We start from the raw sequence: 111,989 nt of genomic DNA on the forward strand, positions 1-111,989 counted from the left end.
GCGCGCCGATGGCTCGATCCCCTATGCGCGGATCATGGAAGTGATGGGCGCGCTGAATGCGGCAGGCTTCAGCAATATCGTGCTGGTGACCGATGCGGGTGGTCCCCGCATGGACGCCGCGCTGTCGGAAGGCTGACGCGATGGAGCGGGCCGACCGCCTTGGCTACTGGATATCTGGCGCGGCCCATGCCGGGCTGCTGGGCTTTGCCGTCGTGGGCGGGTTCTTACGCCCCGTGCCGGTCGAAGCCGTGCGCATGTCCGAGGTCTCGACCATGACCGAGGCCGAGTTTCAGGCGCTGGCCGCCGCGGCCGAAGGTCAGGCGCCGGTGTCGGATGTGTCCGAGACGACGCCCGCGCAACCGCAGGCTCCGGCGGATGAAGATGCCAGCGGCGCGCCCGAGGCGCAAAGCCCGCCCGCGCCGGACATGAATGCCGCGTCGCTGACCCGGCCCTCGGCCCGGCCCGAGGCGCAGCCGGATCTGTCCGATGTGCAGGACCGCCCGCCGCCCGTCGATGTGGCAACCCTGGCCCCGCAGCCCGACCAGCCCGTGACCGCCGATCGTCCGACGGTCCCGGCCAGCGCCTCGCGGCCCGATCCGGCGCGTGCGCCCGCGCCCGTGCCGCAGCGCTCGGCACTGGCGCCGGTCGATTCGGCGCGTCCCACCGGGCGTCCCGAAGGGCTGGCCGACGCCGCCCGCGCCCGTGCCGCCGCCGCCGAGGCCGCGCGTCAGCGTGAGCTGACCCTTGCGCGTCAGGCCGAGGAAGCCGCCGCCGAGCAGGCCGCCAGCGAACGCGCCGAGGCCGCTGCCGCACGGCGGGCCGCCGAACAGCGCGCCCGCGAGGAACGCCGCGAAGCCGCCGAACGTGCCGAAGCCGAAACCGCGCGCGAGGCCGCCGAGGCGCGTGACCGTGCGCGCCGTCAGGCCGCCGCTGCCGAGGCCGAGGAAGCCGCCGAGCGCGAAGCCGCCGCAGAAAAAGCCGCCGAGGAAAAGGCCGCCGCCGAAAAAGCTGCCGCCGAGAAGCGGGCGGCCGAACGGAAAGCCGCCGCCGACAAGGCCGCCGCCGCTGCCGCAGCCGAGAAGAAGGCCGCCGAGGCAAAGGCCGCCGAAGAAGCCGCCGCCGCCAAGAGGGCCGCCGAGGAAAAACGCGCCGCCGAACGCAAAGAGGCCGCCGAAGCCGCCGCCGCTGCCAAGGCCAAGGAAGAGGCCGCCGAACGCAAGGCCGCCGAAGCCGCGAAGAAAAAAGCCGCGCAGGCCGCTGCCGACAAGGAAAAGGCAGGCGCGGGCGGATCCGGAGGAGGCGGTGCCGCCGCCAGTGGCCCGCCGCTAAGCCAAGGCGAAAAGGACGGCTTCCGCGTCGCGGTCGAGGCGTGCTGGAACCGGGGGTCGCTGTCGACCGAAGCTTCGCGCACCACGGTGTCTGTGGGCTTTTCGCTGTCGCAGGATGGCCAGCCCAGCGGGCTGAAGATGATCGGCCACAAGGGCGGGTCGGATGCTGCGGCAAAACAGGCCTATGAGGCGGCACGGCGCGCGATTTTGATGTGCGCGGCGCGCAATGGCGGCTACAAGCTGCCAGCCGAGAAATACAACCGCTGGAAAGATGTCATCATCGACTTCAACCCCAGCGGAAATGCGACCGTGAAGTAGTGCCATGGCATCCCGCGGCGCGACCCGATAACCTGCAACCAGACCTGACGAGGGCGATTCATGTTGCGTAGACTTTTGCTGACTTCCGTGATGGCCCTTGCGGGTCTGGGCATGGCCGCGCCGGTACTGGCGCAGGACGGCCCGCTGCGGATCGAAATCACCGATGGCGTCATCGAGCCGATGCCCTTTGCCATCGCCGCCTTTCAGGACGAAGGCGGGGCCGGGCAATATCTGGGGCAGGTCCAGCAACTGATCGCCGCCGATCTGACCGGCACGGGACTGTTTCGTGAAATCCCTGCCAGCGCGCATATCTCGCGCCCGGCCAGCTTCGATGCGCCGGTCAGCTATGAGGACTGGAAGGCGATCAACGCGCAGGCGCTGATCACCGGCGCGGTCAGCGTGCAGGGCGGCAAGGTCGTGGTGAAGTTCCGGCTGTTCGACGTGTTTTCGGGTCAGCCTCTGGGCGACGGGATGCAGTTCGACGCAGGCACCGGCAACTGGCGGCGCGCGGCGCATAAGGCGGCGGATCAGGTCTATGCCCGCCTGACCGGCGAAAGCCCCTATTTCGACAGCCGCGTGACCTTCGTGCAGGAAACCGGTCCCAAGGATGCGCGGATGAAGCGCATCGGGATCATGGATTACGACGGCGCGAACGTGAAATACCTGACCGACAATTCGGCGCTGGTGCTGAAGCCGCGCTTTTCGCCGGACGGCTCGCGCATCCTTTACACCAGCTATGCCACCGGCTTTCCGCAGGCGGTGATGATGGATGTGAACACGCTGGCGCAGCGCCAGCTGAGCGCAGGCCAGCAAGGCACCATGAGCTTTTCGCCCCGGTTTTCGCCGGATGGGCGCTGGATCGTCTATTCGCTGGAAAAGAACGGCAATACCGACATCTATCAGATGGATGCCCGGTCAGGCGCGCAGCGCGCGCTGACCAATGCGCCCTCGATCGAGACCTCGCCCAGCTACAGCCCGGACGGCCAGCAGATCGTCTTCGAGAGCGACCGCTCGGGTTCGCCGCAGCTTTACATCATGGGCGCGAATGGCGGAGAGCCGCGCCGCATCAGCTTTGGCGACGGCCGTTACGGCACGCCGGTCTGGTCGCCGCGCGGCGACATGATCGCCTTTACCCGTCAGGTGGGCGGCAAGTTCCACATCGGCGTCATGCGCACCGATGGTTCGGAAGAAAAAATGCTGACAGAATCGTTCCTTGACGAGGGCCCGTCCTGGGCCCCCAATGGGCGTGTCGTGATGTTCACCCGCGTGACGCCCGGCGGCGATGGTGCCCCGCGTCTGCATTCGGTGGATATCACCGGGCGCAACATGCGCCCTGTGCAGTTTAATGGCGCAGCCTCGGACCCCGATTGGGGCCCGTTGCTGCCGTAATTCGCGGGAATTGGACAGAATATGAAGACTATCGTCAAACTTGCCGCGATCGGTGCGCTGCTGACCATCGCCGCCTGCTCGCGTCCTGCATCGCAGGGCGGGCCGCTGGTGAACGACCCTTATGCCAACATGAACGGCGCAGGGGCGGGTGGCGTCGGCGCAGGCACGCTGCCCGGCTCGCCCGAGGAGTTCAAGGCGACCGCCGGGGATACGGTGCTGTTCCAGCTGGACCAGTCGACCCTGACGCCGGAAGCGCGCACCACGCTGGCCAATCAGGCGGGCTGGCTGAACCAGCATCAGGCGATGTCCGCCGTCATTCAGGGTCATGCCGATGAACAGGGCACGCGGGAATACAACCTTGCTTTGGGCGCGCGTCGGGCGAATTCGGTGCAGGAATACCTGATCTCGCAAGGGGTGCAGGCCGGGCGTCTGCGCACGGTCAGCTATGGCAAGGAACGCCCGCTTGCGGTCTGCTCGACCGAGGAATGCTTCATGAAGAACCGCCGCGCGGTCACGGTGGTCAGCCCCGGGGCGGGCATGTGATGCGCAGCCTTGGTCTGAAAGGGCTGGTGCTGGCGGCGGGGGTGGCGCTGTCGGCGCTGCCCGCAGCCGCGCAGGACGCCCAGACGCTGGGCGATATCCGGTCCGAGCTGAACCAGTTGACCTCGGACCTGCAATTCCTGCGCAGCCAGTTGGCCGCGTCGGGTCAGGCGGGCTATGCGCAGGCCGGTGGCGACAGTGCCATCGACCGCATGAACGCCATGGAGGCGCGGCTGGCGCAACTGACCGGACAGACCGAACAGTTGCAGAACCGCATCGACCGGATCGTGAAAGACGGCACCACCCGCATCGGCGATATCGAATTCCGCCTGTGCGAGATGGAAGAGGGCTGCGATCTTGGCAGCCTGACGACGCCGACGCTGGGCGAACAAAGCGGCGCGTCCTCGCCGATGCCGTCCTCGGATCAGCGTGGCAACCTTGGCACCACCCCTGCGACCGGGGCCGCGACCGCTGCGGAAAAGGCCGATTTCGACCGGGCCCGGGAGGTGCTCGGTCAAGGTGACTTTCGTCGTGCTGCGGACCTCTTCGCGGCCGTTGCCGAAACCCATGCGGGCGGCCCACTGACCGCCGAGGCGCTGTTCCTGCGTGGCGCGGCGCTGGATTCGGCCGGCGATCTGTCCGGCGCGGGCATCGCCTGGCTGGAAAGCTTTGCGGCCAATCCGAACGGCGCGCAGGCCGCCGATGCCCTGCTGGGGCTGTCGCGGGCCATGTCGGCCAAGGGCGGCCCGTCCGAGGGCTGCTATTACCTTCAGGAAATTCTGGCGCGTTTTCCGGACAGCCCGCAAGCGGTCGAGGCCGAAAAGCGCGTGACGCAGGCGCAATGCCATGCCGTCGACAGCGGCGCGGTCGATGGGCTGCCGCCTGGCATCGACCCGGCCATGGACCCGGCGCTGGATCCCGCGATGAGCGATCCGGAAGCGGCGGCGGATCTGGCCGATGGCCAATGATCCGGCTGCGGATCGGCTTTCCCTGACCATTCACGCGACGCTGGACCGCCTTGCGGGCGATCTGCCGCGCCTTGGCATTGCGCTGTCGGGCGGCGGCGATTCCACCGCGCTGATGCATCTGACCCGGCGCTGGGTGCAGGGCCGCACATTGATCGCCGCGACCGTCGATCACGGCCTGCGCCCCGAATCGGCCCATGAGGCGCGGCAGGCCGGGGCCGAGGCCGCGGGGCTGGGCATCCCGCATGAGATCCTGCCGTGGCAGCGCGACCAGACCGGCGGCAATCTGATGGCGCAGGCGCGCGAGGCCCGGCTGCGGCTTTTGTCGGACTGGGCGCATCGCCACGATCTGTCGGCCGTGCTGCTGGGTCATACGCTGGACGATCAGGCCGAAACGCTGCTGATGCGACTGGCGCGCGGGGCGGGCGTGGACGGTCTGTCCGGCATGGCCGAGGCGCGGCAGGCGCATGGCATGCTGTGGCTGCGCCCCATGCTGCAGACCGGGCGCAAGGATCTGCGCGGCTGGCTGACGCAACGCGGCATCGGCTGGATCGACGATCCCTCGAACGAGAACAGCGATTACGAACGCGTTCGCATCCGCAAGGCGCTGGCGGCGCTGGACCTGCCGCCTACGCAGCTGGCACAGACGGCGGCCAACGTGGCCATGGCGCGCGACGCCTTGCAGGATTACGCCGCGCAGGTGGCCGAAGGGGCCGAGGCGCGGCTAGGTTCGCTGATCCTGCCCATGACGCCCTTTCGCCGCGCCCCGCTGGAGATTCGCCGCCGCCTGTTGGTCGCAGGGCTGCGTTTCGTCTCGGGCGCGGACTATCCGCCCCGCCGCGAAGCCGTGCTGCGCGCGCTGTCGGCCGCAGGCTCGGCCGGGCGCATCACGCTGGAGGGCACGATCATCGACGTTCACGGCGACCGTTTGCGCCTGCTGCGCGAACCTGCGGCCGCGTGTCGCAGCCCCTCGGCGGATCCATGGGACAATCGCTGGATCATCAGCGGCTTGGCAGAGGGCGAAAGCGTTTCGGCCTTGGGCCATGACGCGCTGCCCGACTGGAACTGGCGCGATAGCGGGCTTACGCGTGATGAGGCCGCATCGACCCCGGCCATCCGTCTTGGGGGCGAAATCAGGGCCGCTCCGGTGCTGAAATCGCATCCCCGCATCACCGCAACCCCGCTGCGGGGGCTGAATGAGTTCCGCGCCATGCTGTATACTCATTGAACCTCGCGCCGGAATCCCTATTTTCAGATCAAACTGTGTCTACCCTTGGAGGACCCCCGTTTGGGCAACGCGCGTAATATCGCCTTCTGGGTGGTGCTGTTCCTGATGATTTTGGCGCTGTTCAACCTGTTCAGCGACGGCTCGTCGCAGATGAACAACCGCCAGATCAGCTATTCCGACTTCATCCAGCGGGTGGATAAGGAACAGGTGGGTGCCGTCACGATCGACGGCGAAAATGTCGGCATCACCACGAAGGACGGCCAGAAATATTCGACCGTCCGCCCGATGGGCGAGGATATTGCCGGAATGCTGGTCGCCAAGGGCGTCGATGTCCGGGTCGAGCGTCAGCAGCAATCGGGCTTCATGTCGCTTCTGGGCGTCTGGCTGCCCTTCATCCTGCTGATCGGCGTCTGGATCTTCTTCATGAACCGGATGCAGGGCGGCGGCAAAGGCGGGGCCATGGGCTTTGGCAAGTCGCGCGCGAAACTGCTGACCGAAAAGCATGGCCGCGTGACCTTTGACGACGTGGCCGGCATCGACGAGGCCAAGGAAGAGCTTGAGGAGATCGTCGAATTCCTGCGCAACCCGCAGAAATTCAGCCGTCTGGGCGGCAAGATCCCGAAAGGCGCGCTGCTGGTCGGCCCGCCCGGCACGGGTAAAACCCTTCTGGCCCGCGCCATCGCCGGTGAGGCGGGCGTGCCGTTCTTCACCATCTCGGGTTCGGATTTCGTGGAAATGTTCGTCGGCGTCGGTGCCTCGCGCGTCCGCGACATGTTCGAGCAGGCCAAGAAATCCGCGCCCTGCATCGTCTTTATCGACGAGATCGACGCCGTGGGCCGCGCGCGCGGTGTCGGCATCGGCGGCGGCAATGACGAACGCGAACAGACCCTGAACCAGTTGCTGGTCGAGATGGACGGCTTTGACGCCAATGAAGGCGTCATCATCATCGCCGCCACCAACCGCAAGGACGTGCTGGACCCGGCGCTGCTGCGCCCCGGCCGCTTTGACCGCCAGATCTATGTGCCGAATCCCGACATCAAGGGCCGCGAAAAGATCCTGACCGTGCATTCGCGCAAGGTTCCGGTTGGCCCGGATGTCGATCTGCGCATCATCGCACGCGGCACGCCCGGTTTTTCGGGCGCGGATCTGATGAACCTTGTCAACGAAGCGGCGCTGACCGCCGCCCGTCTGGGCCGTCGCTTCGTCACCATGGAAGATTTCGAGAATGCCAAGGACAAGGTCATGCTGGGCGTCGAGCGCCGCAGTATGGTCCTGACCCCCGAGCAGAAGGAAAAGACCGCCTATCACGAGGCGGGGCACGCCATCGTCGGGCTGTCGCTGCCGAAATGCGATCCGGTCTACAAGGCGACCATCATCCCGCGCGGCGGCGCTTTGGGCATGGTCGTCAGCCTGCCGGAAATGGACCGCCTGAATTTCCACAAGGATGAGGCCAAGCAGAAGCTGACCATGACCATGGCGGGCAAGGCGGCCGAGATCATCAAATACGGCGAAGAGGGCGTCTCGAATGGTCCTGCCGGCGACATCCAGCAGGCCAGCCAATTAGCGCGCGCCATGGTGATGCGCTGGGGCATGTCGGACAAGGTCGGCAATATCGACTATGCCGAAGCGCATGAGGGCTATTCGGGCAATACCGGCGGCTTCTCGGTTTCGGCGGCGACCAAGGAGCTGATCGAACAGGAAGTGCGCGACCTGATCGAACAGGGCTATCAGGACGCCTATCGCATCCTGACCGAAAAGACCGAGGAATTCGAGCGTCTGGCCAAGGGCCTGCTGGAATACGAAACGCTGACCGGCGAGGATATCGGCAAGGTCATCCGCAATGAACCGCTGGGCGGGGACGATTCCACGCCGGGCTCGTCCATCCCGTCGGTGACCTCGATCCCGCGCGCGGGCACCAATGCCGCGCCGGCGGATGCCGCACCCCAGCCGCAAGGCTGAGGTCTGGCGCACCGATCTGGCGCATCGAAACGACAAAGCCCCCGGTCGCAGGACCGGGGGCTTTTTCATTCGGCCGGGGCCTTGGTTCAGAACACCAGCAAGGCCACCGCACCAAGCGCCAGGCCAAGGCCAAAACCGACATTGATCACGAAACTTGCTGCTTTCATCTTCCTTACCCCTTTCGAGAACGGAGCGGCTCTCATCCGCTTCAGATGACAGGAAAACGACGATTCCCGCCATGAGGTTCCATGTTAGGCGGAAAATTGCCGATAGGATGCGGCATAACGGCAACTATCCGCCCGTTGCCATGTCTGCGGATCGGCCTTAAACCGCTGTCATGACCCGATATCCCGAACTTTCGCCCGATTCCGCCATGCATGATCTGCGCGCCCGCATCGATGCGATGGATGCGCGGCTGATCGCCCTTCTGGCCGAACGCTCGGCCCTGATCGATGAGGCGGCGCGGATCAAGCTGCGCGAAGGTCTGCCCGCCCGCATCGACAGCCGGGTCGAGGAGGTGGCGCTGAACGCCCGCCGTCTTGCGACCGAGGCGGGCTTCGATGCCGATCTGGCAGAATCGCTATGGCGGGCGATGATGGAGCATTTCATCGCGCAGGAAGACCGCGTGCTGGCCGCCAAGGGCTAGGCCGACATCACGGCAGTTCTGAACGGCCTTAGTCGTCGAACAGGCTTTCTTGCGGGGTTTTTGGCGCGTCCAGCCCCAGATGACGCCAGCCCAGCCGCGCCAGCATCCGGCCGCGCGGCGTGCGCGCCACCAGCCCCTGCTGCATCAGGAACGGCTCGATCACTTCCTCGATCGCGTCGCGGCTTTCCGACAGGGCGGCGGACAGCGTTTCCACACCCACCGGGCCGCCGCCGTAATGTTCGGCCATCAGCGTCAGATAGCGCCGGTCGGCGCTGTCCAGCCCGATATGATCGACGCCCAGCCGGGTCAGCGCGCTGTCGGCAATGGCGCGGGTCAGGCGGCCATCGCCTTCGACCAGCGCAAAGTCGATGACCCGACGCAGCAGGCGACCGGCGATGCGGGGCGTGCCGCGCGCGCGTTTGGCGATCTCGCGCGTGCCCTCGGCTTCGCTGGGAATGCCCATCAGCCGCGCCCCGCGCGACACGATCAGGTCCAGCTCGTCGATGGTATAGAATTGCAGCCGCGTCGGAATGCCAAAGCGGTCGCGCAGCGGCGTGGTCAGAAGCCCCAGCCGCGTCGTGGCGCCGACCAGCGTGAAGGGCTGCAATTCGATCCGGACGGTGCGCGCGGCGGGGCCTTCGCCGATCACCAGATCCAGCTCGAAATCCTCCATCGCCGGGTAAAGCACTTCCTCGACCGCCGGGTTCATGCGGTGGATCTCGTCGATGAACAGCACGTCGCGGGCTTCCAGATTGGTCAGGATCGCCGCAAGATCGCCCGCGCGCGCCAGCACCGGCCCCGAGGTCATCTTGAAGTTCACGCCCAGTTCGCGCGCCATGATCTGCGCCAGCGTCGTCTTGCCCAGACCCGGAGGGCCATGGAACAGCGTGTGATCCATCGCCTTGCCGCGCATCCGGGCGCTTTCGATGAAGACCCGCAGATTGGCGCGCGCCTCGGCCTGACCGACGAAATCGGCCAGCATCTGCGGACGCAGGGCGCGGTCCTCGGTATCGCCGTCCTGCGGATCGGGGCGCAGCATCGGGTCGGGCTGGATCATGCCTCAGCCCCAGGGCGCGGTGCGTTGCGCGCCGCCCGCCATGGCTTGCAGCCGGGCGATGCGATCCTCGGTCGCGGGGTGGGTGGCAAACAGCCGGTCCATGCGCATGGCGTGCAGCGGGTTGACGATATACATCGAGGCCGCCGCCGGATTGCGCTCGGCCGGGATGTTCACCACCTGACCCGCCGCGCGCGAGATCTTGGCCAGCGCGCCCGCAAGCGCCATGGGCTTGCCGCAGATTTCCGCGCCGATCCGGTCAGCCTCGTATTCGCGCGACCGCGAGATCGCCATCTGCACCAGACCCGCCGCGATGGGCGCAAAGACCATCGCAAGGATCGAGGCCAGCGCGCCGCCGCGATTGTCCCGCCCGCCGAACATCGCGGAAAACATCATCATGTTGCCCAGCATGGCGATGGCCCCCGCCATGGTCGCCGTCACCGTCATGATCAGCGTGTCGCGATGCTTGATATGGGCCAGCTCATGCGCAATGACGCCCGCCAGTTCGTCGCGCGACAGCACGCGCATGATGCCCTGCGTCACCGCGACGGCGGCGTTTTCCGGGTCGCGCCCGGTGGCGAAAGCGTTGGGTTGTTCGGTTTCCAGCACATAGACCTTGGGCATGGGCAGGTTCGCGCGCTGCGCCAGCGCGGCGACCATATCCACCAGTTCCGGCGCCTGCGCGCGCGTCACCTCATGCGCGCCCTGCTGGCGCAGCATGGCCTTGTCGCTGTTCCACCACGCCCAGATATTGCCCGCGCCAGCCACGACCAGCGCGATGATCGCGCCGCTTGTGCCCCCGATCAGCCCGCCCATCCCCATGACCAAAGCGGTCAGGGCAGCCATCAGGATGAAGGTGCGCATGTTTCCGGTCATCAATCGTTACTCCTTTGGGGCCAACAGCCGCAGGGCTGCGCGGATCAAAGCCGCGGTTGCCGCCCCGGGTTCCGCGCTGGCGGCCTGAGCGACGGCGCTTGCGGCCTCGGACGGAGCATAGCCCAGATTACCCAAGGCAGACAGCGCATCTGCCGTGGCAGCGGCGGCGCTGGGTGCGGCAGTGGCAGGTTTTCGGGTCGTGGGCGCGTCGATCACCTCTGCGTCAGGGCTGGGCAGCGGGCCCGGATCGACGGTCAGCGCGCCCCCCAGCGCCATGACGGCGGGGGCCTTGTCCTTCAGCTCCATCGCGATGCGCTGCGCCAGTTTCGGGCCGACGCCCGGCGCCTTGCGCAGGGCCGACCAGTCGCCAAGCGCCAGCGCCCGCGACAGCCCGTCCGGGCCAAGCGTTCCCAGAATTGCCTGCGCGACCTTCGCGCCCACCCCCTGAACCGAGGTCAGCAGCCGGTGCCATTCCTTTTCCAGAAGCGTGGGAAAGCCGAACAACTGCAACAGGTCTTCGCGCACCAGCAATTCGGTATAAAGCGCCGTCGCCTGACCCACGGGGGGCAGCCCGGCGGCGGTGCGTTCGCTGACGTGGACGATATAGCCCACGCCGCGCACGTCGATCAGCACATGGTCCTGTGCCCGGTGCAGAATGATGCCTGCGATACGTCCGATCATGCCCGCACCTTCACGCTTGAGCCTTAATTTTCAATGAACGGCCTTGCAGGTGATGGGCGTGGCAGATGGCGATGGCCAGCGCATCCGCAGCATCCGCGCCGCGAAACTCGGCCCCCGGCAGCAGAAAGCGCACCATGTGCTGCACCTGTTCCTTGGCGGCATGGCCGACGCCGACCACGGTTTTCTTGACGGCATTCGGGGCATATTCGCCGATGGGCAGCCCCGCTTCGGCAGCCGACAGCAGCGCGATGCCGCGCGCCTGCCCCAGTTTCAGCGTGCCGACCGCGTCCTTGTTGACAAAGGTCTGTTCGACAGCCGCCGCCTCGGGGCGGTGTTCGGCGATCACGGCGCACAGGCCGCGATACAGCGTGGCAAGGCGCGGGCCAAGTTCGTCCCCGGCCGAGTGAATGATGCCATTTGCCACATGCCGCAGGCGCGGACCGTCGGTCACGACGATGCCCCAGCCCATGTTGCGCAGTCCCGGGTCGATCCCGATGATCTTCATGCCTGCCCCAATTTTTCGGCAATGATTAGCACGAAAAGGGAACATCGGCCAGAGACTTGTGCGACTTCGGGTTGACATCCGGTCGCCCGGTCAAGGACATAGGGGGCGACAAGAAGGAGGGGACATGTCGCCAGCACTCATTGCCGCCCTACCGTTCATCGGAGCCTTGCTTCCGGCCCTGTTGATCCGCTCGGGACGCGATGTTGCGGCGACATGCTGCGCGACCGCGACCGCCATCGCCCTGTTGGGGCTTTGCCTGCACATTCCCGCCGTGATGGCGGGCGAGGTGATTACCGCCAGCTTCCAGTGGCTGCCCCAGCTTGGGCTGAATGCCAGCTTCCGCATCGACGGGCTGGGCCTGCTGTTCGGCATCCTGATCCTTGGGATCGGACTTCTGATCATCGGCTATGCCCGCTTCTATCTGGGCCGGCGCGAGCCTGTGGGCGTGTTCTATACCTATCTGATGCTGTTTCAGGGCGCGATGATGGGGATCGTGCTGTCGGACAATATCCTGCTTCTGCTGATCTTCTGGGAGCTGACCTCGTTGTCGTCCTTCCTGCTGATCGGCTTTTGGAAGCACCTGCCCGAAGGGCGGCAGGGCGCGCGCATGGCGCTGACCGTGACCGGGATGGGCGGTCTGGCGATGATCGGGGGGATGCTGATCCTTGGCAATATCGCCGGAAGCTATCAGATCGGCGACATTCTGGCGGCGGGCGATGCGATCAAGGCCAGCCCGCTTTACCTGCCCGCGCTGCTGCTGATCCTGATCGGCGCCTTCACCAAATCGGCGCAGTTCCCGTTCCATTTCTGGCTGCCTCATGCCATGGCCGCGCCGACGCCGGTCTCGGCCTATCTGCATTCGGCGACCATGGTGAAGGCGGGGATCTTCCTGATGGCGCGGCTGTGGCCGGTGCTGTCCGGCACGCCGGAATGGTTCTATATCGTTGCGACCACGGGGCTGGTCACGATGGTGCTGGGCGCGTGGATCGCCATTTTCCGCGACGATCTGAAATCGCTGCTGGCGTTTTCGACCGTCTCGCATCTGGGTCTGATCACCATGCTGCTGGGCTTCGGCACCGAAGGTGCTGCGGTCGCCGCGATGTTTCATATCGTCAACCACGCGACCTTCAAGGCGGCGCTGTTCATGACCGCAGGCATCGTCGATCATGAGGCCGGGACAAGGTCCATCGCGCGGCTGGGCGGCTTGCGGCGGCTGATGCCCGTGACCTTTGCCATCGGCACCATCGCCGCGCTGTCCATGGCCGGGATCCCGCCGCTGAACGGCTTCCTGACCAAGGAAATGATGCTGGATCAGGCCACGCAGGCGACATGGGCGGGCAATGGCAGCCTGATCTTCGTGCTGGCGACGCTGGGGGCGCTGCTGTCGGTCTGCTATTCGCTGCGCTTCGTGTGGCATGTGTTTCTGGGACCCCAGCGCCACGACTATCCGGCGCATCCGCATGACCCCAATCCCGGCCTGTGGCTGCCGCCCGCCGTCTTGGTGGTGCTGGTGGTGCTGATCGGGCTGATGCCCAATCTGATGGCTGGCTGGCTGGTCGAGGTCTCGGCCGCAGCCGTCACCGGCACCGCGCCGCATCCGCATTTCGCCTTGTGGCACGGGGTGAATCTGGCGCTGATCCTGTCGGTGATCGCGGTGCTGGGTGGTGCCGTGCTGCTGGCGCTGCATCGCCCGCTGCTGGCGGCGGTGCTGGCGCTGCCGCGCCCGAATGCCAAGCGGATGTTCGACCGCGCAGCGCAGGGATCGGTGCGGGCGGCGCGCTTTGTCACCGACCGCTTCACCAACGGCTCGATGGCGCGGGCGTTCACCGGCTTTGCGCTGACCGTGCTGCTGTGCAGCACATGGGCGTTTTCCACCGGCAACTATGCCGGTCCGCGCCGCGACATGCTGCCGGTCGAGCCGGTGCCGTTCGTGGGCTGGGTGCTGCTGATGGTCGCGACGGGCTGCATGGTCCGGTTCCATCGCAACCGCTTTCTGGCGCTGGTGCTGGTGGGCATCATCGGCGTCATCGTCTCGGGGTCGTTTCTGTATCTCTCGGCGCCGGATCTGGCGCTGACGCAGATCTCGGTCGAGGTGGTGACGGTCGTTCTGCTGCTGCTGGCGCTGAACTTCCTGCCCAAGCAGACGCGGGTCGAAGCCAGCGAGACCAGACGCGGCTTTCATGCCTTCGTGGCGGCGCTGGTCGGGCTTGGCTTCGGGGCGCTGGCCTATGTCGTGATGCGCGGCGGCTTCGATTTCGCGCCGATCTCGGAATACATGCTGGCCAACAGCTACAAGCTGGGCGGCGGCGACAATGTGGTGAACGTCATTCTGGTGGATTTCCGTGGCTATGACACCTTTGGCGAAATCACCGTGCTGGGCATCGCGGCGCTGACCATCTTTGCGCTGACCGAAACGCTGATGACCGGGGCCAGTGCGCAGCGGCTGGCGAGCTGGCAATATGACATGCGCCGCGCGGGCGCGCGCCACCCGCTGATGCTGGTGGTGGTGACGCGGCTGATCCTGCCGATGTCGCTGGTCGTGGGCATCTACATGTTCCTGCGCGGCCACAACATGCCGGGCGGCGGCTTCGTCGCCGGTCTGGTCGTGTCGATCGCGCTGGTGTCGCAATACATGGCCTCGGGCTATGCCTGGGCGATGGAACGCAACCACGTTCCCTATCACGCGCTGATCGGCGCGGGCGTCATGGCGGCGGGGATCACCGGCATCGGCGCATGGTTCAACGGGCTGCCGTTCCTGACCTCGGCCTTTGGCTATGTGAAGCTGCCGGGGCTTGAAGAGTTCGAGCTGGCCACCGCCATGGGCTTTGATCTGGGCGTGTTCCTGTGCGTGCTGGGCGCGGTGATGCTGGCGTTGAACTCGCTGTCACGCATTGCCCGCGCGGCGGGCGGCACGGTCAATGACCAGCCGATGGATGTCGATCCCAGCCAGACCGCAACCGCAGGAGACCGCTGATGGAGCTGCTTCTTTCCAGTGCCATCGGCATGATGACCGCAGCAGGCATCTATCTGATCCTGCGCCGCCGCAGCTTTGCCGTCGTGCTGGGCACGACGATGCTGAGCTATGCGATCAACCTGTTCCTGTTCTCGACCGGGCGGCTGGTGGTCAATCAGCCGCCGATCCTGCGCGACGGCGTGACCAGCTATACCGATCCGCTGCCGCAGGCGCTGGTGCTGACGGCCATCGTCATCAGCTTCGGCATGACGGCGGTGACGGTGATGATGGCGCTTGGCGCCTTTCTGGAGGGCGGAGACGACCGCGTGGACATGCCCCGCGCGGACCGCGAGCTTCCGCAAAAGCACGAAGCCGCATCTGACGACGACGACGACGCAGGAGGCCGCGCATGAACCATATCATCATCGCCCCGGTCATCCTGCCCGCCGTCATCGGTGCGCTGATCATCCTGTGGATGCGGTCTGACCTGCTGTTGCAGCGCGTGTTTTCGATTGCCGGGACCATGCTGCTGCTGGGCGTGTCGCTGTATCTGGCATGGCTGGCCAGTTCCGGCGATGTGCTGGTCTATCGCCTTGGCAACTGGGCCGCGCCCTTCGGCATCGTGCTGATGCTGGACCGGCTGGCGGGGCTGATGCTGGTGCTGACCTCGGTCATGGCGCTGGCGGTGCAGCTTTACGCCTTTGGCTCGGGCTGGGATCGCAAGGGCTGGCACTTCCACGCGCTGTGGCAGTTCCAGCTGATGGGCGTCTGCGGCGCGTTCCTGACAGGGGACGCCTTCAACCTGTTCGTGTTCTTCGAGATCCTGCTGATCGCCAGCTATGGCCTGATGACCCATGGCGGCGGCGAGATGCGGCTGCGCGCGGGCGTGCAATACATCGCCTTCAACCTTGCCGGCTCGATCCTGTTCCTTGCGGCGCTTGGGGTGCTGTATTCGGTCACCGGCACGCTGAACATGGCCGACATGGCCGCGCGGGTGGCCGCGATGCCCGAGGGGGATACCGCGCTGCTGCGCACCGGCGCCGTCATGCTGATGCTGGTCTTTGCCATCAAGGCCTCGCTGGTGCCGCTGCATTTCTGGCTGCCCTCGACCTATGCCAATGCGCCGGGGCCGGTGGCGGCGCTGTTTGCCATCATGACCAAGGTGGGGGTCTATGCGATCATCCGCTTTTTCACGCTGGTCTTTCCGCAGGATACCGTCATCGAAAGCGTGGTGATGGATCTGCTGCTGCCCGCCGCGCTGTTCACGCTGGTGCTGGGGCAACTGGGCGTGATGGGCACGCGCAATCTGGGGCGGATGGCGGCCTATGCGGCCATCGCCTCGGTGGGGATGCTGATGATCGCGGTGGCGCAGTTCACGCCGCAGGCCACCAGTGCGGCGCTGTATTACATGGTGCATTCGACGCTGGCGGGTGCGGCGCTGTTTCTGGTCGTGGACATGATCGGCGCGCGGCGCGGTGACCTGTGGCTGCGCGCCGACGGGATCATGCCGGGCAATGCAATGATCGCGGCGCTGTTCTTTGCCTCGACCATCGCCATGGCCGGGATGCCGCCGCTGTCGGGCTTTGTCGGCAAGCTGCTGGTGCTGGACGCGACCCGCGCCGCGCCGGGGGCGGTGGTGATCTGGGGCGCGGTGCTGGTGACATCGCTGATCGCCATTTACGGCTATGCCCGGGCAGGCTCGCTGGTCTTCTGGAAGGCCTATGAGACCGGGCCGGTCAAGGCGGTGATCCCCGCCAATGGCGCGCCGCTTTGGGCGCGCATCCCGACCAAGCTGGAAACGCATGAGCAGATCCAGGATCTGGGCGATGCCGCATCGCCGACGCTGGCCTTCGTGGCGGTCTGGGCGCTGCTGGCCGGGCTGGTGGCGCTGACGGTCTTTGCCGGACCCGCGATGCAGTTCGCCGAGGCGACGGCGGCGCAACTGCACGACCCGGCGGGCTATCTGTCGGCGGTGCTGCAAGGTCAGGAGGGGACGAAATGATGCGACGCCTGTTTCCCCATCCCTATCTGTCGGTGACGCTGGCGCTGGTCTGGATGCTGCTGGTGAACCGCTGGGCGGTGGGATCGCTGGTCTTTGCCATCATGATCGGCGTGGCCCTGCCGTGGCTGATCGCGCCTTACTGGCCGAATACCGCGCGCATCAAGGCACCGCACCGCATCCCCGGCTATCTGGCCATCGTGCTGGCCGATATCGTCAAGGCGAATTTCGCCGTCGCGCGGATCGTGCTGTTCACGCCGCGCAGCGACCTGAAGCCCGCATGGGTCACCGTCCCGCTGGACCTGCGCCAGCCCGAGGCGATCACCGCGCTGGCCGCCACCATCACCCTGACCCCCGGCACGCTGACCTGCGACATCTCCGAGGACGGGCGCGCCTTGCTGATCCATTGCCTGCACGCCCCCGATCCGGCCGCCGTGCTGGATGAAATCAAGACCCGCTATGAGGCCCGCCTGAAGGAGATCTTCGCATGATCGCTTATGCGCTTGCCTTTGCCTATGGCTGCTTCGGGCTGGCCATGCTGTTCTGCCTGTATCGCGTCGTGCGCGCGCCCGGCATGGGCGACCGGGTGCTGGCGCTGGACACGCTGACCATCAATGTCATCGCGCTGCTGACGATCTTTGGCATCGACCGGGGCACCGGCATCTATTTCGAGGCCTCGCTGCTGTTTGCCATGCTGGGCTTCATCTCGACCGTGGCTTACGCGAAATTCGTGCTGCGCGGCGATATCATCGAATAGGGGGTGGGGATGATGGCGATGATTGGCGAAATTCTGGTTGCGGTCCTGCTGGTGCTGGGCGGGTTTTTCGGGCTTGTCGGGTCCTATGGGCTGATCAAGCTGCCCGATCCGATGACGCGGCTGCACGCGCCGACCAAGGCCGCGACGCTGGGCGTGGGCTCGGTGCTGATCGCGTCGCTGATCTGGTTTCCCTCGCAGGGGATGGGCGTCAGCTGGCACGAATTGCTGATCACGATCTTTCTGTTCCTGACCGCGCCCGTCACCGGCAACCTGATCGCCAAGGCGAACATGCACCTGACATGGCGCAAGCAGGATATTCCGCCGCCCGCCAAGGACAAGGACTGGGCGACCTTCGCCGAGCGATAATGACAAAGCGCGGCCACCGGGGCCGCGCTTTCGGTTTTTGTGCCGTGCTGTGCTGCCCGGCCTCAGACCAGCCCGGCATGGCTCAGCGCCGCGTCGATCTGGCGCTTGGTGCCATCGGTCAGCCCTACCAGCGGCAGGCGCACGTCTTCGCCGCACAGGCCCAGACGCGACAGCGCGTATTTCGCCCCCGCCACGCCCGGCTCAAGGAAGATCGCGACATGCAGCGGCATCAGCAGATCCTGATATTCCAGCGCGCGGGCATAGTCGCCCGCCAGCGTGGCTTCCTGGAACTGGGCGCACAGGCGCGGCGCGACATTGGCCGTGACCGAGATGCAGCCGACGCCACCATGCGCATTGAAGCCAAGCGCGGTCGCGTCCTCGCCCGAAAGCTGCACGAAATCCGCGCCGCAGGTGATGCGCTGCTGGCTGACCCGCTCCAGCTTGCCGGTCGCATCCTTGACGCCGATGATGCGGGGCAGCTTTGCCAGCTCGCCCATGGTTTCGGGCGACATGTCCACGACCGAGCGGCCGGGGATGTTATAGATGATGATCGGCAGATCGCTGGCATCGTGCAGCGCGCGGAAATGCGCGATCAGACCGGCCTGCGTCGGCTTGTTGTAATAGGGCGTCACGACCAGCGCCGCATCCGCCCCCGCCGCCTGCGCGTGCTGGACCAGCCCGATGCCCTCATGCGTGGAATTCGAGCCTGCGCCCGCGATGACCGGCACGCGGCCTGCGACGGTGGCGATGACTTCCTCGACGACCTGACGGTGTTCGTCATGGCTGAGCGTGGGGCTTTCGCCTGTGGTGCCGACCGGCACAAGGCCGTGGCTGCCTTCTGCGATATGCCACTCGACCAGCTTCTTCAGCGCAGGGATGTCCACATCCCCTTTGGGGGTGAATGGCGTGACCAGCGCGGGCAAAGAGCCTTTGAACATGACAGTATCCTGAAGTTGGGTTCAGACCCGCCCTTACATGCCGAGGACCCGCTTGCCAAGGATGTGAGTTGCGCGCGCGCCCGCTTCCCCGCAGAAATGAAGCCATGATGTATCCTTTGCGCGACAGGATTTTCGGGACCGTCACGGCCCTTTTGCTGGCCTTTGGCCTGAAACCGGCCATGGCCGAGGATGCCGGGGCGCTGGCCCGGGCGCTGGATCTGTCCGCGCGGCGCGACTGGGTTGGCGCGCAGGCGCAGGCGGCGCAGTCAGGCCCCATCGCGCAGGATCTGATCCAGTGGCAGCGGCTGCGCGCGGGGCAGGGCAGTTTCCCCGATTACGCCGCCTTTGCGCTGGCGCATCGCGACTGGCCCGGCATGGCGCTGCTGTATCGCCGGGGCGATGCGACGTTGAACCCCGACCTGCCGCCCGGGCAGATCGTCGCATGGTTCGGGGACCGGCAGCCCGACACGCTGAACGGCGCGCAATCGCTGATCACCGCGCTGTCGAAGCTGGACCCCGAGGAGGCGCAGGCGGAAATCGCCCGTTTCTGGACCAGCCATCCCCTGACCGCTGCGGAAACGCAGGTCTTTGTGTCGGCGCATGGCCCACAGCTTGTCGGTCTGCATGACGCAAGGCTGGCCGCCATGCTGGACCAGCGCCAGACCGAGGCAGCGCAGGCGGTGCTGCCCTTGGCCTCGCCTGCGGCGCAGGCTTTGGGCAAGGCGCGGATCGCGACGCAAGGCGGGGCCGCCGGGGTTGATGCGCTGATCCTTGCGCTGCCCGATCAGGACCGCGCCGATGCCGGGCTGGCGCTGGACCGTTTCCGCTGGCGCGTGCGCGCCAAGATGGGCGATCTGGCGCGCGATCTGATGCTGGAGCGATCCACCAGCGCCGAGGCGTTGCGCGATCCCGAAGCATGGGCCAGCCTGCGCGCCGACTATTCCCGCGCGTCGATGCGGGCGGGCGACTGGCCGCTGGCGGAACGCTTCGCGGCCGGCCATTTCACCCCCGAGGGCAGCGACGATTTCATTGAACTGGAATGGCTGGCCGGGTTCGCCGCGTTGAAACAGGGCGCGACCGACCGGGCGGTGCAGCATTTTTCGCGGCTGGAAGCGCGGACGGTCAGCCCGATTTCCCGCTCACGCGCGCATTACTGGATGGCGCGCAGCTATGATGCGGCGGGGCAAAGCGATCAGGCGCTGGCGCAGTATCGGCAGGCGGCGGGGTGGCAGACCGCCTATTACGGCCAGTTGGCGGCAGAGCATCTGGGCCAGACCATGCAGCCCGAACTGGCGCATCCGGGCCGCGGGATCGACACGCTGCCCGACTGGCGCGGCAGCGACCTGCGGCTGAACCCGGTCTGGCAGGCGGGCGTCTGGCTGCTGGCGGCGGGCGATGCCGATCAGGCGGCGCGGTTCTTTCTGCATCTGGCCGAAACCGCCCCGCCCGAGGATATCGGCCGCATGTCCCGCCTGATGCTGGAGGTGCACCGCCCGTGGCACGCCCTGCGGCTGGCCAAGGCGGCGGCGGCCAAGGGCGTGGTCTATCCGGCGGCCTATTTCCCGCTGACCGGGCTTGAGACGAAGCCGCTGGGCCTGCCGCCGGAACTGGTGATGTCGATTGCCCGGCGCGAAAGCGAATTCAACCACACCGTCGCCTCGCCCGTGGGGGCGCTGGGGCTGATGCAGGTCATGCCCGACACCGGCCGCGCCATGGCCCGCAAGCTGGGCGAGCCTTTCGAGCAGCGCCGCATGACCCGCGATCCCGCCTATAACGCGCGGCTGGGCGCGGCCTATCTGCAGGGGCTGCGTGACAGGTTCGGGCCGTCGATTGCGCTGGTCTCATCGGGCTATAATGCCGGGCCGGGGCGTCCGGCGCGCTGGCTGGGCGATTTCGGCGATCTGCGCCGGGGCGCCGATCCGGTCGAATGGGTCGAGATGATCCCCTTTGACGAAACCCGCAACTATGTCATGCGCGTGACCGAGGCGCTGCCGATCTATCGCGCGCGCATCATGGGCCATCCCGCGCCGCTGGTGCCGACCTATGATCTGACGGGGGGCGGCATGATGCCCATCCCGCCGCAACCGCCGATCCGGCTGGCCTTTTCGCCGCGCCCGCCCATGTCGCAGCGCGCCTTGGCCGCAATGGCCGCGGGCGGCGTGCTGGCCGAGATCATCCGCCCGGCTTTGTTGATCGAGGAAGCCAGCGCCGCAGCGACGGGCGCGGCCGGCGCTGTCGTCGTCAGCCCTGCGGTGGTCAACCCCGCGGTGCCCAGCCCTGCCGTGGTCAGTCCGGCGGCGGTCAGCCCTGGATCTGCTTCGCGCGCTGACGCGACCGCCACCAGGTGAACAGTCCCGCGCCCACGACGATCAGCCCGCCAAGGGCGACGTTCGGGGCCAGCGTCTCGCCAAAGATCACCACACCGAAGATGCTGACCCAGACCAGCTGGGTATAGCTGAAGGGTTGCAGCGCAGATGCCTCGGCCAGCTCATAGGCCTTGATCAGCAGGAAATGCGCGATGGCCGCGCACAGGCACAAAACCAGCAGCCACGGGATGTCCCTTCTGGCGATGGGCTCCCAGCTGTTGATGCCGATGATGGTCATGGTGATCGCGCCCACGACCGAGGTCCAGAAGAAGCTGACGATCGCCGTATCGTCCCGCGCCACCAGCCGCGTCATCAGCCCATAGACCGCGAACATCACAGCCCCAAGGAACGGCAGCAGCGCCTGCGAGGAAAACACCCCGCTGCCCGGTTTCAGCACGATCAGGATGCCGCAAAAGCCCACGCCGACCGCCACCCAGCGCCGCCAGCCCACCTTTTCGCCAAGGATCGGCCCGGACAGGACCGAGATGATCAGCGGATAGCAGGCAAAGATCGCGTGGGTGTTGATCAGGCCCAGCCGCACGAAGGCCTCGATGGTGACGACGATCTCCAGCGCAAGGATGATGCCACGCGCCACCTGCGTCCATGGCCGCTTGCTGCGGGTGGCCGCGCGCAGCCCGCCCGGCTGGCGCATGACGATGGCCATGACGAACAGCGTGAAGAACCAATACCGCACCATGGTGATGAAGATCGGCGAATAGGTGGCCCCCAGATGCCGCGAGATGCCGTCCTGCGCCGCGAAGATGAAGGCGGCGGTGCAGATCATCAGCGTGGCGCGGCCGACCTGATCGGGGCCGCGCGCGTCAGTCGGGGGAACCGCAGGCTGCTGGATCGCGGGTTGGGGCAATGCCCCGGTCTGGTCGGTCTGGGTCATGGCTGGCCTGCGCTTGGTATGGAAGCCATGCGCCCGGCCAGCCGAAACGTCAACCGCGCTTAATCGCGGCTGCGGATGATTTCGGCGAAGCCCTCGAATAGCTGTGCGTTGGAGGCAACGATATTGCCGGATTCGATGACGCTTTCCTCGGAGCGGATCGGCTCGACGAAGCCGCCGGCTTCCTTGACCAGCAGGATGCCCGCCGCCACGTCCCATGAATGGATGCCGCGTTCCCAATAGCCGTCGAAGCGGCCGCAGGCGACATAGGCCAGATCCAGCGCCGCAGCGCCCCAGCGCCGCACGCCCGCCGTCACCGGCATCAGGCGCGACAGGTCGCGGATGGTGGCGGGCAGCGTGCCACGGCCTGCAAAGGGCACGCCGGTCGCAAAGATCGATTCGATCATCTGCCTGCGCCCCGAAACCCGGATGCGGCGGTCGTTCAGAAACGCGCCATCGCCCTTTTCGGCGGTGAACATTTCGTCCTTGGCCGCGTCATAGACCACGGCGGCGACGATTTCGCCCTTGTGCTCCAGCGCGATGCTGACGGCCCAATGCGGCAGGCCGTGCAGGAAGTTGGTCGTGCCGTCCAGCGGGTCGACGATCCAGCGGCGGGTGGGGTCTTCGCCCGCTTCCGCGCCGGTTTCCTCGCCGATCCAGCCATAGTTCGGGCGGGCGCCGCGCAGGTCTTCCTTGATGATGCGTTCGGCCTCGCGGTCGGCGCGGCTGACGAAATCGCCTGCGCCCTTGACCGAGACCTGAAGGTTTTCCACCTCGCGGAAGTCCTTGACGAGGCTGCGGCCCGCCTTGCGCGCGGCCTTGATCATGATGTTGAGATTGGCGCTGGCCATGGCTTTTCCTTTATGGGATTGGCTGCCCTATTAGGCGAAGGCTGGCGAAAAGTGAAGAACCGGCGCGGCAGGGCCGTCATTCCGTCGCAGAAGCCGCCTTGCAGGCTTGCAGCCCGCGTTTTGTCCCCTACCTGTTAACCCACACAGCCGGAGGACCAGATGTCCCAACCCAAGCTTTTCCAGCCGATCCAGATCGGCGGCGCGACCCTTGCCAACCGCATCGTCATCGCACCCATGTGCCAGTATTCCGCCGAAGACGGGCAGATGACCGACTGGCATCTGATGCATCTGGGGGCGCTGTCGCAATCGGGCGCGGCGATCCTGACCATCGAGGCCACGGCGGTCGAACCGCTGGGCCGCATCACCTATGGCGATGTCGGGCTTTATGACGACGCGACCGAGGCCGCGATGGCGCGCGTCCTGAAGGCCCTGCGCGCATGGTCCGACATGCCGATCGCGATCCAGCTTGCCCATGCCGGGCGCAAGGCCTCGTGCCAGAAACCGTGGCAGGGCGGCAAGCAGATCCCGCCCGATGCGCAGAACGGCTGGCAGACGGTCTCGGCCTCGGACCTGCCTTTTGCCGAAGGGGACAATGCGCCGGTGGCGCTGGACCGTGCGGGCATGGACCGGGTGCGCGACGCCTTTGTCGCCTCGGCAGAACGTGCGGTGCGGTTGGGCATCGACGCGATCCAGTTGCACGCCGCGCATGGCTATCTGCTGCACCAGTTCCTGTCGCCCTTGTCGAACACCCGCCGCGACGACTATGGCGGCAGTCTGGAAAACCGCATGCGCTTCCCGCTTGAGGTCTTCGCCGCCGTCCGGGCCGCCTTGCCTGCGGGCTATCCGCTGACCATCCGCGTCTCTGGCACCGACTGGGCCGAGGGCGGCTGGGATGTCGAGGGCAACATCGCCTTTGCCCGCGCGCTTGAGGGGCTGGGCTGCGATGCCATCCACGTCTCCAGCGGCGGGCTGGACCGCCATCAGCAGATCCCCGTCGGGCCCAGCTATCAGGTGCCTCTGGCCCGCGCGATCAAGCAGGCGGTGGCGATGCCGGTGGTCACGGTCGGGCTGATCACCGAGCCGCAGCAGGCCGAGGCGATCGTGGCCACGGGTGAGGCCGACATGATCGCCCTTGCCCGCACCGTGCTTTATGATCCGCGCTGGCCTTGGCACGCGGCAGCGGCCCTTGGCGGCCATGTCAAGGCATCGCCGCAGTTTCTGGCCGCCGCACCGCGCATGGCACCGGGGATTTTCAGCCGCGATTGATGGCATGGGCGGATGGCATGGGCGCCCGGCAATGCCTTGTCCCTCGCCGGGCAGCCCCGCCGCAGGGTGGCGGGAAAGCCGCGATCCGCAAGGTCATCCGTCAAGAATGGTTGTCCTTCTGCGCGGGGCTGTTAGTATGCGGCCCATATGGAAACCGGAAAAAGCCGCCGACCGCTGATGATCGACGACAGTTCCGACAAGCCCGAGCCACCGCGACGATGCGAGCCGGGCAAGGTCGACCCCGTCATCCCCATCGGGGATGAACCCCAGCCGGAGCCCGGCAGACCCCGCCGTCAAGCGCGGACGCGCCTGTCGCGTCGCCTCAGACAGCTTGCCGATGACCCCTCGCGCGACAGGATCGCCATTGCCGATCTGCTGCTGCTGATGCCGGGGCAGGCGCTGGCCGCGCTGATCCTGATCTTTGCCGCCCCGAATGTCGTCCCCGGCCCGCCGGGGCTTTCGGCGATTCTGGGCCTGCCCATGGTCTATCTGACCTTTCAACTGATGCTGGGCCGCAGGCCGTGGTTGCCGCCGGTCATTGCCGGGCGCAGCTTTGCGCGCAGCGATTTCGCCGCGATGGTCCAGCGCATCGCCCCGCTGCTGGCGCGTCTGGAAAAGCTGCTGCGCCCGCGTCTGCCCGCTTTGGTCAGCTGGAACGCCGAACGCATCGTCGGCAGCTTCTGCTTTCTGCTGTCGATCATCATCCTGCTGCCCGTGCCCTTGGGCAACATGCTGCCCGCGCTGGCCATCAGCCTGATGATGCTGGGCCTGCTGGAGCGTGACGGGTTGTGGGTCGGCATCGGCTTTGCCCTTGGCATCGGGTCGCTGTTCATCGTCGCCGGTGTCGTCTATGCCCTGATCAAGGGCGTCTTCTTCCTTTTCGCACGCGTGTTCGACTGATGCGACGCGCAAACCCCAATCGGACCTGAACCCCCTCCATGTGGCTTGAAATCCTGATCGTGATCCTTCTGACTCTGATCAATGGCCTGTTGGCCATGTCCGAGTTGGCCATCGTCTCGGCCCGTCCGGCCCGGCTGAAAGTGCTGGCCGAGCGAGGCAGCCACGGCGCCGAAACCGCGCTGAAGCTGGCCGAGGATCCGGGCCGCTTCCTCAGTTCGGTGCAGATCGGCATCACGCTGGTCGGCGTGCTGTCGGGCGCATTTTCCGGCGCGACGCTGGGCCAGCGTCTGGCCGATGCGCTGCCCGGCTGGGGCGTGCCCGCCACCATGGCGCAGCCCTTGGGCATGGGGGGCGTGGTCGTGGCCATCACCTATATGTCGCTGATCTTTGGCGAGCTTGTGCCCAAGCAGATCGCCCTGCGCGCGCCGGAAACGATGGCTGCGCGGGTGGCGCCGCTGATGCGCACCATCTCGCGCATTGCCGCGCCGCTGGTCTGGCTGCTGGATCGGTCGGGCAAGCTGGTGCTGTCGCTTCTGGGCCAGACCGGCAGCGACAATCGCGGCATCTCGGATGAGGAGATCCGGCTGGTCATCGCCGAGGCCGAGACGGCGGGCGTCATGCACCGCGCCGAGACCGAGATGATCGCGGGCGTCATGCGCATCGCCGACCGCAGCGCGCGCGGGCTGATGACGCCGCGCCGCGACATCATCGCGGTGGATCTGTCCGACAGCTATGCCATGGTCGCGCAGAAGTTTCAGGAAGGCCACCGCACCCGCCTGCCGGTCAGCGATGGCGAGGAAAACAACATGGTGGGCGTGGTCGCCAGCGCCGATCTGATCGCGGTCGATGCCGCGAGCTTCGATCTGCGCGCGCTGATGAAGACCGCGCCGATCATCCCCGAAACGCTGGACGCCCCCGAGGTCATCACGCGCCTGCGCGCCTCGCCGGGGCAGATGCTGCTGGTCTATGACGAATACGGCCATTTCGAGGGCGTGGTGACGCCGATGGATGTGCTTGAGGCGATCACCGGCGAATTCTCGGGCCTTGACGACGACGAACCGAAGCTGGTCGAACGCGATGACGGCTCGATGCTGGTGGCGGGCTGGATGCCTGCCGACGAATTCGCCGACCGGCTGGGCGTGTCGCTGGACGAGGACCGCGACTTTTCCACCGTGGCCGGGCTGGTGCTGGATCTGGCGGGCGCGATCCCGCAGGTGGGCGATGTCGTCGAATGGCATGGCTGGCGCATCGAAGTCGTCGATCTGGACGGCCGCCGCATCGACAAGCTGCTGGTGGCACGGCGTGGATAAAGCGCGCAAGCGCCCCGTGGACCGGCAGGGGATGGTTCCCGTTGACGATCCCGCGCTGAAGCAGATCTCGCGCCGGTTTGAAAGTCTGGGCGAGAATTGCGAATTCGGCTTTGCCCTGCGCAAATGCGGCAACGAAGACAGCCAGCTTTTGCGATGGGCGGTGACGCCCTTTCCGGCGCTGATCGACCTTGTGCGCCATCCGCCCGAACGCATCTATCTGCGCGAGAACCTTGAGCCCGCCGCCCCGGACATGGTGCGCGACCGCGGCACCGGGCTGGGGTTTCACTGCGCCTTCCGCTTTCGCGAGGGCGCTGCGGGCTGGGAAAGCCTGCCGCAGGACCGCGATCCGGATGCGCTTTATGCCGATGACGCGGGCAAGTTCGCGCATCTTTATGACAAGTTCCGCCGCAGGCTGCGCAATGGCAACCGGATCTTTGTCTACAAGTTCTACAAGGATCAGCCGCTGCCGCCGCTGACCGAGTTGCGTCGGCTGCAACAGGCTTTGGCTCAGGCCAGTCGCCGGCAGCCGGGGCTGGTGGTCGTGGCGCGTGATCCCGGCCTTGACCGCGATCTGCGGGTTGAACCCAAGTCCGACGGCCTGATCCTTGCCCGGATGCGCGATTACGTCGACAACGCCGAATACCGCACCGCCAGCTATGGCGTCTGGCACGATATGATGCGCCAGACCGCCGCGCTTTTGCCGTAATCCGCTTTTCATGGCGGGCGAAGTTGATAACCATGGGTTATGAGCTTCACCCTGCGCCAGATCGCCTATTTCCTTGCCGTCGCCCGGCTGCGCAACTTTGGCCGCGCCGCCGAGGCCAGCCATGTCTCGCAACCCGGCCTGTCCAGCCAGATCGCCCAGCTTGAAGGCCGGCTGGGGGGCGCGCTGTTTGAACGCGGCGCGGGCAGCGGTCCGGTGCGGCTGACCGCCTTGGGCGAACGCCTGCTGCCCGCCGCGCAGGAACTGATGGACAATGCGCAGCGGCTGGAGGCCATGGCCCGCGCCGGGCGCGAACCCTTGTCGGGGCGGCTGCGGCTGGCGATCATCCCGACCGTCGCGCCTTATCTGATCCCGCATCTGGTGCCTGCGCTGCGCGAGGCGCATCCGGCGCTGGATCTGGAACTGCATGAGGTCGTGACCGACGATCTGCTGGCGGGCGTCGCCGCGCATCGCTTCGATGCCGGGCTGATGGCCCTGCCCACCGGCATGGCGGGGATCGAGGCCGAACCCGTGCTGCGCGATGCCTTTCTGATCGCCATGTCCGGCGATGACACGACATATCTGTCCGGCCCCGCGCGTCCCGAAAGCCTTGCGGTCGAACGTCTGCTGCTGCTGGCCGAAGGGCATTGTCTGCGCGATCAGGCGCTGGAGGTCTGCGGCTTGCGCAGCGCCCGGCGCAAGCTGAACCTTGAAGCGGCCTCGATGGCCACGCTGATGCGGATGGTCGCCAGTGGCATGGGGATGACGCTGATCCCGGAACTGGCGCTGCCCGAGGAAAACCGCGACGGACGCCTGCGGATCGTGCCCTTTGCCGCGCCTGCGCCGTCGCGCGATCTGGCGGTGGTCTGGCGGGCCAAGGCCGAGGCGGGCACGGATGCGCGGGCGCTGGCCGGGGTGATCCGTGGCCTTGCGCCCGTGCTGGGGGTGCAGCCGATCAGCCGTTGATCAGCACCGGCAGCGTCATCGAGGTCGATTGCCCGGTCGGTGGCGCGGGCATCTTGGGCAGGCGCGCGGCCTGACGGCTGATCGCCGCATCCATGCGCGGATCGCCGGTCGATCCGGCCAGCCGGGCGCCCGATACCGCGCCGCTGGGCGTGATCGTGAACACCACCGTGACGCGGATGCTGTCGCCCCGCCCGTTCAGCCGCGTGCGGCCCATATGGCGCGCCACAGCCGACTGCACGCGCGACTGCCAGCTTGCGATCTGACGCGGGGACGCGGCCCCGGCATCGGCCTGCGGGGCCGCCGAGCGGTTGGCCTGCGGCGCGCGGACCTGCGTGCGGGCCTGTTGGGATTCCTGACGTTCCGGCGCGCGTTCGCGGCGTTCTTCGCGCTTGGGTTCGGGTTCGCGCTGCGCCACCTCGGGTTCCGGTTCCTTGGGACGTTCCGGGCGCTGCTGCGGGCGCACCGATTTTTGCAGCACCACCGCGTCGGGCGGCGGCGGGAACAGCGAATTCATGTCCGGCATTGGCTCAAGCTCGGGCAGGGGCTCGGCCATGGCGAAATCCGGCGTGGGTTCGGGCTCGGGCTCGGGTTCCGGTTCGGGTTCCGGCTGGGGCTCTGGCTCGGTTTCTTCCAGTTCCGGAATTTCCTCTTCGGTCGGAGGCGCCGCAGCTTCCGGCATCGGGGCCAGTTCGACGAAGACCGGATCGGGGATGCCCGGCGGCGTCGCCGCCTCGGCCCGGTGCAGGATCCACAGCGCGCCGCCCAGATGGGCGGTCAGGACCAGCACGGCGGCCGATCCCCAAAGCGCGCTGTCGCGCATGACGTTGAACCGGCCTTCGCTCATGGTGCGGGTGCTCCTGTGGCAGGCGTGGCGGGGGCGGGGGCTGCGGCGGGGGCAGCAGGCGCCGTTGCGGGCTGCGTGCCCACGGTCGGCGCGATGCCGCCATTCGATGCCGCTTCCAGACCGACCAGCGCGATCTTCAGATAGCCCGTCTCGCGCAGGGTGTTCATCACGCCCATCAGGTCGCCATAGGTCACGGCCTTGTCGGCGCGCAGGAAGATGCGCTGTTCGCGGTCGTTGTTGGTGGCCTGCGCCAGCGTCGCCGCCAGCGCCCCCGGCGCGATGTCGTCATTGCCAAGCGCCAGCGTCAGGTCGGGCTTGACGGTGATATAGACCGGCTGATCGGGACGCTGCGCCGGCACCGCGTTCGAGACCGGCAGATCCACATTCACGTCCACCGTTGCCAGCGGTGCCGCCACCATGAAGATGATCAGCAGCACCAGCATCACGTCGATAAAGGGCGTGACGTTGATTTCGTGGTTTTCGGGCAGGTCGTCGCCGCCGCCCTCGCGGATACCTCCGGCCATGGATCAGACCTCCGAACGGGTGCCGCGAAAGTCCAGATCGCGGCTGACAAGACGGCGCACCCCGGCCGAGGCATTGGCAAGGCGCAGCCTGTAGCCGGTGATGGCGCGGGCAAAGACGTTATAGATGACGACGGCGGGAATGGCCGCGACCAGACCGATGGCGGTGGCCAGCAGCGCCTCGGCGATGCCGGGGGCCACGACGGCAAGGTTCGTGGTCTGGCTTTCGGAAATGCCGATGAAGCTGTTCATGATGCCCCAGACCGTGCCGAACAGACCCACGAAAGGCGCGGTCGAGCCGATGGTGGCCAGAACGCCGGTCCCGCGACCCATGGTGCGGCTGGCGCTGGCCTCGATCCGGTCCAGATGGCTGTCGACGCGCTCTTTCAGGCCGCTGTCGCCTGCCACGGCCAGCGCCGGGGCCGAGCGGTCGTATTCGCTGGCGGCGGTGCGGATCATGCGCGACACGGGATCGCGGCGATTGCCGATCGAGGACAGGGCGGCAGGCAGGCTGCCCGCGTTTTCGATGCGGCGGATGCCATTGGCGACGCGGCGCTGTGCATTGCCCAGCTCCAGCAGTTTGGCGACCAGCACGGTCCATGTCACGATCGAGGCAAAGATCAGCCCCAGCATCACGCCCTTGACCACCCAGTCGGCGGCCCAGAACATGCCCATGGGCGACAGGTCATGCGGCAGGTTCGGGTCGCGTTCCTGCGGTGCAAGAGGCGCAAGGATGTTCTGCAGCATGCTGGGCTCGGGCTCCGGGGTTCCGGGCGCAGAGGTTTCGGATGTTGCGGTTTCAGGCGTCGCGGTTTCGGGCGCTGCCGTCGCGGGCAGGCTGACGGCGGGCGCGTCAGGTGTGGTGGCAGCGGGGGCATCCGTCGCGGCAGGGGCGGCTGCGGGATCTGCCGGGGCGGTTGCTGCGGGTTCAGCGGCGGGTGCGGGATCGGCAGCGGGTGCGGGCGTCGCAGCTTCGGGCGTCGCGGGTGCAGGGGTCGCAGGCTCGGCGGGCGCAGGCTGGGCGGGCGCAGGCTCGGCGGGCGTGATCGCCTCGGGCGCTGCGGGGGTGGGCGCTGCCGGGGTCGTCGCGGGATCCTGAGCAGGGGTCGCAGGCGCTGCCGGAGCCGGGATTTCCGTCTGCGTCTGCGGCTGGGTTTCTTGCGCAAGGGCAGGCGCGGCAAGCATCAGGCAGGCAAGCGTAAGGGCGGTCCCCGCGCGGAGGCGCGGCAGCGACATGTGGCTCATGGTGGTCCTTCGTGTCTTCGACATGTGTCTGTCCGCCTCGGGCTTGCACGGGGCCGGAAAAGGGCTCGACCACCGCCTGGCTGCGGGTTTACGCGCCGGGTATCGAACGTCGGGGTAAAATTGTCAACTATAGCAGGGGCATTATTGGACGCGTCAGGCCGTCCAATAGCCCGCAAGATGAGTGCGCGCCTTGTCATGCCCCAATTCGTTGAGGATCAGCTTGCGCAAGGCGGTGATTTTCGTCTTTTCCGACGCCATCCACAGGTAAGTCTCGGCTGTGGGGGGCTTTTCGGCAAGGATCCGGCCAAGCTGCGCCTCGTCCTTGGGCAGGTGAATCACCTGCAGCCCGGCATGCGGCGGCAGCGGATAATCGTCGCGCGTTCCCAGCAGATAGACCTGCCCCGTCGCATCGGGCCGAAGCTGCATCATCCGGGCAAGGGCGGGATAGGCGGTTTCATCGCCTGCCAGAATCAGCTGCGCGGCTGCGGGAATGCCGCCGCCGCCCGGACCGGACAGGCCGATCCGGCGACCTTCGGGATTGGCGCGCGCCCATTCCGTCACGCGCCCGCCGTCATGGACAAAGATGTCGGTATCCAGCCAGCCCGCCTCAAGGTCGATATGGCGCACGGTATAGGCCGGGCGGTGCAGCGCCTTCGCCCCCGAGGGCCAGACGGTCTGGCCATTTTCGGCAATGCGCGGCCATTCGGGCGTGGAATCGCCCTCGGGGGGCAGAACCAGACGGAAATGGATCGAATCCTCGGTCGCCAGCCGCGCAAGGTTGGGTGCGTGCAGGCGCAGGCGGATGAAATCCTGCGCGATGCGCTGCGCCTGTCCGACGCGGGCAAAGCTGAAATAGGGCGGGATCTTGCCCGCATCGGCCAAGGACGACCAGCGCATGGCGCGGGCCTTGTCCGGCAGGATCTCGGCCAGATGATAGACGATGGTTTCCTGCAGCGAAAACAGCCACTCGGCCCGATGCGCGCGGGCAAAGATCAGCACGTCGTCGCCGCGCTTCTTGGCGCCGAATTCGCCCATCTGGGTTTCGCACCATGTCGAGCGGCCATGGCCTTCGTGCAGGTCCAGCCCGTGTTCGTCCGCCTCATGGCGCAGCATCTGGTCCACCACGGCGAAGTCGGTGGCGGGCAGCATGGCTTCGGACTGGTATTCGGGCAGTTCGGTGACGCGCATCTGGGCCTCCTGTCATCAAGTCAAAATGGCGATTGCGGCGCGGGGCCGCAATCGCCGGAAGAAAAAGGCCCGCCCGGTCTGTGACACGGGCGGGCAGGTGAATCCCTCGCAACCCCTAGAAGCTGCGCGAGACCGAGAGCTTGAAATTCCGGCCCGGAGCCGGTCCGCTGACCCAGCTTGCGGGCGTGTAGTCGCGGTCGGTGACGTTATCGACACCCATGTGGAATTCGACCCCCGCCAACTGGCCCTGCTGGGGCGCATAGGTGGCGAAGATGTCGTGGACGCCATAGCCGCCGCGATGATCGCCATCGGGCTTGTCGCGGCCCGCAGCCAGCGTGCTGCGCGCGCCGATGCGCCATGCGTCCGTTGCCTCATAGACCGCCGACAGCGTCAGGCGGTCATTGGGCAGCGAATTCAGATCGGTGCCGTCCTGATCCTTGCCCTCGACGACCGAGACCGCCGCGCCCAGATCCCAGCGGCCGACGGCATAGCTGGCCTCGATCTCGCCGCCGCGCAGATAGGCTTTGTCGATATTGGTGTAATAGGCCATCGGCCCGTCGCCCGAGCGGGCGATCATGTCGTCGATATGGTTGCGGAACAGCGTCAGCTTGAGCACCGCCTCATCGCCATCGGCCAGCAGCGAGGTGCCGCGATACGAGGTGCCGATTTCAAGGTTCTTGCCCTTTTCGTCCTTCAGGTTCGGATTGGGCGCCGTCACCATCGAGCCGTCGTAAAGTTCATCCACCGACGGGATGCGGTTCACGAAGGCGACCGAACCAAAGACCGACCATTGCTCGTTCAGGCGATAGATCGCGGCGACCTGCGGCTCGACGGCCTCGAAGTCGCGGTCCTGCGCATCGAAGCTGACCGAATCCTTCGGCTCGGCGCGCTGGCGTTCATAGCGCAAGCCGCTGTTCACGGTCAGATTGCCAAAGGTCACCTCGGACAGCGCATAGGCCGACCACGCGCGGGTATAGCCTTCGGGATGCGACGATGACGGCACCCGCGACGACCGGTCCTGCTTCCAGACCTCGACCCCGGCGGTCAGGTGATGGTCATAGCCGGTGCCCGACAGATCGGCGGTATTGGCGACCTTCAGCTTCCACAGGCGATAGTCGCGGCGGCCCAGCAGGCTGTCCATGATCGGTTCGGCCGGATCGTCGCCCTGCCGCACGTCCTTCATGGTGTTGGAATAGGACAGAGTGGCGGTCAGATCGACATAGCGGTTGTCTTCCGGGTTCCAGCCCCAGATCAGCCGCGCGGTCTGATCGCGCGTGGTGATGTCGCCCACGCCCCAGGAAAAGCCCGGATAGAACAGATCCTTTTGCCCGCCTTCCAGCTGGTTGAAGTCCTGATCCGTCCCCTTCGCCTCAAGGTGCTGATAGGAAAACGCGACATACTGGTCGCCAAAGGTCTTTTTCGCCTTCAGAAGCAGGTTCGGCGTCTTCGAGTTCGAGCGCACGATGGTATTGCCATCGGCATCCTGACTGTCGCCCAGCTTGCGCCACGCGAATGCCGCCAGCGCCTCGAAATCATCTGCCGGACGCCAGCCCATCGCCACGCTGCCAAGGATGGTTTCGGGGTTCGAGGCATAGCCCAGCTTGGCCTTGCCGCCGAAGGTCTTGCCGTCGGGGATCAGGTCGCCCGGCTCGATCGTTTCCATCGCGATGACGCCCCCCAGCGCCCCCGAGCCATACAGCGTGGAGGATCCCGGACCGCGCAGCACCTCGACCTGACGCAGGAAGTCGGGTTCGACGAACAGCGCGCCCTGACGATAGGATTCGTAATATTTCTTCTCGCCGTCGATCAGCTGGACGATGCCTGCCTCGGATGCGGCATTGCTGGCCGCGCCGAAGCCGCGGATGTTGAAGCCCTGCCCGAAGAAGCTGCCCGAGCCGACGCCCGCCACGCCGGGAACCGTCGCCAGCACCTCGCCGATATGGATGGGGGCGATGTCGTCCAGATCCTGACTGCCGACGACCGACACCGATTGCGGCACTTCCGAGGCGACCTTGGGCGTCCCGGCGCGCAGCACCAGCGGGTCCAGCACATAGGATTGCGCCTGTTGGGCGGCGGCAGGAAGGGCGAAGCCTGTCAGGCAGGTCGAGCCGGCAAGCAGCACGGCGGTCAGCGAATGGCGTGGCATGTGTCCCCGAAGCGTTGTCATTGGCATCAGCTGGCTTGGGGGCTCGCATCTTGCGCTGCGTTAATTATTCTGACTAAATCTGTCAATCATGATTCAATGCCCAGCCCGCGTGCCAGAGGTATTCCGCAGAACAGCAAGGCCCCGACCATGACACAGCGTTCCCCCGCAGACCTGCGCCGCCTTCAGGCCGAAGATACCGGCCGTCCCTTTGATCTGGCCGACCGACTGGGCGTCCCCGAGGCTGCGCTGGTCGCCGCGCATGTCGGGCATGGCGTCACCCGCATCAAGGCGCTGCCGGGCGATCTGATCCCCGCCGTGCAGCGTCTGGGCGAGGTGATGGCCCTGACCCGGAACCGGTCCTGCGTGATCGAGAAGGTGGGGGTCTATAACGATTTCCACGATGGCGAACACGCCTCGATGACCACCGATGCCGAGATCGACCTGCGCATGTTCCCGCGCCATTGGGTGCATGCCTTTGCGGTCGAGAAGGGGGACCGGCGCTCGGTTCAGGTCTTTGACGCGGCGGGCGATGCGATCCACAAGGTGCATCTGCGCGACGCATCGGACCTTGCCGCATGGGACGCGCTGCGCCGCGATCTGGCGGTCGAGGATCAGACCGACCAGGCCGAATTCACCGCGCGCGAGCCGGTCGAAGGCGCGAAAGCCGCGCCCGAGCGTCTGGATGCCCTGCGCCGCGAATGGTCCGAAATGACCGATACGCATCAGTTCAACATCCTGATCCGGCGGCTGAAGATGAACCGCCTTGGCGCCTATCGCATCATCGGCGCGCCGTTCGTGCGGCCCTTGTCGGTCGATGCCGTGCCCGCGCTGCTTGAGCGGGTGAACGCCGATGCCGTGGGCGTGATGATGTTCGTCGGCAATCAGGGCTGCATCGAGATCCATTCCGGCCGGTTCGAGGTGCTGCACCCGATGGGGCCTTGGCTGAACGTGATGGATCCCCGCTTCAACCTGCATCTGCGCGGCGATCACACCGCCGAGGTCTGGGCCGTCGAAAAGCCCACGAAGCGCGGCCCCGCCATCTCGGTCGAGGCGTTCGATGCCGACGGCGCGCTGATCTTTCAATGTTTCGGGCTGCGTCCGGAAAAGGGCGGCGATGCCGAGCAATGGGCCGGGCTGGTCGCGAACCTTCCCGCGCTGGCCGAGGCCGCAGAATGAGGGCGCTGGTCCTTGCCGCGCTGATCGCGGCCCCGGCGGCGGGCGCTGCGGCCGAAAGCCATCCCGATGCGCAGCGTGTGCTGTCCATTGGCGGCTCGGTCACGGAAATCGTCTACGCGCTGGGGGAACAGGACCGGCTGGTCGGGCGGGACCAGACCTCAAGCTGGCCACCCGAGGCGGCAAGCCTGACCGATGTCGGTTACATGCGGGCGCTGTCGCCCGAAGGCGTGCTGTCGGTATCGCCCGATCTGATTCTTGCCGAGGATGGCGCGGGCCCGCCCGAGGCGGTCTCGGTCCTGAAATCGGCGGGCGTGCCCTATGTCACCGTCGATGAGGGCTATGATAGCGCAGGCGTGCTGCGCAAGGTCGACGAGGTGGCCGAGGCTTTGGGCGTCGCCGACAAGGGCCGCGCGCTGCATGACAGGCTGGCGGGCGAACTGGCCGATGCCGAAACCCGCGCCAAGGCGGTCGGCACGCCGAAAAAGGTGATGTTCGTGCTGTCGCTGCAAGGCGGGCGGGTGATGACGGCGGGCAGCGATACCTCGGCCGACGGGATCATCCGGCTGGCGGGCGCGCAGAACGCGATCTCGGGGATCGAGGGCTACAAGCCGCTGACCGATGAGGCGATCATTGCCGCCGCGCCCGATGTGATCCTGATGATGCAGCGCGGCGATGCGCAGGCCGACGCCAATGCCAATGGCGGCAACAGCCACGGGGCGGCCAAGGAGGCGGCGCTGGCGCTGCCCGCGCTGGCCCAGACCCCCGCCGGGCGCGACGGTGCGGTGGTGATGATGGACGGGCTGAAGCTTCTGGGCTTTGGCCCGCGCACCGGCGAGGCGGCGCTGGAGCTGCATGAGCTGGTCTATGGAGGCCCCTGATGGTGGCGATCAGCCCGGATCTGCCGTTGCAGGGCGATCGCAGCCACCACGCGCGGCGGCTGGCGGTTCTGCTGGCCGGGCTGCTGGTGGTGGTGGCGGTGGTGTCGCTGGGCTGGGGCGCCTCGGGGACGTCATTGCCGCGCGCGGTCGGTGATCTGCTGGCGGGGCGCGAACTGGCGGTGCAGGACCGGGTGGTGCTGCTGGATATCCGTCTGCCGCGCGTGCTGATGGGGGTTTTCGTCGGCGCGTCGCTGGCGGTATCGGGCGCGGTGATGCAGGGGCTGTTTCGCAATCCGCTGGCGGATCCGGGACTGGTCGGCGTCAGCGCCGGTGCGGGTCTGGGCGCGATCCTTGCCATCGTGCTGGGCGGCGCGCTGCCTGCGGCGCTGGCCGGGGTCTTTGGCTGGTATCTGGTGCCCTTTGCCGCGTTCTTCGGCGGCTGGACGACCACGCTGGTTCTGTATCGCATCGCCACGCGGCGCGGGCGCACCTCGGTTGCGACGATGCTGCTGGCGGGGATCGCGCTGGCCGCGATCATGTCGGCGGTGGCGGGGGTGGTGATCCTGCGGGCCAATGACGCGCAATTGCGCGACCTGACCTTCTGGGGTCTTGGCTCATTGGCCGGGGCGAACTGGCCCAAGCTGCTGGCGGCGGCTCCGATCATGGCGCTTGCGCTGGCCTGTTCGCCGATGCTGGCGCGCGGGCTGAACGCGCTGGCGCTGGGCGAGGCCGCGGCGGGTCATGTCGGCATCCGCGTTCAGCGCGTCAAGAACCGCGCCATTCTGACGGTCGCCGCCGCAACCGGCGCTGCGGTCGCGGTGTCGGGCGGCATCGGCTTTGTCGGCATCGTCGTGCCGCATCTGCTGCGGCTGGCCATCGGGCCCGATCACCGCTGGCTGCTGGTCAATTCGGCGCTGCTGGGGGCGGTGATGCTGCTGGTGGCCGATATGGTCAGCCGCACGGTCATCGCGCCGGCGGAACTGCCCATCGGCATCGTCACCGCGATCTTTGGCGGGCCGTTCTTTCTGTGGATCCTGCTGCGCAATCGCGGAGTGCTGGATCTATGAGCCTTGTCGCACAGGATATCCATGTCCGGCTGGGCGTCAGCCATGTCCTGCAGGGCGTATCGGCCAGCGCGCATCCGGGCGAGCTGACGGTGATCGTCGGGCCGAACGGCTCGGGCAAGACCACGCTGATGCGGGCGCTGACCGGGGAGTTGCGCTGTCAGGGCCGCGTGACGCTGAATGGCCTCGACATTGCCGCCCTGCCGCCCGAGGTGCTGGCGCGACGCCGGGGCGTGCTGCCGCAGATCGCCGCGCTGTCCTTTCCCTTCACCGTCACCGAGGTCGTGCGCATCGGGCTGGAGGCGCGGGGCGAACGTGCCGATGCGCTGATCCTGTCGGCGCTTGCGGCGGTGGATCTGCCGGGATTTGCCGGGCGGCTGTATCAGGAACTGTCGGGGGGCGAACAGCAGCGCGTGCAACTGGCCCGCGTGCTGGCGCAGGTCTGGGAGCCGGTCGGCCCGGACGGCCCGCGCTGGCTGCTGCTGGATGAGCCGGTCAGCAGTCTGGACATCGCCCATCAGTTGACCGTGATGCGGCTGGCGCAAAGCTATGCGCGGCGCGGCGGCGGCGTGATCGCGGTGATGCATGATCTGAACCTGACCGCGCTTTATGCCGACCGTGTGGTGCTGATGCAGAAGGGTCGGGTCGCCGCCGAAGGCCGCCCGCCCGAGGTGCTGACCGATGCCATCCTGTCCCGTGCCTATGGCTGTGCGCTGCGGGTCAATGTCGTGCCAAGCGACGGGGTGTGGATCCTGCCGCACGCCGCTGCGTGATGTGGTGCAGGTGGCGGGCATTGCATGAGTATTTGAAGAACGAAGAAGACCGGGGCGATTGTCCCGGTCCTTGGCGGTTTGCGGGTCAGGCGGCGTCGGCAATCAGTTTTGCCGCTGCTGCGGTGCCGCCGGGGGCGTGCGGGATGCCAAGCGCCTGCATGCCGGATTCGATCACCGCCAATGTGCCAAGAAGCTGATGCGCATTGGCATGGCCCATATGGGCGATGCGCAGCGCGGCATCCGGATCGGGCGCGCCAAGGCCCACGCCCAGCGTGACGCCCGCGATCTCTTGCGTCCAGCGCCTGAGTTCGGTGGCGCGTGGCATGGCGACTGCCGTGACCGAGCGCGCGCGTCCCGCCGGATCCGCGACCATCGGCGCGATGCCCGTGCCGCCCTGACCCCATGTCTCGAGTGCCGCCCATGTCGCGCGGGCCAGAACCTCGTGCCGGTTCCATGCGACGGGCAGGGTCTCTTCGTCCATCAGCAGGTGCAGCGCCTCATTCATGCCGAAGATGTGCTGGACGGGCGGCGTGCCGCCCCAGAATTGCCACAGCTGGTCGGCCTGCATCCGCGGATGCCAGTCCCAATAGGGCGTGGTCAGGTCGCTGCGCCCGCGCGCCCGGACCCGGTCCGAGAACCACAGAAGCGCCAGTCCCGGCGGCACCATCAGCCCCTTCTGGCTGGCCGAGACCAGCAGGTCGATGCCCCAGTCATCCATGAACATCGGCTCGCATCCCAGCGAGGCGATGGCGTCGACGGCAAAGAGCGCCGGGTGATCGCCCATCGCCGCGCGCAGGGCCGGGATGTCGGCACGGGCCGAGCTGGCGGTATCGACCTGACAGACCAGAACCGCGGTGATGCTGCCGTCCGGGTCCTGTGCCAGCCGGTCGGCAAGGCGCTGCGGATCGGGGGGCAGGGTGCCGAAATCCAGTTCCTCGATTTGAATGCCCAAGGGACGGGCCGAGGCGGCCCAGCCGCGGCCGAAATGGCCCGAGGTCAGCACCAGCGCCCGGTCGCCCCGGTTGAAGAGGTTGACGTTCGCGGCCTCCCATCCGGCATGACCATTGCCGATATAGGGCGCGCAATGCGCCGAAGTTCCCGCCAGCCGTTTCAGCTGCGCGATCATGCGCAGGTTCTCGGCCGCCAGATCGGCGCCGTAGATGTCGGGCGCGGGCCGGTGCATCGCGCGCAGCACGCGGTCCGGGACGGGCGAAGGGCCGGGGATGGCGATGACGGGGCGGCCCTGTGCGAAGCTCATGTCGGAAAGCCTTGTTCTGCTAACCGCATATCGGTAGGGCCACGGGCCGCTGGCGTCAACGCCCGGCGCGGGTTGCCCTGACACCCTGCTGCGCTTATCCCTTGGCGAAACGTGATGCGGAGAAGGCAGATGGCGGACAAGTTGCAGATCACGGCCAATCTGTTTTCGCGGATGTGGCGGGATTATCTGCATCCCTATACGGGCCGCATCCTGCTGGCGCTGTTCTTCCTGATCCTTGAGGGCTCGACGCTGGGTCTGCTGAGCTGGATGCTGAAGCCGCTGTTCGACCGGGTGTTCGTCGGCGGCGATGCCGGGGCGATCTGGTGGGTCGGCGGCGTGATCTTCGGGCTGTTCCTGATGCGGGCGGCGACCTTTGTCATCAATCGCAGCCTGATGACCTCGGTGTCGCTGGCGGTGTCGACGACCATGCAGACCGACATGCTGCGCCACATCATGACGCTGGACGGCGATTTCTTCCAGAAGAACCCCCCCGGCGCGATGATCGAGCGGGTGCAGGGCGACACCATCGCGGTGCAGGGCGTGTGGTCGACCTTCATCTCGGGCGCGGGGCGGGACATGGTGTCGCTGGTGTCGCTGTTCGGCGTGGCCATCGCGGTGGATCCCGAATGGACGCTGGCCGCGCTGATCGGTGCGCCGCTGCTGATCCTGCCCACCGTGCTGGTGCAGCGCTATATCCGGCGCAAGATGCGGCAGAACCGCGTCAGCGCCAGCCAGCGCGCCACCCGGCTGGATGAGGTTTTGCACGGCATCAATGCCGTCAAGCTGAACCGGATGGAGGATTATCAGGCCAGCCGCTTTGGCCAGATCGTCGAACATATCCGCGTGGGCCAGATCAAGATGTCGGCCATCGGCGCGACCGTTCCGGCGCTGGTCGATGTGGTGACCGGGCTGGGCTTCATGGGCGTTCTGTTGTTGGGCGGGGCCGAGGTGATGTCGGGCGAACGCACGGTGGGCGATTTCATGTCGTTCTTTACCGCCATGGCGCTGGCTTTCCAGCCGCTGCGCCGTCTGGGCAGTCTGACCGGGACATGGCAGATCGCGGCGGCCAGTCTTGAACGGATCTATGCCATTCTGGACATGCGCCCGGCGATCACCTCGGGGCCGCGCACCGAACTGCCGCCGGATACGACGATCCGGCTGCAGGATGTGCGGATGTCCTATGACGGGCATCCGGTGCTGAACGGGCTGAGTTTTACCGCCGAGGCGGGGCAGACCACCGCGCTGGTCGGTCCTTCGGGCGCGGGCAAGTCCACGGTCTTCAACCTGCTGACGCGTCTGGTCGATCCCGAAGGCGGCGCGATCACGCTGGGCGGCGTGGCCTTGCGCGACTATGATCTGGCGGTCCTGCGCGATCAGTATTCCACCGTCAGTCAGGATGCCGCGCTGTTTGACGAAACCCTGCGCGAGAATATCCTGCTGGGCCACCCCGAGGACGAGGCCCGGCTGCGGCAGGCGACCATCGCGGCGCATGTCGCGGATTTCGCGGATAACCTGCCTGCGGGGCTGGAAAGCTCGGCCGGGCCGCGCGGGTCGGCCTTGTCGGGCGGCCAGCGGCAGCGCGTCGCCATCGCGCGGGCGATCCTGCGCAATGCGCCGGTCCTGCTGCTGGACGAGGCGACAAGCGCGCTGGATGCGCAAAGCGAACGGCTGGTGCAGCAGGCGCTGGACGAGCTGTCGGTGGGCCGCACCACGCTGGTCATCGCTCACAGGCTGTCCACCGTGCGGCAGGCCGACAAGATCGTGGTGATCGAGGCGGGCCGGGTTGTCGAGGAAGGCAGCCATGACCAACTGATGCAACAAGGCGGTGCCTATGCCGCATTGGTCAAACTGCAATTCGGAGACAAGTGATGCGGCAGATTCTGGCGATCTCGGGCGAGGATCGGGTCGAATTCCTGCAAGGTCTGGTGACGAACAAGGTGGGCGAATTGCCCGCATGGGCCGCGCTGCTGACGCCGCAGGGGAAATATCTGGCGGATTTTCTGGTGATCCCGGAAGGCGGGCGGCTGCTGATCGATGTGGATGCGCGGCTGGCGCCTGACCTGATGCGGCGGTTGTCGATGTACAAGCTGCGCTCCAAGGTCGCGATCGAGGCGGTGGATCTGTCTGTGGCGCGCGGCATCGGCGACATGCCGGATGCGGGCATTGCCGATCCCCGGCACGAGGCCTTGGGCTGGCGGCTTTATGGCGGGCAGGGTGATGACGGCAGCGACTGGGACGCCATCCGGGTCGCGCATTGCATCCCCGAAAGCCTGATCGAACTGATACCGAATGAGACCTTCATCCTTGAGGCCGGGTTCGAGCGGCTGCATGGCGTCGATTTCCGCAAGGGCTGCTATGTCGGGCAGGAAGTCACCGCCCGGATGAAGCACAAGACCGAGTTGAAAAAGGGCCTTGTCACGGTCGGGATCGAAGGCGCGGCCCCGGTCGGCACGCCGATCCTTTTGCCCGACGGGCGCGAGGCGGGCGTGCTGTTCACCCAATCGGGCGGGCGGGCCATTGCGCATATGCGCTTCGACCGCATGGTCGAGGGGCTGACGGCGGGGGATGCCCGCATCCTGCCATGACGCCGGACGACGCCGGCCCGCGCATCCGCCGCATCGTGCATGTGGATATGGATGCGTTTTATGCCAGCGTCGAACAGCGCGACAATCCGGAACTGCGCGGCAAGCCGGTGGCCGTGGGCGGCGGGCAGCGCGGCGTGGTTGCGGCGGCCAGCTATGAGGCGCGGCCCTTTGGCGTGCGCTCGGCCATGCCGTCCATGCGGGCGCGGCGGCTGTGTCCGGACCTGATCTTCGTGAAGCCCCGCTTCGAGGTCTATCGCGCCGTCAGCCAGCAGATCCGCGCGATCTTTGCCGATTATACTCCGCTGATCGAACCCTTGTCGCTGGACGAGGCCTATCTGGACCTGACCGACCATCTGGGGGGCCGCACGGCCACACGCATCGCGCAGGAGATCCGCCTTCGGATCCGCGAGGCAACGCGGCTGACGGCCTCGGCCGGGGTCAGCTATAACAAGTTTCTGGCCAAGCTCGCCTCGGATCAGCGCAAGCCGGATGGGCTGTTCGTCATTCCGCCCGAGGCGGGGCCGGACTTCGTGCAATCGCTGCCCATCGGCCGGTTTCACGGCATCGGCCCGGCGACGGCGGCGCGGATGGAGGCGCATGGCATCCGCACCGGCGCCGATCTGGCGCAGCAGAGCCTTGAGTTTCTGTCCGCGCGCTTCGGCAAATCCGGCATCTATTACTGGAACATCGCCCGCGGCATCGACAACCGCGAGGTGCGCCCCGACCGCATTCGCAAATCCATCGGCGCCGAGAATACCTTTTTCGAGGATCTGCGCGACATCGCGGCGGCCCGGGCCGAACTGGAACCTTTGGCCGACAAGGTGTGGCGGCACGCGCTGCGCAACGACACGACGGGCCGCACCGTGACGCTGAAGGTGAAATACGGGGATTTCCGGCAGATCACGCGGGCAAGATCGCTGTCTGCGCCGGTGGAAAGCCGCGAGCAGATCCTGACGATTGCCTGCGATCTGCTGGGGCCGGTCTTTGCCGATCCGCATGGCGTGCGCCTGCTGGGGATCACGCTGTCGGCGCTGGAGACGGCGGGGGCGGAACCCGCCCCGCGCCAGCTTGGCCTGTTCGATCAGGCGTAAAGGTTGGTCGCGCCGACCTGATCGTGGATGCCGTTGACGGTGGCCTTGTCCAGTTTCAGCTCGGTCGCCAGCGCGTGCAGGTATTCGGCTTCCTTGCGGTTGTCGAATTCGATGGCCATCAGCGACATCAGATAGACCTGCGGGCCGTAACCTTCGGGCGTTTCGCGGGCCAGCGCAGCGGCATCGACCGGGGCAGCCATCTGTTCGCGGATGAACTGCTTTTCCTCTTCGTCCAGTTCGCCGAATTCCTTCATCAGATGTGCGCGCTCGTTCTCGTCGATCTCGCCATCGGATTTCGCGGCCTGGATCATGGCTTTCAGCATCAGGCCGGCCAGCGCGTTCTGTTCGGCGGTGGGCTGGGTCGCGGGCTCGTCGTTATTGGCCAGCGCGTCGTTGAACAGCTCGCCGAAACTTGCGTCGTTCTTGGCCTGCGCGCCCCGCTGGGCCAGTCCGCCGGTCGCGGGGGTGGCCGGTTTGGCATCGGCGGTGTCCGCCTGCGCCTGCCCGCCGCCCAGAAGGCCGCCCAGCAAGCCGCCCAGTCCGCCCGCCGCAGCGCCGCCTGCCAGAATGCTGCCCAGCCCGCCACCTGTGCCGGCCTGCGATCCCGACCGCCCCGAGGATGCGGTCAACTGGTCCAGAATTCCGCCCAGACCGCCCGAGGCGCGGCCCGCAGGCGAATGCGCCCCGCCATAGGACGATCCCGATCCGGTGCGGCCGCCCAGCACCTGACCCAGCATGCCGCCAAGCCCGCCGCCGGTTCCGGCCTGCGTGCCAGTTTGGCCTGCGGTGTTGTTTTTCAGCAGATCGTCAAGGATACCGCCCGAGGGCCGCCGCCCTGCCGTGGCGCCGCCTTGTGCATTTTTCATCATGGCGCCAACCCCTTTGGCCAGCATGATACCGGCCGCGACGCGGGCGAAAGATTTCATAAGGCTCATCTTATCCTCCGACATGGAATAGTGGCCTGCGCGTGGCAGGCCAGTGGCAATAGCTACAACAGCACCGGCGGGGCCGGGTTCCCGAACTGTGGCACTTGCCCCGCAGCTTCGCCAGCGATGTTTGCTGCCCTTGATTTTTCCCCTGCGCACTTATAAGTCGCGGCGGATGTATCACGACGGGGCTGTCGCGCGGGTGGCCCCCCGATAGGAGGCCATGATGGCAAAGGCAAAGTTTGAACGTAACAAGCCGCACGTCAACATCGGGACCATTGGTCACGTTGACCACGGCAAGACGACGCTGACGGCTGCGATCACGAAGTATTTCGGTGAATTCCGGGCCTATGACCAGATCGACGGTGCGCCGGAAGAGCGTGCGCGCGGCATCACGATCTCGACCGCGCATGTGGAATACGAGTCGGAAACCCGTCACTACGCCCACGTCGACTGCCCCGGCCACGCCGACTATGTGAAGAACATGATCACGGGTGCTGCGCAGATGGACGGCGCGATCCTGGTGGTGAACGCGGCTGACGGCCCGATGCCGCAAACGCGCGAGCACATCCTGCTGGGCCGTCAGGTCGGCATTCCCTACATGGTCGTCTACCTGAACAAGGTCGACCAGGTGGATGACGAAGAGCTGCTGGAACTGGTCGAGATGGAAGTGCGCGAGCTGCTGTCCAGCTATGACTATCCCGGCGATGACATTCCGATCATCAAGGGCTCGGCGCTGGCCGCGATGGAAAGCCGCGATCCCGAGATCGGCGAGAACTCGATCCGCGCGCTGATCGCGGCTGTCGACGAATACATCCCGACGCCCGAGCGCGCCGTGGACCAGCCGTTCCTGCTGCCGATCGAAGACGTGTTCTCGATCTCGGGCCGCGGCACGGTTGTGACCGGCCGGATCGAGCGCGGCGCTGTGAACGTCGGCGACGAACTGGAAATCGTGGGCATCCGCGACACCAAGAAGACGACCTGCACGGGCGTGGAAATGTTCCGCAAACTGCTGGATCGCGGTGAGGCTGGCGACAATGTCGGCGTTCTGCTGCGCGGCATCGACCGTGACGGCGTCGAGCGTGGTCAGGTTCTGGTGAAGCCGAAATCGGTGACGCCGCACACGACCTTTGAAGCCGAGGCCTATATCCTGACCAAGGAAGAGGGCGGCCGCCACACGCCGTTCTTTGCGAACTACCGTCCGCAATTCTACTTCCGCACGACGGACGTGACCGGCACGGTGAAGCTGCCCGAGGGCACGGAAATGGTGATGCCGGGCGACAACCTGAAGTTCGAGGTCGAGCTGATCGCCCCGATCGCGATGGAAGAAAAGCTGCGCTTCGCCATCCGCGAAGGCGGCCGCACCGTTGGTGCAGGCGTCGTGTCGAAGATCATCAAGTAAGCATCGCTTGCGCAGATGATCCCGAGACGCCCCTGCTTTGGTGTGTCGCAGATCATCACGTGATGCGGCGCGGGTGAGAGCCCGTGGCTTGTGAGACTGGAAAGGCCGTCCCGGATCGGGGCGGCCTTTTTGGTTTGGTGCGGTGGGGGCCGGCGCTGGGGTGGCGCGAGACGGGAGAGGGGCGCGCGGCTGGCGCGGGCGGGTGCCTCCGGCGGGAGTATTTGGGGGAACAGAGAAGGTGGGGGCATCGTTGGTTGTCGCGTCGGGCGTGTCTTGGGCAAAAAGGCGGGATCTTTGGGGTGCGGTATCGCTTGGGTGGCGGTTATGGGCGTGCCGCGAGATGACGTGTTTTCAGGCGCGGGGCTGTCGTGTTTGGGATGATGAGGGCGTCTTTCGCGGAGGGGTGACCCGTGGTATTTCCAAGCTTCACGCCGGGAGACGAGCGGCACGAGGCGCGCAAGTTCATCCCGCTTCTGCGCTGCGGCGGCGTGATCCGTCTGGGCAAGGATACCGCGGCGCATTGGATTGCCGCAGATTATGCGCCTGTCCTATGCTGGCCACTACCGCCTTGCGCGATGCCGCCCTAGTCTGGGTTACAGAACCCAAGACGGAGGCCTTTCGTGGCGAAATATATCCATTCCATGATCCGCGTGCTGGACGAGGCGAAATCGGTCGCCTTCTATGATCGGGTCTTTGGCCTGAAGGTTGCCGAGCGGCTGGATTTCGAAAGTTTCACTCTGATCTATCTGTCGAACGGCGAAAGCCCGACCGAACTTGAATTGACGGTGAACAAGGACCGGACCGAGCCCTATGATCTGGGCGATGGCTATGGCCATGTCGCCTTTTCCGTGGATGACGTGGATGCGCTGCATGCCCGGCTGGAGGCCGAGGGTCTTGCGCCGCGCAAGCTGGTCGATTTCGCGCCGGGGGGCGAGGTGATCGCGCGTTTCTTCTTTATCGCCGATCCGGATGGCTACCAGATCGAGGTTTTGCAGCGCGGGGGCCGTTATCTTTGACGGCCCGGGCCTGTGGGCCGCGCGGAAAACCCCGCCGCGAATATCTGAAACCGTGTTAGCCTGCACCGTGCAGCAACAGGGGGCAGGCCGGTGAGCGAACGCAAGAAAGCATCGGATTTCGATCCGCGCATCCTTGAGATCTTTGACGGCTATGTGCATGGCCGGATCAGCAAACGCGATTTTCTGGCTCAGGCCGCGCAATTCGCCACGCTGGGCATGACCGCCGCCGCGATCTTCGAGGCGCTGAAGCCGAATTATGCGCTGGCCCAGCAGGTGCCGCCCGACGACCCCGCGATCACGGTCGAGACCGCCAGCTATGACAGTCCCGAAGGGCATGGCCGCATCTCGGGGCTGATGGCGCGGCCTGTGGACGCCACGGGCAAGCTGCCCGCTGTGCTGGTGGTGCATGAGAACCGGGGCCTGAACCCCTATATCGCCGATGTGGTGCGGCGGTTGGGCAAGGCGGGCTATCTGGCCTTTGGCCCGGATGGGCTGAGCTCGCTGGGCGGCTATCCCGGCACGGACGAACAGGGCCGCGAGATGCAGGCAAGTCTGGACCCCGCCAGGCTGATGGAGGATTTCTTCGCGGGCTATGAGTTCCTGCGCGACCATGACCGCAGCACCGGCAAGGTCGGCGCGGTGGGGTTCTGCTATGGCGGGGGCGTGTGCAATGCGCTGGCGGTGGCCTATCCGGATCTGTCGGCCTCGGTCCCGTTCTATGGCCGGCAGCCGCAGGACAGGGACGTGGCGCAGATCCGCGCGCCGCTGCTGATCCATTATGCCGAACATGACGAACGCATCAATGCAGGCTGGCCCGCCTATGAATCCGCGCTGAAACAGAACGGCAAGGACTATCAGGGCTTTATCTATCCCGGCACGCAGCATGGTTTCCACAACGACACCACGCCGCGTTATGACGAAGAGGCGGCGACACTGGCCTGGGCGCGCACGCAGGCGTTTTTCAGCGCCCGGCTGAGCTGACAGCTTCTGTCAGCAGGGGGGTGGCATGATGGCCGGGGATCACAAAGGATAAGATCATGACCTATGACGGAAGCTGTTTTTGCGGCGCGGTGCGGTTTCAGGCCGATGGCGATCTGGCGGATGGCACGATGCGCTGCAATTGCCGCTTCTGCCGCAAGATGCGCTATTGGGAGATGCGTCTGCCCGACCCGGACGGGTTCCGGCTGATGTCCGGTGCCGAGCACGTCGCCCAGACGCCCCGCGCGCAGGACGATGGCATGAACATGCACCACAATTTCTGCGCCCACTGCGGCACGCGGCTGTGGACCGAGGGCGACATTCCCGAAATGGGCGGGCGCTTCGTCATGGTCTGCATCAATGCGCTGGACGTGCCCGAGGCGGATCTGGTCACCGCCCCGATCTTTTATGCCGATGGCGCGCATGACAACTGGCAGAACCCGGCCCGCGAAACGCGGCATCTGTGACTTGATTTTCGCGCCGTTCCATACTAGATTTCCAGCCGCAACCAAGGAGTATCGTGTCATGGACCTGTTTCACATCTGACCCCCTCAGCGGACGGATTTGAAAAGGACGACCCCATGACTGCCAGTTTCCTTGATGCGGCCCAGCCTCATCCCATGCATTTTCCCGATGGCACCCCGAACCGGGGCCTGGTCCATCTGAACCGCGTCATCGACCATCCGAATATCCGGGTGGGCGATTTCACCTATGCCAGCAGTTTCGACCCGGTCGAGGACTGGGCGGCCCGGCTGGCGCCCTATACCTATGCCGGAGCGCCCGAGATGCTGCGGATCGGGCGGTTCTGTCAGATCGCGGATGGGGTGAGGATCATCACCGCCTCGGCCAATCATCCGATGGCGGGGATCAGCACCTATCCGTTCGCGATCTTCGATCACGCGCGGGTGGGCGATTACATCGACCAGATCAGCGGGCTGCCCGACACGGTGATCGGCCATGATGTCTGGATCGGCGATGGCGCACGGGTGCTGCCCGGTGCCCGCATCGGCTGCGGCGTCATCATTGGCGCAGGCGCGGTCGTGGGCGGGCAGGTTCCCGATTACGCCGTCGTCGCGGGCAATCCGGCGCGTGTCATCAGAATGCGCTTTGACGATGCCACCATCGCGCGGCTGTTGCGGCTGGCATGGTGGGACTGGCCGCAGGGGCGCATCGCGCGCGCCACCGCAGCTTTGGCGCAGGGCGACATCGCCGCGCTTGAGGAACTGGCCGCCTGACGCGGCCCGAAGGAACGAGGTTTGCCATGTTTGCATGGTTTGAAAAGCGGCTGGATCCCTATCCCTCCGAGGCGCCCAAGATGCCGCCCGGCGGCTTTGTCAGCTTCATGCTGCATTTCACGCGCGGGGCGTGGGGATACATGCTGTCGATGGCGGCCTGTTCGGCGCTGATCGCCATCTGCGAAGTCATCCTGTTCGGCTATCTGGGATCGCTGGTCGACCGGCTGGCGGGGGCGGACCGCGCCGCCTTCTGGGCGACCGAGGGCACGCGTCTGCTGCTGATGGGGGCGATCCTGATGATCGCGCTGCCCGCCTTGCAGATCGCGTTTTCGCTGCTGATGCATCAGACGCTGATGGGCAATCTGCCGCAGCGCATCCGCTGGCAGGCGCATCGCTATCTGCTGCGCCAGTCGATGAGCTATTTTCAGGACGAATTCGCCGGGCGCATCGCCACCAAGCTGATGCAGACCGCGCTGGCCGTGCGCGAAGTGGCGATGAAGTTCATGGATGTGCTGGTCTATGTCGGCGTCTATTTCATCGGCGCGCTGATCCTTGCCGCCTCGACCGATGGCTGGCTGGCGCTGCCGTTTGTCGGCTGGGGGCTGGGCTATGGGCTGCTGCTGTGGTGGCTGATCCCGCGCATAGGCCGCATCAGCGAGGCGCAGGCCGATGCCCGCGCCGTCATGACCGGCCGCGTCGTCGACAGCTATACCAACATCACCACGGTGAAGCTTTTCTCGCATTCCTCGCGCGAAGAGGCATATGTGCGCGAAAGCATGGACGGGTTTCTGGGCACGGTGCATGGGCAGATGCGTCTGGCCTCGGTCCAGAACATCATGCTGTCCACGCTGAATTCCGGGCTGGTCTTTGCGGTAACGGCCTTGGGCCTGTGGCTGTGGATCGGTGGCCGCGTCGAGGTGGGGGCGGTCGCCATTGCCATTCCGCTGGCGCTGCGGCTGGGCAACATGTCGCATTGGATCATGTGGGAATTCGCCGGGCTGTTTGAAAACATCGGCACGGTGCGCGACGGCATCGGATCGCTGTCGCTGCCGCGCATGGTGGTGGATGCGCCTGCCGCCAAGGCGCTGGCGGTGCCGAAAGGCGCGGTTGAGTTCCAGAATGTCACCTTCCGCTATGGCGAGAGCCCCGAGGGTCGGCCCACCGCCGTGCTGGACGATCTGAGCCTGTCGATTGCGCCGGGCGAACGCATCGGACTGGTCGGCCGGTCAGGCGCGGGGAAGTCCACGCTGGTCAATCTGATGCTGCGGTTTCACGATCTGGAATCGGGGCGCATCCTGATCGACGGGCAGGACATATCCGGGGTGACGCAGGAAAGCCTGCGCGCGGCCATCGGGGTTGTGACGCAGGACACCTCGCTGCTGCATAGGTCCATTCGCGATAACATCGCCTATGGGCGACCCGATGCGGGCGATGCGCTGATCCAGCAGGCCGCCGAACTGGCCGAGGCGGGGCAGTTCATTCCCGGCCTGTCCGATTCGTCGGGGCGGCGCGGTTATCAGGCGCATGTCGGCGAACGCGGGGTCAAGCTTTCAGGCGGGCAGCGTCAGCGCATCGCGATTGCGCGGGTGCTGCTGAAGGACGCGCCGATCCTTGTGCTGGACGAGGCCACAAGCGCCCTGGACAGCGAGGTCGAGGCGGCGATTCAAAGCCAACTGGAAATGCTGATGCAGGGCAAGACGGTGATCGCCATTGCGCATCGGCTGTCGACGATTGCCCGGATGGACCGGCTGGTCGTGATGGAACAGGGCCGCATCGTCGAACAGGGCAGTCACGAGGCGCTGCTGGCGCAAGGCGGCATCTATGCCGGCCTGTGGGCACGGCAGTCAGGCGGCTTTCTGGAAAGCGTCTAGGGCCTGCGCGTTTCCTCTTGAACATGCGCCCCGGCTCGCGTAATCAGCGACACGGCTTAGGAGTTTAGCTCAGTTGGTAGAGCATCGGTCTCCAAAACCGAGGGTCGTGGGTTCGAGTCCCCCAACTCCTGCCAGCCGTTTCGACGAAAGCCCGAAGCATCGCTTCGGGCTTTGTCATTTGTCATCATTTGATCTGGATATTGCAGTTCTTCATGTTGCTGGCCTGCTGGATGGCGGTGATTTCGCCTTTCAGACGCGCCACCTCGGCCGCCTGTGCGCCGTCGCCCTTGATGAAGAACAGCGCAGGCCAGAACAGCACCACGCCCACGCCGGTGGCGACCGCATCGTTGCTGGCCTTCTTGTCCTGCGCGTGCGAGGCTTCCTGCGCGCGGTTGACGACGCTTTGCGCCTCGGTCGCCAGTTGCTGGCAGGTCATGCCCTGATAGATCGTCGGCGAGACATAGCTTGCCGCGATCTTGTCGGACTTGTCAGCACAGGCCGCAAGCGACAGAATTACCATACCGGCGAGGAGCGATTTTTTCTTAAGCACGTTGGTTTCCCTTAGGTCAGTTCACAGACAAGCCGACATTGTCCGCAAGGTCTGAAGATCGGCCTAACCCCAGCGCGCAAAATTTGGCATAACGCATAGAATTATAATAAAAATAAGGGACTGAGGCCGCGGTGCTGAACATTCATCTTGGTGCGCACAAGACCGCATCGACGCATCTGCAATATTCCTTGCGGCTGGTGCGCGACGAATTGCGCGGACATGGGCTGGCCTTCATCGACCCCTCGTTGCTGCGGTCCGAGCCGGTGCGGCTGAGCAATGTCCTGTCGCATGAACCGGGCAGCACGACCGAGGCGGCCTGTATGCAGGAGCTGGACCGGATGCGCGGCGATTGCCCGGATCTGCTGCTGTCCGAAGAGAATATTCTGGGCGGCACGCATCGCCAGAACATGTTTTCGCGCAAGGGGCAGATCTATCCCGATGCCGCGCCGCGTCTGGCCCGCGTTATCGACTTGTTGGGGGGCGGCCCTGCCACGGTCTTTCTGGCGCTGCGCGATCCGGCAGAATTCCACACCTCGGCCTTTGCGCTGCAACTGAACATGGGCAATGAGATCGAGATGAGGCCCTATCTGGCGGGGCGGGATCCGGCGCGGTCATTCTGGGCAGAGCTGGTGGCGCGGCTGGCGGCATTGGATCAGGTGCAGCATCTGCTGATCTGGCGCTATGAGGATTACGCGGTGCTGCGGCCCCGTCTGCTGGCGCGGCTGCTGCCCGAGGGAACGGCGGAACTGGTGCCAGAGCCGCCGCCCTCGAATGAAAGCCTGACGCAGCAGGGCTATGACTGGTTTCTGCGCCGCGCCATGTCCGACAGCGAAATCGACCTGCGCGTTCTGGTCCGACGCGCGCGCAACCGCTTTCCCCGATCGGCGGGCCATACGCGGCTGCGGCTGCTGGACGAGGCTGTGCACGCGCGATCCGCCAGCGCCTATGCGGCCGATATCGAGGCGATCCGCCTGCTGCCCAAGGTCCAGTTTCTGCTGCCCTGAACCGCATCGGCGGAATCGGCGCTTGAAAAACCGGGCCATGCCGTCTATCTGACGCGCTGCAAGACCAAAGGGAACATCATGGCCAACCCCGTCCAGTTCATTTCGCAGGTGCGCGCCGAGATCGGCAAGATCACCTGGCCCACGCGTCGCGAAGTGATCACGACCACGATCATGGTCTTCATCATGGCGACCCTGGCCTCGATTTTCTTCTTCCTTGTCGATCTGCTGATCAAGACGGGGTTGTCGCAAATCCTTAATCTGGTCGGTTAAAGGTCTTGCAATAGGGGGCAGGTGGCGCTATTTCCGCCCGACCTGCCCATGACGCGGCGTGCAACGATTCGGTCGTGCGCGCCGATTTCAATTTGGCCGGTTGCCCAGAATGCGGGCGTATCGGTGGGCGGAAAGCGAATTCAAGTGCCTGATGCAAGTCGGGCTGAAGGAACAGGGGTCGATCGAAGCATGGCTAAGCGTTGGTATTCGGTCAGCGTCCTGTCGAACTTTGAAAAGAAGGTCGCCGAAGCGATTCGTCAGGCGGTCGTCGAGAAGGGTCTTGAGGAGCAGATCGACGAGGTTCTGGTTCCCACCGAAGAGGTGATCGAGATCCGTCGCGGCAAGAAGGTCACGTCCGAGCGGCGGTTCATGCCCGGCTATGTGCTGGTGCGCATGGAGCTGTCGGACCGGACCTATCACCTGGTGAACTCGATCAATCGGGTGACCGGGTTCCTTGGCGCGCAGGGCAAGCCGATGCCGATGCGCGACGACGAAGTGAATGCCATTCTGAACCGCTCGGGTGAGGGCGGGGCAGAGGTCGCGCCGCGCAACCTGATCCGGTTCGACGTGGGCGAAAAAGTGAATGTGACCGACGGGCCCTTCGAGGGCTTCTCGGGGATGGTCGAAGAGGTCGATGAGGTGTCCAACCGCATCAAGGTTACCGTTTCGATCTTTGGCCGGCCCACGCCGGTCGAACTGGAATTCACGCAGGTTTCCAAAACCGCGTGATCGTTCGCGGGAGGCGGGGCCCAAGGGCCGTGCCGCACCGCTAAGTCGGCCCCATCCGGGGCGTGATGATAAGGAGAGGGCCACATGGCCAAGAAAGTCGTCGGCAGCCTGAAGCTGCAAATCAAGGCGGGTCAAGCAAACCCGTCCCCGCCGGTTGGTCCCGCACTGGGTCAGCGCGGCATCAACATCATGGAATTCTGCAAGGCGTTCAACGCCAAGACGCAGGAAATGGAACCGGGTTCGCCCGTTCCGGTCGTGATCACCTATTACGCCGACAAATCCTTCACGTTCGAGACGAAGACCTCGCCGGCTTCGTTCCTGCTGAAGAAAGCGGCTGGCCTGAAGCCCGTTGGCAAGCGTAACCGCGCCAAGGGTTCGGACAAGCCCGGCCGTGTGGTCGCTGGCACCGTGACCGCGAAACAGGTTCGCGAAATCGCCGAAGCCAAGATGAAAGACCTGTCCGCGAACGACGTGGAAGCCGCGATGCAAATCATCCTCGGCTCGGCCCGTTCGATCGGCATCGAGGTGAAAGGCTAAGTCATGGCAAAAGTTTCCAAGAACAAAGCCGCCGCCCGCGCCGCCTTTGACGGCAAAGCCAACCTGACCGTCGAAGACGCGGTCGCGCTGGTCAAGGCCAACACCAAGGCGAAATTCGACGAAACCGTCGAAATCGCGATGAATCTGGGCGTCGACCCGCGTCACGCCGACCAGATGGTCCGTGGCGTCGTCACCCTGCCGAACGGCACGGGCAAGCACGTCCGCGTCGCCGTTTTCGCCCGTGGCCCCAAGGCTGACGAAGCGAAAGCCGCCGGTGCCGAGATCGTCGGTGCGGAAGACCTGCTGGAGACCATCCAGTCGGGCAAGATCGAATTCGATCGCTGCATCGCCACCCCGGACATGATGCCGCTGGTCGGCCGTCTGGGCAAGATCCTGGGCCCGCGCAACCTGATGCCGAACCCCAAGGTCGGCACGGTGACGATGGACGTGAAATCGGCCGTCGAAGCTGCCAAGGGCGGTGAAGTCCAGTTCAAAGCCGAAAAAGCGGGCGTCGTGCACGCCGGCGTCGGCAAAGCCTCGTTCGATGCGGCGAAGCTGGCTGAAAACATCCGCGCGTTTGTGGATGCGGTCAACCGCGCCAAGCCCTCGGGCGCCAAAGGCACCTATGTGAAGAAAGTCTCGATCAGTTCGACCATGGGTCCGGGCGTGTCGCTGGATGTTTCTTCGGCCGCCGCGCAGTAAGCGGCACCTGTTTCGCCAGAGCAATCTGGCGGATGGCGGGGCAGCGATGCCCCGTCCTGTCCGAGACGGAGGGTGCGGGGAAACCCGCTTAATTTCCTTCCTGAGATGGGATCAAGACCATTTTCCGGAGGCTTGCTTTCGGGGGATCTTGGGACTGTCACGGACCCGTTCCGGTCGCTGTTCGGGCGGCTGGAAAGTTGAGCCGGGGGGAAACCCCCACACTTGGAGTGAAACCGTGGATAGAGCGCAAAAAGAGCAGTTGGTCGATGAACTCGGCCAAATCTTTGAAGCCTCTGGCGTCGTGGTGGTTGCCCACTACGAGGGAATGACGGTTGCCCAGATGCAGGACCTGCGCGCGCAGATGCGCGAAGCTGGTGGGTCCGTTCGCGTTGCCAAGAACAGGCTCGCCAAGATCGCCCTGGAAGGTAAGCCTTGCGCAAGCATCGCCGACTACCTGACGGGTATGACCGTGCTCGCCTTCTCCGAGGATCCTGTGGCTGCTGCCAAGGTCGCGGACAAGTACGCCAAGGGGAACGACAAGTTCGTGATCCTGGGCGGTGCAATGGGTGACACGGCGCTTGATCCTGCCGGTGTGAAAGCCGTCGCACAAATGCCGTCGCGTGAAGAGCTTATCGCTTCGATCGTCGGCTGCATCGGTGCACCTGCTTCCAACATCGCAGGCGCGATCGGCGCACCTGCCAGCAACATCGCGAGCATCCTCACGACTCTGGAAGAGCGTGAGGCCGCTTGAGGCAATCAGATTCCCTCGTGGGGTTGAAACCTCGTCGTTGGAACATTTAATGGAAAGAACGGAAAAATGGCTGATCTGAAAAAACTCGCCGAAGAAATCGTGAACCTGACGCTGCTGGAAGCTCAGGAGCTGAAAACCATCCTGAAAGACGAATACGGCATCGAGCCGGCTGCCGGTGGCGCCGTCATGATGGCTGGCCCGGCTGCTGGTGCAGCTGAAGCCGTCGAAGAGAAAACCGAATTCGACGTCGTTCTGACCGACGCCGGCGCGAACAAGATCAACGTGATCAAAGAAGTTCGCGGCATCACCGGTCTGGGCCTGAAAGAAGCCAAAGACCTGGTCGAAGCTGGCGGCAAGGTCAAAGAAGGCGTGTCGAAAGCCGACGCCGAAGAAATGAAGAAGAAGCTGGAAGCAGCTGGCGCCAAAGTCGAGCTGAAGTAATCCGGTTGGCCGATGCTGGCCGATTGAGCTTCTGAAGAAATGGGCAGGGTCCGAGGTTTCTCGGTCCCTGCCGAACCTGTCTTGAAGGGCGGTTTCGCGGCAAACCTTCCTTCAGGGCATGTTCGGGGTTCGGGAGTTGCGCGGTGGGACGCGCGGCACGAATGGGACCCCACCCCTTATTCGCCGCCTTGTGCCGGTCGGGCCCCCGACGACCGGTTGCAAGCGAAAGACGAAAGGTTAGACCCTCTATGGCGCAAGCTTATGTCGGCCAGAAACGCATCCGGCGTTACTATGGCAATATCCGCGAAGTTCTGGAGATGCCGAACCTGATCGAGGTTCAGAAGTCCTCCTATGACCTGTTCCTGCGCTCGGGCGAGGCAGAGCAGCACCAGGACGGCGAAGGCATCCAGGGCGTGTTCCAGTCGGTGTTCCCGATCAAGGACTTCAACGAGACCGCCACGCTGGAATTCGTGAAATACGAGTTGGAGCGTCCGAAATACGACGTCGACGAATGCCAGGCCCGCGACATGACCTATGCCGCGCCGCTGAAGGTGACGCTGCGTCTGATCGTGTTTGATGTCGATGAGACCACGGGGGCAAAGTCGGTCAAGGACATCAAGGAACAAGACGTCTACATGGGCGACATGCCCCTGATGACGCAGAACGGCACGTTCATCGTGAACGGCACCGAGCGCGTCGTCGTGTCGCAGATGCACCGTTCGCCGGGCGTGTTCTTCGATCACGACCGCGGCAAGACGCATTCCTCGGGCAAACTGCTGTTCGCCTGCCGCATCATCCCCTATCGCGGCAGCTGGCTGGACTTTGAATTCGACGCCAAGGATCTGGTGTTCGCGCGCATCGACCGCCGCCGCAAACTGCCGGTGACGACGCTGCTTTACGCGCTTGGCATGGATCAGGAAGGCATCATGGATGCGTTCTACGATACCGTTGATTACAAGCTGCGGCGCGCAGGCAAGGGCCAGGACGCGGGCTGGATCACCAAGTTCTTCCCCGAGCGTGTGCGCGGCACCCGCCCGACCTATGATCTGGTGAATGCCGAAACCGGCGAAGTCATCACCAAGGCAGGTGAAAAAGTCACCCCGCGTCTGGTCAAGCAACTGGCCGACAAGGGCGACATCAGCCTGCTGATGCCCTTTGACAAGATCATCGGCCGCTTCGTTGCGAAAGACATCATCAACGAGCAGACTGGCCTGATCTATGCCGAAGCCGGCGATGAGATCACCGTCGAATACGACCGCGATGGCGAAATCTCGGGCGGTCTGCTGAAGGTGCTGCTGGACAACGGCATCGAGGACATCCCGGTTCTGGATATCGACCACGTCAATGTCGGTCCCTATATCCGCAACACCATGGCGGCAGACAAGAACATGAACCGCGAAGGCGCGCTCATGGACATCTACCGCGTGATGCGTCCGGGCGAGCCGCCGACCGTCGAGGCTGCCTCGGCACTGTTCGGCAGCCTGTTTTTCGACAGCGAGCGTTATGACCTGTCCGCCGTTGGCCGGGTCAAGATGAACATGCGTCTGAACCTTGATGCGCCGGACACCCAGCGCACGCTGCGTCATGCCGACATCATCGCCTGTATCCGCGGGCTGGTGGAACTGCGCGACGGCAAGGGCGAGATCGACGACATCGACCACCTCGGCAACCGCCGTGTCCGCTCGGTCGGCGAGCTGATGGAGAACCAGTATCGCATCGGTCTGCTGCGCATGGAGCGCGCGATCCGTGAACGCATGTCCGGCGTCGAGATCGACACCGTGATGCCGCAGGATCTGATCAACGCGAAACCTGCCGCTGCCGCCGTGCGCGAATTCTTCGGCTCGTCGCAGCTGTCGCAGTTCATGGACCAGACCAACCCGCTGTCGGAAGTCACGCACAAGCGTCGTCTGTCGGCACTGGGGCCGGGCGGTCTGACCCGCGAGCGTGCGGGCTTCGAGGTGCGCGACGTTCACCCGACCCATTACGGCCGGATGTGCCCGATCGAGACGCCGGAAGGTCAGAACATCGGTCTGATCAACTCGCTGGCGACCTTTGCCCGCGTCAACAAATATGGCTTCATCGAGACCCCCTATCGCAAGGTCATCGAAGGCGCCGTGACGGATGACGTGGTCTATCTGTCGGCCACCGAGGAAATGCGTCACACCATCGCGCAGGCGAACGCGACGCTGGACGAGGGCGGCAAGTTCGTGGACGAGCTGATCTCGACCCGTCAGGCGGGCGACTTCATGCTGAACCCGGTGGATGCGGTCGATCTGATCGACGTGTCGCCGAAACAGCTGGTCTCGGTCGCTGCGGCCCTGATCCCGTTCCTTGAAAACGACGACGCCAACCGCGCTCTGATGGGTGCGAACATGCAACGTCAGGCCGTGCCGCTGCTGCGCGCCGAAGCTCCGTTCGTGGGCACCGGCATGGAAGCGACGGTTGCGCGCGATTCCGGGGCCGCCATCATGGCGCGTCGCGGCGGCATCATCGACCAGGTCGACGCGCAGCGGATCGTGATCCGGGCAACCGAGGATCTGGAGGGCGGCGACGCTGGCGTTGACATCTATCGTCTGCGCAAGTTCAAGCGCTCGAACCAGTCCTCGACCATCAACCAGCGTCCGCTGGTGAAGGTGGGCGACCGGGTGGTGCGCGGTCAGGTCGTGGCGGATGGTCCGTCGACCGATCAGGGCGAACTGGCCATCGGCCGGAACGTGGTCGTGGCCTTCATGCCGTGGAATGGCTACAACTACGAGGACTCGATCCTCGTCAGCGAACGCATCCACCGCGACGACGTGTATACCTCGATCCATATCGACGAATACGAAGTCGCGGCCCGCGATACCAAGCTGGGGCCTGAGGAAATCACCCGCGACATCCCGAACGTCGGTGAGGAAGCCCTGCGCAACCTTGACGAGGCGGGCATCGTCTATATCGGTGCCGAAGTGGGCCCGGGCGACATTCTGGTCGGCAAGATCACCCCGAAAGGTGAATCGCCGATGACGCCCGAAGAAAAGCTGCTGCGCGCCATTTTCGGCGAAAAGGCATCTGACGTGCGCGACACCTCGCTGCGTCTGCCGCCGGGGGCTTATGGCACCATCGTCGAAGTGCGCGTCTTCAACCGTCACGGCGTCGACAAGGACGAACGTGCGCTGCAGATCGAGCGTGAGGAAGTCGAACGTCTGGCCCGCGACCGGGACGACGAGCTGGCGATCCTCGAGCGCAACATCTATGCGCGTCTGAAATCGCTGATCACCGGCAAGGAAGTCGTCAAGGGGCCGAAAGGCATCAAGGCGGGCGTGTCCGTCGATGACGATCTGCTGAGCCAGCTGTCGCGTGGCCAGTGGTGGCAGCTTGCCGTGGCCGAGGAAGACACCGCCAAGGAAGTCGAGGCGCTGAACCAGCAATTCGACAGCCTGAAGCGCGCGCTGGACAACCGGTTCGACGACAAGGTCGAAAAGGTCCGTCAGGGCGACGATCTGCCTCCGGGCGTGATGAAGATGGTCAAGGTCTTTGTCGCCGTGAAGCGCAAGCTGCAGGCGGGTGACAAGATGGCCGGTCGTCACGGCAACAAGGGCGTGGTGTCCAAGGTCGTTCCGATCGAGGACATGCCGTTCCTTGCCGATGGCACGCCGGTCGATCTGGTGCTGAACCCGCTGGGCGTGCCCTCGCGCATGAACGTCGGTCAGATTCTGGAAGTCCACATGGGTTGGGCCAGCCGCGGTCTTGGCATCAAGATCGACGAGGCGCTGGACGAATATCGCCGCAATGGCGATATGACGACGGTGCGCGATGCGATGAAGAACGGCTATGGGGACGAAACCTATAGCATGACCTTCGCCGACATGGCCGATGAGGATCTGGTGGAAAGCGCCAAGGCCGTCCGCACGGGCGTCCCGATCGCAACCCCGGTCTTCGATGGTGCGAAAGAGGCCGATATCAACAACGCGCTGAAGCGTGCCGGTTTCAACGAGTCGGGTCAGTCCATCGTCTTCGACGGCCGCACGGGCGAACCCTTCGCGCGTCCGGTCACCGTCGGCGTCAAATACTTCCTGAAGCTGCACCACCTTGTCGACGACAAGATGCACGCGCGTTCGACCGGGCCTTACAGCCTTGTCACGCAGCAGCCGCTGGGCGGTAAGGCGCAGTTCGGTGGTCAGCGTCTGGGTGAGATGGAGGTCTGGGCTCTGGAAGCCTATGGCGCCGCCTATACCCTGCAAGAGATGCTGACGGTCAAGTCGGACGACGTGGCAGGCCGCACCAAGGTCTATGAATCGATCGTCAAGGGCGAAGACAACTTCGAGGCCGGCGTGCCGGAATCGTTCAACGTGCTGGTCAAGGAGGTCCGGGGTCTGGGCCTCAATATGGAACTCCTGGATGCGGAGGATGAGGAGTGAGGGCCTGAGGCCCCCACTTCCCCCCACGCGCCACTCATTTAGGAATTGAAAATGAACCAGGAACTTGCCCACAATCCTTTGAACCCGCTGGCCCAGCCGCGGCAGTTCGACGAGATCAAGATCTCGCTGGCATCGCCCGAGGAAATCCTCGCGTGGTCGTTCGGCGAGGTGAAGAAACCCGAAACCATCAACTACCGCACGTTCAAGCCGGAACGTGACGGTCTGTTCTGCGCGCGGATCTTTGGCCCGATCAAGGATTACGAATGCCTGTGCGGCAAATACAAGCGCATGAAATATCGCGGTCTGGTCTGCGAAAAATGCGGCGTGGAAGTGACCCTGCAAAAGGTCCGCCGCGAGCGCATGGGCCATATCGAACTGGCCGCGCCCGTGGCCCATATCTGGTTCCTCAAGTCGCTGCCGTCGCGCATCGGCCTGATGCTGGACATGACGCTGCGCGATCTGGAACGCATCCTGTACTTTGAAAACTATGTCGTCATCGAACCCGGCCTGACCGACCTGACCTATGGTCAGCTGATGACCGAAGAAGAGTTCATGGACGCGCAGGACCAGTATGGCGCCGACGCCTTCACCGCCAATATTGGCGCTGAGGCGATCCGCGAAATGCTGGCCAATATCGATCTGGCCGCCACCGCCGAACAACTCCGTGAGGAGCTGAAAGAGGCGACGGGCGAACTGAAGCCGAAAAAGATCATCAAGCGCCTGAAGATCGTCGAATCCTTCCTGGAATCGGGCAACCGCCCCGAATGGATGGTGCTGACCGTCATCCCGGTCATTCCGCCGGAACTGCGTCCGCTGGTGCCGCTGGATGGTGGCCGTTTCGCGACCTCGGATCTGAACGACCTGTATCGTCGCGTCATCAACCGCAACAACCGTCTGAAGCGGCTGATCGAACTGCGCGCACCCGACATCATCGTGCGCAACGAAAAGCGGATGCTGCAGGAATCGGTCGATGCGCTGTTTGACAATGGCCGTCGCGGCCGCGTCATCACGGGCAACAACAAGCGCCCGCTGAAATCGCTGTCCGACATGCTGAAAGGCAAGCAGGGTCGTTTCCGTCAGAACCTTCTGGGGAAACGGGTCGACTTCTCGGGCCGTTCGGTCATCGTGACCGGGCCGGAACTGAAGCTGCATCAATGCGGTCTGCCCAAGAAGATGGCCTTGGAGCTGTTCAAGCCGTTCATCTATTCGCGGCTTGAGGCGAAGGGCCTGTCCTCGACCGTCAAGCAGGCGAAAAAGCTGGTCGAGAAAGAGCGTCCCGAGGTCTGGGATATTCTCGATGAGGTGATCCGCGAGCATCCGGTTCTGCTGAACCGTGCGCCGACGCTGCACCGTCTGGGCATTCAGGCGTTCGAGCCGATCCTGATCGAAGGCAAGGCGATCCAGCTGCACCCTCTGGTCTGCTCGGCCTTCAACGCCGACTTCGACGGTGACCAGATGGCCGTGCACGTCCCGCTGAGCCTTGAGGCCCAGCTGGAAGCGCGCGTCCTGATGATGTCGACGAACAACGTGCTGTCGCCCGCCAACGGCGCGCCGATCATCGTTCCGTCGCAGGACATGGTTCTGGGTCTGTATTACACGACCATGGACCGCGAAGGCATGAAGGGCGAGGGCATGGCTTTCGCGAACCTCGAAGAGGTCGAGCACGCTCTGGCCGCCGGCGAGGTGCATCTGCATGCCCGCATCAAGGCCCGCCTGCCGCAGATCGACGAGAACGGCAATGAGGTGATGACCCGCTTCGACACCACGCCGGGCCGGATCCGTCTGGGCGCGCTGCTGCCGAAGAATGCGAAAGCGCCGTTCGAGCTGGTCAACCGCCTGCTGCGGAAGAAAGACATCCAGAACGTCATCGACACCGTCTATCGCTATTGCGGTCAGAAAGAGTCGGTCATCTTCTGCGACCAGATCATGGGTCTGGGCTTCCGCGAGGCGTTCCGCGCCGGCATCTCGTTCGGCAAGGACGACATGGTCGTGCCGCCGACGAAATGGACGCTGGTCGAGGAAACTCAGGATCAGGTGAAGTCCTTCGAGCAGCAATATCTGGACGGTCTGATCACTCAGGGCGAGAAGTACAACAAGGTCGTCGATGCCTGGTCGAAATGTAACGACAAGGTCACCGATGCCATGATGAAAACCATCTCGGCGGTGAAGAAGAACGAGGCCGGTGCCGAAATGGAGCCGAACTCGGTCTATATGATGGCGCACTCGGGCGCCCGGGGTTCGGTCAGCCAGATGAAGCAGCTGGGCGGGATGCGCGGGCTGATGGCCAAGCCGAACGGCGAGATCATCGAGACGCCGATCATCTCGAACTTCAAGGAAGGTCTGACCGTTCTTGAATACTTCAACTCGACCCACGGCGCGCGGAAGGGTCTGTCGGACACGGCACTGAAGACGGCGAACTCGGGTTATCTGACCCGTCGTCTGGTGGACGTGGCGCAGGACTGCATCATCCGCGAACATGACTGCGGCACCGACCGTGCGATCACCGCTTCGGCGGCGGTCAACGACGGTGAAGTCGTCAGCCCGCTGAGCGAGCGTGTTCTGGGCCGTGTCGCGGCCGAGGACGTGCTGGTTCCCGGCGAAGACGTGGTGATCGTGCGCAAGAACGAGATCATCGACGAACGCAAGGCCGATGAGATCGAACAGGCCGGCGTCCAGACCGTCCGCATCCGCTCGGGTCTGACCTGTGAGGCCGAGGACGGCATCTGTGCGCTGTGCTATGGTCGCGATCTTGCACGCGGCACGCTGGTCAATATCGGCGAAGCAGTCGGCATCATCGCCGCCCAGTCGATCGGTGAACCCGGCACGCAGCTGACGATGCGGACCTTCCACATCGGCGGCATCGCGCAGGGTGGCCAGCAGTCGTTCATCGCGGCGGCGCAGGAAGGCACGGTTTCGTATGAAAACGAAAGCACGCTGGAAAACGCCTCGGGCGAGCTGATCGTCATGAACCGCAACATGCAGCTGCACATCAAGGGCGCTGCGGGCGAGGTTCTGGCCAGCCACAAGCTGTTCTACGGCTCGAAACTGTTCGTGCGCGAAGGCGATGCCGTCGCACGCGGTCAGAAGATGTTCGAATGGGACCCCTATACCCTGCCGATCATCGCCGAAAAGGCGGGTGTCGCGAAATATGTCGACCTGATCTCGGGCATCTCTGTCCGCGATGAGACCGACGACGCGACCGGCATGACGCAGAAGATCGTGACGGACTGGCGCTCGGCCCCGAAAGGCAACGAGCTGAAGCCCGAGATCATCATCGTCGATGCCGATGGCGAGCCGGTGCGCAACGATCAGGGCAACCCTGTGACCTATCCGATGTCGGTGGACGCCGTTCTGTCCGTCGAAGAAGGGCAGGAGATCAAGGCCGGTGACGTTGTGGCGCGGATCCCGCGCGAAGGTGCCAAGACCAAGGACATCACCGGGGGTCTGCCCCGCGTGGCGGAACTGTTCGAGGCCCGTCGCCCGAAAGATCACGCGATCATCGCCGAGCTGGATGGCTATGTGCGCTTTGGCAAGGACTACAAGAACAAGCGCCGCATCGCGATCGAGCCTGCCGACGACACGCTGCAAGCCGTCGAATACATGGTGCCGAAAGGCAAGCACATCCCGGTGCAGGAAGGCGACTTCGTGCAGAAGGGTGACTACATCATGGACGGCAACCCGGCGCCGCATGACATCCTGCGCATCATGGGGATCGAGGCTTTGGCCGATTACCTGATCGACGAGGTGCAGGACGTCTACCGGCTGCAGGGCGTGAAGATCAACGACAAGCACATCGAGGTGATCGTTCGCCAGATGCTGCAAAAGATCGAGATCCTCGACAGCGGCGACACCACGCTTCTGAAAGGCGAAAACGTCGATCGCGACGAGTTCGTGGAAGAGAACGCCAAGATCGAAGCCAAGGGCGGCCGTCCGGCCGTGGGCGAGCCGGTGCTTTTGGGCATCACCAAGGCATCGCTGCAGACCCGCAGCTTCATCTCGGCCGCATCGTTCCAGGAAACGACCCGCGTGCTGACCGAAGCCGCCGTTCAGGGCAAGCGCGACAAGCTGGTCGGTCTGAAGGAAAACGTCATCGTGGGCCGTCTGATCCCGGCGGGCACGGGGGGCGCCACCTCGCGCGTCAAGCGCATCGCGACCGACCGCGACAACGAGGTCATCGAGGCGCGCCGCGCCGAGGCCGAAGCCGCTGCGGCTTTGGTTGCGCCGGAAGCCGCGCCCGATCAGGCCTGATCGCCTGCAGATCAAGATTGGAAAGGCCCGGCCATGCGCCGGGCCTTTTCCTTTGCCATGGGCCGGGTTGCATTTTCAGCGCAGCTTGCCGGGCATGTGTCGCGCGGGCGGGGGACGGCTGCAGACAAGGCTGGCTTTCGCGCAGCGGCTTTTCTAGGCATTGGGAAAACTCTGCAGGGTCCGGATGCGCACGCCTTTTCTTTCCCCCTCACGTCGGGGCCGCCCACGGTCCGAGCCGGTGATCCGCGCCGCCGCGGCCACCGACAATATCCGCGGCGCGCTGCTGATGACGCTGAGCGCGGCGGCGCTGATCTGCAATGATGTGGTCGTCAAGGCCGTCACCCAGCACATGCCGCTGTCGCAGGCCGTGGTGATCCGGGGCGGCATCGTCATGGCCCTGATGCTGGCGGTGACGCTGGCCCAGCAGGGGCGGATCCGGCTGAGCGTGCCGCGCCCGGACGCGCCGTGGCTGGTCCTGCGCTGCGTCGCCGAGGTCCTGTCGACGCTGCTTTATCTGGTCGCGCTGCGCCGGATTGAACTGGCCGAGCTGACCGCGATCATGCAGGCGCTGCCCTTGGCCGTCACCTTGGCGGCGGCGCTGATCTTTCACGAACCGCTGGGCTGGCTGCGGCTGACCGCTATCGGCATGGGCTTTCTGGGCGTGCTGATCGTGCTGCGTCCCGGTACGGGCGGCTTTGACGGCTGGGCGGTTGTGGCGCTGGCCTCGATGGCGCTGATCGTGGTGCGCGACATCGCCACGCGGTTCTTTACGGCACAGGTCGGGTCGTCCACCATCGCGTTCTATGCCGCGCTGACGGTCACGCTGTCCGGCGCCGCTTTGGGGCTGGGCGAGGACTGGCACCTGCCATCATGGCGCGACATCGCATTGCTGGCGCTGGCGGCGGTGCTGCTGACCATCGCCTATGTCAGCGCGGTGGCGACGATGCGGGTCGGAGAGATTTCCTTCGTCGCCCCCTTCCGCTACACCTCGCTGATCTGGGCGGTCATCCTGGGGCTGGCGGTGTTCGGCGAATGGCCGGACCTTTGGACCTGGATCGGTTCGGCGCTGGTGGTCGGGGCGGGGCTTTATTCGATCCTGCGGGAACGGCGATTGATGGGACGGATGTGATGCGGGTGCAGATGCTGGGGCTTTGCCGCTTTTCTTATCTGGGCGGGCGCGGCTTTCAGGTGCTGCATGACAGCCTTCAGGACCGCCGCGCCTTTCTTTACGACCCGCAGCGGCTGGCGCGGCGCTGGTTCTGGTTCGAGCATGTGACGCTGCCCGCGCTGCTGGCGCAGACCGATCCCGATTTCACGCTGGTGCTGATGACCGGCCCGGACCTGCCCGAACCCTATCTGTCGCATCTGCGCGAGCTGACCGAGATCGCGCCGCAGTTCAAACTTGCGCTGATCCCGCCGATGGAGGCGCATCTGGAGGCCTGTCTGGCCGCGATCCAGCCGCATATCCAGCCGGATGCGGATGTCATCGGGCATTTCCGGCAGGATGACGACGATGCGGTGTCGGTGGACTATATCCACGATGCGCGGCGCGATTTCGCAGCCATGCTGCCCTTGTGGCGCAAGAAGCGCCGCCTGTCCTGCGACTATTCGCGCGGGCTGGTGATGAAGGCCACCGAACGCGGCATCTCGGTCGAGCCGCGGATGATCTATAACGCCGTCGCGGGGCTGACGATCTATCTGCCGCCCGATGCCGGACGCTCGGTGATGCATTACCCGCATTGGAAGCTGGCGCAGTCGATGCCGGGGGTGATGCTGCCGGGAAAATCCATGTATGTGCGGTTCCTGAACCACGACAACGATTCCGGTGCCATCGGTGCGGGCTATGCGCTGGAGGCGGGCGATACCGACTGGCGACAGATGCTGGCCGAGCGCTTCATGATCGATCTGCCGACGCTGCAACAGGCCGCGCGCGACTTTGCCCTGCCGGGGGCGGACAGGCCGCGCTGGGGCGTCTAGCCGGGGCAGGGGCTGTTGACTCAGGGGGCGATTCCCCATATACGCCCGCAGACCCGGGATGACTCTGCCCGGTGCCCAGAACCTCATTGGTCACGATCCGGGCTGGAAACAGCTTCGATCCTCTGGAAAAAGCCCATCCTCCCCGAGAGGGACAGGATGGGTTCTGGCATTTCACGATGGGCGTGAAGTGCTGTCGAGAAGCAGCGCAACCAGCCGGTTGCGAGTATTGACGAAAGCAAGACGGGGAACCGAATGCCGACGATCCAACAGCTGATCCGCAAACCGCGGCAGCCCAAGGTGCAGCGCTCGAAATCGCAGCACCTTCAATCATGCCCGCAAAAGCGCGGCGTGTGCACGCGTGTCTATACCACCACGCCGAAGAAGCCGAACTCGGCTATGCGTAAGGTCGCCAAGGTGCGCCTGACGAATGGCTTCGAGGTCATTTCCTATATCCCGGGCGAAAAGCACAACCTGCAGGAACACAGCGTCGTGCTGATCCGTGGCGGTCGTGTGAAAGACCTTCCGGGTGTCCGTTACCACATCCTGCGCGGTGTGCTGGATACCCAGGGCGTCAAAGACCGTCGTCAACGCCGTTCGAAATACGGCGCGAAGCGTCCGAAGTAAGGAGATCAGGAAATGTCTCGTCGTCACGCCGCTGAAAAGCGCGAAGTCCTGCCCGACGCCAAATTTGGCGATCGCGTGCTGACCAAATTCATGAACAACCTGATGATCGACGGCAAGAAGTCGGTCGCAGAGCGTATCGTTTACTCGGCGCTTGACCGCGTTCAGAGCAAACTGAAGCGCGAGCCGATCGAGGTCTTCCACGAAGCCCTTGATAACGTGAAGCCTTCGGTTGAAGTGCGTTCGCGTCGCGTCGGTGGTGCGACCTATCAGGTTCCGGTCGAGGTCCGTCCGACCCGCCGCGAAGCGCTGGCGATCCGCTGGCTGATCGATGCGTCGAAAAAGCGCAACGAACACACGATGGAAGAACGCCTTGCAGGCGAGCTGGCCGATGCCGTCAACGGCCGCGGCACTGCCGTCAAGAAGCGTGAAGACACCCATAAAATGGCCGACGCCAACAAGGCATTCAGCCACTACCGCTGGTAAGGAAAAGCATCATGGCACGGGAATATCCGCTCCAGCGTTACCGTAACTTCGGGATCATGGCCCATATCGACGCGGGCAAGACCACGACTACGGAACGCATTCTGTACTACACCGGCAAGTCGCACAAAATCGGCGAAGTCCATGACGGCGCCGCCACGATGGACTGGATGGAGCAGGAGCAGGAGCGGGGCATCACCATTACCTCGGCTGCGACGACCACTTTCTGGCAGCGTCAGGAAGATCCGACCACCGAAGGCACCTCGGATACGAAGTATCGCTTCAACATCATCGACACCCCCGGCCACGTCGACTTCACCATCGAAGTCGAACGCTCGCTGGCGGTGCTTGACGGGGCGATCTGCCTTCTTGACGCCAACGCAGGCGTCGAGCCGCAGACCGAGACCGTGTGGCGCCAGGCCGACCGTTACAAGGTTCCGCGGATCGTGTTCGTCAACAAGATGGACAAGATCGGCGCCGACTTCTTCAACTGCGTGAAGATGATCAAGGACCGCACCGGCGGCACCCCGTGCCCGATCGCTCTGCCGATCGGCGCAGAAGACAAGCTGGAAGGCATTGTCGACCTGATCAAGATGGAAGAGTGGGTCTATAAAGGCGAAGACCTTGGCGCAAGCTGGGTCCGTCAACCGATCCGCGAAGAGCTGCAGGATCTGGCCGACGAATGGCGCGCCAACATGATCGAGCTGGCCGTCGAGATGGACGACACGGCCATGGAAGCCTATCTGGAAGGCAACGAGCCCGACGAAGACACCCTGCGCGGTCTGATCCGCAAGGGCTGCCTGTCGATGTCGTTCTTCCCGGTCACCGCTGGCTCGGCGTTCAAGAACAAGGGCGTTCAGCCCCTGCTGAACTCGGTCATCGACTTCCTGCCCTCGCCGCTGGACGTGCCCGCCTATATGGGCTTCGCTCCGGGTGACGAGACCGAAGAGCGCAATATCGAGCGCACCGCCGATGACGCGCAGCCCTTCTCGGGTCTGGCGTTCAAGATCATGAACGACCCCTTCGTGGGCTCGCTGACCTTCACGCGGATCTATTCCGGCGTCCTGAAAAAGGGCGACCAGATGCTGAACGCGACCAAAGGCAAGCGTGAGCGCGTCGGCCGGATGATGATGATGCACTCGATCAACCGCGAGGAAATCGAGGAAGCCTTCGCAGGCGACATCATCGCGCTCGCAGGTCTGAAAGACACCACCACGGGTGACACGGTTTGTGACCCGAACAAGCCGGTGGTTCTGGAAACCATGACCTTCCCCGAGCCGGTGATCGAAATCGCCGTGGAACCCAAGTCGAAGGCCGACCAGGAAAAGATGGGCCTTGCCCTTCAGCGCCTGTCTGCCGAAGACCCGTCCTTCCGCGTCGAGACCGATCTGGAATCGGGTCAGACCATCATGAAGGGCATGGGCGAACTTCACCTCGACATTCTCGTGGATCGCATGAAGCGCGAGTTCAAGGTCGAGGCGAATATCGGTGCGCCGCAGGTGGCCTATCGCGAGACCATCTCGCAGCCGGCAGAAATCGACTACACGCACAAGAAACAGACCGGTGGTACCGGCCAGTTCGCGCGCGTGAAGCTGCAGATCACCCCGACCGAGCCGGGCGAAGGCTATTCGTTCGAATCGAAGATCGTGGGCGGCGCGGTGCCGAAGGAATATATCCCCGGCGTCGAAAAAGGCATCAAGTCCGTCATGGACTCGGGCCCGCTGGCAGGCTTCCCGGTGATCGACTTCAAGGTCGCGCTGACCGATGGCGCGTTCCACGATGTCGACTCCTCGGTGCTGGCCTTTGAAATCGCGGCGCGTGCCGGGATGCGTGAAGGTCTGCGCAAGGCCGGTGCGAAACTGCTGGAACCGATCATGAAGGTCGAAGTCGTGACGCCGGAAGAATATACCGGTTCGATCATCGGCGACCTGACCAGCCGTCGTGGCATGGTCCGTGGTCAGGACAGCCGCGGCAACGCGAACGTCATCGACGCTTTCGTCCCGCTGGCCAACATGTTCGGCTACATCAACAACCTGCGTTCGATGTCGTCGGGCCGTGCCGTGTTCACCATGCTGTTCGACCACTACGAGGCCGTGCCGCAGAACATCTCGGACGAAATCCAGAAGAAATACGCCTGATCGGGATGGCGGGGTTACGGCCCCGCCTTCTCCTCATGAAATAACAAGCATTCAAGGAGCCCTGCTATGGCAAAGGCAAAGTTTGAACGTAACAAGCCGCACGTCAACATCGGGACCATTGGTCACGTTGACCACGGCAAGACGACGCTGACGGCTGCGATCACGAAGTATTTCGGTGAATTCCGGGCCTATGACCAGATCGACGGTGCGCCGGAAGAGCGTGCGCGCGGCATCACGATCTCGACCGCGCATGTGGAATACGAGTCGGAAACCCGTCACTACGCCCACGTCGACTGCCCCGGCCACGCCGACTATGTGAAGAACATGATCACGGGTGCTGCGCAGATGGACGGCGCGATCCTGGTGGTGAACGCGGCTGACGGCCCGATGCCGCAAACGCGCGAGCACATCCTGCTGGGCCGTCAGGTCGGCATTCCCTACATGGTCGTCTACCTGAACAAGGTCGACCAGGTGGATGACGAAGAGCTGCTGGAACTGGTCGAGATGGAAGTGCGCGAGCTGCTGTCCAGCTATGACTATCCCGGCGATGACATTCCGATCATCAAGGGCTCGGCGCTGGCCGCGATGGAAAGCCGCGATCCCGAGATCGGCGAGAACTCGATCCGCGCGCTGATCGCGGCTGTCGACGAATACATCCCGACGCCCGAGCGCGCCGTGGACCAGCCGTTCCTGCTGCCGATCGAAGACGTGTTCTCGATCTCGGGCCGCGGCACGGTTGTGACCGGCCGGATCGAGCGCGGCGCTGTGAACGTCGGCGACGAACTGGAAATCGTGGGCATCCGCGACACCAAGAAGACGACCTGCACGGGCGTGGAAATGTTCCGCAAACTGCTGGATCGCGGTGAGGCTGGCGACAATGTCGGCGTTCTGCTGCGCGGCATCGACCGTGACGGCGTCGAGCGTGGTCAGGTTCTGGTGAAGCCGAAATCGGTGACGCCGCACACGACCTTTGAAGCCGAGGCCTATATCCTGACCAAGGAAGAGGGCGGCCGCCACACGCCGTTCTTTGCGAACTACCGTCCGCAATTCTACTTCCGCACGACGGACGTGACCGGCACGGTGAAGCTGCCCGAGGGCACGGAAATGGTGATGCCGGGCGACAACCTGAAGTTCGAGGTCGAGCTGATCGCCCCGATCGCGATGGAAGAAAAGCTGCGCTTCGCCATCCGCGAAGGCGGCCGCACCGTTGGTGCAGGCGTCGTGTCGAAGATCATCAAGTAAGCATCGCTTGCGCAGATGATCCCGAGACGCCCCTGCTTTGGTGTGTCGCAGATCATCACGTGATGCGGCGCGGGCGAGAGCCCGTGGCTTGTGAGACTGGAAAGGCCGTCCCGGATCGGGGCGGCCTTTTTGGTTTCGTGCGGTGGGGGCCGGCGGTGGGGTGGCGCGAGACGGGAGAGGGGCGCGCGGCTGGCGCGGGCGGGTGCCTCCGGCGGGAGTATTGGGGGAACAGAGAAGCTGGGGGGCGGAGGCAGAGGGGTGAGGTGGAGGCCTGCGGGTGGTTGGTGTTGGAGGGCGCTGGGGAGGCAGGGGCAAGAAGGCCCGGGTGAAGAGAGGGCGAGGGGTTGCCTCTGACACGAGTATTTGGAACTGAGACGGGGCAATAAATCGCCGGGGCACAATGTTATTTGTTGGCTGGGATGTTGGCGGCTGGAACTGCGATAAGAATTCCACAAGTCGCGACGCTTTGATCGTTTTGGACCGGCGCGGTGTCGTTCAAGGAATACCTTGGCGCGGTAATCTGGCGCGTGTCGTTCTTGCTTCGTACAATATCAACGAATTCAAGCAAGCTGTATTCTCGAAATGCAAAGTCGAAAACATATCTGGCGATTGCCCAATCGTGCTTGCCATAGATGCGCCTCTCGCTTTTCCGGAAGCGTTCCTGAGGCTGCAGAGCCGTCGTGTCGCGGTCAACCTTGGTCAAAGATCAGTCGAAAATCCTTATCTTTACAGGTTCACAGAACGACGCCTCAGTCTGGAAGGACACACGCCGTTGTCGGCAGTAAAGGATATGATCGGAAGCCAAGCGACCAAAGCGATGCACCTTATAGCTTGTGTCTTTGAAAATGACGCAGGTATTGGTGTCTGGGAGGCTGCTGACGGAAGCTTTGCCCTGGAAACCTATCCAGCTTTATGCCGCAAGCGGGCCCCTGAACGTTTTGTTGAGTCCCGTGATATCGCACGAGCGAAACCTGACATTGCAGATGCCTGGGTCTGTGCGGCGGTTGCGCGCATTTACGCTATGAATGGCAGCTTACTTGAACATCCGGTTCCTGAGGCGCCGCGGTCAGAGGGCTGGATTTGGGCGCCTCGGAAGGCTTGACTTACCCCCGCACCTAGGGCAAAAGCCCCCATCGCTGCCGTTCTGTCAAGAATCGGTTGCACTCTGCCGGGCCGCCAACTATAGGGGCGGCCTGCACTTATTTTATACGGTTCGACGCTGGCTTCGCGTGGTGCGCGGTCAGCCTCTCAACTGGAACTCCCCGCAAGAGGGATGTCTATGCAAAGCCAGAATATCCGCATCCGGCTGAAAGCGTTCGACTATCGCGTTCTGGATGCCAGCACGCAGGAGATCGTGAACACCGCCAAGCGCACCGGCGCTCAGGTCCGTGGTCCGATCCCGCTGCCGAACAAGATCGAGAAATTCACCGTTCTGCGCGGTCCGCACATCGACAAGAAGTCGCGTGACCAGTGGGAAATCCGCACGCACAAGCGCCTGCTCGATATCGTTGACCCGACCCCCCAGACCGTGGACGCGCTGATGAAGCTCGACCTCGCCGCTGGCGTGGATGTCGAGATCAAGGTCTGAGGAGGCTGACTATGCTGCGGACTGGTGTTATCGCCAAGAAGCTGGGCATGACCCGGCTGTTCCTGGAAGACGGGCGTCAAGTTCCCGTCACCGTTCTGCACGTCGATAACGTGCAGGTCATCGCGCAACGCACCACCGAGCGTGACGGCTATGTCGCCGTTCAGCTGGGTGCGGGCGAAGCGAAAGCAAAGCGCACGACCGCTGCGCTGCGTGGCCATTTCGCGAAAGCGAATGTCGCGCCCAAGCGCAAGATCGCGGAATTCCGCGTTGCCGAAGAAAACCTGGTGGAAGTCGGTGAGGAAATCATCGCCGACCATTACTTTGCAGGTCAGTTCGTCGACATCGCCGGCACCTCGATCGGTAAAGGCTTTGCCGGTGCGATGAAGCGTCACAACTTTGGTGGTCTGCGCGCCTCGCACGGTGTGTCGATCTCGCACCGTTCGCACGGTTCGACCGGCCAGTGTCAGGATCCGGGCAAGGTGTTCAAGGGCAAGAAGATGGCTGGCCATCTTGGTGCCGTTCGCGTCACCACCCAGAACCTGCAAGTGGTTCGCACCGATGCCGACCGTGGCCTGATCATGGTCAAGGGCTCGGTTCCGGGCTCGAAAGGTGGCTGGGTCACGATCAAGGACGCGGTGAAGAAGCCGCTGGCCGACACCGTGATCTATCCGGCTGCGACCCGTTCGAAAGCCAAGGAAGCCGCACGTCTGGCCGAAGAAGCCGCCGCTGCCGCCGCTGCCGAGGAAGAAGCCGCCCGCAAGGCCGCTGCTGAAGCCGAAGCCGCCGCGCAAGAGGCTGCTCTGGCCGAGGCCGAGGCTTCGATCGCTGCCGACAAGGCTGACGACGCTGCGCCCGAAGGAGACAAGCAATGAAACTTGATGTGATCTCGCTCGATGCCGGCAAAGCTGGTGACATCGATCTGAGCGATGACATCTTCGGTCTGGAGCCCCGTGCCGACCTGCTGCACCGCGTGGTGCGCTGGCAGCGTGCGCGTGCTCAGCAGGGCACGCACTCGGTCCTGGGCAAGTCGGATGTCAGCTACTCGACCAAGAAGATCTATCGCCAGAAAGGCACCGGCGGCGCACGTCACGGTTCCCGCAAGGCGCCGACCTTCCGTCACGGTGGTGTCTACAAAGGCCCGACCCCGCGTTCGCACGCCTTCGATCTGCCGAAGAAAGTCCGCGCGCTTGGTCTGAAGCACGCCCTGTCGGCAAAATATGCCGCTGGCGAGCTGGTCATCGTGGACAGCCTGAACATCGGTGAAGTCAAGACCTCGGCCGTTGCGAAAGCGGTCAAGGAAAACGGCTGGAAGCGCGTTCTGGTGATCGACGGTGCCGAAGTGAACGAAAACTTCGCCCGCGCCGCCCGCAACCTGGAAGGCATCGATGTGCTGCCCTCCATCGGTGCAAACGTCTATGACATCCTGCGTCGCGACACGCTCGTGCTGACGCGCGCCGGTGTCGAAGCTCTGGAGGCTCGTCTGAAATGACCACGAAGCCTGAACATTACGACGTGATCGTCAAGCCGCTGATCACCGAGAAAGCGACGCTGGTGTCTGACGCCAACGCCTATGTTTTCCAGGTGGCCAAGGACTCGAACAAGCCCGCGATCAAAGAAGCGGTCGAGGCTCTGTTCAACGTCAAGGTGAAAGCGGTCAACACCACGATCACCAAAGGCAAGACCAAGCGTTTCAAGGGCCGCCCCGGCGTCCGTTCGGACGTGAAGAAAGCCTATGTGACGCTGGAAGCTGGCAACAGCATCGACGTGTCCACGGGTCTCTGATCCCGGAACCTGAATCTGCGGCCCCGTCACCGGGGCCGCATTTGACTGAAACGGACCAGCAACGGTCCAAAGCAACGGAAGACAGAAAGCATGGCACTCAAGTCGTATAAACCGACGACGCCTGGCCAGCGTGGGCTGGTTCTGATCGACCGTTCGGAGCTTTGGAAAGGGCGCCCGGTCAAATCCCTCACCGAGGGTTTGACCAAAAAAGGCGGCCGGAACAACACCGGACGGATCACGATGCGCCGCCAAGGCGGCGGGGCGAAGCGTCTTTATCGCATCGTGGACTTCAAACGCACGAAGTTCGATGTTTCGGCGACCGTCGAGCGGATCGAATACGATCCCAACCGCACCGCCTTCATCGCGCTGATCAAATACGAAGACGGCGAGCAGGCCTATATCCTGGCCCCGCAGCGTCTGGCTGTTGGCGACAAGGTGATCGCTGGCGCCAAGGTCGACGTGAAACCCGGTAACGCGATGCCCTTCTCGGGCATGCCGATCGGCACGATCGTCCACAACGTCGAGCTGAAGCCCGGCAAAGGCGGCCAGATCGCCCGTTCGGCTGGCACCTATGCCCAGTTCGTCGGCCGTGATGGTGGCTATGCCCAGATCCGCCTGTCCTCGGGCGAGCTGCGCATGGTTCGTCAGGAATGCATGGCGACCATCGGTGCCGTGTCGAACTCGGACCACTCGAACCAGAACCTGGGTAAAGCAGGCCGCAACCGCCACAAGGGCATCCGCCCGAGCGTCCGCGGTGTTGCCATGAACCCGATCGACCACCCGCATGGTGGTGGTGAAGGCCGCACCTCTGGTGGTCGTCACCCGGTCACGCCCTGGGGCAAAGGCACCAAGGGCAACAAGACCCGCAATAACAAGTCGACTGACAAGTACATCTTGCGGTCGCGCAATGCGAAGAAGGGGCGTTAATCCATGGCACGTTCTGTTTGGAAGGGCCCCTTTGTCGACGCATACGTGCTTCGCAAAGCCGAGAAAGCCCGCGAATCCGGCAAGTCGGATGTCATCAAGATCTGGTCGCGCCGCTCGACGATCCTGCCGCAGTTTGTCGGCCTGACGTTTGGCGTCTACAACGGTCAGAAGCACATCCCGGTCGCCGTGACCGAGGAGATGATCGGCCAGAAGTTTGGTGAATACTCGCCGACGCGGACCTATTACGGTCACGCCGCCGACAAGAAAGCGAAAAGGAAGTAATCGTCATGGGTAAGGAACAGAATCCGCGCCGCGTGGCGGAGAACGAAGCGTTCGCCAAGACCAAGATGCTGCGCACCTCGCCGCAGAAACTGAATCTGGTCGCGCAACTGATCCGCGGCAAGAAGGTCGACAAGGCTTTGGCCGACCTGACCTTCTCGCACAAGCGTATCGCTGGTGACGTGAAGAAATGCCTTCAGTCGGCTATCGCCAATGCTGAAAACAACCACAATCTGGACGTCGATAGCCTGATCGTCGCCGAAGCGTGGGTCGGCAAGAACCTGGTCATGAAACGCGGTCGCCCGCGCGCCCGTGGCCGTTACGGCAAGATCATGAAGCCGTTTTCGGAAATCACCATCAAGGTTCGTCAGGTCGAGGCCGTCGAAGCAGGGGAGCGCGCGTAATGGGTCAGAAGGTAAACCCCATCGGGATGCGTCTTCAGGTCAACCGCACCTGGGACAGCCGCTGGTATGCGGATGACAAGGATTACGGCAACCTGTTGCTGGAAGACCTGAAAATCCGTGACTTCGTTCATACCGAAGCCAAGCAAGCGGGCATCAGCCGCGTCATCATCGAACGTCCGCACAAGAAGTGCCGCGTCACGATCTATGCCGCGCGTCCGGGTGTCATCATCGGCAAAAAAGGCGCCGATATCGAAACCCTGCGCAAGAAGCTGACGAACTTCACCGCGTCGGAACTGCACCTCAACATCGTCGAGGTCCGCAAGCCCGAGCTGGACGCCCAGCTGGTGGCCGAGTCGATCGCGCAGCAGCTTGAGCGCCGCGTTTCGTTCCGTCGCGCCATGAAGCGTGCGGTTCAGAACGCCATGCGCATGGGCGCACTGGGCATCCGGGTGAACGTTTCGGGCCGTCTTGGCGGCGCCGAGATCGCGCGCACCGAATGGTATCGCGAAGGCCGTGTGCCGCTGCACACCCTGCGCGCCGACATCGACTATGCGCTGTCGGAAGCCACGACCCCCTATGGGATCATCGGTGTGAAGACCTGGATCTTCAAAGGCGAGATCATGGAGCATGACCCGCAAGCCCGCGACCGTCGCGCCAATGAGGCGCAAGACGGCCCGGCTCCGCGTGGTCCGCGCCGCGATCGCGACCGCGACGCGCGCTAAGGAGAAACGACAATGCTGCAACCGAAACGGACCAAGTTCCGCAAACAGCACAAGGGCCGTATCCACGGCGAAGCCAAGGGCGGTTTCGCCCTGAACTTCGGCTCGTTCGCGCTGAAAGCGACCGAGCCCGAGCGTGTCACCGCCCGTCAGATCGAAGCGGCCCGCCGCGCGATCACCCGCCACATGAAGCGTCAGGGCCGCGTCTGGATCCGGATTTTCCCGGACCTGCCGGTGTCCTCGAAGCCGACCGAAGTGCGGATGGGTAAAGGTAAGGGCTCGGTGGATTACTGGGCTGCCCGCGTCCACCCCGGCCGCATCATGTTCGAGATCGACGGCGTGTCCGAAGAAATCGCGCGTGAAGCCCTGCGTCTGGGTGCGAACAAGCTGCCGGTGCTGTCGCGCATCGTGGCACGCGAAGACTGGTAAGGGCAGGGGGCGACCCCGATCCTTGCGACAAGCGCCCCGCCGGGAAACTGGCGGGGCGTTTTTCGTAATGTCATGCCAAGCGTGACTTTCACGCCAAACGTGAAAGTCCTTGCCAAAACGGTGTCTGGCCTGTATGGGCAAGCCTTCATCATGAAACTCCACCGGAATCAGGGTGGCCTTGCGATGCAGGGGCCCTCCGGTGATGTTGAAAGGAAGAGGCGCATGAAAGCGCAAGAACTGAAAGACAAGACGCCGGATCAGCTGAAAGAACAGCTGCTTTCGCTGAAGAAAGAAGCCTTCAACCTGCGTTTCCAGCAGGCGACCGGCCAACTGGAATCGACCGCTCGTATGCGCGCTGTCAAACGTGACGTTGCCCGCGTGAAAACGATTCTGAACCAGAAAGCGGCTGCTGCCGCTGCGTCGAACTAAGGAGCCCGGTCCATGCCCAAACGCATCCTGCAAGGCAAGGTCGTCAGCGACAAGAACGAACAGACCGTCACCGTTCTGGTCGAGCGTCGCTTCAAGCACCCGCTGCTGCACAAGACCGTGCGGTCGTCCAAGAAATACCGCGCCCATGACGCGGAAAACCAGTTCAAGGTCGGTGACACCGTTCGCATCGTCGAATGCGCGCCGATCTCGAAAACCAAGCGTTGGACCGTTCTGGTCGACGCTGCAGTCTAATCGAAACCCTGGGGCCGGTAAGTCCGGTCCCCAAAGGTCGGGAGTAACCCTATGATCCAGATGCAGACCAATCTGGATGTTGCTGACAACTCCGGCGCCCGCCGGGTTCAGTGCATCAAGGTCCTGGGTGGTTCGCACCGTCGCTATGCGTCGGTGGGCGACATCATCGTCGTCTCCGTCAAGGAAGCCATTCCTCGGGGCCGCGTGAAGAAAGGTGACGTCCGCAAGGCCGTCGTCGTTCGGACCGCAAAAGAAGTGAACCGTGAAGACGGCACCTCGATCCGTTTTGACCGCAACGCCGCCGTCATCCTGAACAACCAGGGTGAGCCGGTTGGCACGCGTATCTTCGGGCCGGTGGTTCGTGAACTTCGCGCCAAGAACTTCATGAAGATCATCTCGCTTGCGCCGGAGGTGCTGTGATGGCTGCCAAGCTGAAAAAAGGCGACAAGGTCGTCGTCCTTGCCGGTAAGGACAAGGGCAAGCAGGGCGAGATCTCGGCTGTGTTCCCGAAAGAGAACAAGGCCGTTGTTGACGGCGTCAACATCGCCATCCGTCACACCCGTCAGTCGCAGAACAGCCAGGGCGGCCGCGTGGCGAAAGCCATGCCGATCGACCTGTCGAACCTGTCGCTGATGGACGCGAACGGCAAAGCGACCCGCGTCGGCTTCCGCGAGGAAGACGGCAAGAAAGTCCGCTTCGCCAAGACCACGGGAGACGTGATCTGATGCTGGACCAAGCCACCTATACGCCGCGTCTGAAAGCGCAGTATCGCGACACCATCCGCGCTGCGCTGAAAGAAGAGTTCGGCTACAAGAACGACATGCAGATCCCCCGTCTGGACAAGATCGTCCTGAACATGGGCATCGGTGAAGCTGTCAAGGACACCAAGAAGGTCAAGCAGGGCGCTGAAGAGCTGTCGCTGATCGCCGGTCAGAAGGCTGTCATCACCCACGCGAAAAAGTCGATCGCCGGCTTCCGCGTCCGTGAAGAAATGCCGCTGGGTGCGAAAGTGACGCTGCGCGGCGACCGGATGTATGAATTCCTGGACCGTCTGATCGGTATCGCACTGCCCCGCGTCCGCGACTTCCGCGGCGTGAAAGGCACGTCGTTCGATGGTCGTGGCAACTATGCCATGGGCCTGAAAGAACACATCGTTTTCCCGGAAATCAACTTCGACAAGGTCGACGAAGTTCTGGGGATGGACATCATCATCTGCACCACCGCGCCGACCGACGCGGAAGCGAAGTCGCTGTTGAAGCATTTCAACATGCCGTTCAACAGCTGATCGCGGAGGGAAGAAGATATGGCTAAGAAATCCATGGTCGAGCGCGAGAAGAAGCGCGAGAAACTGGTTCAGAAATACGCGGCAAAACGTGCCGCTCTGAACGAAGTCATCCACGACCAGTCCCGCCCGATGGAAGAGCGTTTCAAGGCTTCGCTGAAGCTGGCCGAACTGCCGCGCAATTCCTCGGCTACGCGTCTGCACAACCGGTGCCAACTGACCGGCCGTCCGCATGCGTATTACCGTAAACTGAAACTGTCGCGGATCATGCTGCGCGAGCTTGGCTCGTTCGGTCAGATCCCCGGCATGGTCAAATCGAGCTGGTAAGGGGGCACTATGTCGATGAACGATCCGCTCGGCGATATGCTGACCCGCATCCGCAATGCTCAGATGCGCGGCAAATCGACCGTCCGCACCCCGGCCTCCAAGCTGCGCGCTTGGGTTCTGGACGTGCTGAAAGCTGAAGGCTACATCCGCGGCTATGAGAACGTGACCACCGAGTCCGGCCATGCCGAGATTGAAATCAGCCTGAAATACTATGAAGGCACTCCGGTCATCCGCGAACTCGCGCGTGTGTCCAAACCCGGTCGCCGGGTCTATGCCTCGGTGAAGGAAATCCCGTCGGTCCGCAATGGCCTGGGCGTTTCCATCGTCTCGACGCCGAAAGGTGTCATGTCGGACGCAGCAGCACGCAATGCCAACGTTGGCGGCGAAGTGCTCTGCACCGTGTTCTAAGGAGGGCAGAGATGTCTCGGATTGGTAAAAAACCGGTCGCCCTCCCGCAAGGCGTGACCGCAGACATCAAAGGTCAGACGATCGAAGTGAAGGGTCCGAAAGGCACCCGCAGCTTCACCGCGACCGATGATGTGACCCTGTCGCTGGAAGACGGCGCCGTGAAAGTCACCCCGCGTGGCCTTTCCAAGCGTGCCCGTCAGCAGTGGGGCATGACCCGCTCGATGGTCGAGAACCTGACCGTCGGCGTCAGCACCGGCTTCAAGAAAGAGCTGGAAATTCAAGGTGTGGGTTACCGCGCCTCGATGCAGGGCAAGACCCTGAAGCTGGCACTGGGCTATTCGCACGACGTGAACTTTGAAACGCCTGATGGCGTGACCATCACCTCGCCGAAGCAGACCGAGATCGTGATCGAAGGCATCGACCAGCAACTGGTCGGTCAGGTCGCGGCAAACATCCGTGAGTGGCGTCAGCCCGAGCCCTACAAGGGCAAAGGCATCCGCTACAAGGGTGAGGTCGTCTTCCGCAAGGAAGGCAAGAAGAAGTAAGGGGCGCGTAAATGGCACTGACGAAAAGAGAGCTGTTCCTGAAGCGCCGCCTGCGCGTGCGGAACAAACTGCGGGCAATCACGGACGGTCGTCCGCGTCTGTCCGTTCACCGTTCTTCCAAGAACATCAGCGTCCAGCTGATCGACGACGCGAAGGGGGTCACTTTGGCCGCTGCCTCGTCGCTGGAAAAAGATCTGGGCGTTGTTGGCAAGAACAACCTGGAAGCTGCGGCCAAGATCGGCGCTGCGATTGCAGAGCGTGCGAAGAAAGCCGGCGTCGAAGAGGTGATCTTCGATCGTGGTGGTTTCCTGTTCCACGGCAAGATCAAGGCCTTGGCAGACGCAGCCCGCGAAGGCGGTCTGAAGTTCTGATCCTGTGGGCGGCGGTTTCGCCGTCCCGATGATCCGGGGGCGTGCCTTTGGGCGCGCCCACCTGGATTGAACCAACAGGCGCTTTGCGCCAACCTATGAAGGGATGCCTTATGGCAGAACGTGAAAACCGCCGGGGTCGCCGCGAAGAGCGCGAAGAAACCCCGGAATTCGCCGACCGTCTGGTCGCGATCAACCGTGTGTCGAAAACCGTCAAGGGTGGTAAGCGCTTCGGCTTTGCTGCTTTGGTCGTTGTCGGCGATCAGCGGGGCCGCGTCGGCTTCGGCAAGGGCAAGGCGAAAGAAGTGCCCGAGGCGATCCGCAAGGCAACCGAACAGGCGAAACGTTCGCTGGTTCGCGTTCCGCTGCGCGACGGCCGCACGCTGCACCACGACATCGAAGGCCGTCACGGCGCCGGTAAAGTGATCATGCGGACCGCCGTTCCGGGGACCGGGATCATCGCCGGTGGTCCGATGCGCGCCGTGTTCGAGATGCTGGGCGTTCAGGACGTTGTTGCGAAATCGCAAGGTTCGCAGAACCCCTACAACATGATCCGCGCCACCATCGACGGCCTGAAAAAGGAAGCCTCGCCCCGCAACGTCGCCCAGCGTCGTGGCAAGAAAGTGGCCGAGATCCTGCCCTCGAACGACAAGCCGGCTGTTGAAGCCGTCGAAGCGTAAGGAGCGATCATCATGGCAAAAACCATCGTTGTGAAGCAGATCGGCTCGCCGATCCGCCGCCCCGCCAGCCAGCGCGCGACGCTGAAAGGTCTGGGCCTGAACAAGATGAACCGCACGCGCGAGCTGGAAGATACCCCGGCTGTCCGCGGTATGGTCAACTCGATCCCGCATCTGGCGGTCATCGTCGAAGAGCGCGGCTGATCTCAGCCCCTCTGTGAACTGGAAAACGCCCCGAGCTTCGCCTCGGGGCTTTTTTCGTCTGGCGTTAACCTTTCGCTAACCACGACGTTCTAGCCTGTCGCGGTATTCGCGGCGAAGGAAGATGACGTGCTGGTGCGGCTTTTGCAGATTTTGACGGTGTTTCTGGTGGCGGGTTCCGCTGCCATGGCCGGACCGTGGCCCCGCGCCGAGGATGGCGTGTTCCTGTCCTTTTCAGGTGAGCGGGACCGCGACGGCAACAGCTATGTCAGTCTTTACGGCGAATATGGCCTGTCGCCGCGCAGCACGCTGGGGTTCGAGCTGGGCCGCAGCAATGCCGATGAAAGCAGCGTGACGCTGTGGTGGCAGCGCGCGCTGGACCGGGGGCAGGGGCCGAACCGCTGGACGATTTCCACCGGCATCGGCATGCTGGACCGCAAGCACGAATACCTGCCGCTGGCCCAGATGGGTGCGGCATGGGGTCGCGGTCTGGACACGATCCCATGGCTGCGGCGTCTGCCGGGCGGCGGCTGGCTTGCCGCCGAACTGCGCATCAAGGTGGCGGGCGCGACCAAGGATCAGGCCGAAACGCAGGAGCTTGCGGCGGCTGATGCCAGCTTTCTGGCCTATATCACCCCCGAGACGGTTGCCAAATCCGAACTGACCTTCGGCTGGCACGCGACCGACAGCCTGATGCTGATCAACCAGCTGCAGCTTGAGGATCGCGACGATACCGGATTTTCCAGCAAGCTTGCCATCTCTGGCGTCCGCGATCTGTGGGGGCCTGCAAAGCTGGAACTGGGCGTGATTGCGCCGCTGTCCGGCTCGGGCGAGGTGGCGGTCAAGCTGGGAAGCTGGCTGGAATTCTGATCGCTGGAATGTCCTAGAATGCTGATATTTATTGACAAATATTCGCGGCAGGCGTGTTCCCGCGTTCGGATGTCGCAGCCGACATTCTGCTGCCGGATGACACGATCCTTGCCAGTTTCAAGTCGATGCGCGATGGGGTCGTTTTCACCAGCAAGCGGGTGATCGCGGTCAATGTGCAGGGGCTGACCGGCAAGAAGAAGGATTTCACCTCGATGCCCTATCGCGCCATTCAGGTCTTTTCCGTCGAGACCGCCGGGACGTTTGATCTGGATGCCGAGCTTGAGCTGTTCTTTTCCGGCGTCGGCAAGGTCCGTTTTGAATTCACCGGCCGCGTCGATATTCGCAAGATCGCACGCAGTATTGCGGAACATGTGCTTGAGCGGCGATGACGCCCGGCTTGACCGGGAAGCTGTCCCTCGCTAAACACCGCCGGTGGCCATCCGGCCCCGACTCAAAAACCAAGAAATGCCGCGTTCGTCCCCTTCGCTTCATGGGACGTTTCCGGCCGATAGGAGAAGCGAAATGAAACTGCATGAGATCCGCGACAATGACGGCGCGTCGCGCGCCAAGAAACGCGTCGCACGCGGCCCCGGCTCGGGCAAAGGCAAGACCGCTGGCCGTGGTATCAAGGGCCAGACCTCGCGTTCGGGCGTTGCGCTGAACGGCTATGAAGGCGGTCAGATGCCGCTGTATCGCCGCCTGCCGAAGCGTGGCTTCAGCAAGCCGAACCGTCTGGACTTCGCCGTCGTGAACCTGGGCCAGATCCAGGCGTTCATCGACGCGGGCAAGCTGGATGCCAAGGCTGACGTGACCGAGGATGCGCTGGTTGCTGCCGGTGTGACCCGTCGCAAGCTGGATGGCGTGCGCGTTCTGGCCAAGGGCGAACTGAAAGCCGCGCTGAACATCACCGTTGCCGGTGCGTCCAAATCGGCCATCGAGGCCATCGAGAAAGCTGGCGGCAAGGTCACCGTGACCCGTCCGGCCAAAGAAGAAGCGGCGGCCGAATAAGCTGTTGAAGGGGGCGTGCGCGCCTCATAGATAGCAGTCAAGTTTTCCAGGCGCCGCGGGATCGGGAAACGATCCGGCGGCGCTGCCATGAAGGGGCATGTTATGGCGTCAGCCGCAGAACAGATGGCCGCGAACCTTTCCTGGGGCGCGCTCGGCAAGGCGACCGAGCTGCGTCAGCGGATCTGGTTCACCCTTGGCCTTCTCATCATCTATCGTCTTGGCACCTATATCCCGGTGCCGGGCATCGACGGCGCCGCGCTGCGCAACTTCATGGAGCAACAGGCGGCCGGCCTTGGGGGCATCCTGTCGATGTTCACCGGCGGCGCGCTGGGGCGCATGGGCGTGTTTGCGCTGGGGATCATGCCCTATATCTCGGCCTCGATCATCGTGCAGCTTCTGGCCTCGATGGTGCCTTCGCTGGAACAGCTGAAGAAAGAAGGCGAGGCGGGCCGCAAAAAGATCAACCAATACACCCGCTATGGCACGGTCGCGCTGGCGCTGTTCCAAGCATGGGGTCTGGCCGTCAGCCTTGAGCATGGCAATCTTGCGCATGAGCCGGGCATGTTCTTCCGCCTGTCCGTGGTGGTCACGCTGGTCGGCGGCACGATGTTCCTGATGTGGCTGGGTGAGCAGATCACCGCCCGCGGCATCGGCAACGGCATCTCGCTGATCATCTTCGTCGGCATCGTCGCCGAGATTCCGGGCCATCTGGCGCAGTTTCTGGCTCAGGGCCGTTCGGGCGCCGTGTCGACGCCGGTCATTCTGGGCGTGATCCTGATGATCGTCGCCGTGATCGCCTTCGTGGTGTTCATGGAGCGGGCGCTGCGCAAGATCCACATCCAGTATCCGCGCCGTCAGGTGGGCATGAAGGTCTATGACGGGCAATCGTCGCACCTGCCGATCAAGGTCAACCCCGCAGGCGTGATCCCGGCGATCTTCTCGTCCTCGCTGCTGCTGCTGCCGGTGACGATCTCGACCTTCTCGGGCAACCAGACCGGTCCGGTGATGTCGACGATTCTGGCCTATTTCGGCCCCGGCCAGCCGCTGTATCTGCTGTTCTTCGCGGCGATGATCGTGTTCTTCGCGTATTTCTATACCTTCAACGTCAGCTTCAAGACCGAGGACGTGGCCGAGAACCTGAAAAATCAGGGCGGGTTCATTCCGGGCATTCGCCCCGGCAAGCGGACCGAGGACTATCTGACCTATGTGGTCAGCCGCGTTCTGGTCATCGGCTCGGCCTATCTGGCCGCTGTCTGTCTGCTGCCCGAAGTGATCCGCCATCAGCTTTCGATCCCATTCTACTTTGGTGGGACTTCCGTTCTGATCGTGGTCAGTGTCGTGATGGATACGATCAATCAGGTGCAAAGCCACTTGCTTGCGCATCAATATGAAGGTCTGATCGAGAAATCGCAGCTGCGGGGCAAGCGTAGCAAGACTGGGGCTGCGAAGCCTCGCAAGGCACCTGCCCGCCGCTAACTTGGGGGCAAGCCCCGCGGGGCAAATGAGGGAAGTTATGGCGATCAATATCATTCTGCTGGGGCCTCCGGGGGCTGGCAAAGGCACGCAGGCACGCCGCCTGATCGAAAACCGCGGCCTTGTCCAGCTTTCGACCGGTGACATGCTGCGCGAAGCGCGCAGCTCGGGCACCGAGATGGGCAAGCGCGTGGCCGAAGTCATGGATCGCGGGGAACTGGTGACGGATGAGATCGTCATTGGCCTGATCCGCGAAAAGCTGGCGCAAGGCGGCAAGGGCTTCATCTTCGACGGTTTTCCGCGGACGCTGCCGCAGGCCGATGCGCTTGGCGAGCTGCTGAAAGCCTCGGGGATGACGCTGGATGCCGCGATCGAGCTGAAGGTCGATGATGAGGCGCTGGTGGCCCGGATCGTCAAGCGCGCCGAAGAGTCGAAAGCCGCCGGTGAGCCGGTCCGTCGCGACGACACGCCCGAAGTCTTTGCCGACCGTCTGCGCGAATATTACAAGAAGACCGCGCCGCTGCTGGGCTATTACTATGCCAAGGGCGATCTGAAACAGGTCGACGGCATGGCGGCGATGGATGTGGTCGGTGGCCAGATCGCCGCGATCCTTGACAAGCTGGCGGTCGAAGCCTGACCCGCCAGTCAGCCAAGGCTTGACGAGGGCTTGCGAATCCCTTAATTCGCAGCATCTCATTCGAGAATCACCTGTCCGCAGGTGGCCGCTTGAAGGCCCGGAGGCACAGCTTTCGGGTCTTTGGTTGTGAAAAAAGGTTCCGGTGCTACGGAATCGCAACGAAGAAAAGGAAAACGCGTGGCTCGTATTGCTGGCGTCAACATTCCGACCGGGAAGCGCGTCCCGATCGCACTGACCTATATCCACGGCATCGGCTCGAAATTCGCCGATGAGATCATCGCTGCTGTCGGCATCGAGCCGACCCGCCGCGTCAATGAACTGTCGGATGCCGAAGTTCTGAAGATCCGCGAATATATCGACGCGACCTATACCGTCGAAGGCGACCTGCGTCGCGAAACCCAGATGAACATCAAGCGGATGATGGATCTGGGCTCGTATCGTGGTCTGCGTCACCGTCGTGGCCTGCCGGTCCGCGGTCAGCGCACCCACACCAACGCCCGCACCCGCAAGGGCCCGGCGAAACCCATCGCCGGCAAGAAGAAGTAAGAGGGGGCTGAGGTAATGGCACGCGATAAGACTCGTATCAAACGCAAAGAGCGCAAGAACATCGCCACCGGCGTTGCTCATGTGAACTCGTCGTTCAACAACACCAAGATCCTGATCTCGGACGTGCAGGGCAATGCGATCTCGTGGTCGTCGGCTGGCACGATGGGCTTCAAGGGTTCGCGGAAATCGACCCCCTATGCCGCTCAGATGGCCGCTGAAGACGCGGGCAAAAAAGCGCAGGAACATGGCGTCCGCACGCTGGAAGTCGAAGTTCAAGGCCCCGGTTCGGGCCGTGAATCGGCTCTGCGCGCGCTGGCTGCCGTCGGTTTCAACATCACGGCGATCCGTGACGTGACCCCGATCGCGCATAACGGCTGCCGCCCGCCGAAACGCCGCCGCGTCTGATCAAGGTCGTTCTTGTCGCGTTCCGCGTGGGTGTTCCGCGCGGGCGCGATTTTCGCATTTAACCTCGGGCGTTTCCGGTCAAAGGTCATGGACGGGAAACAGGAATGGAGGAAAACGCATGATCCACAAGAATTGGGCTGAGCTGATCAAGCCGACGCAGCTTGAAATCAAGCCTGGCGCGGATTCCTCGCGCGTGGCGACCGTCGTCGCCGAGCCGCTGGAGCGTGGCTTCGGCCTGACGCTGGGCAATGCCCTGCGCCGCGTGCTGCTGTCCTCGCTGCAAGGCGCTGCGATCACCTCGGTTCAGATCGACAACGTGCTGCACGAGTTTTCCTCGGTGCCGGGCGTTCGTGAGGACGTGACCGATATCGTCCTGAACCTGAAGGGCGTGACGCTGAAAATGGACGTGGACGCCCCCAAGCGTCTGACGCTTTCGGCGAAAGGTCCGGGCGAGGTCAAGGCCGGTGACATCCAGGAAACCGCTGGAATCACCATCCTGAACCGCGACCATGTGATCTGCCACCTGGATGACGGTGCGGAATTCCACGTCGAACTGACCGTTGCCAATGGCAAGGGCTATGTCGCCGCCGACAAGAACCGTCCGGAAGATGCGCCCATCGGCCTGATCCCGATCGACGCCATCTTCTCGCCGGTCAAGCGCGTCAGCTATGAGGTCCAGCCGACCCGCGAAGGTCAGGTTCTGGACTATGACAAGCTGACGATGAAGGTCGAAACCGACGGTTCGCTGACCCCGGAAGACGCTGTGGCCTATGCCGCGCGCATCGTTCAGGACCAGCTGTCGGTCTTTGTGAACTTCGACGAGCCGGAAACCGCGACCCGTTCGGATGCCGAAGACGGTCTGGAATTCGACCCGCGTCTGCTGAAGAAAGTCGACGAGCTGGAGCTGTCGGTGCGTTCGGCAAACTGCCTGAAGAACGACAATATCGTCTATATCGGCGATCTGATCCAGAAGACTGAAGCCGAGATGCTGCGCACCCCGAACTTTGGCCGCAAGTCGCTGAACGAAATCAAGGAAGTGCTTTCGGGCATGGGCCTGCACCTCGGCATGGATGTCGTGGACTGGCCGCCGGAAAACATCGAAGATCTGGCCAAGCGTTTCGACGACCAGTTCTGATTTTTACGGGGGCGGGCCAACCGCCCCCGTCTTACTGGGCAATCCTGCCCCAAGGAGAGCGGCCCCCACGCAGGGTCGCCGGACAAAGCAAAAGACGTAAATAGGAGATTATCATGCGTCACGCCCGCGGCTATCGCCGTCTGAACCGCACCCACGAACACCGCAAGGCGCTGTTCGCCAACATGGCCGGCTCGCTGATCGAGCACGAGCAGATCAAGACCACCTTGCCGAAAGCCAAGGAACTGCGTCCGATCGTCGAAAAGCTGATCACGCTGGCCAAACGCGGCGACCTGCACGCCCGTCGTCAGGCCGATGCGCAACTGAAACAGGACCAGCACGTCGCCAAGCTGTTTGAAGTTCTGGGCGCGCGCTACAAGGACCGTCAGGGCGGTTACGTCCGCATCCTGAAAGCCGGTTTTCGCTATGGCGACATGGCGCCGATGGCGATCATCGAGCTGGTCGACCGCGACACCAGCGCAAAAGGCGCATCCGACCGCGCCCGTCTGGAAGCCGAATCGGAAGCTGAAGAAGCCTGAGAAGTTTAATCCTTTCTTAGGTTTATGCCTCTATTCTAAGCCCGCAGCCGTGATTGGTTGCGGGCTTTTTTGCAACATAAAGGCGAACATTTGCGTGATAGACAACCACCGCTGATTTCCGTCCTGACGGCGATAAATGCGCGTCAGATCGCTGGATTTGCATGTGATTTTGCGGATCCGGCCTGCAAACCGCAATGCTCGCGGGATGTGCGCGGCAAGGGGCACGCATATGCCGCCGGTTGCGAGGCTGAAAAACACCGCTCGCAAAACCAGTTACGCTTGAATACAGTTAGGGCTGTGCCATGTATGGCTTAAGTTGTAGAAATCACAATCTGTCCAAATAGTCATGTCGTCTCGCGCGGAAATCAACGCAGCACTCGCCAAGCTCAAGAAGCTTGCGCCGGCCGGTTACTTCATCGGCCTGCACATCCGTTTTGCTGCCCCCCTGATGCAGTTCCAGACCTATAACAAGGAATGGTCGCAGCGGTATTCCGAACGCGCCTATGCGCTTCGCGATCCGACCATCGCCTGGGGCTTTTCGACCACCGGTGCCTGCCGGTGGAGTGTGCTGCCCATTCCCGATCCGTTTTCGATTCTGCAGGACGCAGCCGATCACGGGCTGAATTTCGGGCTGGCGGTCGCGCATGGCCCCATCAAGTCGCGCACCATCGCGGCCTTTGCGCATGACAAACGCGAATTCACGGATGATGAGATCGAAACGATCTCCACCACCCTTCGGCGGCTTCACGACATAACCGAACCGCCGGAGAGCCTGACAAAGGCTCAACAAGAGGCCCTTAGGTGCATCGCAGAGGGCGATCGTCATGCAGCAGCGGCTGCCAAACTTGGTATAACGGAGAGCGCATTCAAGGCACGTCTCATCTCGGCGCGCGAACGTCTCATGGCGCGCACCACGGCCGAGGCGCTGCAAAGGGCCAAGGACTACCGCTTGCTGTAGAGTAAACGGTCCGCCTGTGTGCGGTTCGACCCTGGGGGCCACCACCCACCACACCCCAGGAGACTACCAATGCAGACCACCACACTCTCGTTCGCCAATATCCACAACCATGGCGAACTGTTCGCAAATATCTTCCGCGCGCGGAAGCAAAGCTTCATCATCCAGAAGCGCTGGGACCTGCCCCAGACGGATGACATGGAGTTCGATCAATACGATACCCCGATGAGCCGCTGGGTCGCGATCCACGAGCGGGGCCATGTTCTTGCCGGCGTCCGTCTTACGCCGACCACTGCGAAATGCGGCATGTATTCCTACATGATCCGCGATGCGCAGCTTGACCTGCTGGGCGGTTCGATCCCGCAGAACCTGCTGGACGCAGATGCGCCCGTCGAAAACGGCGTCTGGGAGGCCAGCCGCCTGTTCGTCGATCACACGATCCCGCAGCGCGAGCGTCGCCGCGTTCACCTGAACCTTGTTCAGGAGATGACCAATTCCGCGCGCGCGCTTGGCGCCACGCGTCTGGTCTGTCTGGTCGCCTCGACCTGGCCGCGCTGGTTGTCGCCCTGCGGTCTGGATGCGCAGGCCATGGGTCCGGTCGTCTGGATCGACGACGGCTATTTCCAATGCGTGTCGATCAATCTGACGACCAAGATGCACTGACGCCGCGGGGTCTTTTCCCGCAGATGCGGGCGGCGTAACATACCGCCCGCATGGCTGATCTTTTCGATACCGCGCCCGCTGACGGCGCCCCCGCGCGCGAGGCCGCGCGCCCGCTGGCCGACCGCATTCGGCCCGCACGGCTGGCCGATGTCGTCGGGCAGGAAAACGTCCTTGGCCCCGACGGGCCGCTGGGCGCGATGCTGGCTGCGCACAGCCTGTCGTCGCTGATCCTGTGGGGGCCGCCCGGCGTCGGCAAGACCACCATCGCCCGGCTGCTGGCGCAGGAAACCGATCTGGCCTTCGTGCAGATCTCGGCGATCTTTTCCGGCGTGCCGGAACTGCGCAAGGTGTTCGATGCCGCGCGCCTGCGCCGCCAGCAGGGCCGGGGCACGCTTCTGTTCGTCGATGAGATCCACCGCTTCAACAAGGCGCAGCAGGACAGCTTTCTGCCGCATATGGAGGACGGCACCATCGTCCTTGTCGGCGCCACCACCGAAAACCCCAGCTTCGAGCTGAATGCCGCCCTGATGTCGCGTGCGCAGGTCATCGTGCTGAAGCGGCTGGATCTGTCCGATCTGGAACGTCTGGCGCAGCGGGCCGAACAGGAAACCGGCCGCGCCCTGCCACTGACGCCTCAGGCGCGCGACCGGTTGCTGGAAATGGCCGATGGCGATGGCCGCGCCTGTCTGAACCTGATCGAGCAGGTGCTGGCATGGAAGGTCTCGGGCAAGCTGGAGACCGACCAGTTGTCGCAGCGGCTGATGCGGCGGGCGGCGAAATACGACAAGTCGGGCGACGAACATTACAACCTGATCTCGGCGCTGCACAAATCGGTGCGCGGCAGCGATCCGGATGCGGCGCTGTATTGGTTCGCCCGGATGCTGGAAGGCGGAGAGGACCCGCGCTATCTGGCCCGCCGCCTGACCCGCATGGCCGTCGAGGATATCGGGCTGGCCGATCCCGCAGCCCAGCGGCATTGCCTTGACGCATGGGCGCTTTACGAACGGCTGGGCAGCCCCGAGGGCGAACTGGCGCTGGCGCAAGCGGTGATCTATCTGGCGCTCGCGCCGAAATCGAATGCGGGCTATGTCGCCTATAAAGGCGCGCGGGCCTTGGCCAAGCAATCGGGCAGCCAGATGCCGCCCGCGCATATCCTGAACGCGCCGACCGCGATGATGAAGGATCAGGGCTATGGCGCGGGCTACAATTACGATCACGATGCCGAGGACGGCTTTTCAGGCCAGAACTATTTCCCCGACGGCATGAAGCGCCCGGTGCTGTATCTGCCGGTCGAGCGCGGCTTTGAACGCGATCTGAAAAAGCGCGTCGAATGGTTTTCCAGCCTGCGCGCCAAGCGCCGTGAGGGCAAGGCATGAACAGTCTTGTGCAAGTCGCCATCGGCGGGGCCGTCGGATCCTGCCTGCGCTATGGCGTCAATGTCATGGCGTCCCGGATGGTCACGGGTTTTCCTTTGGGAACTTTGGCGGTAAACATCGCCGGTTGTTTCGCCATGGGGCTGCTGGCATCCCTGCTGGCGCTGCGCGGCGGGCAGCATCTGGCGCCGCTGCTGCTGACCGGGCTTCTGGGCGGCTTCACCACCTTTTCGGCCTTTTCGCTGGACACGCTGACCCTGTGGGAACGTGGCGCGGGCGGGCTTGCCGTGGCCTATGTGCTGGCCTCGGTTCTGTTTTCACTTGCGGCGGTCTTCGCCGGTTTGGCCTTGGGCCGGGGGATCTTCGCATGAGCGGCGTTCAGACAATTCAAATCGGCGTCGATGATGGCGATCAGCGCATCGACCGCTGGCTGAAGAAGCGGTTTCCGCAACTGACGCAGGGCGCGGTGGAAAAGATGTGCCGCACCGGGCAATTGCGCGTCGATGGCGGGCGGGTGAAGGCCAATACCCGGCTTGAGGCGGGGCAGGAAATCCGCATCCCGCCCCTGCCGCAGGGCGAGGCGCCAGCCCCGAAACCGCGCAGCCGCGTGACGCAATCGGATGCCGAGATGATCCAGAACTGCGTCTTGTGGCGCGACGAACATATCATTGCGCTGAACAAGCCGCCGGGCCTGCCGTCGCAGGGCGGCAGCGGGCAGGGCGACCGGCATGTGGACGGGCTGACCGAGGCGCTGATGTTCGGCTATAAGGACAAGCCCAAGCTGGTGCATCGTCTGGACAAGGACACTTCGGGCGTGCTGCTGCTGGCGCGCACCGACCGGATCGCCCGCGCGCTGTCCGAGGCGTTCCGCCACCGTCTGACCCGCAAGATCTATTGGGCCGCCGTTGCGGGTGTGCCGCATCCGCGCATGGGCTCGATCAAATACGGTCTGGTCAAGGCACCGGGACGCGGCCGCATGGGCGAGGGCGAAAAGATGGTCGCCGTACTGCCCAAGGATGTCGCCACGACCGAAGGCGCCAAGCGCGCGCATACCGATTACGCCGTGCTGTCGGGTCTGGGCGGGCGCGTGTCCTGGGTGGCGATGGTTCCGGTCACCGGCCGCACGCATCAGCTGCGCGCGCATATGTCCGAAATGGGGCATCCCATCGTCGGGGACGGGAAATATGGCGGCTCGGGTCAGGAAAACCTTGGCGATGGCTGGGGCGCACAACTGGGCGGAGAGATCAGCAAGAAGCTGCATCTGCACGCCCGGATGATCCGCTTTGAACATCCGATCACCAAGAAGCTGATCACCGTGACCGCGCCCTTGCCCGATCATATGGGCCGGACGTGGCAGACGCTGGGCTGGCATGAAAACGACGTGCCGGAAGACCCGTTCGAGGATGCGGAATGAAGCTGGTCCTGTTCGACATCGACGGCACGCTGGTCAACAGCCAGCATGAGATCGTCGAGGCGATGAATCTGGGCCTGCGCGATGCCGGGCTGCCGGAAATGTCGCCACAGGAAATCCTGTCGATCGTCGGGCTGTCGCTGCCCGTCGCGGTCGCGACCTTGCTGCCCCATGCGGATCCGGTGCTGCACGACCGGGTGGTGCAGGGCTATCGCGATGCCTTCGTGACCTCACGCGCGGCGGGGCAGGTGCCGCCGCTTTATCCCGGCGCGCTGGACTGTCTGGATGCGCTGGCGGCGCAAAAGGACGTGGTGCTGGGCATCGCGACCGGCAAGCCGATGCGCGGCCTGCTGGCCATCTTGCAGGCGCATGGCCTGTCGGATCGGTTCGTGACGCGGCAATCGGCGGACGGCCATCCCTCGAAGCCGCATCCGGCGATGTTGCAGACGGCACTTGCCGAAACCGGAATCCCCGCTGCGCGGGCGGTGATGATCGGCGATACGACCTTTGATATCGACATGGCGCGGGCCGCGGGCATGACGGGCTTTGGCGTCGATTGGGGATACCACCCGACGCCAGCGCTGCACGGCGCGGGCGCGGCGCTGGTGGCGATGGATTATCCGGCCCTGACCGGCGCGTTGCTGGACTGGATCATGACGGAGCAGATGGCATGAGCGAATGGAAAGCCCGCCGTTTCTGGAAGGCGGCCACCCCGCGCGAGGTCGCGGGCGGCTATGAGGTGGCGCTGGACGACCGCCCCTTGCGCACGCCGGGCAAGCAGCCGCTGCTGCTGCCGACCGAAGCTTTGGCTGCGGCGATTGCCGGGGAATGGCAGGCGCAGGCCGATGTCATCGACCCCAACACCATGCCGCTGACCCGCGCGGCGAATTCCGCCATCGAAAAGGTCACGCCGCAGTTTCAGGACGTGGCGCTGATGCTGGCCGAATATGGCGCGACCGATCTGCTGTCCTATCGCGCCGAAGCCCCCGAGACGCTGGCGCAACGACAGGCCGAGGGCTGGGATCCGCTGATCGACTGGGCCGCGACCCGGTTGCAGGCGCCGCTGCGGATCACCCATGGCGTCATTCCCGTGCCTCAGGACGACTCGGCCTTGCTGAATTTGCGGGCAGAGGTTCTGGGTCTTGATCCTTTCGGTCTGACCGCGCTGCATGATCTGGTGACGCTTCCCGGCTCACTGGTGATCGGATTGGCGGTGATTCACGGGCGGCTGGATGCCGAAACCGCCCATGCCCTGGCACGAATTGACGAAGAATATCAGGCGGAAAGCTGGGGCCGTGACGAAGATGCCGATGAGGCTGCCGCAGGTCGCCTGATCGCCCTGCAAAATGCCGAGCGGTTCTGGAAACTCAGCCGGGTCGCATAAGCCCTTCTGCTTACGCCTTGACGCGTGACCTCTCATCGGCACAATGCCGCTTATGGGGCAGCCGAACTGTTCCCGTGGCTCAGCCGGGCAGGCCCTATGGTCCCCGGCTTCGGACGGCCCGCTGTCTCGGGTCGGAAGATCAACAGAGAGGATTCCCATGAAGAAATCTGCACTCTTCGGCTCGGTCACCGCGTTCGCCCTTGCGGCAACGGGTGCAATGGCCGCTGAAGGCGACACGCTGAAAGAGGTCAAAGCCCGCGGCGTGCTGAACTGCGGTGTGAATACCGGCCTGATCGGCTTTGCGGCGCCTGATGCGAATGGCAACTGGACCGGCTTCGACGTGGCCTTTTGCAAGGCGGTCGCGGCTGCCGTGCTGGGCGACGCGACCAAGGTCAAATATGTGCCGACCACCGGCCAGACGCGGTTCACCGCGCTGTCCTCGGGCGAAGTGGACCTTCTGGCCCGCAACTCGACTTGGACGTTCCAGCGCGACACCGACCTGAAGCTTGATTTCGTCGGTGTGAACTATTTCGACGGTCAGGGCTTCATGGTCCGCAAGGATCTGGGCGTTTCGTCGGCCAAGGAACTGGACGGCGCGACGATCTGCATCCAGACCGGCACCACGACCGAGCTGAACCTGGCCGATTACTTCAAGGCCAACAACATGACCTATCAGCCGGTCAACATCGACAGCAACGCCGAGGGCGAGCAGCAGTATATGGCGGGCGCTTGCGACGCATATACCACCGACGCCTCGGGTCTGGCCGCGACGCGCGCCAGCTTCGCCGATCCGGAAAACCACATCATCCTGCCCGAGATCATCTCGAAAGAGCCGCTTGGGCCGGCCGTGCGCCATGGCGACAACAACTGGGGCGACATCACGCGCTGGACGCTTTACGCGCTGATCGCGGCCGAAGAATACGGCGTCACCTCGGCCAATATCGAGGAACTGTCGAAATCCTCGACCAATCCGGAAGTGCAGCGTCTGCTGGGCACGACCGACAATCTGGGCGGGATGATCGGTCTTGACGCCGCATGGGCCAAGAACGCCATCAAGGCAGGTGGCAACTATGGCGAGATCTTCGCCGCCACCATCGGCGAGCAGACCCCGATCGGTCTGGCGCGTGGCCTGAACGCGCAATGGACCCAAGGCGGTCTGATGTATGCGATGCCCTTCCGCTAAGGGGTAATGTGACGGGCGGGGCTTGGTGGCCCCGCCCGTCTGACTATTTGCCGGAGCCAATCAAGCGGGCAACAGACCTGCGATCCGGACAACAGGGGGTAATCTATGGTAGAATTTTCAACAGGCGCGGCCAAACAGCCCTTCCGCCTGTCCATGTTGATTTATGACAAGCGATACCGGTCTCTGACGATTCAGGCGGTGGTGTTCATCCTTGTCATGCTTGCCGCAAGCTGGCTGATCGACAACACGCTGCGCAACCTTGCCATCATGGGCAAGACGTTCAGCTTTGAATTCCTGTGGCGGCGCGCGGGCTATGACATTCCGCAGCAGCTGATCCCCTATAATTCCGACGACACGCATCTGCGCGCGACCATCGTGGGCCTGCTGAACACGCTGCAGGTCGCGGTGCTGGGCTGTATCGCGGCAACGGTCGTGGGTGTCGTGGTGGGCGTGCTGCGCCTGTCCTCGAACTGGCTGATCGCGCGGCTGATGACCGTCTATGTCGAGATCTTCCGCAATATCCCCCTGCTGCTGTGGATCCTTGTGATCCTTGCGATCTTTACCGAGGTCATGCCGCCGCCGAACGCCTATCGCGGCGACAATCCGGCCGCGTCCATGCTGATGTTCGACATGATCGCGCCGACGAACCGCTATACCGCGATCCCGACGCTTGGCATGACCAACCCCCCCGGCACCATCGCGTTGGGTCGCGAAGGGCTGAGCTGGGCCTTCATCGCCTATGCCGTGGTCATCGCGGCGGCGATCTTTGCGCATCGCATGCTGCGCCGCTGGGCCAAGGGGGTGCAGGAACGCACCGGCCAGCGCCCGACGACCTGGTGGAAATCGCTGGCTTTCTATGCCGTCCCCGTGCTGGTGCTGACATGGTGGTTCGGGCTGCATCTGATCCCGCCGGTCCTGCGCGGCTTCAACTTCACGCAAGGCATCAATCTGGACAACGCCTTTGTCGTGCTGTGGCTGGCGCTGTCGCTTTATACCGGGGCGTTCATTGCCGAAATCGTGCGCGCGGGCATCCTTGCCGTCAGCCGCGGCCAGTCCGAGGCCGCTTTCGCGCTGGGTCTGCGTCCGCGCCGCACCATGTCGCTGGTCGTGCTACCGCAGGCGCTGCGGGTCATCATTCCGCCGCTGATCTCGCAATATCTGAACCTGACCAAGAACAGTTCGCTGGCGATTGCCGTGGGCTACATGGATCTGCGCGGCACGCTGGGCGGCACGACGCTGAACCAGACCGGGCGCGAGATGGAATGCATGGTGCTGATGATGGGGATCTATCTGGTGCTGAGCCTGCTGATCTCGGGCGGGATGAACGTCTTCAATTCCCGCGTCAAGCTGAGGGAGCGCTGAGATGAGCGAGACCCACGCACAAACCGTCGCCTATGTCCGCGACACGATGGTGCCGCAGCAACCCCCGCCGCTGGGCGAAAAGGGTGCGGTGAAATGGCTGCGCGAGAACCTGTTCTCGGGGCCGCTGAACATCGCGCTGACCCTGCTGGGGCTGGGCATCCTGTATCTGGTGTTTCACACCGTCTGGCCGTTTCTGGCGCATTCGGTCTGGAACGCCAACAGCATCGCGGAATGCCGCCAGATCGTCACGGCCAGCTATGGCCCGGATGCCAGCGGGGCCTGTTTCGCGCTGATCAAGCACCGCTGGAATCAGTTCATCTTTGGCTTCTACCCGTCCGATCTGTACTGGCGTCCCATTCTGGCCTTCGGCGCGCTGTTCATGGCGCTGGCCCCGCTGCTGTTTTCCGACAGCCGCAAGGCGCGCTGGATCGTCATGGCGGTCGCCACCTTCCTGACTTTCGTGTTCTCGCAGATGCTGGGCGCGGATCTGGGGGTGCTGCTGGCCATCGCGGTCCTGATGCTGGCATGGGCCCTGCTGATCGAGTTGCGCCCCGAGCGCGCCATCATCGCCACGCTGATCTATCCGTTCCTTGCGGTCTGGCTGCTTTGGGGCGGATCGCTGTGGTCGCCGGTCGTGGCGATGGCGGGCTTCGTGATCGGGTTTCTGGTCTGGAAAGCCCTGTCGCGTTACGGGATGCTGGCCTTTGCCGCCGGTGTCGTCGCGGCGGCGATCTGGTGGCTGGTTCTGGACAAGCATGTTGCTGCCGCCCTGGCGCAGGTCATGCCCTTGCGGCTGCGGCCGGTGTCATCGGATCAGTTCGGCGGCTTCGTGCTGTCCATCACCATCGGTGTGTCGGGCATTGCCATGTCGCTGCCTCTGGGCGTCGTTCTGGCACTGGCGCGCCGGTCCGATCTGCCGCTGGTCAAGACCCTTGCGGTCATGTTCATCGAATTCATCCGGGGCGTGCCGCTGATCACGCTGCTGTTCGTGGCCTCGCTGCTGCTGAACTATTTCCTGCCGCCGGGCACGAATTTCGACATCATCCTGCGGGTCATCATCATGGTGACGCTGTTCAGCGCCGCCTATATGGCCGAGGTGATCCGTGGGGGGCTGGCAGCCTTGCCCAAAGGTCAGTATGAGGCCGCGGACGCGCTGGGGCTGGATTACTGGAAGGCGCAGCGGCTGATCGTGCTGCCGCAGGCGCTGAAGATCAGTATTCCCGGCATCGTCTCGACCTTCATCGGCATGCTCAAGGACACCACGCTGGTCGTGTTCGTGGGCCTGTTCGATCCGCTGAAGGCCATGGCCGACACCATCCGCGCGAGCTTTGAATGGAAAGGCGCCTATTGGGAGCCCTATATCTTCGTCGGCTCGATCTTCTTCCTGCTCTGCTTCGGCATGTCGCGTTACTCCATGTATCTGGAACGCCGGCTGAAGCGTGACCATCGCTAAGGAACATCCCATGGCACAAGCACAAGTCCAACTGGGCGAAACCGCCATCGAGATCAGCAAGCTGAACAAATGGTATGGCACGTTCCACGTCCTGCGCGACATCGACCTGAACGTGTCGCGCGGGGAACGCATCGTCATCGCCGGTCCTTCGGGGTCCGGGAAATCGACGCTGATCCGCTGCATCAACCGCCTTGAGGAACATCAGGCCGGGCGCATCGTCGTCGATGGCACCGAATTGACCAACGATCTGAAGAACATCGACAAGGTGCGCTCGGAAGTCGGCATGGTGTTTCAGCACTTCAACCTGTTCCCGCATCTGACGATTCTGGAAAACTGCACGCTGGCGCCGATCTGGGTGCGCAAGATCCCCAAGAAACAGGCCGAGGAAACGGCCATGCATTTCCTGACCAAGGTCAAGATCCCGGATCAGGCGCATAAATATCCCGGCCAGTTGTCGGGCGGCCAGCAGCAGCGCGTGGCGATCGCGCGGTCGCTGTGCATGCGTCCGCGCATCATGCTGTTTGACGAACCGACCTCGGCGCTTGATCCCGAAATGATCAAGGAGGTTCTGGATACGATGATCGAACTGGCCGAGGACGGCATGACCATGCTGTGCGTCACCCATGAGATGGGCTTTGCGCAGGCCGTGGCGCACCGCGTGATCTTCATGGACCAAGGCCAGATCGTCGAACAGAACACGCCGACCGAGTTCTTCAACAACCCGAAATCCGAACGCACCAAGCTGTTCCTCAGCCAGATTCTGGGTCACTAGGTTTCACAGGTTGCCGGGGCCGCTGGCCCCGGTCTATTCTGCGCGAAAATTCCTTGGAGGCGCGGATGAACCAAACCATTTTCCTGCTGCTGGGGGTGCTGGGCATTGCCGGTATCGGCTCGCTCGTATCCGGCAATGATGACGCGCATCCGCCCGAAGGCGATGGCGACGATCCGCGTCTGAACCCCGATACCGTGATCGAAGGCGATGACGAGGACAACGTGCTGAACGGCACGGCTGGCGATGACGGCATTCTGGCCAAGGGCGGCGACGATCTGATCAACCCCGGCGCGGGTGACGATCTGGTCGGTGCGGGCTTTGGCGACGACACCGTGACCGCCGCCGCGGGCGACGGCGACGATGAGATCTATCTGGGCGCGGGCGACGATCTTTACGGCGGGCTGGATCTGGGCGCCGACGAAGGCAATGACACGATCTTTGGCGGCAGCGGCGAAGACACCATCATCACCAATCTGGGCAACCATCACATCGAAGCCGGCGACGGCGACGACCGGATCGAGGATCACGGCGGCACCGTCTATATCGACGGCGGCGATGATGATGACCTGATCCTGTCGCCGGATGCCTCGACCCCCGATGCGCAGGACACGCTGATGGGCGGCAGCGGCGATGACACCATCCATGCCGGGGCCTATGACCTTGTGGATGCGGGCGACGGCGCGGATCTGATCGTGCTGCGCAGCGATGCGGGCGGCCCGACCGACATTGCCTATGACGCGTCGGACCGGCTGAACATCACGCTGGCCGATGGCTATGATGGCCCCGAGGAGGTCGATCTGGTGCAGGATCAGGGCGACGTTCATGTCGTGCTGAACGGTCAGGTCATGGCCATCCTGCGCGATACCGAGGTTGCGGGTGTCGGCTCGATCAATGTGATCCGCGAGGCCATGGGCCGCTGATCCGGCCAACAGGGCATGAAAAAGGGCGCGCCGCAGATGTGGCGCGCCCTTTGCACGTCCTTAGGCTTACAGGGCCGATTTCATCGATTCCTGAATATACAGCTCGCGCAGGCGGGTCGCGACCGGACCGACCTTGCCATCGGCCAGCGTCACGCCGTCGATTTCCACGACCGGCAGCACAAAGGCCGAGGCCGAGGTGAAGAACGCCTCATCCGCGGCCTGCGCTTCTTCGATGGTAAAGGGGCGTTCGACGATCTGCATCTGCGCCTCGGCGGCATAGCGCAGCAGCGAGGCGCGGGTGATGCCGTGCAGAATGTCGGTGGACAGCTGGCGGGTGATGATCGTGCCGTCCTTGACGATATAGACGTTGTTCGACGTGCCCTCGGTCACGAAGCCGTCCTCGACCAGCCAGGCATCGTCGACGCCGCGCGCCTTGGCCTCCATCTTGGCCATCGAGGGGTAAAGCAGTTGCACCGTCTTGATGTCGCGGCGCGACCAGCGCAGGTCCGGCACAGAGATGACGCGGATGCCGGTCTTGGCCACGGGATTGTCGGCAAGGCCGGGCTTGGCCTGCGTGAACAGCACCACGGTCTGCGGCGTGTCTTCGGGCGGATAGACGAAATCGCGGTCGCCGGCATTGCCGCGCGTGACCTGCAGATAGATGACGCCTTCGTCGATCTTGTTCAGCTCGACCAGCTTGCGGTGGATCGCCAGCCATTCATCGTCGGACAGCGGATTGCCGATGCCCAGTTCCTTCAAAGACCGGGCAAGGCGCGCAAGATGGCCTTTGAATTCCAGGATCTTGCCGTCCAGAACGCTGGTGACCTCATAGACGCCATCGGCCATGATGAACCCCCGGTCGAAGATCGAGACCTTGGCGTCGGCCTCGGCCAGATAATCGCCATTCAGATAGACGGTGCGGGTCATCCTGTTTTCCTTGTGTCATTGGGTGGCGGTTCGGTCCTGCGCCTAAAGCGACGAAGGGTCAAGCTGCGGATGTTGCGGTGCAAAAAGCCTTGCTGCGCCTGCGGCAACTATCTAACAGTTTTTGCAATCCAGATGAAACATCATTGCCGAAAGGTTCTGCGCATGTCCTTCCGTCTGCAACCGCCTGCCCCCGCCCGCCTGAACCGCTGCCAGCTTTTCGGCCCCGGCTCGCGCCCGGCGATCTTCGAGAAGATGGCGGGGTCGGCGGCGGATGTCATCAATCTGGATCTTGAGGATTCGGTGTCGCCCGATGACAAGCCGCAGGCGCGGCAGAACATCATTCAGGCGATCGGCGATATCGACTGGGGCAACAAGACGCTGTCGGTCAGGATCAACGGGCTGGACACGCCCTTCTGGTATCGCGATGTGATCGACCTGCTGGAGCAGGCGGGCGAGCGGCTGGACCAGATCATGATCCCAAAGGTCGGCAATGCCGCCGATGTCTATGCCGTCGACGCGCTGGTGACGGCGGTCGAGGCCGCCAAGGGCCGCAAGAAGCGCATCAGCCTTGAGGTCATCATCGAAAGCGCCGCCGGCATCGCCCATGTCGAGGAAATCGCCGCCTCAAGCCCGCGTCTGCAGGCGATGTCGCTGGGCGCTGCGGATTTCGCCGCCAGCATGGGCATGGCCACGACCGGCATCGGCGGCACGCAGGAAGATTACTACATGCTGCATCAGGGCGCGCGGCACTGGTCCGATCCATGGCACTGGGCACAGGCCGCCATCGTCGCCGCCTGCCGCACCCATGGCGTTCTGCCCGTCGATGGCCCGTTCGGCGATTTCAGCGATGACGAAGGCTTCCGCGCGCAGGCCCGCCGCTCGGCCACGCTGGGCATGGTCGGAAAATGGGCCATTCACCCCAAGCAGGTGGCGCTGTCGAACGAGGTGTTCTCGCCCAGCGAAAAGGCCGTGACCGAAGCGCGCGAGATCCTTGCCGCGATGGAGGAGGCGCAGAAATCCGGCGCCGGGGCTACTGTGTACAATGGCAGACTGGTTGACATCGCGTCCATCCGTCAGGCACAAGTGATCGTACGGCAGGCACAGCTGATCAGCGCCTAAGCCGTCATCGAATCCTGGGCGGCCATTCGGGGAGGCTTGGCCGCCATGACAGGGGAGGAGCAGCAGGCCCTGCGGCGAAGCGGGGCCTGTTGTTTTTTGTGTCGCGAAAAATGTGCCGCGACAGCCATCCCGTATCGTGTTGAAAAACTGTTACAATCCGCTGCGGCAGATTGTCGCGCCAATGCCGATGCGCCGTTTTGGGACGGCTCAGGCCACTTTGGAACGGCTGGCGCGCGGGGCCTTTTGCATCTGCCGCCGGTCCGGCGAACGGTTTTCCCGCGCCAGAACCGGGATGGGTGATTCGGCAATCGCCGGGATCACCATGGCGTTGGCAGGGTCGATCAGCGTGATTTGGGCCTGCAATGAGGCGGAAATCATCGTTTCGGCGGCCGAGGCCAGATTTTTTTCCCTTGGCCGGGTCGGGCTATATTCAGTCATGTCTTCCATCATCATGAGCCCCTTCGCTCAAGCCAGAAGCAGCTAGTTTGAAACCGCCGCCCCCGCAAGACCGCTGACCTAGATGTGAGCGGGGCCAAGGCGCGGCGTCGCAGTCAGCAATTGCCGTGTATATGATTCGCGCGGCGTCTTCATGACATCGGCGGTCGGGCCATGCTCGACGATCTTGCCCTGCCGCATGATGAACACGCGGTCCGTCACCTGCCGGACCACGGACAGGTCATGGCTGACGAACAGATAGGACAGGCCGTGGCGCACCCGCAGCCGTGCCAGCAGGTCCAGCACCTGCGCCCGGACGCGCACATCCAGCGCGCTGACCGCTTCGTCCAGCACGATCAGCGCCGGGCGGATGATGATGGCGCGGGCAAGGGCGATGCGCTGCCGCTGCCCGCCCGAGAATTCGTGGATATGGCGCTGCATCGCGTCGCCGCCGATGCCCACGTCATACAGCGCCTCGGCCACGCGTTCGCGCCAGTCCGCGGGGCGGCCCGTCAGGTGAAACGGCTCGGCCACCAGCTTTTCCACGCGCCAGCGCGGATCGAAGCTGCCGATGGGATCCTGAAAGACCATCTGCATCCGCGCGCGCAGCGCCTTGGGGATGGGGTGCCCGGCATCCACGGTGCTGCCCGACAGCAGGATGCGCCCGCCTTGCACCGGGTCCAGTCCCAGAATGGCGCGGGTCAGGGTGGATTTGCCGCAGCCGGATTCGCCGACCAGCCCCACCGCCTCGCGTTCGTGGATGGTCAGGCTGACATCATCGACGGCGCGGAACGTCTGGCCCTGCGGGCCGGGCTTCGACAGCCGATAGTCGCGGATGACGTTCTGCACCTCCAGCAGGACGCGGGCATTCGCGGGCGGCAGCACCAGCCGGGGCAGGCGGGTCGCCGCAGCGATCAGGTCGCGCGTATAGGGATGGCGGGGCGCCTCGGCGATCTGCTTGGTCGGGCCGCTTTCGACCACGGCGCCGCGCTGCATGACCGCGACCTGATCGGCCAGATCCGCGACCACCGCCAGATCATGGGTAATCAGCAGCAGGGACATATCGTGATCGCGCACCAGCCCGGCCAGCAGATCAAGGATCTGCTTTTGCGTCATCACGTCCAGCGCCGTCGTGGGTTCGTCCGCGATCAGCAGGTCGGGGCGCTGCACGATGGCCAGCGCGATGGCCACGCGCTGCCGCTGCCCGCCCGACAGTTCATGCGGATAAAGCGTCAGCGGAAAGCGCGGCGCAGGCAGGCCAACGCGGTCCAGCCGTTCGCGGGCGACCTGAAGCGCGGCCTGCCGGTCCATGGCCCCGTGCAGGACCAGCGGCTCGGCCACCTGATCGCCGATGGTCATCAGCGGGTTCAGCGCCGACATGGGTTCCTGAAAGATCATGGCGATGCGCTTGCCGCGAATGGCGCAGAGCGCAGGCTCGGGCAGGTCCAGCAGGTTGCGGCCGTCCAGCATGACCTGACCCGTGGCCTGCATGCCTGCGGGCAGCAGCCCGATGGCGGCCAGCGCCGTCAGCGACTTGCCTGACCCGCTTTCCCCCACCAGCGCGGTGATCTGCCCCGGCGGCAGATCCAGCGTCACGTTCTTCAGCAGGGCGGTCTGGCCCAGATGGACATCAAGTCCGGACAGGCGGATCATCGGGCACCGCGCAATCTGGGATCAAGGCTGTCGCGCAGCCCGTCGCCCAGCAGGTTCAGCCCCAGCACCGTCAGCACGATGACCAGTCCGGGCACGATGGCGACATGCGGGGCGATGCCGATCATGGTCTGCGCCTCGGCCAGCATCCGGCCCCAGCTTGGCAGCGGAGGCTGCGCGCCCAGGCCGACATAGGACAGCCCGGCCTCGGCCAGAATGCCAAGGCTGAACTGGATGGTGGCCTGCACGATCAGCAGATTGGCGATATTGGGCAGCACATGGTGCAGGCTGATCAGCGCGCGCCCCTTGCCCGCGATCCGCGCGGCGCGGGTATAGTCCTGCACCCAGATCGGCAGGGCCGCGCCCCGCGTCACCCGGGCAAAGACCGGGATGTTGAAGATGCCGATGGCGATGATGGCATTCACCGCCGATGGCCCGAAGGCGGCGGTGATCAGAATGGCGATGACCAGACTGGGAAAGGCGAAGATCACGTCATTGCCGCGCATGATGATGTCGTCCAGCAGGCTGTTCGGCCATGCGGCGGCGGTCAGGCCCAGCGGCACGCCGACGCCCATGCCGATCCCCACCGCGACCAGCGCCACCGCAATCGAGATGCGCGCCCCCACCATCACCATCGACAGCATATCGCGGCCCAGATGATCCGTGCCCAGCCAATGCGTGGCCGAGGGCGGTTGCAGCCTTTCGCCGATGGCAAGCTGCGTCACGTCGAACGGCGTCCAGACCAGCCCGATGGCTGCGGCCAGCAGAACCAGCCCGGCCAGCACTCCTCCGATCAGCAAGGATACCTTCATGGCTGCCGCAGCCTAGGGTCGACGGCGGCATAGGCCAGATCGACAAGGAATGTCACAAGGATCACCGCCGCCACCAGCACCAGCACGGCGCTTTGCACCACGATCAGGTCGCGCTGGGTGATGGCCTGAAAGATCATCCGGCCAAGTCCCGGCAGGTAAAACACGTTCTCGATGATGATCGCCCCCGCCAGCAGGAACGAGAACTGCATGCCCATGATGGTCAGCACCGGGATCAGCGCATTGCGCAGCGCGTGGCGCCGCAGCGCCTGCGCCCGGCTTAGCCCCTTGGCGCGGGCGGTGCGGATGTAATCCTGCCCCAAAGTCTCGATCAGCGAGGATCGCAGCACGCGGGCAAGTATCGCCGCCTGCGGCAGCGCCAGCGCGATCGCGGGCAGGATCAAGGATTTCAGCGCCGCCAGCGGCATGGTCCAGCCGGGAAAGCCTCCGGCGGGCAGCCATTGCAGGTTCACCGCAAACAGCAGGACCAGCAGCATGGCGAACCAGAAATTCGGCAGCGACACGCCGATCTGCGTGCCGGCCATGACCGCCGTATCGGCCGCGCGGCCATGGCGGGCGGCGGCGAACATGCCGATTGGAAAGGCCAGCACCACGGCCAGCAGCAGCGCCAGCAGCGCCAGCGGCAGCGACACCGCAAGACGGTCCGCGATCATGCTTCCGACCGGGGTGCGATAGGTCAGGCTTTGGCCCAGATCTCCGGTCAGGATGCCGCCCAGCCACGCGCCGTAACGGACGGGCCATGGCAGATCCAGCCCAAGCTGCTGGCGCAGCGCGGCCAGCGTCTCGGGCTGCGCGCCTGTGCCCAGCATGAAACTGGCCGGATCGCCCGGAACCAGTTGCACCACCGCAAAGATCACCAGCGAGGCCGCAGCCAGGCTGAGGATCAGAACAAGCAGGCGGCGGATCAGGTATCTTTGCATGTGCAGACGCTAGACGCGGCCCCAGATTCGGTAAAGCCGTTCAGGCAGGCGGCGCTGCCGAATTTCAGGGCAGCTCCAGCTTGCCGACCAAGGGCAGATCGTCGCTGGCATCCACGGTGTGACGCTCGATCATGCGATGCACGACGGGGGGCGCGTCGCCGCGGTGCAGCTTGTGCAATTCCTCATAGCTTTCAAAATCCGCTTTGGTGCGGCGCAGGTTGTGGCGCACATATTCGTCCCACGTCGCGATGTGATAGCTTTCGGACCACATTTCGGGATGTTCCAGATCCCGCAGCAGCGCCCAGTTGCGGGCGCCGTCGCGGCGGCGGATTTCGCGCCGGATGGCCATCAGGCGCAGGAATTCCGGCACATCCGCCAGATCGATGCGATAGTCGATCATGATCATCAGCGGCCCCGAGCGTCCGCGCAGGTCCAGCTTCAGCTCCGGCTCTCGGAAGCGGTTCACCGGGTCCAGATCCAGCGTGCCGAATTCCGGCACGCGCAGCCAGTGGCCGATCACCGCGCCAAAGATCAGCGGCACGGCGGCGCAGGCCAGTGCCGCGTCGATGCCATATTCCGATGCGACCGAGCCCCAGACCCAGCTGCCGATCGCCATGCCGCCAAAGGTCGCGGTCTGATACAGCGCCAGCGCGCGGGCCACGACCCAGCGCGGCGTCGAAAGCTGGACCGAGACATTGAACAGCGACAGCGCCAGCACCCAGCTTGCGCCCGCGGGCAACATGGCCAGCGCGTGCAGCCAGATCGTATCGGTAAAGGCCAAGACCAGCGCCGCCGCCGCAAAGCCGCAAAAGGCCAGCCGCACGATGCGTTCGTTGTTCATGCGGTCGCGGATGCGCGGGTTCAGCAATGCCCCGCCAATCGCGCCCAGCCCATAGCACCCCAGCAGCAGGCCAAACAGCAGCGAGCTGCCCTCGGGGTGGGATTTCGCGACCAAGGGCAGCAGCGCAAGGATCGCGATGGCCGAAAAGCCGAACAGCGCCCCGCGTGTCAGCACCCGCACAAGGTTCGGCGACAGGGCGACATAGCGCAGACCCGCGCCGACGGCGGACAGGAACGGCTCGCGCGAGGTCAGCCGCGCCGGGGTCTGCGGATGCCAGCGCAGCAGCGACGCCAGCAGCGGGATGTAGCTTACCGCATTGACGGTAAAGGCCGCCGCCGCGCCGAAGGCTGCGGTGATGATCCCGCCCGCCGCCGGGCCCACGCTGCGCATCAGATTGAAGCCGACCGAATTCAGCGATACCGCTGCGGCCAGATCCTCACGCGGGACCAGATCGCCCATGCTGGCCTGCCATGGCGGGTTGTAAAGCGCCTGTCCCACGCCGATCAGGAAGGTCAGCGACAGCAGGATCAGCGGCGTCATCCAGCCCTGCCACGTCAGCACGGCCAGCAGCAAGGACACGCTGGCCATGAAGATCTGCGCGCCCAGCAGCAGCTTGCGGCGGTCGAAATTGTCGGCAAGCGCGCCCGATGCAAGGGCAAACAGCATGATCGGCAGCGTGTTCGAGGCCTGCACCAGCGCGATCAGCGTTGCGCTGTCGGTCAGCTGTGTCATCATCCATGCAGCGCCCACCGCCTGCACCAGCCCGCCGAAATTCGAGATCAGCGTCGCAGACCACAAAAGCCGGAAATCAAGATGGCGGAACGGGGCGAACGCGCTTTTGCGTGCTGTGGCTGGCATGGGACTTTCACCAAGGCTTCAGGCCAAGCTTAGGCAGGCTTCCCGGCAGGGGCAACCGCCGCAACGAATTAAGGCAGCATCGGGCATATCTTTCAGGCAGACCTGAAACCTGCGAAGAAACTGCGGCAAATTCGCGTTGCTATCGCAGGATCTGTCACATTCTTGGCCGTGCGTGGCGCAATTCGGGATTTCATTTCCCAGTCAGGGTCTATCTTGGAGTCGTTCTGGATGGAAAGGGCGGGCAAGATGAAAATCGTTGTTCTTGGTGCAGGTGTCATCGGCGTGACCTCGGCCTGGTATTTGGCCAAGGCAGGCCATGAGGTGACGGTCATCGACCGCCAGCCCGGCCCCGCGCTCGAGACCAGCTTTGCCAATGCCGGTGAGATCTCGCCCGGCTATTCCTCGCCCTGGGCTGCGCCGGGCATTCCGCTGAAAGCGCTGAAATGGATGTTCCAGCGCCATGCGCCGCTGGTGTTGCAGCCGCGTCTGGACGCCCACCGGCTGGGCTGGATGGCGCAGATGCTGGCGAATTGCACCTATGACGCCTATGCCGTGAACAAAAGCCGCATGGTCCGCATCGCCGAATACAGCCGCGATTGCCTTGACGCGGTGCGTGTCGAAACCGGCATCGAATATGACCAGCGCATGCAGGGCACGCTGCAGGTGTTTCGCAAGCAGGAACAGCTGGACGGCGCGGGCAAGGATATCGAGGTGCTACGCGCCGATGGCGTCCCGTTCGAGGTTCTGGACCGCGCGGGCTGCGTCGCCGCCGAGCCGGGGCTGGCCGGTCAGGCCGACCGCATCGTCGGCGGCCTGCGTCTGCCCGGCGATGAGACCGGCGATTGCTTCAAGTTCACCAACCGTCTGGCCGAAATGGCCGAGGCGCTGGGCGTCACGTTCCGCTGGGGCGAGACCGTGCAGGCGCTTGAGGCCGAGGGCGGGCGCATCAGCGCCGTCGCCACCGATCAGGGCCGTTTCACCGCCGACCGCTATGTGCTGGCGATGGGCCCGCATTCGCCGCAACTGGTCCGGCATCTGGGGCTGAAGCTGCCGATCTATCCGCTCAAGGGCTATTCGCTGACCATTCCCATCGAGGATGAGGGGCTGGCGCCGGTCTCGACGGTGATGGACGAAACCTTCAAGGTCGCGATCACCCGCCTTGGCGACCGCATCCGGGTTGGCGGTCTGGCGGAAATCGCGGGCTATGACCTGTCGCTGAACGACCGCCGCCGCGCGACGCTGACGAAATCCGTGACCGAACTGTTTGGCGGCGCGGGCGATCCTGCCAAGGCGACCTTCTGGACCGGGCTGCGCCCGATGACCCCGGATGGCACGCCCATAGTCGGCGCGACGCCGATCCCCAACCTGTTCCTGAATACCGGCCATGGCACGCTGGGCTGGACCATGTCGGCCGGGTCGGGGCGTCTGCTGTCGGACCTGATCTCGGGGCGCGGGCCGGATATCGAATTCGAGGATCTGGGCTATGCCCGTTATCTGAAAGGCGCCAAGGCGCGGTTTCAGGGCGCGATGCAGCCCGCGCGGGCCTGAGCATCAGCGCGGTGCTTTTGCAAACAAAAAGGCCAAGGCGGTTGCCTTGGCCTTTGCATTTGTCGGCCATCCTAGGCGGTTTGCCGGGATGGCCTGACGCCCTCAGGCGCGTTGGATCAGCCGCAGGATCAGCAGCAGGATCACCGCGCCGATGGTGGCAAAGATGATCGAGCCGACGATGGGGCTGGAAATGCTCATGCCGATGCCAAGGGCGGGGAACAGGAAACTGGCGATCAGCGCGCCGACGATGCCGACGATGATATTGGTCAAAAGCCCCTGACCGTGGCCCTTGACGATCAGTCCGGCCAGCCATCCGGCGATGGCCCCGATCAACAGCGTGACGATAAGCGCGGTGACGGTCATGGATGTTTTCTCCGAAAGCGTGGCCGCGTCCCGGATCCTTCTCCCCGCGGCTGTGGCAAAACACCCGGCCGGGCAACCGGTTCCTGAAGGTCGTGAAAATCGCCGGAAAGCCGTGGTTTTGCGAATTTTCAGCAACAGGTCGGGGGCAAATCGCGCGATCACAAAGGGTTGTCCTTGACGCTAGAGGCCTGCGCGGGGCTTCTGATGCTATCCGAATCGTGGTGGCCTCTGCTCGGCTGCGGATGCGATTTGATGACAACGAACCGCTGCCACGGTCGCATGCGACTGCCATGCGACCGCGTTACGAAGGGAAACTCCGATGCGAATTGCTTCGCTGATGCTGGCCATGGGCCTGGGCCTTGCGGCCTGCGCGCCTAATCCGCCGCTGTCAAATCCGTCAGATGCCATGGTCCCTGCGACCGACACCAGCGCCTATGGCGCGCGCACCGATACCGGCCCCAATGGCGAGCCGATCGAGATCCATGCCGTGCGCAAGGCCTATCTGAACCAGCGCAACACCCGCCAGCGCGTCGCCTATAACGGTCCCGAGGATGTCGGCACCGTTGTCGTCGATCCCTATGCGCGCTTCCTGTATCACGTCATCGCCCCCGGTGAGGCGATGCGCTATGGCGTGGCCGTGGGGCAGGCGGGCAAGAATTTCCAGGGCAATGCCACCATCAGCCGCAAGGCGGCCTGGCCCAGCTGGACGCCCACCGCGAACATGGTGCGCACCATGCCCGACCTGTACGGGCCGCTGAAAAACGGTCTTGGCGGCGGTGTGGACAACCCGCTGGGCTCGCGCGCGCTGTATCTGTATCAGGGTGGCCGCGACACGATGTATCGCATCCACGGCACGATGGACCCGTCCTCGATCGGCAAGGCCACTTCGGCGGGCTGTATCCGGATGTTCAACCAGGACGTGATGGATCTGTTCAACGAAATCCCGAACGGCACGCGCGTGAAGGTCCGCACGCAGGCGGAAAGCATCCAGCTTGAAGGCCCGCTTGTCGAGATGCCCAACGGCTATCTGGAACCCGCTGGCGGCGTGCAGACGGCCACGGCCACCCAGTAAGCCCGCGCCATAAGGCAAGCTGGCTGCTGAAATCTGACGCCCCGGTGCTTGCGCCGGGGCGTTTTCGTCTGGCGGTTGCAGGTGCCGCGTGGCATTTTCCCTGTGTATATCCAGCCTATGGAGCCGCGCATGGCCGCCGAACCCGGAACGACCTCTGCCGATGTGACCGCAATGATCGATGAGACCCAGCCCGCTGCGTTGCAGGGGCTGGAGACCAAGGCGCTGAATGCCTTGCTGCGCGACCTGCGCGCCATGAAACTGGCCGAGCCCGAGGTCGCCGTGCAAAAGACGCTGGCGCAGGCCATTCGCCGCACCGCTGCCGAAAAGCGCGTGCGGCAAGCCGCCACGGCCAAGGCTGCGGTCGCCGCCGAACCCGCTGATCCCGACGAGAAGCCCTCGAAAGCCGAAAAGGCCGAGGAAAAGCGTCGCAAGGCGGCGGAAAAGGCGGAAAAGCAGCGCATCAAGGCCGAACGCGCGACCGCGCCGCAGGCTGACGACGCTGGCAAGCCCGACAAGGCCGCGCGGGCCGAGGAAAAGCGCCGCAAGGCCGCCGAAAAGGCCGAAAAGCAGCGCGTGCGCGAGGCCGAAAAAGCCGACCGGAAAGCTGCGCAGACCGCAGCCAAGGCTGAACGCGATGCCGCCAAGCAGGGGCAAAAGGGCGACAAGGCGGGCAAGGCAGGCAAAGCTGGCCAAAAGACCCACTGAGCGCGGCTGGCATTTTTGCGGCATTCTTGCTATCGCAGGGGCGACCATTCTTCCGAGTATTTCATGCGCCGATTGGTGATTGCCCTGCTTGCGGCGCTGATACCCGCAACCGCCCCGGCCTATGAGGCGCTGGACGCCATGCAGGGCGTTGCCGCGCCGCGGCCTTCGGCCAAGTCGCGCTGCACGGATGACGCGCGTTACTGCATCTCGATTTCCAACTATGTGCCCGATGTCTGCGCGGTGATCGAGCAGGCCGCGATGCGCAATGATCTGGATCCGCATTTCTTTGCGCGCCTGCTGTGGAAGGAAAGCCTGTTCGAGGCCGGGGCGATCAGTCCCGTCGGCGCAATGGGCATCGCCCAGTTCATGCCCGGCACGGCCGAGATCGTCGGTCTGGACGATCCTTTCAATCCGGCCAAGGCCATTGCCGCTTCGGCGCGCTATCTCAAGCAGTTGTCGGATGGTCTGGGCAATGTCGGGCTGGCCGCCGTCGCCTATAATGGCGGAGAGAACCGTGCGGCGCGGTTCATTGCGCAGGGTGGCAACCTGCCATGGGAGACGCAGGATTATGTGCAGGCCATCACCGGGTTGACGGCATGGAACTGGCGCGAAAAGCCCGGCTCCAGTCCGGATCTGCGGCTGGACAAGGCGCGGCCGTTCCGGGCGGCCTGCGTCGATCTGGCCGGAAGCCGCAAGCTGCGCGAATTCAAGACGCCCGACCACGCCTGGCCCTGGGGGGTGATCGTTGCGACCCATCCCAGCCAGTCGGGTGTGACCAGTCAGGTGTCGCGCCTGAACAAGTCGCTGCGCCCGATCCTTGGTGGAAAGCGCGTCAGCTATGTCCGGCGCAAGGTCGGCGGCAGTGCAAGGAAGGTCTATACCGCGCAGATCGGCTATTCCTCAAAAACCGAGGCCTATGCGTTCTGCACCCGGCTGCGCAGTTTTGGCGGGCGCTGCATCGTTCTGAAGAACTGACGCGGGATCGCCTGCGGGCCGCGTCGCATGAGTATTTGAAGAACAGAGAAGTCAGTTCGTCCAGCGCACGCGACTGAGATCATTGGCAGGCATCGGCGCGTTTTGCCAGAGCCCCTGGATCTGCGCCTTGGCGACGCCGGTTTTCGCCAGCTGGAACAGGAAGACATTGGCATAATCGTCGGCAAGGATCTTTTGCGCCTGTTTCAGCAGGTCTGCGCGCTCGGCTGGATCGGTCGTGGCGTCCAGCCGGGCCATGGTGTCGTCAAAGGCCGGGTTGCGATAGTTGAAGTAATAATCGGGCCGGGCATAGATATCGATGTCCATCGGCTCGACATGGCTGATGATGGTCAGGTCGTAATCGGCATTGCGGAACACCTGATCCAGCCATTGCGCCCATTCCATATTGGTGATGCGGGTGTCGATGCCTGCGGCGCGGAGCTGGGCTGCCACGATCTCGCCGCCGCGGCGGGCATAGGGGGTGGGGGGCAGGGCCAGACGCAGGGTCAGGTTTTCGCTGCCGGTTTCGGCCAGCAGGGCCTTGGTCATCTGCGGGTCATAGGCCGATTGCGCCGTCAGGTCGATGTAATCCGGGTGATGCGGCGGGAAATGCGAGCCGATGGGCGTGCCATAGCCGAACATCGCGCCCTGGATGATCTCATCGCGGTTGATGGCATGGGCGATGGCCTTGCGCAGCCGGATGTCGCCGAGCGGCGGGCGGGCATGGTTCATGGCAAGGATGGTTTCGCCTTCGGTGGTGCCGACCAGCACCTTGAAGCGGGGATCGGCCTGAAGCTGCGGCAGGGTTTCCGGGGCGGGATAGATCGGGAAGGCATCGACATCGCCCGCCATCATCGCGGCGAAGGCCGCCGTGGGGTCCGGGATGAAGCGGAAGGTCGCGGTCTGCAGCGCGGGCTTGTCGCCCCAATAGCCGTCATAGGCGCTGAGGTTTACCCGGTCGCCCTGCACCCAGTTCTGAAACCGGAACGGGCCAGTGCCGACGGGA

The 111,989-nt window shown here is 64.3% G+C and carries 118 protein-coding genes and 1 tRNA gene (2 of these 119 cut by a window edge); 96 read left to right on the forward strand and 23 right to left on the reverse strand.

Translation table 11 applies throughout. From position 1 onward, the window contains the following. The 8 genes from GL284_RS02260 to GL284_RS02295 all read left to right on the forward strand — a co-directional run. On the forward strand, positions 1–136 hold the end of the coding sequence (locus GL284_RS02260; RefSeq protein WP_155043038.1) for an ExbD/TolR family protein. 335 nt of this gene lie to the left of the window's left edge; only the last 136 of its 471 coding nucleotides appear in the window; its start codon lies off the left edge, out of view; the stop codon is at positions 134–136. A gap of 4 nt (positions 137–140) precedes the next feature. Then, positions 141–1,646: a protein TolA gene (locus GL284_RS02265; RefSeq protein WP_155043039.1), complete on the forward strand. Its 1,506-nt coding sequence runs from the start codon at positions 141–143 to the stop codon at positions 1,644–1,646. Positions 1,647–1,706: 60 nt separating this feature from the next. After that, positions 1,707–3,035 (forward strand): Tol-Pal system beta propeller repeat protein TolB, encoded by a 1,329-nt coding sequence (gene tolB, locus GL284_RS02270; RefSeq protein WP_155043040.1) that lies wholly within the window; start codon positions 1,707–1,709, stop codon positions 3,033–3,035. 21 nt (positions 3,036–3,056) lie between these two features. Next, on the forward strand, positions 3,057–3,578 hold the full coding sequence (gene pal / locus GL284_RS02275; RefSeq protein ID WP_155043041.1) for a peptidoglycan-associated lipoprotein Pal: 522 nt from the start codon (positions 3,057–3,059) through the stop codon (positions 3,576–3,578). Then, positions 3,578–4,543 (forward strand): tetratricopeptide repeat protein, encoded by a 966-nt coding sequence (locus GL284_RS02280; RefSeq protein WP_155043042.1) that lies wholly within the window; start codon positions 3,578–3,580, stop codon positions 4,541–4,543. The genes pal and GL284_RS02280 overlap by 1 nt, the downstream gene beginning before the upstream one ends. Next, positions 4,533–5,768, forward strand: a complete 1,236-nt coding sequence (gene tilS / locus GL284_RS02285) for a tRNA lysidine(34) synthetase TilS (RefSeq protein ID WP_155043043.1) — start codon at positions 4,533–4,535, stop codon at positions 5,766–5,768. The genes GL284_RS02280 and tilS overlap by 11 nt, the downstream gene beginning before the upstream one ends. 60 nt (positions 5,769–5,828) lie before the next feature. Continuing rightward, the gene (ftsH, locus tag GL284_RS02290; RefSeq protein ID WP_155043044.1) at positions 5,829–7,727 is read left to right on the forward strand and encodes an ATP-dependent zinc metalloprotease FtsH; all 1,899 of its coding nucleotides are present in this window, start codon (positions 5,829–5,831) and stop codon (positions 7,725–7,727) included. A 337-nt stretch (positions 7,728–8,064) separates the two neighbouring features. Then, positions 8,065–8,373, forward strand: coding sequence for a chorismate mutase (locus tag GL284_RS02295; RefSeq protein ID WP_155043045.1), 309 nt, complete (start codon positions 8,065–8,067; stop codon positions 8,371–8,373). Between the two features lie 28 nt (positions 8,374–8,401). On the opposite strand, the gene ruvB is transcribed toward GL284_RS02295, so the two are convergent. From ruvB to ruvC, 4 genes are read right to left on the reverse strand one after another with little or no spacing between them, the layout of a single operon-like run. After that, positions 8,402–9,430 (reverse strand): Holliday junction branch migration DNA helicase RuvB, encoded by a 1,029-nt coding sequence (gene ruvB, locus GL284_RS02300; protein ID WP_155043046.1) that lies wholly within the window; start codon positions 9,428–9,430, stop codon positions 8,402–8,404. A 3-nt stretch (positions 9,431–9,433) separates the two neighbouring features. Continuing rightward, positions 9,434–10,303: a zinc metalloprotease HtpX gene (gene htpX, locus GL284_RS02305; RefSeq protein WP_155043047.1), complete on the reverse strand. Its 870-nt coding sequence runs from the start codon at positions 10,301–10,303 to the stop codon at positions 9,434–9,436. 6 nt (positions 10,304–10,309) lie between these two features. Beyond that, positions 10,310–10,984: a Holliday junction branch migration protein RuvA gene (gene ruvA / locus GL284_RS02310; RefSeq protein ID WP_155043048.1), complete on the reverse strand. Its 675-nt coding sequence runs from the start codon at positions 10,982–10,984 to the stop codon at positions 10,310–10,312. A 10-nt stretch (positions 10,985–10,994) separates the two neighbouring features. Continuing rightward, complete coding sequence (gene ruvC, locus GL284_RS02315; RefSeq protein ID WP_155043049.1) at positions 10,995–11,489, reverse strand: crossover junction endodeoxyribonuclease RuvC; 495 nt, start codon at positions 11,487–11,489, stop codon at positions 10,995–10,997. Positions 11,490–11,613: 124 nt separating this feature from the next. On the opposite strand from ruvC, the gene GL284_RS02320 reads away from it, so the two are divergent. The 6 genes from GL284_RS02320 to GL284_RS02345 are packed head-to-tail and all read left to right on the forward strand — an operon-like array spanning position 11,614 to position 17,564. Continuing rightward, positions 11,614–14,463, forward strand: a complete 2,850-nt coding sequence (locus GL284_RS02320) for a monovalent cation/H+ antiporter subunit A (protein WP_155043050.1) — start codon at positions 11,614–11,616, stop codon at positions 14,461–14,463. After that, complete coding sequence (locus GL284_RS02325; protein ID WP_155043051.1) at positions 14,463–14,855, forward strand: Na+/H+ antiporter subunit C; 393 nt, start codon at positions 14,463–14,465, stop codon at positions 14,853–14,855. Before GL284_RS02320 ends, GL284_RS02325 begins: the two co-directional genes overlap by 1 nt. Next, positions 14,852–16,444, forward strand: a complete 1,593-nt coding sequence (locus GL284_RS02330; protein ID WP_155043052.1) for a monovalent cation/H+ antiporter subunit D — start codon at positions 14,852–14,854, stop codon at positions 16,442–16,444. Before GL284_RS02325 ends, GL284_RS02330 begins: the two co-directional genes overlap by 4 nt. Continuing rightward, the gene (locus GL284_RS02335; protein WP_155043053.1) at positions 16,441–16,932 is read left to right on the forward strand and encodes a Na+/H+ antiporter subunit E; all 492 of its coding nucleotides are present in this window, start codon (positions 16,441–16,443) and stop codon (positions 16,930–16,932) included. The genes GL284_RS02330 and GL284_RS02335 overlap by 4 nt, the downstream gene beginning before the upstream one ends. Continuing rightward, complete coding sequence (locus tag GL284_RS02340; protein ID WP_155043054.1) at positions 16,929–17,198, forward strand: K+/H+ antiporter subunit F; 270 nt, start codon at positions 16,929–16,931, stop codon at positions 17,196–17,198. Before GL284_RS02335 ends, GL284_RS02340 begins: the two co-directional genes overlap by 4 nt. Before the next feature lie 18 nt (positions 17,199–17,216). Then, entirely contained in the window at positions 17,217–17,564 is a 348-nt protein-coding gene (locus tag GL284_RS02345) for a Na+/H+ antiporter subunit G (protein WP_155043266.1), read from the forward strand. A 62-nt stretch (positions 17,565–17,626) separates the two neighbouring features. Here GL284_RS02345 and dapA read toward each other — a convergent pair whose 3' ends face one another. Then, positions 17,627–18,502, reverse strand: coding sequence for a 4-hydroxy-tetrahydrodipicolinate synthase (gene dapA / locus GL284_RS02350; protein WP_155043055.1), 876 nt, complete (start codon positions 18,500–18,502; stop codon positions 17,627–17,629). Between the two features lie 104 nt (positions 18,503–18,606). Here dapA and GL284_RS02355 point away from each other — a divergent pair, with 104 nt between their 5' ends. Next, positions 18,607–20,850, forward strand: coding sequence for a lytic transglycosylase domain-containing protein (locus tag GL284_RS02355; protein ID WP_230383493.1), 2,244 nt, complete (start codon positions 18,607–18,609; stop codon positions 20,848–20,850). On the opposite strand, the gene GL284_RS02365 is transcribed toward GL284_RS02355, so the two are convergent. Both GL284_RS02365 and GL284_RS02370 read right to left on the reverse strand, forming a co-directional pair. After that, complete coding sequence (locus GL284_RS02365) at positions 20,804–21,760, reverse strand: DMT family transporter (RefSeq protein ID WP_155043056.1); 957 nt, start codon at positions 21,758–21,760, stop codon at positions 20,804–20,806. The two genes, GL284_RS02355 and GL284_RS02365, sit on opposite strands and share 47 nt — an antisense overlap. A gap of 59 nt (positions 21,761–21,819) precedes the next feature. Further along, entirely contained in the window at positions 21,820–22,608 is a 789-nt protein-coding gene (locus GL284_RS02370) for an inositol monophosphatase family protein (protein WP_155043057.1), read from the reverse strand. 159 nt (positions 22,609–22,767) lie between these two features. Between GL284_RS02370 and GL284_RS02375 the strand changes: the two genes are divergently transcribed. The 5 genes from GL284_RS02375 to GL284_RS02395 all read left to right on the forward strand — a co-directional run bounded on the left by GL284_RS02375 (position 22,768) and on the right by GL284_RS02395 (position 27,753). Next, a complete protein-coding gene (locus tag GL284_RS02375; protein ID WP_155043058.1) occupies positions 22,768–23,874 on the forward strand; it encodes an NADH:flavin oxidoreductase/NADH oxidase in 1,107 nt (368 codons plus the stop codon). A 147-nt stretch (positions 23,875–24,021) separates the two neighbouring features. Then, positions 24,022–24,774 carry an exopolysaccharide biosynthesis protein gene (locus tag GL284_RS02380; protein ID WP_230383120.1) on the forward strand — a complete coding sequence of 251 codons (753 nt, stop codon included), beginning with the start codon at positions 24,022–24,024 and terminating at the stop codon, positions 24,772–24,774. A gap of 38 nt (positions 24,775–24,812) precedes the next feature. Next, entirely contained in the window at positions 24,813–26,084 is a 1,272-nt protein-coding gene (locus tag GL284_RS02385) for a hemolysin family protein (RefSeq protein WP_155043059.1), read from the forward strand. After that, positions 26,077–26,790, forward strand: a complete 714-nt coding sequence (locus tag GL284_RS02390) for a hypothetical protein (protein WP_155043060.1) — start codon at positions 26,077–26,079, stop codon at positions 26,788–26,790. Before GL284_RS02385 ends, GL284_RS02390 begins: the two co-directional genes overlap by 8 nt. A gap of 39 nt (positions 26,791–26,829) precedes the next feature. Continuing rightward, positions 26,830–27,753 (forward strand): hydrogen peroxide-inducible genes activator, encoded by a 924-nt coding sequence (locus tag GL284_RS02395; protein WP_155043061.1) that lies wholly within the window; start codon positions 26,830–26,832, stop codon positions 27,751–27,753. Here the strand turns inward: GL284_RS02395 and GL284_RS02400 are convergent. The 5 genes from GL284_RS02400 to GL284_RS02420 form a co-directional block, all read right to left on the reverse strand. Further along, a complete protein-coding gene (locus GL284_RS02400) occupies positions 27,743–28,597 on the reverse strand; it encodes a TonB family protein (protein ID WP_155043062.1) in 855 nt (284 codons plus the stop codon). The genes GL284_RS02395 and GL284_RS02400 overlap by 11 nt on opposite strands. Continuing rightward, entirely contained in the window at positions 28,594–29,121 is a 528-nt protein-coding gene (gene exbD, locus GL284_RS02405) for a TonB system transport protein ExbD (protein WP_155043063.1), read from the reverse strand. Before exbD ends, GL284_RS02400 begins: the two co-directional genes overlap by 4 nt. Before the next feature lie 3 nt (positions 29,122–29,124). Next, positions 29,125–30,363, reverse strand: a complete 1,239-nt coding sequence (gene exbB / locus GL284_RS02410) for a tonB-system energizer ExbB (RefSeq protein WP_155043268.1) — start codon at positions 30,361–30,363, stop codon at positions 29,125–29,127. Between the two features lie 153 nt (positions 30,364–30,516). Then, positions 30,517–31,551: a siderophore-interacting protein gene (locus GL284_RS02415; RefSeq protein WP_155043064.1), complete on the reverse strand. Its 1,035-nt coding sequence runs from the start codon at positions 31,549–31,551 to the stop codon at positions 30,517–30,519. A 115-nt stretch (positions 31,552–31,666) separates the two neighbouring features. Further along, a complete protein-coding gene (locus GL284_RS02420) occupies positions 31,667–33,697 on the reverse strand; it encodes a TonB-dependent receptor domain-containing protein (protein ID WP_155043065.1) in 2,031 nt (676 codons plus the stop codon). A 147-nt stretch (positions 33,698–33,844) separates the two neighbouring features. Here GL284_RS02420 and GL284_RS02425 point away from each other — a divergent pair, with 147 nt between their 5' ends. Genes GL284_RS02425 through GL284_RS02440 form a run of 4 tightly spaced genes read left to right on the forward strand, consistent with a single transcriptional unit; the run spans position 33,845 to position 37,588 of the window. Beyond that, entirely contained in the window at positions 33,845–34,873 is a 1,029-nt protein-coding gene (locus GL284_RS02425; RefSeq protein ID WP_155043066.1) for a hemin-degrading factor, read from the forward strand. Further along, on the forward strand, positions 34,870–35,751 hold the full coding sequence (locus GL284_RS02430; RefSeq protein WP_155043067.1) for a heme/hemin ABC transporter substrate-binding protein: 882 nt from the start codon (positions 34,870–34,872) through the stop codon (positions 35,749–35,751). Before GL284_RS02425 ends, GL284_RS02430 begins: the two co-directional genes overlap by 4 nt. Continuing rightward, entirely contained in the window at positions 35,751–36,818 is a 1,068-nt protein-coding gene (locus GL284_RS02435) for a FecCD family ABC transporter permease (protein ID WP_155043068.1), read from the forward strand. The genes GL284_RS02430 and GL284_RS02435 overlap by 1 nt, the downstream gene beginning before the upstream one ends. Then, the gene (locus tag GL284_RS02440) at positions 36,815–37,588 is read left to right on the forward strand and encodes a heme ABC transporter ATP-binding protein (RefSeq protein WP_155043069.1); all 774 of its coding nucleotides are present in this window, start codon (positions 36,815–36,817) and stop codon (positions 37,586–37,588) included. Before GL284_RS02435 ends, GL284_RS02440 begins: the two co-directional genes overlap by 4 nt. Before the next feature lie 85 nt (positions 37,589–37,673). Here the strand turns inward: GL284_RS02440 and GL284_RS02445 are convergent, their stop codons facing one another. After that, complete coding sequence (locus GL284_RS02445; protein ID WP_155043070.1) at positions 37,674–38,846, reverse strand: pyridoxal-phosphate-dependent aminotransferase family protein; 1,173 nt, start codon at positions 38,844–38,846, stop codon at positions 37,674–37,676. Positions 38,847–38,975: 129 nt separating this feature from the next. Here GL284_RS02445 and GL284_RS02450 point away from each other — a divergent pair, with 129 nt between their 5' ends. The 3 genes from GL284_RS02450 to dinB are packed head-to-tail and all read left to right on the forward strand — an operon-like array spanning position 38,976 to position 42,522. Continuing rightward, positions 38,976–40,715 (forward strand): ABC transporter ATP-binding protein, encoded by a 1,740-nt coding sequence (locus GL284_RS02450; RefSeq protein ID WP_155043071.1) that lies wholly within the window; start codon positions 38,976–38,978, stop codon positions 40,713–40,715. Continuing rightward, the gene (ygfZ, locus tag GL284_RS02455; protein ID WP_155043072.1) at positions 40,715–41,431 is read left to right on the forward strand and encodes a CAF17-like 4Fe-4S cluster assembly/insertion protein YgfZ; all 717 of its coding nucleotides are present in this window, start codon (positions 40,715–40,717) and stop codon (positions 41,429–41,431) included. The genes GL284_RS02450 and ygfZ overlap by 1 nt, the downstream gene beginning before the upstream one ends. Next, the gene (gene dinB / locus GL284_RS02460) at positions 41,428–42,522 is read left to right on the forward strand and encodes a DNA polymerase IV (RefSeq protein WP_155043073.1); all 1,095 of its coding nucleotides are present in this window, start codon (positions 41,428–41,430) and stop codon (positions 42,520–42,522) included. The genes ygfZ and dinB overlap by 4 nt, the downstream gene beginning before the upstream one ends. Here dinB and GL284_RS02465 read toward each other — a convergent pair. Further along, the gene (locus GL284_RS02465; RefSeq protein WP_230383121.1) at positions 42,513–43,391 is read right to left on the reverse strand and encodes a DUF533 domain-containing protein; all 879 of its coding nucleotides are present in this window, start codon (positions 43,389–43,391) and stop codon (positions 42,513–42,515) included. The two genes, dinB and GL284_RS02465, sit on opposite strands and share 10 nt — an antisense overlap. A gap of 283 nt (positions 43,392–43,674) precedes the next feature. Between GL284_RS02465 and tuf (GL284_RS02470) the strand changes: the two genes are divergently transcribed. The 7 genes from tuf (GL284_RS02470) to GL284_RS02500 all read left to right on the forward strand — a co-directional run bounded on the left by tuf (GL284_RS02470) (position 43,675) and on the right by GL284_RS02500 (position 50,084). Further along, positions 43,675–44,850 (forward strand): elongation factor Tu, encoded by a 1,176-nt coding sequence (tuf, locus tag GL284_RS02470; protein WP_155043075.1) that lies wholly within the window; start codon positions 43,675–43,677, stop codon positions 44,848–44,850. Between the two features lie 620 nt (positions 44,851–45,470). After that, positions 45,471–45,866, forward strand: coding sequence for a VOC family protein (locus tag GL284_RS02475; RefSeq protein WP_341870302.1), 396 nt, complete (start codon positions 45,471–45,473; stop codon positions 45,864–45,866). Positions 45,867–45,956: 90 nt separating this feature from the next. Continuing rightward, positions 45,957–46,847, forward strand: coding sequence for a YghX family hydrolase (gene yghX, locus GL284_RS02480; protein ID WP_341870303.1), 891 nt, complete (start codon positions 45,957–45,959; stop codon positions 46,845–46,847). Between the two features lie 56 nt (positions 46,848–46,903). Next, entirely contained in the window at positions 46,904–47,311 is a 408-nt protein-coding gene (locus GL284_RS02485) for a GFA family protein (protein WP_155043077.1), read from the forward strand. Between the two features lie 114 nt (positions 47,312–47,425). Continuing rightward, entirely contained in the window at positions 47,426–48,079 is a 654-nt protein-coding gene (locus tag GL284_RS02490) for a CatB-related O-acetyltransferase (RefSeq protein WP_155043078.1), read from the forward strand. 26 nt (positions 48,080–48,105) lie between these two features. After that, on the forward strand, positions 48,106–49,950 hold the full coding sequence (locus tag GL284_RS02495; RefSeq protein ID WP_155043079.1) for an ABC transporter ATP-binding protein: 1,845 nt from the start codon (positions 48,106–48,108) through the stop codon (positions 49,948–49,950). 58 nt (positions 49,951–50,008) lie between these two features. Continuing rightward, positions 50,009–50,084 (forward strand) — tRNA-Trp (locus GL284_RS02500). Positions 50,085–50,134: 50 nt separating this feature from the next. Here the strand turns inward: GL284_RS02500 and GL284_RS02505 are convergent. Next, a complete protein-coding gene (locus tag GL284_RS02505) occupies positions 50,135–50,500 on the reverse strand; it encodes a hypothetical protein (protein ID WP_341870304.1) in 366 nt (121 codons plus the stop codon). A gap of 131 nt (positions 50,501–50,631) precedes the next feature. On the opposite strand from GL284_RS02505, the gene GL284_RS02510 reads away from it, so the two are divergent. The 57 genes from GL284_RS02510 (at position 50,632) to GL284_RS02790 (ending at position 98,743) form a co-directional block, all read left to right on the forward strand. Beyond that, a complete protein-coding gene (locus tag GL284_RS02510) occupies positions 50,632–51,504 on the forward strand; it encodes a hypothetical protein (protein ID WP_155043080.1) in 873 nt (290 codons plus the stop codon). Between the two features lie 78 nt (positions 51,505–51,582). Beyond that, complete coding sequence (gene secE, locus GL284_RS02515) at positions 51,583–51,774, forward strand: preprotein translocase subunit SecE (RefSeq protein ID WP_155043081.1); 192 nt, start codon at positions 51,583–51,585, stop codon at positions 51,772–51,774. Positions 51,775–51,963: 189 nt separating this feature from the next. Beyond that, positions 51,964–52,503 carry a transcription termination/antitermination protein NusG gene (nusG, locus tag GL284_RS02520; RefSeq protein ID WP_155043082.1) on the forward strand — a complete coding sequence of 180 codons (540 nt, stop codon included), beginning with the start codon at positions 51,964–51,966 and terminating at the stop codon, positions 52,501–52,503. Between the two features lie 84 nt (positions 52,504–52,587). Then, entirely contained in the window at positions 52,588–53,040 is a 453-nt protein-coding gene (gene rplK / locus GL284_RS02525) for a 50S ribosomal protein L11 (RefSeq protein ID WP_155043083.1), read from the forward strand. Between the two features lie 3 nt (positions 53,041–53,043). Beyond that, positions 53,044–53,742 (forward strand): 50S ribosomal protein L1, encoded by a 699-nt coding sequence (gene rplA / locus GL284_RS02530; protein ID WP_155043084.1) that lies wholly within the window; start codon positions 53,044–53,046, stop codon positions 53,740–53,742. A gap of 235 nt (positions 53,743–53,977) precedes the next feature. Further along, positions 53,978–54,493 (forward strand): 50S ribosomal protein L10, encoded by a 516-nt coding sequence (gene rplJ, locus GL284_RS02535; protein WP_341870305.1) that lies wholly within the window; start codon positions 53,978–53,980, stop codon positions 54,491–54,493. Between the two features lie 66 nt (positions 54,494–54,559). Further along, a complete protein-coding gene (gene rplL / locus GL284_RS02540) occupies positions 54,560–54,934 on the forward strand; it encodes a 50S ribosomal protein L7/L12 (RefSeq protein ID WP_155043085.1) in 375 nt (124 codons plus the stop codon). A gap of 248 nt (positions 54,935–55,182) precedes the next feature. Beyond that, positions 55,183–59,331 carry a DNA-directed RNA polymerase subunit beta gene (gene rpoB / locus GL284_RS02545; RefSeq protein WP_155043086.1) on the forward strand — a complete coding sequence of 1,383 codons (4,149 nt, stop codon included), beginning with the start codon at positions 55,183–55,185 and terminating at the stop codon, positions 59,329–59,331. Positions 59,332–59,382: 51 nt separating this feature from the next. Continuing rightward, a complete protein-coding gene (rpoC, locus tag GL284_RS02550; RefSeq protein ID WP_155043087.1) occupies positions 59,383–63,579 on the forward strand; it encodes a DNA-directed RNA polymerase subunit beta' in 4,197 nt (1,398 codons plus the stop codon). Between the two features lie 238 nt (positions 63,580–63,817). Next, positions 63,818–64,708, forward strand: a complete 891-nt coding sequence (locus GL284_RS02555; RefSeq protein WP_341870306.1) for a DMT family transporter — start codon at positions 63,818–63,820, stop codon at positions 64,706–64,708. Then, complete coding sequence (locus GL284_RS02560) at positions 64,708–65,556, forward strand: putative rhamnosyl transferase (protein ID WP_155043089.1); 849 nt, start codon at positions 64,708–64,710, stop codon at positions 65,554–65,556. The genes GL284_RS02555 and GL284_RS02560 overlap by 1 nt, the downstream gene beginning before the upstream one ends. 252 nt (positions 65,557–65,808) lie before the next feature. After that, the gene (gene rpsL / locus GL284_RS02565) at positions 65,809–66,180 is read left to right on the forward strand and encodes a 30S ribosomal protein S12 (RefSeq protein WP_010399029.1); all 372 of its coding nucleotides are present in this window, start codon (positions 65,809–65,811) and stop codon (positions 66,178–66,180) included. Between the two features lie 12 nt (positions 66,181–66,192). Further along, positions 66,193–66,663: a 30S ribosomal protein S7 gene (gene rpsG / locus GL284_RS02570; RefSeq protein WP_155043090.1), complete on the forward strand. Its 471-nt coding sequence runs from the start codon at positions 66,193–66,195 to the stop codon at positions 66,661–66,663. An 11-nt stretch (positions 66,664–66,674) separates the two neighbouring features. Beyond that, positions 66,675–68,798, forward strand: a complete 2,124-nt coding sequence (gene fusA / locus GL284_RS02575; RefSeq protein ID WP_155043091.1) for an elongation factor G — start codon at positions 66,675–66,677, stop codon at positions 68,796–68,798. A gap of 66 nt (positions 68,799–68,864) precedes the next feature. Continuing rightward, positions 68,865–70,040: an elongation factor Tu gene (gene tuf / locus GL284_RS02580; RefSeq protein ID WP_155043075.1), complete on the forward strand. Its 1,176-nt coding sequence runs from the start codon at positions 68,865–68,867 to the stop codon at positions 70,038–70,040. Positions 70,041–70,440: 400 nt separating this feature from the next. Then, positions 70,441–71,142, forward strand: coding sequence for a hypothetical protein (locus tag GL284_RS02585; protein WP_155043092.1), 702 nt, complete (start codon positions 70,441–70,443; stop codon positions 71,140–71,142). Positions 71,143–71,319: 177 nt separating this feature from the next. Then, complete coding sequence (gene rpsJ / locus GL284_RS02590) at positions 71,320–71,628, forward strand: 30S ribosomal protein S10 (RefSeq protein WP_010400227.1); 309 nt, start codon at positions 71,320–71,322, stop codon at positions 71,626–71,628. Positions 71,629–71,639: 11 nt separating this feature from the next. After that, the gene (rplC, locus tag GL284_RS02595) at positions 71,640–72,500 is read left to right on the forward strand and encodes a 50S ribosomal protein L3 (protein ID WP_155043093.1); all 861 of its coding nucleotides are present in this window, start codon (positions 71,640–71,642) and stop codon (positions 72,498–72,500) included. Beyond that, complete coding sequence (rplD, locus tag GL284_RS02600) at positions 72,497–73,117, forward strand: 50S ribosomal protein L4 (protein WP_155043094.1); 621 nt, start codon at positions 72,497–72,499, stop codon at positions 73,115–73,117. Before rplC ends, rplD begins: the two co-directional genes overlap by 4 nt. Continuing rightward, on the forward strand, positions 73,114–73,410 hold the full coding sequence (locus tag GL284_RS02605) for a 50S ribosomal protein L23 (protein WP_142664076.1): 297 nt from the start codon (positions 73,114–73,116) through the stop codon (positions 73,408–73,410). Before rplD ends, GL284_RS02605 begins: the two co-directional genes overlap by 4 nt. 90 nt (positions 73,411–73,500) lie before the next feature. Further along, on the forward strand, positions 73,501–74,337 hold the full coding sequence (gene rplB / locus GL284_RS02610; protein WP_155043095.1) for a 50S ribosomal protein L2: 837 nt from the start codon (positions 73,501–73,503) through the stop codon (positions 74,335–74,337). Between the two features lie 3 nt (positions 74,338–74,340). Further along, positions 74,341–74,619: a 30S ribosomal protein S19 gene (gene rpsS / locus GL284_RS02615; RefSeq protein WP_155043096.1), complete on the forward strand. Its 279-nt coding sequence runs from the start codon at positions 74,341–74,343 to the stop codon at positions 74,617–74,619. Between the two features lie 5 nt (positions 74,620–74,624). After that, entirely contained in the window at positions 74,625–75,020 is a 396-nt protein-coding gene (gene rplV / locus GL284_RS02620) for a 50S ribosomal protein L22 (RefSeq protein WP_155043097.1), read from the forward strand. After that, a complete protein-coding gene (rpsC, locus tag GL284_RS02625; RefSeq protein ID WP_155043098.1) occupies positions 75,020–75,742 on the forward strand; it encodes a 30S ribosomal protein S3 in 723 nt (240 codons plus the stop codon). Before rplV ends, rpsC begins: the two co-directional genes overlap by 1 nt. A gap of 12 nt (positions 75,743–75,754) precedes the next feature. Further along, complete coding sequence (gene rplP, locus GL284_RS02630; RefSeq protein ID WP_155043099.1) at positions 75,755–76,168, forward strand: 50S ribosomal protein L16; 414 nt, start codon at positions 75,755–75,757, stop codon at positions 76,166–76,168. A gap of 222 nt (positions 76,169–76,390) precedes the next feature. Beyond that, positions 76,391–76,597 (forward strand): 50S ribosomal protein L29, encoded by a 207-nt coding sequence (gene rpmC, locus GL284_RS02635; RefSeq protein WP_155043100.1) that lies wholly within the window; start codon positions 76,391–76,393, stop codon positions 76,595–76,597. Between the two features lie 12 nt (positions 76,598–76,609). Further along, a complete protein-coding gene (gene rpsQ, locus GL284_RS02640) occupies positions 76,610–76,849 on the forward strand; it encodes a 30S ribosomal protein S17 (RefSeq protein WP_155043101.1) in 240 nt (79 codons plus the stop codon). A gap of 51 nt (positions 76,850–76,900) precedes the next feature. Beyond that, positions 76,901–77,269: a 50S ribosomal protein L14 gene (gene rplN / locus GL284_RS02645; protein WP_022708219.1), complete on the forward strand. Its 369-nt coding sequence runs from the start codon at positions 76,901–76,903 to the stop codon at positions 77,267–77,269. Next, the gene (gene rplX, locus GL284_RS02650) at positions 77,269–77,574 is read left to right on the forward strand and encodes a 50S ribosomal protein L24 (protein WP_155043102.1); all 306 of its coding nucleotides are present in this window, start codon (positions 77,269–77,271) and stop codon (positions 77,572–77,574) included. The genes rplN and rplX overlap by 1 nt, the downstream gene beginning before the upstream one ends. Beyond that, positions 77,574–78,134, forward strand: a complete 561-nt coding sequence (gene rplE / locus GL284_RS02655; RefSeq protein WP_155043103.1) for a 50S ribosomal protein L5 — start codon at positions 77,574–77,576, stop codon at positions 78,132–78,134. Before rplX ends, rplE begins: the two co-directional genes overlap by 1 nt. A gap of 18 nt (positions 78,135–78,152) precedes the next feature. Next, positions 78,153–78,458 carry a 30S ribosomal protein S14 gene (gene rpsN, locus GL284_RS02660; protein WP_134680215.1) on the forward strand — a complete coding sequence of 102 codons (306 nt, stop codon included), beginning with the start codon at positions 78,153–78,155 and terminating at the stop codon, positions 78,456–78,458. 9 nt (positions 78,459–78,467) lie between these two features. Then, positions 78,468–78,866, forward strand: a complete 399-nt coding sequence (gene rpsH, locus GL284_RS02665; protein WP_155043104.1) for a 30S ribosomal protein S8 — start codon at positions 78,468–78,470, stop codon at positions 78,864–78,866. 11 nt (positions 78,867–78,877) lie between these two features. Continuing rightward, positions 78,878–79,411, forward strand: a complete 534-nt coding sequence (gene rplF / locus GL284_RS02670; RefSeq protein WP_155043105.1) for a 50S ribosomal protein L6 — start codon at positions 78,878–78,880, stop codon at positions 79,409–79,411. Between the two features lie 11 nt (positions 79,412–79,422). Beyond that, entirely contained in the window at positions 79,423–79,782 is a 360-nt protein-coding gene (rplR, locus tag GL284_RS02675; RefSeq protein ID WP_155043106.1) for a 50S ribosomal protein L18, read from the forward strand. 110 nt (positions 79,783–79,892) lie between these two features. Continuing rightward, positions 79,893–80,459 carry a 30S ribosomal protein S5 gene (gene rpsE, locus GL284_RS02680; protein WP_155043272.1) on the forward strand — a complete coding sequence of 189 codons (567 nt, stop codon included), beginning with the start codon at positions 79,893–79,895 and terminating at the stop codon, positions 80,457–80,459. 12 nt (positions 80,460–80,471) lie between these two features. Continuing rightward, complete coding sequence (gene rpmD, locus GL284_RS02685; RefSeq protein WP_155043107.1) at positions 80,472–80,660, forward strand: 50S ribosomal protein L30; 189 nt, start codon at positions 80,472–80,474, stop codon at positions 80,658–80,660. A gap of 126 nt (positions 80,661–80,786) precedes the next feature. Beyond that, positions 80,787–81,527 carry a hypothetical protein gene (locus GL284_RS02690; protein WP_341870307.1) on the forward strand — a complete coding sequence of 247 codons (741 nt, stop codon included), beginning with the start codon at positions 80,787–80,789 and terminating at the stop codon, positions 81,525–81,527. Positions 81,528–81,580: 53 nt separating this feature from the next. After that, on the forward strand, positions 81,581–81,916 hold the full coding sequence (locus tag GL284_RS02695) for a PH domain-containing protein (RefSeq protein WP_341870308.1): 336 nt from the start codon (positions 81,581–81,583) through the stop codon (positions 81,914–81,916). Between the two features lie 133 nt (positions 81,917–82,049). Next, complete coding sequence (gene rplO, locus GL284_RS02700; RefSeq protein WP_155043108.1) at positions 82,050–82,535, forward strand: 50S ribosomal protein L15; 486 nt, start codon at positions 82,050–82,052, stop codon at positions 82,533–82,535. Positions 82,536–82,637: 102 nt separating this feature from the next. Then, positions 82,638–84,011: a preprotein translocase subunit SecY gene (secY, locus tag GL284_RS02705; protein ID WP_155043109.1), complete on the forward strand. Its 1,374-nt coding sequence runs from the start codon at positions 82,638–82,640 to the stop codon at positions 84,009–84,011. Positions 84,012–84,048: 37 nt separating this feature from the next. After that, the gene (locus GL284_RS02710) at positions 84,049–84,645 is read left to right on the forward strand and encodes an adenylate kinase (RefSeq protein WP_155043110.1); all 597 of its coding nucleotides are present in this window, start codon (positions 84,049–84,051) and stop codon (positions 84,643–84,645) included. 177 nt (positions 84,646–84,822) lie between these two features. Then, positions 84,823–85,191 carry a 30S ribosomal protein S13 gene (gene rpsM, locus GL284_RS02715; RefSeq protein WP_341870309.1) on the forward strand — a complete coding sequence of 123 codons (369 nt, stop codon included), beginning with the start codon at positions 84,823–84,825 and terminating at the stop codon, positions 85,189–85,191. Positions 85,192–85,206: 15 nt separating this feature from the next. Further along, positions 85,207–85,596: a 30S ribosomal protein S11 gene (gene rpsK / locus GL284_RS02720; RefSeq protein ID WP_011747123.1), complete on the forward strand. Its 390-nt coding sequence runs from the start codon at positions 85,207–85,209 to the stop codon at positions 85,594–85,596. A gap of 118 nt (positions 85,597–85,714) precedes the next feature. Further along, positions 85,715–86,731, forward strand: a complete 1,017-nt coding sequence (locus GL284_RS02725) for a DNA-directed RNA polymerase subunit alpha (RefSeq protein ID WP_155043112.1) — start codon at positions 85,715–85,717, stop codon at positions 86,729–86,731. 113 nt (positions 86,732–86,844) lie between these two features. Beyond that, positions 86,845–87,267: a 50S ribosomal protein L17 gene (gene rplQ / locus GL284_RS02730; RefSeq protein WP_155043113.1), complete on the forward strand. Its 423-nt coding sequence runs from the start codon at positions 86,845–86,847 to the stop codon at positions 87,265–87,267. A gap of 346 nt (positions 87,268–87,613) precedes the next feature. Next, positions 87,614–88,225 (forward strand): helix-turn-helix transcriptional regulator, encoded by a 612-nt coding sequence (locus GL284_RS02735; RefSeq protein ID WP_155043114.1) that lies wholly within the window; start codon positions 87,614–87,616, stop codon positions 88,223–88,225. 69 nt (positions 88,226–88,294) lie between these two features. Continuing rightward, complete coding sequence (locus GL284_RS02740; RefSeq protein WP_155043115.1) at positions 88,295–88,885, forward strand: acyl-homoserine-lactone synthase; 591 nt, start codon at positions 88,295–88,297, stop codon at positions 88,883–88,885. A gap of 50 nt (positions 88,886–88,935) precedes the next feature. Continuing rightward, complete coding sequence (locus tag GL284_RS02745) at positions 88,936–90,261, forward strand: replication-associated recombination protein A (protein ID WP_155043116.1); 1,326 nt, start codon at positions 88,936–88,938, stop codon at positions 90,259–90,261. Further along, positions 90,258–90,629 carry a fluoride efflux transporter CrcB gene (gene crcB / locus GL284_RS02750; RefSeq protein ID WP_155043117.1) on the forward strand — a complete coding sequence of 124 codons (372 nt, stop codon included), beginning with the start codon at positions 90,258–90,260 and terminating at the stop codon, positions 90,627–90,629. The genes GL284_RS02745 and crcB overlap by 4 nt, the downstream gene beginning before the upstream one ends. Beyond that, positions 90,626–91,672 carry an RluA family pseudouridine synthase gene (locus GL284_RS02755; RefSeq protein WP_155043118.1) on the forward strand — a complete coding sequence of 349 codons (1,047 nt, stop codon included), beginning with the start codon at positions 90,626–90,628 and terminating at the stop codon, positions 91,670–91,672. Before crcB ends, GL284_RS02755 begins: the two co-directional genes overlap by 4 nt. Continuing rightward, on the forward strand, positions 91,669–92,343 hold the full coding sequence (locus GL284_RS02760; RefSeq protein ID WP_155043119.1) for an HAD-IA family hydrolase: 675 nt from the start codon (positions 91,669–91,671) through the stop codon (positions 92,341–92,343). The genes GL284_RS02755 and GL284_RS02760 overlap by 4 nt, the downstream gene beginning before the upstream one ends. Then, on the forward strand, positions 92,340–93,053 hold the full coding sequence (locus GL284_RS02765; RefSeq protein ID WP_155043120.1) for an ATP12 family chaperone protein: 714 nt from the start codon (positions 92,340–92,342) through the stop codon (positions 93,051–93,053). Before GL284_RS02760 ends, GL284_RS02765 begins: the two co-directional genes overlap by 4 nt. A 157-nt stretch (positions 93,054–93,210) precedes the next feature. Then, positions 93,211–94,236, forward strand: a complete 1,026-nt coding sequence (locus GL284_RS02770) for an amino acid ABC transporter substrate-binding protein (protein WP_155043121.1) — start codon at positions 93,211–93,213, stop codon at positions 94,234–94,236. A gap of 105 nt (positions 94,237–94,341) precedes the next feature. After that, a complete protein-coding gene (locus GL284_RS02775; RefSeq protein ID WP_155043122.1) occupies positions 94,342–95,598 on the forward strand; it encodes an amino acid ABC transporter permease in 1,257 nt (418 codons plus the stop codon). A gap of 1 nt (position 95,599) precedes the next feature. Then, entirely contained in the window at positions 95,600–97,051 is a 1,452-nt protein-coding gene (locus tag GL284_RS02780) for an ABC transporter permease subunit (RefSeq protein ID WP_155043123.1), read from the forward strand. Between the two features lie 10 nt (positions 97,052–97,061). Further along, positions 97,062–97,823, forward strand: coding sequence for an amino acid ABC transporter ATP-binding protein (locus GL284_RS02785; RefSeq protein ID WP_155043124.1), 762 nt, complete (start codon positions 97,062–97,064; stop codon positions 97,821–97,823). A gap of 65 nt (positions 97,824–97,888) precedes the next feature. Beyond that, the gene (locus GL284_RS02790) at positions 97,889–98,743 is read left to right on the forward strand and encodes a calcium-binding protein (RefSeq protein ID WP_155043125.1); all 855 of its coding nucleotides are present in this window, start codon (positions 97,889–97,891) and stop codon (positions 98,741–98,743) included. Positions 98,744–98,809: 66 nt separating this feature from the next. On the opposite strand, the gene GL284_RS02795 is transcribed toward GL284_RS02790, so the two are convergent. After that, the gene (locus tag GL284_RS02795) at positions 98,810–99,670 is read right to left on the reverse strand and encodes a D-amino-acid transaminase (protein WP_155043126.1); all 861 of its coding nucleotides are present in this window, start codon (positions 99,668–99,670) and stop codon (positions 98,810–98,812) included. 162 nt (positions 99,671–99,832) lie between these two features. Between GL284_RS02795 and GL284_RS02800 the strand changes: the two genes are divergently transcribed. After that, on the forward strand, positions 99,833–100,789 hold the full coding sequence (locus GL284_RS02800) for an L-malyl-CoA/beta-methylmalyl-CoA lyase (protein ID WP_155043127.1): 957 nt from the start codon (positions 99,833–99,835) through the stop codon (positions 100,787–100,789). Between the two features lie 207 nt (positions 100,790–100,996). On the opposite strand, the gene GL284_RS02805 is transcribed toward GL284_RS02800, so the two are convergent. From GL284_RS02805 to GL284_RS02825, 5 genes are all read right to left on the reverse strand, one after another. Beyond that, complete coding sequence (locus GL284_RS02805; RefSeq protein ID WP_155043128.1) at positions 100,997–101,227, reverse strand: hypothetical protein; 231 nt, start codon at positions 101,225–101,227, stop codon at positions 100,997–100,999. A gap of 78 nt (positions 101,228–101,305) precedes the next feature. Further along, positions 101,306–102,877 (reverse strand): dipeptide ABC transporter ATP-binding protein, encoded by a 1,572-nt coding sequence (locus GL284_RS02810; protein WP_155043129.1) that lies wholly within the window; start codon positions 102,875–102,877, stop codon positions 101,306–101,308. Next, positions 102,874–103,686, reverse strand: a complete 813-nt coding sequence (locus GL284_RS02815; protein ID WP_155043130.1) for an ABC transporter permease — start codon at positions 103,684–103,686, stop codon at positions 102,874–102,876. Before GL284_RS02815 ends, GL284_RS02810 begins: the two co-directional genes overlap by 4 nt. Beyond that, entirely contained in the window at positions 103,683–104,624 is a 942-nt protein-coding gene (locus GL284_RS02820; protein WP_155043131.1) for an ABC transporter permease, read from the reverse strand. Before GL284_RS02820 ends, GL284_RS02815 begins: the two co-directional genes overlap by 4 nt. Before the next feature lie 64 nt (positions 104,625–104,688). Beyond that, complete coding sequence (locus GL284_RS02825; RefSeq protein WP_155043132.1) at positions 104,689–106,323, reverse strand: MFS transporter; 1,635 nt, start codon at positions 106,321–106,323, stop codon at positions 104,689–104,691. A gap of 228 nt (positions 106,324–106,551) precedes the next feature. On the opposite strand from GL284_RS02825, the gene GL284_RS02830 reads away from it, so the two are divergent. After that, positions 106,552–107,871: a D-amino acid dehydrogenase gene (locus GL284_RS02830; protein ID WP_155043133.1), complete on the forward strand. Its 1,320-nt coding sequence runs from the start codon at positions 106,552–106,554 to the stop codon at positions 107,869–107,871. Between the two features lie 102 nt (positions 107,872–107,973). On the opposite strand, the gene GL284_RS02835 is transcribed toward GL284_RS02830, so the two are convergent. Then, positions 107,974–108,234, reverse strand: a complete 261-nt coding sequence (locus GL284_RS02835; RefSeq protein WP_155043134.1) for a GlsB/YeaQ/YmgE family stress response membrane protein — start codon at positions 108,232–108,234, stop codon at positions 107,974–107,976. A 319-nt stretch (positions 108,235–108,553) separates the two neighbouring features. Between GL284_RS02835 and GL284_RS02840 the strand changes: the two genes are divergently transcribed. From GL284_RS02840 to GL284_RS02850, 3 genes are all read left to right on the forward strand, one after another. Then, positions 108,554–109,306, forward strand: a complete 753-nt coding sequence (locus GL284_RS02840) for a L,D-transpeptidase (RefSeq protein WP_196216726.1) — start codon at positions 108,554–108,556, stop codon at positions 109,304–109,306. Between the two features lie 129 nt (positions 109,307–109,435). Next, complete coding sequence (locus GL284_RS02845; protein WP_155043135.1) at positions 109,436–110,011, forward strand: hypothetical protein; 576 nt, start codon at positions 109,436–109,438, stop codon at positions 110,009–110,011. Between the two features lie 63 nt (positions 110,012–110,074). Beyond that, positions 110,075–110,986 (forward strand): lytic transglycosylase domain-containing protein, encoded by a 912-nt coding sequence (locus tag GL284_RS02850; protein ID WP_155043136.1) that lies wholly within the window; start codon positions 110,075–110,077, stop codon positions 110,984–110,986. 51 nt (positions 110,987–111,037) lie between these two features. Here the strand turns inward: GL284_RS02850 and GL284_RS02855 are convergent, their stop codons facing one another. Beyond that, positions 111,038–111,989: the 3' portion of an ABC transporter substrate-binding protein gene (locus tag GL284_RS02855; protein WP_155043137.1), read on the reverse strand. It continues 524 nt past the right edge of the window; only the last 952 of its 1,476 coding nucleotides appear in the window; its start codon lies off the right edge, out of view; it ends in the stop codon at positions 111,038–111,040.

This window comes from Paracoccus shanxieyensis, from assembly GCF_009711265.1.
Classification (GTDB): domain Bacteria; phylum Pseudomonadota; class Alphaproteobacteria; order Rhodobacterales; family Rhodobacteraceae; genus Paracoccus; species Paracoccus shanxieyensis.

Excerpts from the sequence above, each read along its gene's own strand:
- GL284_RS02825 (WP_155043132.1), bottom strand. The coding sequence starts at position 106,323 with ATGCCAGCCACAGCACGCAAAAGCGCGTTCGCCCCGTTCCGCCATCTT.
- GL284_RS02425 (WP_155043066.1), top strand. The coding sequence starts at position 33,845 with ATGACACAGCGTTCCCCCGCAGACCTGCGCCGCCTTCAGGCCGAAGAT.
- GL284_RS02365 (WP_155043056.1), bottom strand. The coding sequence starts at position 21,760 with ATGACCCAGACCGACCAGACCGGGGCATTGCCCCAACCCGCGATCCAG.
- GL284_RS02400 (WP_155043062.1), bottom strand. The coding sequence starts at position 28,597 with ATGAGCGAAGGCCGGTTCAACGTCATGCGCGACAGCGCGCTTTGGGGA.
- GL284_RS02835 (WP_155043134.1), bottom strand. The coding sequence starts at position 108,234 with ATGACCGTCACCGCGCTTATCGTCACGCTGTTGATCGGGGCCATCGCC.
- crcB (WP_155043117.1), top strand. The coding sequence starts at position 90,258 with ATGAACAGTCTTGTGCAAGTCGCCATCGGCGGGGCCGTCGGATCCTGC.
- GL284_RS02820 (WP_155043131.1), bottom strand. The coding sequence starts at position 104,624 with ATGCAAAGATACCTGATCCGCCGCCTGCTTGTTCTGATCCTCAGCCTG.
- GL284_RS02560 (WP_155043089.1), top strand. The coding sequence starts at position 64,708 with ATGCGGGTGCAGATGCTGGGGCTTTGCCGCTTTTCTTATCTGGGCGGG.
- rpsJ (WP_010400227.1), top strand. The coding sequence starts at position 71,320 with ATGCAAAGCCAGAATATCCGCATCCGGCTGAAAGCGTTCGACTATCGC.
- GL284_RS02280 (WP_155043042.1), top strand. The coding sequence starts at position 3,578 with ATGCGCAGCCTTGGTCTGAAAGGGCTGGTGCTGGCGGCGGGGGTGGCG.
- GL284_RS02375 (WP_155043058.1), top strand. The coding sequence starts at position 22,768 with ATGTCCCAACCCAAGCTTTTCCAGCCGATCCAGATCGGCGGCGCGACC.
- GL284_RS02320 (WP_155043050.1), top strand. The coding sequence starts at position 11,614 with ATGTCGCCAGCACTCATTGCCGCCCTACCGTTCATCGGAGCCTTGCTT.
- dapA (WP_155043055.1), bottom strand. The coding sequence starts at position 18,502 with ATGTTCAAAGGCTCTTTGCCCGCGCTGGTCACGCCATTCACCCCCAAA.
- GL284_RS02780 (WP_155043123.1), top strand. The coding sequence starts at position 95,600 with ATGAGCGAGACCCACGCACAAACCGTCGCCTATGTCCGCGACACGATG.
- rplE (WP_155043103.1), top strand. The coding sequence starts at position 77,574 with ATGCTGGACCAAGCCACCTATACGCCGCGTCTGAAAGCGCAGTATCGC.
- GL284_RS02420 (WP_155043065.1), bottom strand. The coding sequence starts at position 33,697 with ATGCCACGCCATTCGCTGACCGCCGTGCTGCTTGCCGGCTCGACCTGC.
- tolB (WP_155043040.1), top strand. The coding sequence starts at position 1,707 with ATGTTGCGTAGACTTTTGCTGACTTCCGTGATGGCCCTTGCGGGTCTG.
- GL284_RS02330 (WP_155043052.1), top strand. The coding sequence starts at position 14,852 with ATGAACCATATCATCATCGCCCCGGTCATCCTGCCCGCCGTCATCGGT.
- ruvC (WP_155043049.1), bottom strand. The coding sequence starts at position 11,489 with ATGAAGATCATCGGGATCGACCCGGGACTGCGCAACATGGGCTGGGGC.
- tuf (WP_155043075.1), top strand. The coding sequence starts at position 43,675 with ATGGCAAAGGCAAAGTTTGAACGTAACAAGCCGCACGTCAACATCGGG.
- rpsN (WP_134680215.1), top strand. The coding sequence starts at position 78,153 with ATGGCTAAGAAATCCATGGTCGAGCGCGAGAAGAAGCGCGAGAAACTG.
- rpoC (WP_155043087.1), top strand. The coding sequence starts at position 59,383 with ATGAACCAGGAACTTGCCCACAATCCTTTGAACCCGCTGGCCCAGCCG.
- GL284_RS02845 (WP_155043135.1), top strand. The coding sequence starts at position 109,436 with ATGGCCGCCGAACCCGGAACGACCTCTGCCGATGTGACCGCAATGATC.
- GL284_RS02740 (WP_155043115.1), top strand. The coding sequence starts at position 88,295 with ATGCAGACCACCACACTCTCGTTCGCCAATATCCACAACCATGGCGAA.
- secE (WP_155043081.1), top strand. The coding sequence starts at position 51,583 with ATGGCCAACCCCGTCCAGTTCATTTCGCAGGTGCGCGCCGAGATCGGC.
- GL284_RS02800 (WP_155043127.1), top strand. The coding sequence starts at position 99,833 with ATGTCCTTCCGTCTGCAACCGCCTGCCCCCGCCCGCCTGAACCGCTGC.
- GL284_RS02345 (WP_155043266.1), top strand. The coding sequence starts at position 17,217 with ATGATTGGCGAAATTCTGGTTGCGGTCCTGCTGGTGCTGGGCGGGTTT.
- rpsL (WP_010399029.1), top strand. The coding sequence starts at position 65,809 with ATGCCGACGATCCAACAGCTGATCCGCAAACCGCGGCAGCCCAAGGTG.
- GL284_RS02440 (WP_155043069.1), top strand. The coding sequence starts at position 36,815 with ATGAGCCTTGTCGCACAGGATATCCATGTCCGGCTGGGCGTCAGCCAT.
- pal (WP_155043041.1), top strand. The coding sequence starts at position 3,057 with ATGAAGACTATCGTCAAACTTGCCGCGATCGGTGCGCTGCTGACCATC.
- rplC (WP_155043093.1), top strand. The coding sequence starts at position 71,640 with ATGCTGCGGACTGGTGTTATCGCCAAGAAGCTGGGCATGACCCGGCTG.
- GL284_RS02850 (WP_155043136.1), top strand. The coding sequence starts at position 110,075 with ATGCGCCGATTGGTGATTGCCCTGCTTGCGGCGCTGATACCCGCAACC.
- rpsC (WP_155043098.1), top strand. The coding sequence starts at position 75,020 with ATGGGTCAGAAGGTAAACCCCATCGGGATGCGTCTTCAGGTCAACCGC.
- GL284_RS02355 (WP_230383493.1), top strand. The coding sequence starts at position 18,607 with ATGATGTATCCTTTGCGCGACAGGATTTTCGGGACCGTCACGGCCCTT.
- rplK (WP_155043083.1), top strand. The coding sequence starts at position 52,588 with ATGGCCAAGAAAGTCGTCGGCAGCCTGAAGCTGCAAATCAAGGCGGGT.
- GL284_RS02430 (WP_155043067.1), top strand. The coding sequence starts at position 34,870 with ATGAGGGCGCTGGTCCTTGCCGCGCTGATCGCGGCCCCGGCGGCGGGC.
- GL284_RS02395 (WP_155043061.1), top strand. The coding sequence starts at position 26,830 with ATGAGCTTCACCCTGCGCCAGATCGCCTATTTCCTTGCCGTCGCCCGG.
- exbB (WP_155043268.1), bottom strand. The coding sequence starts at position 30,363 with ATGAGCCACATGTCGCTGCCGCGCCTCCGCGCGGGGACCGCCCTTACG.
- GL284_RS02295 (WP_155043045.1), top strand. The coding sequence starts at position 8,065 with ATGACCCGATATCCCGAACTTTCGCCCGATTCCGCCATGCATGATCTG.
- rplX (WP_155043102.1), top strand. The coding sequence starts at position 77,269 with ATGGCTGCCAAGCTGAAAAAAGGCGACAAGGTCGTCGTCCTTGCCGGT.
- GL284_RS02450 (WP_155043071.1), top strand. The coding sequence starts at position 38,976 with ATGGCGGACAAGTTGCAGATCACGGCCAATCTGTTTTCGCGGATGTGG.
- GL284_RS02490 (WP_155043078.1), top strand. The coding sequence starts at position 47,426 with ATGACTGCCAGTTTCCTTGATGCGGCCCAGCCTCATCCCATGCATTTT.
- fusA (WP_155043091.1), top strand. The coding sequence starts at position 66,675 with ATGGCACGGGAATATCCGCTCCAGCGTTACCGTAACTTCGGGATCATG.
- rplR (WP_155043106.1), top strand. The coding sequence starts at position 79,423 with ATGGCACTGACGAAAAGAGAGCTGTTCCTGAAGCGCCGCCTGCGCGTG.
- rplP (WP_155043099.1), top strand. The coding sequence starts at position 75,755 with ATGCTGCAACCGAAACGGACCAAGTTCCGCAAACAGCACAAGGGCCGT.
- GL284_RS02755 (WP_155043118.1), top strand. The coding sequence starts at position 90,626 with ATGAGCGGCGTTCAGACAATTCAAATCGGCGTCGATGATGGCGATCAG.
- GL284_RS02380 (WP_230383120.1), top strand. The coding sequence starts at position 24,022 with ATGGAAACCGGAAAAAGCCGCCGACCGCTGATGATCGACGACAGTTCC.
- rplV (WP_155043097.1), top strand. The coding sequence starts at position 74,625 with ATGGGTAAGGAACAGAATCCGCGCCGCGTGGCGGAGAACGAAGCGTTC.
- GL284_RS02495 (WP_155043079.1), top strand. The coding sequence starts at position 48,106 with ATGTTTGCATGGTTTGAAAAGCGGCTGGATCCCTATCCCTCCGAGGCG.
- rplF (WP_155043105.1), top strand. The coding sequence starts at position 78,878 with ATGTCTCGGATTGGTAAAAAACCGGTCGCCCTCCCGCAAGGCGTGACC.
- GL284_RS02770 (WP_155043121.1), top strand. The coding sequence starts at position 93,211 with ATGAAGAAATCTGCACTCTTCGGCTCGGTCACCGCGTTCGCCCTTGCG.
- GL284_RS02710 (WP_155043110.1), top strand. The coding sequence starts at position 84,049 with ATGGCGATCAATATCATTCTGCTGGGGCCTCCGGGGGCTGGCAAAGGC.
- rplD (WP_155043094.1), top strand. The coding sequence starts at position 72,497 with ATGAAACTTGATGTGATCTCGCTCGATGCCGGCAAAGCTGGTGACATC.
- rplA (WP_155043084.1), top strand. The coding sequence starts at position 53,044 with ATGGCAAAAGTTTCCAAGAACAAAGCCGCCGCCCGCGCCGCCTTTGAC.
- GL284_RS02265 (WP_155043039.1), top strand. The coding sequence starts at position 141 with ATGGAGCGGGCCGACCGCCTTGGCTACTGGATATCTGGCGCGGCCCAT.
- GL284_RS02760 (WP_155043119.1), top strand. The coding sequence starts at position 91,669 with ATGAAGCTGGTCCTGTTCGACATCGACGGCACGCTGGTCAACAGCCAG.
- tuf (WP_155043075.1), top strand. The coding sequence starts at position 68,865 with ATGGCAAAGGCAAAGTTTGAACGTAACAAGCCGCACGTCAACATCGGG.
- tilS (WP_155043043.1), top strand. The coding sequence starts at position 4,533 with ATGGCCAATGATCCGGCTGCGGATCGGCTTTCCCTGACCATTCACGCG.
- GL284_RS02335 (WP_155043053.1), top strand. The coding sequence starts at position 16,441 with ATGATGCGACGCCTGTTTCCCCATCCCTATCTGTCGGTGACGCTGGCG.
- rpsS (WP_155043096.1), top strand. The coding sequence starts at position 74,341 with ATGGCACGTTCTGTTTGGAAGGGCCCCTTTGTCGACGCATACGTGCTT.
- rplQ (WP_155043113.1), top strand. The coding sequence starts at position 86,845 with ATGCGTCACGCCCGCGGCTATCGCCGTCTGAACCGCACCCACGAACAC.
- GL284_RS02340 (WP_155043054.1), top strand. The coding sequence starts at position 16,929 with ATGATCGCTTATGCGCTTGCCTTTGCCTATGGCTGCTTCGGGCTGGCC.
- ruvA (WP_155043048.1), bottom strand. The coding sequence starts at position 10,984 with ATGATCGGACGTATCGCAGGCATCATTCTGCACCGGGCACAGGACCAT.
- rpsK (WP_011747123.1), top strand. The coding sequence starts at position 85,207 with ATGGCACGCGATAAGACTCGTATCAAACGCAAAGAGCGCAAGAACATC.
- GL284_RS02735 (WP_155043114.1), top strand. The coding sequence starts at position 87,614 with ATGTCGTCTCGCGCGGAAATCAACGCAGCACTCGCCAAGCTCAAGAAG.
- GL284_RS02725 (WP_155043112.1), top strand. The coding sequence starts at position 85,715 with ATGATCCACAAGAATTGGGCTGAGCTGATCAAGCCGACGCAGCTTGAA.
- rpsH (WP_155043104.1), top strand. The coding sequence starts at position 78,468 with ATGTCGATGAACGATCCGCTCGGCGATATGCTGACCCGCATCCGCAAT.
- GL284_RS02785 (WP_155043124.1), top strand. The coding sequence starts at position 97,062 with ATGGCACAAGCACAAGTCCAACTGGGCGAAACCGCCATCGAGATCAGC.
- nusG (WP_155043082.1), top strand. The coding sequence starts at position 51,964 with ATGGCTAAGCGTTGGTATTCGGTCAGCGTCCTGTCGAACTTTGAAAAG.
- GL284_RS02795 (WP_155043126.1), bottom strand. The coding sequence starts at position 99,670 with ATGACCCGCACCGTCTATCTGAATGGCGATTATCTGGCCGAGGCCGAC.
- rpoB (WP_155043086.1), top strand. The coding sequence starts at position 55,183 with ATGGCGCAAGCTTATGTCGGCCAGAAACGCATCCGGCGTTACTATGGC.
- secY (WP_155043109.1), top strand. The coding sequence starts at position 82,638 with ATGGCGTCAGCCGCAGAACAGATGGCCGCGAACCTTTCCTGGGGCGCG.
- rplB (WP_155043095.1), top strand. The coding sequence starts at position 73,501 with ATGGCACTCAAGTCGTATAAACCGACGACGCCTGGCCAGCGTGGGCTG.
- rpmD (WP_155043107.1), top strand. The coding sequence starts at position 80,472 with ATGGCAAAAACCATCGTTGTGAAGCAGATCGGCTCGCCGATCCGCCGC.
- GL284_RS02765 (WP_155043120.1), top strand. The coding sequence starts at position 92,340 with ATGAGCGAATGGAAAGCCCGCCGTTTCTGGAAGGCGGCCACCCCGCGC.
- GL284_RS02840 (WP_196216726.1), top strand. The coding sequence starts at position 108,554 with ATGCGAATTGCTTCGCTGATGCTGGCCATGGGCCTGGGCCTTGCGGCC.
- dinB (WP_155043073.1), top strand. The coding sequence starts at position 41,428 with ATGACGCCGGACGACGCCGGCCCGCGCATCCGCCGCATCGTGCATGTG.
- rplL (WP_155043085.1), top strand. The coding sequence starts at position 54,560 with ATGGCTGATCTGAAAAAACTCGCCGAAGAAATCGTGAACCTGACGCTG.
- GL284_RS02790 (WP_155043125.1), top strand. The coding sequence starts at position 97,889 with ATGAACCAAACCATTTTCCTGCTGCTGGGGGTGCTGGGCATTGCCGGT.
- rpsE (WP_155043272.1), top strand. The coding sequence starts at position 79,893 with ATGGCAGAACGTGAAAACCGCCGGGGTCGCCGCGAAGAGCGCGAAGAA.
- exbD (WP_155043063.1), bottom strand. The coding sequence starts at position 29,121 with ATGGCCGGAGGTATCCGCGAGGGCGGCGGCGACGACCTGCCCGAAAAC.
- GL284_RS02415 (WP_155043064.1), bottom strand. The coding sequence starts at position 31,551 with ATGCGCGTCACCGAACTGCCCGAATACCAGTCCGAAGCCATGCTGCCC.
- rpsQ (WP_155043101.1), top strand. The coding sequence starts at position 76,610 with ATGCCCAAACGCATCCTGCAAGGCAAGGTCGTCAGCGACAAGAACGAA.
- rpmC (WP_155043100.1), top strand. The coding sequence starts at position 76,391 with ATGAAAGCGCAAGAACTGAAAGACAAGACGCCGGATCAGCTGAAAGAA.
- GL284_RS02605 (WP_142664076.1), top strand. The coding sequence starts at position 73,114 with ATGACCACGAAGCCTGAACATTACGACGTGATCGTCAAGCCGCTGATC.
- GL284_RS02465 (WP_230383121.1), bottom strand. The coding sequence starts at position 43,391 with ATGATGAAAAATGCACAAGGCGGCGCCACGGCAGGGCGGCGGCCCTCG.
- GL284_RS02485 (WP_155043077.1), top strand. The coding sequence starts at position 46,904 with ATGACCTATGACGGAAGCTGTTTTTGCGGCGCGGTGCGGTTTCAGGCC.
- GL284_RS02385 (WP_155043059.1), top strand. The coding sequence starts at position 24,813 with ATGTGGCTTGAAATCCTGATCGTGATCCTTCTGACTCTGATCAATGGC.
- rplN (WP_022708219.1), top strand. The coding sequence starts at position 76,901 with ATGATCCAGATGCAGACCAATCTGGATGTTGCTGACAACTCCGGCGCC.
- GL284_RS02585 (WP_155043092.1), top strand. The coding sequence starts at position 70,441 with ATGTTATTTGTTGGCTGGGATGTTGGCGGCTGGAACTGCGATAAGAAT.
- GL284_RS02435 (WP_155043068.1), top strand. The coding sequence starts at position 35,751 with ATGGTGGCGATCAGCCCGGATCTGCCGTTGCAGGGCGATCGCAGCCAC.
- ygfZ (WP_155043072.1), top strand. The coding sequence starts at position 40,715 with ATGCGGCAGATTCTGGCGATCTCGGGCGAGGATCGGGTCGAATTCCTG.
- GL284_RS02775 (WP_155043122.1), top strand. The coding sequence starts at position 94,342 with ATGGTAGAATTTTCAACAGGCGCGGCCAAACAGCCCTTCCGCCTGTCC.
- rplO (WP_155043108.1), top strand. The coding sequence starts at position 82,050 with ATGAAACTGCATGAGATCCGCGACAATGACGGCGCGTCGCGCGCCAAG.
- GL284_RS02745 (WP_155043116.1), top strand. The coding sequence starts at position 88,936 with ATGGCTGATCTTTTCGATACCGCGCCCGCTGACGGCGCCCCCGCGCGC.
- rpsG (WP_155043090.1), top strand. The coding sequence starts at position 66,193 with ATGTCTCGTCGTCACGCCGCTGAAAAGCGCGAAGTCCTGCCCGACGCC.
- GL284_RS02805 (WP_155043128.1), bottom strand. The coding sequence starts at position 101,227 with ATGACTGAATATAGCCCGACCCGGCCAAGGGAAAAAAATCTGGCCTCG.
- htpX (WP_155043047.1), bottom strand. The coding sequence starts at position 10,303 with ATGACCGGAAACATGCGCACCTTCATCCTGATGGCTGCCCTGACCGCT.
- GL284_RS02810 (WP_155043129.1), bottom strand. The coding sequence starts at position 102,877 with ATGATCCGCCTGTCCGGACTTGATGTCCATCTGGGCCAGACCGCCCTG.
- GL284_RS02325 (WP_155043051.1), top strand. The coding sequence starts at position 14,463 with ATGGAGCTGCTTCTTTCCAGTGCCATCGGCATGATGACCGCAGCAGGC.
- GL284_RS02370 (WP_155043057.1), bottom strand. The coding sequence starts at position 22,608 with ATGGCCAGCGCCAATCTCAACATCATGATCAAGGCCGCGCGCAAGGCG.
- GL284_RS02815 (WP_155043130.1), bottom strand. The coding sequence starts at position 103,686 with ATGAAGGTATCCTTGCTGATCGGAGGAGTGCTGGCCGGGCTGGTTCTG.
- GL284_RS02445 (WP_155043070.1), bottom strand. The coding sequence starts at position 38,846 with ATGAGCTTCGCACAGGGCCGCCCCGTCATCGCCATCCCCGGCCCTTCG.
- GL284_RS02830 (WP_155043133.1), top strand. The coding sequence starts at position 106,552 with ATGGAAAGGGCGGGCAAGATGAAAATCGTTGTTCTTGGTGCAGGTGTC.
- ruvB (WP_155043046.1), bottom strand. The coding sequence starts at position 9,430 with ATGATCCAGCCCGACCCGATGCTGCGCCCCGATCCGCAGGACGGCGAT.